Annotated in this window: 109 protein-coding genes, 2 tRNA genes and 1 riboswitch (2 of these 112 cut by a window edge); of the genes, 45 read left to right on the forward strand and 66 right to left on the reverse strand. The window is 66.7% G+C overall.

Annotated features, from left to right (window positions below):
- A protein-coding gene (locus tag ABZX86_RS31060; protein ID WP_327146773.1) for a hypothetical protein crosses the window boundary here: on the forward strand, positions 1-164 show its 3' portion. Its footprint begins 55 nt before the window's first position; 164 of the gene's 219 nt are visible here — the last part of the coding sequence; its start codon lies beyond the left edge, outside the window; the stop codon is at positions 162-164.
- 81 nt (positions 165-245) lie between these two features.
- On the opposite strand, the gene ABZX86_RS31065 is transcribed toward ABZX86_RS31060, so the two are convergent.
- Entirely contained in the window at positions 246-1,775 is a 1,530-nt protein-coding gene (locus ABZX86_RS31065) for an alkaline phosphatase family protein (protein WP_355128499.1), read from the reverse strand.
- A gap of 261 nt (positions 1,776-2,036) precedes the next feature.
- Here ABZX86_RS31065 and ABZX86_RS31070 point away from each other — a divergent pair, with 261 nt between their 5' ends.
- Positions 2,037-4,295 carry an MMPL family transporter gene (locus ABZX86_RS31070; RefSeq protein ID WP_355128501.1) on the forward strand — a complete coding sequence of 753 codons (2,259 nt, stop codon included), beginning with the start codon at positions 2,037-2,039 and terminating at the stop codon, positions 4,293-4,295.
- Here ABZX86_RS31070 and ABZX86_RS31075 read toward each other — a convergent pair.
- Together ABZX86_RS31075 and rpsA are read right to left on the reverse strand one after the other, a co-directional pair.
- Entirely contained in the window at positions 4,241-4,870 is a 630-nt protein-coding gene (locus tag ABZX86_RS31075; RefSeq protein ID WP_355128503.1) for a TetR family transcriptional regulator, read from the reverse strand. The genes ABZX86_RS31070 and ABZX86_RS31075 overlap by 55 nt on opposite strands.
- Before the next feature lie 82 nt (positions 4,871-4,952).
- Complete coding sequence (gene rpsA, locus ABZX86_RS31080; protein WP_355128505.1) at positions 4,953-6,437, reverse strand: 30S ribosomal protein S1; 1,485 nt, start codon at positions 6,435-6,437, stop codon at positions 4,953-4,955.
- 297 nt (positions 6,438-6,734) lie between these two features.
- Here rpsA and ABZX86_RS31085 point away from each other — a divergent pair, with 297 nt between their 5' ends.
- Both ABZX86_RS31085 and ABZX86_RS31090 read left to right on the forward strand, forming a co-directional pair.
- Positions 6,735-7,607 carry a class I SAM-dependent methyltransferase gene (locus ABZX86_RS31085; RefSeq protein WP_355128506.1) on the forward strand — a complete coding sequence of 291 codons (873 nt, stop codon included), beginning with the start codon at positions 6,735-6,737 and terminating at the stop codon, positions 7,605-7,607.
- 37 nt (positions 7,608-7,644) lie between these two features.
- Positions 7,645-9,081: a serine/threonine-protein kinase gene (locus ABZX86_RS31090; protein ID WP_355128508.1), complete on the forward strand. Its 1,437-nt coding sequence runs from the start codon at positions 7,645-7,647 to the stop codon at positions 9,079-9,081.
- 45 nt (positions 9,082-9,126) lie between these two features.
- On the opposite strand, the gene ABZX86_RS31095 is transcribed toward ABZX86_RS31090, so the two are convergent.
- The 3 genes from ABZX86_RS31095 to ABZX86_RS31105 all read right to left on the reverse strand — a co-directional run bounded on the left by ABZX86_RS31095 (position 9,127) and on the right by ABZX86_RS31105 (position 11,667).
- Complete coding sequence (locus ABZX86_RS31095) at positions 9,127-9,291, reverse strand: hypothetical protein (RefSeq protein WP_355128983.1); 165 nt, start codon at positions 9,289-9,291, stop codon at positions 9,127-9,129.
- 5 nt (positions 9,292-9,296) lie between these two features.
- The gene (locus ABZX86_RS31100; protein WP_355128510.1) at positions 9,297-10,175 is read right to left on the reverse strand and encodes an SPFH domain-containing protein; all 879 of its coding nucleotides are present in this window, start codon (positions 10,173-10,175) and stop codon (positions 9,297-9,299) included.
- Positions 10,176-10,305: 130 nt separating this feature from the next.
- The gene (locus ABZX86_RS31105; RefSeq protein WP_355128512.1) at positions 10,306-11,667 is read right to left on the reverse strand and encodes an FAD-binding oxidoreductase; all 1,362 of its coding nucleotides are present in this window, start codon (positions 11,665-11,667) and stop codon (positions 10,306-10,308) included.
- 71 nt (positions 11,668-11,738) lie between these two features.
- Between ABZX86_RS31105 and ABZX86_RS31110 the strand changes: the two genes are divergently transcribed.
- From ABZX86_RS31110 to ABZX86_RS31120, 3 genes are all read left to right on the forward strand, one after another.
- Positions 11,739-12,659, forward strand: coding sequence for a LysR family transcriptional regulator (locus tag ABZX86_RS31110; RefSeq protein WP_355128514.1), 921 nt, complete (start codon positions 11,739-11,741; stop codon positions 12,657-12,659).
- Between the two features lie 102 nt (positions 12,660-12,761).
- Positions 12,762-13,193: a helix-turn-helix domain-containing protein gene (locus ABZX86_RS31115; RefSeq protein WP_355128516.1), complete on the forward strand. Its 432-nt coding sequence runs from the start codon at positions 12,762-12,764 to the stop codon at positions 13,191-13,193.
- Positions 13,190-14,065, forward strand: coding sequence for an alpha/beta fold hydrolase (locus tag ABZX86_RS31120; protein WP_355128518.1), 876 nt, complete (start codon positions 13,190-13,192; stop codon positions 14,063-14,065). The genes ABZX86_RS31115 and ABZX86_RS31120 overlap by 4 nt, the downstream gene beginning before the upstream one ends.
- A gap of 196 nt (positions 14,066-14,261) precedes the next feature.
- Here ABZX86_RS31120 and ABZX86_RS31125 read toward each other — a convergent pair whose 3' ends face one another.
- From ABZX86_RS31125 to ABZX86_RS31140, 4 genes are all read right to left on the reverse strand, one after another.
- Positions 14,262-15,041, reverse strand: a complete 780-nt coding sequence (locus ABZX86_RS31125) for an amino acid ABC transporter ATP-binding protein (RefSeq protein WP_355128520.1) — start codon at positions 15,039-15,041, stop codon at positions 14,262-14,264.
- Positions 15,038-15,994 (reverse strand): amino acid ABC transporter permease, encoded by a 957-nt coding sequence (locus ABZX86_RS31130; RefSeq protein WP_355128522.1) that lies wholly within the window; start codon positions 15,992-15,994, stop codon positions 15,038-15,040. Before ABZX86_RS31130 ends, ABZX86_RS31125 begins: the two co-directional genes overlap by 4 nt.
- A gap of 9 nt (positions 15,995-16,003) precedes the next feature.
- Entirely contained in the window at positions 16,004-16,912 is a 909-nt protein-coding gene (locus tag ABZX86_RS31135; protein ID WP_355128524.1) for an ABC transporter substrate-binding protein, read from the reverse strand.
- 152 nt (positions 16,913-17,064) lie between these two features.
- Positions 17,065-18,174 (reverse strand): isocitrate/isopropylmalate family dehydrogenase, encoded by a 1,110-nt coding sequence (locus tag ABZX86_RS31140; RefSeq protein WP_355128526.1) that lies wholly within the window; start codon positions 18,172-18,174, stop codon positions 17,065-17,067.
- Between the two features lie 130 nt (positions 18,175-18,304).
- Between ABZX86_RS31140 and trxA the strand changes: the two genes are divergently transcribed.
- The gene (trxA, locus tag ABZX86_RS31145) at positions 18,305-18,688 is read left to right on the forward strand and encodes a thioredoxin (RefSeq protein ID WP_327140836.1); all 384 of its coding nucleotides are present in this window, start codon (positions 18,305-18,307) and stop codon (positions 18,686-18,688) included.
- 83 nt (positions 18,689-18,771) lie between these two features.
- Here the strand turns inward: trxA and ABZX86_RS31150 are convergent, their stop codons facing one another.
- Both ABZX86_RS31150 and ABZX86_RS31155 read right to left on the reverse strand, forming a co-directional pair.
- Complete coding sequence (locus ABZX86_RS31150; RefSeq protein WP_355128529.1) at positions 18,772-19,194, reverse strand: 2-keto-3-deoxygluconate kinase; 423 nt, start codon at positions 19,192-19,194, stop codon at positions 18,772-18,774.
- Positions 19,195-19,290: 96 nt separating this feature from the next.
- A complete protein-coding gene (locus tag ABZX86_RS31155) occupies positions 19,291-19,422 on the reverse strand; it encodes a hypothetical protein (protein ID WP_297618851.1) in 132 nt (43 codons plus the stop codon).
- Positions 19,423-19,624: 202 nt separating this feature from the next.
- Here ABZX86_RS31155 and ABZX86_RS31160 point away from each other — a divergent pair, with 202 nt between their 5' ends.
- Entirely contained in the window at positions 19,625-19,963 is a 339-nt protein-coding gene (locus ABZX86_RS31160; protein ID WP_327140839.1) for a four-helix bundle copper-binding protein, read from the forward strand.
- Between the two features lie 578 nt (positions 19,964-20,541).
- Here ABZX86_RS31160 and polA read toward each other — a convergent pair.
- On the reverse strand, positions 20,542-23,286 hold the full coding sequence (gene polA / locus ABZX86_RS31165) for a DNA polymerase I (protein WP_355128532.1): 2,745 nt from the start codon (positions 23,284-23,286) through the stop codon (positions 20,542-20,544).
- 180 nt (positions 23,287-23,466) lie between these two features.
- Between polA and ABZX86_RS31170 the strand changes: the two genes are divergently transcribed.
- Positions 23,467-23,539: transfer RNA gene (locus ABZX86_RS31170), tRNA-Trp, on the forward strand.
- Positions 23,540-23,602: 63 nt separating this feature from the next.
- Here ABZX86_RS31170 and ABZX86_RS31175 read toward each other — a convergent pair.
- The 6 genes from ABZX86_RS31175 to ABZX86_RS31200 form a co-directional block, all read right to left on the reverse strand.
- Entirely contained in the window at positions 23,603-24,298 is a 696-nt protein-coding gene (locus ABZX86_RS31175) for an ABC transporter ATP-binding protein (RefSeq protein ID WP_355128953.1), read from the reverse strand.
- Between the two features lie 83 nt (positions 24,299-24,381).
- Entirely contained in the window at positions 24,382-25,353 is a 972-nt protein-coding gene (locus tag ABZX86_RS31180; RefSeq protein WP_355128534.1) for an ABC transporter ATP-binding protein, read from the reverse strand.
- A complete protein-coding gene (locus ABZX86_RS31185) occupies positions 25,350-26,576 on the reverse strand; it encodes a branched-chain amino acid ABC transporter permease (RefSeq protein WP_355128536.1) in 1,227 nt (408 codons plus the stop codon). Before ABZX86_RS31185 ends, ABZX86_RS31180 begins: the two co-directional genes overlap by 4 nt.
- Complete coding sequence (locus ABZX86_RS31190) at positions 26,573-27,613, reverse strand: branched-chain amino acid ABC transporter permease (protein ID WP_327140843.1); 1,041 nt, start codon at positions 27,611-27,613, stop codon at positions 26,573-26,575. Before ABZX86_RS31190 ends, ABZX86_RS31185 begins: the two co-directional genes overlap by 4 nt.
- Positions 27,614-27,687: 74 nt before the next feature.
- Positions 27,688-28,929, reverse strand: coding sequence for a branched-chain amino acid ABC transporter substrate-binding protein (locus ABZX86_RS31195; protein WP_355128539.1), 1,242 nt, complete (start codon positions 28,927-28,929; stop codon positions 27,688-27,690).
- Positions 28,930-29,156: 227 nt separating this feature from the next.
- Positions 29,157-29,780 (reverse strand): ANTAR domain-containing response regulator, encoded by a 624-nt coding sequence (locus tag ABZX86_RS31200; RefSeq protein ID WP_297618871.1) that lies wholly within the window; start codon positions 29,778-29,780, stop codon positions 29,157-29,159.
- A 232-nt stretch (positions 29,781-30,012) separates the two neighbouring features.
- Here ABZX86_RS31200 and ABZX86_RS31205 point away from each other — a divergent pair.
- The 5 genes from ABZX86_RS31205 (at position 30,013) to ABZX86_RS31225 (ending at position 36,230) form a co-directional block, all read left to right on the forward strand.
- Positions 30,013-30,099, forward strand: a tRNA-Leu gene (locus ABZX86_RS31205).
- 252 nt (positions 30,100-30,351) lie between these two features.
- The gene (locus ABZX86_RS31210; protein WP_355128541.1) at positions 30,352-30,906 is read left to right on the forward strand and encodes a hypothetical protein; all 555 of its coding nucleotides are present in this window, start codon (positions 30,352-30,354) and stop codon (positions 30,904-30,906) included.
- Positions 30,907-30,918: 12 nt separating this feature from the next.
- On the forward strand, positions 30,919-33,813 hold the full coding sequence (locus tag ABZX86_RS31215) for a M56 family metallopeptidase (RefSeq protein WP_355128543.1): 2,895 nt from the start codon (positions 30,919-30,921) through the stop codon (positions 33,811-33,813).
- A gap of 512 nt (positions 33,814-34,325) precedes the next feature.
- Positions 34,326-35,264 carry a hypothetical protein gene (locus ABZX86_RS31220; protein ID WP_355128545.1) on the forward strand — a complete coding sequence of 313 codons (939 nt, stop codon included), beginning with the start codon at positions 34,326-34,328 and terminating at the stop codon, positions 35,262-35,264.
- An 87-nt stretch (positions 35,265-35,351) separates the two neighbouring features.
- Positions 35,352-36,230 carry a hypothetical protein gene (locus ABZX86_RS31225; RefSeq protein WP_355128547.1) on the forward strand — a complete coding sequence of 293 codons (879 nt, stop codon included), beginning with the start codon at positions 35,352-35,354 and terminating at the stop codon, positions 36,228-36,230.
- A gap of 179 nt (positions 36,231-36,409) precedes the next feature.
- Here ABZX86_RS31225 and ABZX86_RS31230 read toward each other — a convergent pair whose 3' ends face one another.
- Together ABZX86_RS31230 and ABZX86_RS31235 are read right to left on the reverse strand one after the other, a co-directional pair.
- Positions 36,410-36,943, reverse strand: a complete 534-nt coding sequence (locus tag ABZX86_RS31230) for a hypothetical protein (protein ID WP_355128549.1) — start codon at positions 36,941-36,943, stop codon at positions 36,410-36,412.
- An 80-nt stretch (positions 36,944-37,023) separates the two neighbouring features.
- Positions 37,024-37,611 (reverse strand): hypothetical protein, encoded by a 588-nt coding sequence (locus tag ABZX86_RS31235; protein WP_355128551.1) that lies wholly within the window; start codon positions 37,609-37,611, stop codon positions 37,024-37,026.
- 153 nt (positions 37,612-37,764) lie between these two features.
- Here ABZX86_RS31235 and ABZX86_RS31240 point away from each other — a divergent pair, with 153 nt between their 5' ends.
- From ABZX86_RS31240 to ABZX86_RS31250, 3 genes are all read left to right on the forward strand, one after another.
- Positions 37,765-38,316, forward strand: a complete 552-nt coding sequence (locus tag ABZX86_RS31240) for a DUF4188 domain-containing protein (RefSeq protein WP_355128553.1) — start codon at positions 37,765-37,767, stop codon at positions 38,314-38,316.
- A gap of 51 nt (positions 38,317-38,367) precedes the next feature.
- A complete protein-coding gene (locus ABZX86_RS31245; protein ID WP_355128555.1) occupies positions 38,368-39,036 on the forward strand; it encodes a low molecular weight phosphatase family protein in 669 nt (222 codons plus the stop codon).
- Positions 39,037-39,207: 171 nt separating this feature from the next.
- The gene (locus ABZX86_RS31250) at positions 39,208-39,609 is read left to right on the forward strand and encodes a hypothetical protein (protein WP_355128557.1); all 402 of its coding nucleotides are present in this window, start codon (positions 39,208-39,210) and stop codon (positions 39,607-39,609) included.
- Positions 39,610-39,681: 72 nt separating this feature from the next.
- On the opposite strand, the gene ABZX86_RS31255 is transcribed toward ABZX86_RS31250, so the two are convergent.
- The 11 genes from ABZX86_RS31255 to ABZX86_RS31305 all read right to left on the reverse strand — a co-directional run bounded on the left by ABZX86_RS31255 (position 39,682) and on the right by ABZX86_RS31305 (position 51,105).
- Positions 39,682-40,533 (reverse strand): acyl-CoA thioesterase II, encoded by an 852-nt coding sequence (locus ABZX86_RS31255; RefSeq protein WP_355128955.1) that lies wholly within the window; start codon positions 40,531-40,533, stop codon positions 39,682-39,684.
- 66 nt (positions 40,534-40,599) lie between these two features.
- A complete protein-coding gene (gene pyk, locus ABZX86_RS31260) occupies positions 40,600-42,021 on the reverse strand; it encodes a pyruvate kinase (RefSeq protein ID WP_355128559.1) in 1,422 nt (473 codons plus the stop codon).
- Positions 42,022-42,100: 79 nt separating this feature from the next.
- Positions 42,101-42,769, reverse strand: coding sequence for an amino acid ABC transporter permease (locus tag ABZX86_RS31265; RefSeq protein WP_355128561.1), 669 nt, complete (start codon positions 42,767-42,769; stop codon positions 42,101-42,103).
- A 32-nt stretch (positions 42,770-42,801) separates the two neighbouring features.
- The gene (locus ABZX86_RS31270) at positions 42,802-43,560 is read right to left on the reverse strand and encodes an amino acid ABC transporter substrate-binding protein (RefSeq protein WP_355128563.1); all 759 of its coding nucleotides are present in this window, start codon (positions 43,558-43,560) and stop codon (positions 42,802-42,804) included.
- 198 nt (positions 43,561-43,758) lie between these two features.
- Positions 43,759-44,286 carry a TM2 domain-containing protein gene (locus tag ABZX86_RS31275; RefSeq protein WP_355128565.1) on the reverse strand — a complete coding sequence of 176 codons (528 nt, stop codon included), beginning with the start codon at positions 44,284-44,286 and terminating at the stop codon, positions 43,759-43,761.
- Between the two features lie 74 nt (positions 44,287-44,360).
- Positions 44,361-45,551, reverse strand: coding sequence for a prolipoprotein diacylglyceryl transferase (lgt, locus tag ABZX86_RS31280; protein WP_355128567.1), 1,191 nt, complete (start codon positions 45,549-45,551; stop codon positions 44,361-44,363).
- A 137-nt stretch (positions 45,552-45,688) separates the two neighbouring features.
- Entirely contained in the window at positions 45,689-46,489 is an 801-nt protein-coding gene (trpA, locus tag ABZX86_RS31285) for a tryptophan synthase subunit alpha (RefSeq protein WP_355128569.1), read from the reverse strand.
- On the reverse strand, positions 46,486-47,769 hold the full coding sequence (trpB, locus tag ABZX86_RS31290) for a tryptophan synthase subunit beta (protein WP_355128571.1): 1,284 nt from the start codon (positions 47,767-47,769) through the stop codon (positions 46,486-46,488). The genes trpA and trpB overlap by 4 nt, the downstream gene beginning before the upstream one ends.
- A gap of 8 nt (positions 47,770-47,777) precedes the next feature.
- Complete coding sequence (gene trpC, locus ABZX86_RS31295; protein ID WP_327140856.1) at positions 47,778-48,596, reverse strand: indole-3-glycerol phosphate synthase TrpC; 819 nt, start codon at positions 48,594-48,596, stop codon at positions 47,778-47,780.
- Between the two features lie 149 nt (positions 48,597-48,745).
- Positions 48,746-49,564: a TIGR02234 family membrane protein gene (locus ABZX86_RS31300; RefSeq protein ID WP_355128574.1), complete on the reverse strand. Its 819-nt coding sequence runs from the start codon at positions 49,562-49,564 to the stop codon at positions 48,746-48,748.
- A complete protein-coding gene (locus tag ABZX86_RS31305) occupies positions 49,561-51,105 on the reverse strand; it encodes an anthranilate synthase component I (RefSeq protein ID WP_355128576.1) in 1,545 nt (514 codons plus the stop codon). The genes ABZX86_RS31300 and ABZX86_RS31305 overlap by 4 nt, the downstream gene beginning before the upstream one ends.
- Positions 51,106-51,403: 298 nt before the next feature.
- On the opposite strand from ABZX86_RS31305, the gene ABZX86_RS31310 reads away from it, so the two are divergent.
- The 4 genes from ABZX86_RS31310 (at position 51,404) to ABZX86_RS31325 (ending at position 53,577) form a co-directional block, all read left to right on the forward strand.
- A complete protein-coding gene (locus ABZX86_RS31310; protein ID WP_327140859.1) occupies positions 51,404-51,655 on the forward strand; it encodes a hypothetical protein in 252 nt (83 codons plus the stop codon).
- 106 nt (positions 51,656-51,761) lie between these two features.
- Positions 51,762-52,220 carry a peroxiredoxin gene (locus ABZX86_RS31315; protein ID WP_327140860.1) on the forward strand — a complete coding sequence of 153 codons (459 nt, stop codon included), beginning with the start codon at positions 51,762-51,764 and terminating at the stop codon, positions 52,218-52,220.
- Positions 52,221-52,292: 72 nt separating this feature from the next.
- A complete protein-coding gene (locus ABZX86_RS31320) occupies positions 52,293-52,904 on the forward strand; it encodes a permease (RefSeq protein ID WP_355128579.1) in 612 nt (203 codons plus the stop codon).
- A 130-nt stretch (positions 52,905-53,034) separates the two neighbouring features.
- Positions 53,035-53,577 carry a MarR family transcriptional regulator gene (locus ABZX86_RS31325; RefSeq protein ID WP_355128957.1) on the forward strand — a complete coding sequence of 181 codons (543 nt, stop codon included), beginning with the start codon at positions 53,035-53,037 and terminating at the stop codon, positions 53,575-53,577.
- Positions 53,578-53,584: 7 nt separating this feature from the next.
- On the opposite strand, the gene hisI is transcribed toward ABZX86_RS31325, so the two are convergent.
- From hisI to priA, 4 genes are read right to left on the reverse strand one after another with little or no spacing between them, the layout of a single operon-like run.
- Positions 53,585-53,941, reverse strand: a complete 357-nt coding sequence (hisI, locus tag ABZX86_RS31330; RefSeq protein WP_355128581.1) for a phosphoribosyl-AMP cyclohydrolase — start codon at positions 53,939-53,941, stop codon at positions 53,585-53,587.
- A complete protein-coding gene (gene hisF / locus ABZX86_RS31335; RefSeq protein WP_355128583.1) occupies positions 53,938-54,711 on the reverse strand; it encodes an imidazole glycerol phosphate synthase subunit HisF in 774 nt (257 codons plus the stop codon). Before hisF ends, hisI begins: the two co-directional genes overlap by 4 nt.
- Positions 54,708-55,526, reverse strand: a complete 819-nt coding sequence (locus tag ABZX86_RS31340) for an inositol monophosphatase (RefSeq protein ID WP_355128585.1) — start codon at positions 55,524-55,526, stop codon at positions 54,708-54,710. Before ABZX86_RS31340 ends, hisF begins: the two co-directional genes overlap by 4 nt.
- A gap of 5 nt (positions 55,527-55,531) precedes the next feature.
- Complete coding sequence (gene priA, locus ABZX86_RS31345; protein WP_355128587.1) at positions 55,532-56,263, reverse strand: bifunctional 1-(5-phosphoribosyl)-5-((5-phosphoribosylamino)methylideneamino)imidazole-4-carboxamide isomerase/phosphoribosylanthranilate isomerase PriA; 732 nt, start codon at positions 56,261-56,263, stop codon at positions 55,532-55,534.
- A gap of 139 nt (positions 56,264-56,402) precedes the next feature.
- On the opposite strand from priA, the gene ABZX86_RS31350 reads away from it, so the two are divergent.
- A complete protein-coding gene (locus tag ABZX86_RS31350) occupies positions 56,403-57,047 on the forward strand; it encodes an LppP/LprE family lipoprotein (RefSeq protein WP_355128589.1) in 645 nt (214 codons plus the stop codon).
- Positions 57,048-57,117: 70 nt separating this feature from the next.
- Here ABZX86_RS31350 and ABZX86_RS31355 read toward each other — a convergent pair whose 3' ends face one another.
- The 9 genes from ABZX86_RS31355 to ABZX86_RS31395 all read right to left on the reverse strand — a co-directional run bounded on the left by ABZX86_RS31355 (position 57,118) and on the right by ABZX86_RS31395 (position 64,436).
- Complete coding sequence (locus tag ABZX86_RS31355; RefSeq protein ID WP_355128591.1) at positions 57,118-57,564, reverse strand: MarR family transcriptional regulator; 447 nt, start codon at positions 57,562-57,564, stop codon at positions 57,118-57,120.
- Positions 57,565-57,647: 83 nt separating this feature from the next.
- Positions 57,648-58,280, reverse strand: coding sequence for an imidazole glycerol phosphate synthase subunit HisH (gene hisH, locus ABZX86_RS31360; protein ID WP_355128593.1), 633 nt, complete (start codon positions 58,278-58,280; stop codon positions 57,648-57,650).
- Positions 58,277-58,909: an imidazoleglycerol-phosphate dehydratase HisB gene (gene hisB / locus ABZX86_RS31365; protein WP_355128595.1), complete on the reverse strand. Its 633-nt coding sequence runs from the start codon at positions 58,907-58,909 to the stop codon at positions 58,277-58,279. The genes hisH and hisB overlap by 4 nt, the downstream gene beginning before the upstream one ends.
- Positions 58,906-60,060, reverse strand: coding sequence for a histidinol-phosphate transaminase (locus ABZX86_RS31370; protein WP_355128597.1), 1,155 nt, complete (start codon positions 60,058-60,060; stop codon positions 58,906-58,908). The genes hisB and ABZX86_RS31370 overlap by 4 nt, the downstream gene beginning before the upstream one ends.
- The gene (gene hisD, locus ABZX86_RS31375; RefSeq protein WP_355128599.1) at positions 60,057-61,394 is read right to left on the reverse strand and encodes a histidinol dehydrogenase; all 1,338 of its coding nucleotides are present in this window, start codon (positions 61,392-61,394) and stop codon (positions 60,057-60,059) included. The genes ABZX86_RS31370 and hisD overlap by 4 nt, the downstream gene beginning before the upstream one ends.
- A gap of 160 nt (positions 61,395-61,554) precedes the next feature.
- Positions 61,555-62,343 (reverse strand): membrane protein insertase YidC, encoded by a 789-nt coding sequence (gene yidC, locus ABZX86_RS31380; RefSeq protein WP_355128601.1) that lies wholly within the window; start codon positions 62,341-62,343, stop codon positions 61,555-61,557.
- Positions 62,344-62,430: 87 nt separating this feature from the next.
- Positions 62,431-62,724, reverse strand: a complete 294-nt coding sequence (locus ABZX86_RS31385) for a DUF6412 domain-containing protein (RefSeq protein ID WP_355128603.1) — start codon at positions 62,722-62,724, stop codon at positions 62,431-62,433.
- A gap of 302 nt (positions 62,725-63,026) precedes the next feature.
- Positions 63,027-63,314, reverse strand: coding sequence for a putative quinol monooxygenase (locus ABZX86_RS31390; RefSeq protein ID WP_355128605.1), 288 nt, complete (start codon positions 63,312-63,314; stop codon positions 63,027-63,029).
- 87 nt (positions 63,315-63,401) lie between these two features.
- Positions 63,402-64,436 (reverse strand): aldo/keto reductase, encoded by a 1,035-nt coding sequence (locus tag ABZX86_RS31395; RefSeq protein WP_355128607.1) that lies wholly within the window; start codon positions 64,434-64,436, stop codon positions 63,402-63,404.
- A 215-nt stretch (positions 64,437-64,651) separates the two neighbouring features.
- Between ABZX86_RS31395 and ABZX86_RS31400 the strand changes: the two genes are divergently transcribed.
- Positions 64,652-66,121, forward strand: coding sequence for an alpha/beta hydrolase (locus ABZX86_RS31400; protein WP_355128609.1), 1,470 nt, complete (start codon positions 64,652-64,654; stop codon positions 66,119-66,121).
- An 82-nt stretch (positions 66,122-66,203) separates the two neighbouring features.
- Positions 66,204-67,052: a helix-turn-helix transcriptional regulator gene (locus tag ABZX86_RS31405; protein ID WP_355128611.1), complete on the forward strand. Its 849-nt coding sequence runs from the start codon at positions 66,204-66,206 to the stop codon at positions 67,050-67,052.
- Between the two features lie 40 nt (positions 67,053-67,092).
- Here the strand turns inward: ABZX86_RS31405 and ABZX86_RS31410 are convergent, their stop codons facing one another.
- From ABZX86_RS31410 to ABZX86_RS31420, 3 genes are all read right to left on the reverse strand, one after another.
- Complete coding sequence (locus tag ABZX86_RS31410; RefSeq protein ID WP_355128613.1) at positions 67,093-67,695, reverse strand: maleylpyruvate isomerase family mycothiol-dependent enzyme; 603 nt, start codon at positions 67,693-67,695, stop codon at positions 67,093-67,095.
- A 103-nt stretch (positions 67,696-67,798) separates the two neighbouring features.
- Positions 67,799-69,391 (reverse strand): serine/threonine-protein kinase, encoded by a 1,593-nt coding sequence (locus ABZX86_RS31415; protein WP_355128615.1) that lies wholly within the window; start codon positions 69,389-69,391, stop codon positions 67,799-67,801.
- A gap of 270 nt (positions 69,392-69,661) precedes the next feature.
- Positions 69,662-70,579 carry an arylamine N-acetyltransferase gene (locus ABZX86_RS31420; protein WP_355128617.1) on the reverse strand — a complete coding sequence of 306 codons (918 nt, stop codon included), beginning with the start codon at positions 70,577-70,579 and terminating at the stop codon, positions 69,662-69,664.
- Between the two features lie 169 nt (positions 70,580-70,748).
- Here ABZX86_RS31420 and ABZX86_RS31425 point away from each other — a divergent pair, with 169 nt between their 5' ends.
- Positions 70,749-73,238, forward strand: coding sequence for an ABC transporter permease (locus ABZX86_RS31425; RefSeq protein WP_355128619.1), 2,490 nt, complete (start codon positions 70,749-70,751; stop codon positions 73,236-73,238).
- Positions 73,239-73,247: 9 nt separating this feature from the next.
- On the opposite strand, the gene ABZX86_RS31430 is transcribed toward ABZX86_RS31425, so the two are convergent.
- Positions 73,248-74,234 carry a prolyl oligopeptidase family serine peptidase gene (locus ABZX86_RS31430; protein WP_355128621.1) on the reverse strand — a complete coding sequence of 329 codons (987 nt, stop codon included), beginning with the start codon at positions 74,232-74,234 and terminating at the stop codon, positions 73,248-73,250.
- Positions 74,235-74,463: 229 nt separating this feature from the next.
- Here ABZX86_RS31430 and ABZX86_RS31435 point away from each other — a divergent pair, with 229 nt between their 5' ends.
- From ABZX86_RS31435 to ABZX86_RS31445, 3 genes are all read left to right on the forward strand, one after another.
- Complete coding sequence (locus ABZX86_RS31435) at positions 74,464-75,642, forward strand: winged helix DNA-binding domain-containing protein (protein WP_355128623.1); 1,179 nt, start codon at positions 74,464-74,466, stop codon at positions 75,640-75,642.
- A gap of 146 nt (positions 75,643-75,788) precedes the next feature.
- Entirely contained in the window at positions 75,789-76,241 is a 453-nt protein-coding gene (locus tag ABZX86_RS31440) for a TerB family tellurite resistance protein (RefSeq protein ID WP_355128625.1), read from the forward strand.
- A gap of 86 nt (positions 76,242-76,327) precedes the next feature.
- The gene (locus ABZX86_RS31445) at positions 76,328-76,507 is read left to right on the forward strand and encodes a hypothetical protein (protein ID WP_297613829.1); all 180 of its coding nucleotides are present in this window, start codon (positions 76,328-76,330) and stop codon (positions 76,505-76,507) included.
- 43 nt (positions 76,508-76,550) lie between these two features.
- Here the strand turns inward: ABZX86_RS31445 and nadC are convergent, their stop codons facing one another.
- Genes nadC through nadA form a run of 3 tightly spaced genes read right to left on the reverse strand, consistent with a single transcriptional unit; the run spans position 76,551 to position 80,153 of the window.
- Complete coding sequence (nadC, locus tag ABZX86_RS31450; protein ID WP_355128627.1) at positions 76,551-77,411, reverse strand: carboxylating nicotinate-nucleotide diphosphorylase; 861 nt, start codon at positions 77,409-77,411, stop codon at positions 76,551-76,553.
- Entirely contained in the window at positions 77,408-79,063 is a 1,656-nt protein-coding gene (locus ABZX86_RS31455) for an L-aspartate oxidase (RefSeq protein ID WP_355128629.1), read from the reverse strand. The genes nadC and ABZX86_RS31455 overlap by 4 nt, the downstream gene beginning before the upstream one ends.
- A gap of 28 nt (positions 79,064-79,091) precedes the next feature.
- Complete coding sequence (nadA, locus tag ABZX86_RS31460) at positions 79,092-80,153, reverse strand: quinolinate synthase NadA (RefSeq protein WP_355128631.1); 1,062 nt, start codon at positions 80,151-80,153, stop codon at positions 79,092-79,094.
- Positions 80,154-80,229: 76 nt separating this feature from the next.
- Here nadA and ABZX86_RS31465 point away from each other — a divergent pair, with 76 nt between their 5' ends.
- Positions 80,230-80,988, forward strand: coding sequence for an NUDIX domain-containing protein (locus ABZX86_RS31465; protein WP_355128633.1), 759 nt, complete (start codon positions 80,230-80,232; stop codon positions 80,986-80,988).
- Between the two features lie 76 nt (positions 80,989-81,064).
- On the opposite strand, the gene ABZX86_RS31470 is transcribed toward ABZX86_RS31465, so the two are convergent.
- The 4 genes from ABZX86_RS31470 to bioB all read right to left on the reverse strand — a co-directional run bounded on the left by ABZX86_RS31470 (position 81,065) and on the right by bioB (position 83,375).
- Entirely contained in the window at positions 81,065-81,241 is a 177-nt protein-coding gene (locus ABZX86_RS31470; protein WP_355128635.1) for a hypothetical protein, read from the reverse strand.
- 73 nt (positions 81,242-81,314) lie between these two features.
- Positions 81,315-82,028 (reverse strand): DUF2567 domain-containing protein, encoded by a 714-nt coding sequence (locus tag ABZX86_RS31475; protein ID WP_355128637.1) that lies wholly within the window; start codon positions 82,026-82,028, stop codon positions 81,315-81,317.
- Positions 82,028-82,243 carry a hypothetical protein gene (locus ABZX86_RS31480; protein WP_327140891.1) on the reverse strand — a complete coding sequence of 72 codons (216 nt, stop codon included), beginning with the start codon at positions 82,241-82,243 and terminating at the stop codon, positions 82,028-82,030. Before ABZX86_RS31480 ends, ABZX86_RS31475 begins: the two co-directional genes overlap by 1 nt.
- 94 nt (positions 82,244-82,337) lie before the next feature.
- Positions 82,338-83,375, reverse strand: a complete 1,038-nt coding sequence (gene bioB / locus ABZX86_RS31485; RefSeq protein WP_327140892.1) for a biotin synthase BioB — start codon at positions 83,373-83,375, stop codon at positions 82,338-82,340.
- 108 nt (positions 83,376-83,483) lie between these two features.
- Here bioB and ABZX86_RS31490 point away from each other — a divergent pair, with 108 nt between their 5' ends.
- The 4 genes from ABZX86_RS31490 to ABZX86_RS31505 all read left to right on the forward strand — a co-directional run bounded on the left by ABZX86_RS31490 (position 83,484) and on the right by ABZX86_RS31505 (position 87,642).
- The gene (locus tag ABZX86_RS31490) at positions 83,484-84,068 is read left to right on the forward strand and encodes a TetR/AcrR family transcriptional regulator C-terminal domain-containing protein (protein WP_355128640.1); all 585 of its coding nucleotides are present in this window, start codon (positions 83,484-83,486) and stop codon (positions 84,066-84,068) included.
- 593 nt (positions 84,069-84,661) lie between these two features.
- Positions 84,662-84,733, forward strand: a riboswitch (cobalamin riboswitch).
- A gap of 55 nt (positions 84,734-84,788) precedes the next feature.
- Positions 84,789-85,820, forward strand: a complete 1,032-nt coding sequence (locus ABZX86_RS31495) for an iron ABC transporter permease (protein ID WP_355128642.1) — start codon at positions 84,789-84,791, stop codon at positions 85,818-85,820.
- 14 nt (positions 85,821-85,834) lie between these two features.
- A complete protein-coding gene (locus ABZX86_RS31500) occupies positions 85,835-86,626 on the forward strand; it encodes an ABC transporter ATP-binding protein (RefSeq protein ID WP_355128959.1) in 792 nt (263 codons plus the stop codon).
- Positions 86,623-87,642 carry an ABC transporter substrate-binding protein gene (locus tag ABZX86_RS31505; RefSeq protein WP_355128644.1) on the forward strand — a complete coding sequence of 340 codons (1,020 nt, stop codon included), beginning with the start codon at positions 86,623-86,625 and terminating at the stop codon, positions 87,640-87,642. Before ABZX86_RS31500 ends, ABZX86_RS31505 begins: the two co-directional genes overlap by 4 nt.
- Positions 87,643-87,669: 27 nt before the next feature.
- On the opposite strand, the gene ABZX86_RS31510 is transcribed toward ABZX86_RS31505, so the two are convergent.
- The 6 genes from ABZX86_RS31510 to ABZX86_RS31535 all read right to left on the reverse strand — a co-directional run bounded on the left by ABZX86_RS31510 (position 87,670) and on the right by ABZX86_RS31535 (position 93,452).
- Positions 87,670-88,824, reverse strand: coding sequence for an alpha/beta hydrolase (locus ABZX86_RS31510; protein ID WP_355128646.1), 1,155 nt, complete (start codon positions 88,822-88,824; stop codon positions 87,670-87,672).
- A 57-nt stretch (positions 88,825-88,881) separates the two neighbouring features.
- Positions 88,882-89,355: an SRPBCC family protein gene (locus tag ABZX86_RS31515; protein ID WP_355128648.1), complete on the reverse strand. Its 474-nt coding sequence runs from the start codon at positions 89,353-89,355 to the stop codon at positions 88,882-88,884.
- 61 nt (positions 89,356-89,416) lie between these two features.
- A complete protein-coding gene (locus ABZX86_RS31520) occupies positions 89,417-90,619 on the reverse strand; it encodes a HAMP domain-containing sensor histidine kinase (RefSeq protein ID WP_355128650.1) in 1,203 nt (400 codons plus the stop codon).
- 71 nt (positions 90,620-90,690) lie between these two features.
- Positions 90,691-91,365, reverse strand: a complete 675-nt coding sequence (locus ABZX86_RS31525; protein ID WP_355128652.1) for a response regulator transcription factor — start codon at positions 91,363-91,365, stop codon at positions 90,691-90,693.
- Between the two features lie 246 nt (positions 91,366-91,611).
- Positions 91,612-92,301 carry a dethiobiotin synthase gene (gene bioD / locus ABZX86_RS31530; RefSeq protein ID WP_355128654.1) on the reverse strand — a complete coding sequence of 230 codons (690 nt, stop codon included), beginning with the start codon at positions 92,299-92,301 and terminating at the stop codon, positions 91,612-91,614.
- The gene (locus ABZX86_RS31535; protein ID WP_355128656.1) at positions 92,298-93,452 is read right to left on the reverse strand and encodes an 8-amino-7-oxononanoate synthase; all 1,155 of its coding nucleotides are present in this window, start codon (positions 93,450-93,452) and stop codon (positions 92,298-92,300) included. Before ABZX86_RS31535 ends, bioD begins: the two co-directional genes overlap by 4 nt.
- 75 nt (positions 93,453-93,527) lie before the next feature.
- On the opposite strand from ABZX86_RS31535, the gene ABZX86_RS31540 reads away from it, so the two are divergent.
- Positions 93,528-93,839, forward strand: a complete 312-nt coding sequence (locus ABZX86_RS31540; protein ID WP_297613850.1) for a hypothetical protein — start codon at positions 93,528-93,530, stop codon at positions 93,837-93,839.
- Positions 93,840-94,142: 303 nt separating this feature from the next.
- Here ABZX86_RS31540 and ABZX86_RS31545 read toward each other — a convergent pair whose 3' ends face one another.
- The gene (locus ABZX86_RS31545) at positions 94,143-95,405 is read right to left on the reverse strand and encodes an adenosylmethionine--8-amino-7-oxononanoate transaminase (RefSeq protein ID WP_355128658.1); all 1,263 of its coding nucleotides are present in this window, start codon (positions 95,403-95,405) and stop codon (positions 94,143-94,145) included.
- A gap of 113 nt (positions 95,406-95,518) precedes the next feature.
- On the opposite strand from ABZX86_RS31545, the gene glgX reads away from it, so the two are divergent.
- From glgX to ABZX86_RS31560, 3 genes are all read left to right on the forward strand, one after another.
- Positions 95,519-97,633, forward strand: a complete 2,115-nt coding sequence (gene glgX / locus ABZX86_RS31550; protein ID WP_355128660.1) for a glycogen debranching protein GlgX — start codon at positions 95,519-95,521, stop codon at positions 97,631-97,633.
- An 11-nt stretch (positions 97,634-97,644) separates the two neighbouring features.
- Positions 97,645-100,053: a malto-oligosyltrehalose synthase gene (gene treY, locus ABZX86_RS31555; RefSeq protein WP_355128662.1), complete on the forward strand. Its 2,409-nt coding sequence runs from the start codon at positions 97,645-97,647 to the stop codon at positions 100,051-100,053.
- A gap of 184 nt (positions 100,054-100,237) precedes the next feature.
- Positions 100,238-102,118 carry a DUF222 domain-containing protein gene (locus tag ABZX86_RS31560; protein WP_355128664.1) on the forward strand — a complete coding sequence of 627 codons (1,881 nt, stop codon included), beginning with the start codon at positions 100,238-100,240 and terminating at the stop codon, positions 102,116-102,118.
- Between the two features lie 699 nt (positions 102,119-102,817).
- Here ABZX86_RS31560 and ABZX86_RS31565 read toward each other — a convergent pair.
- Positions 102,818-103,942 carry a DUF2235 domain-containing protein gene (locus ABZX86_RS31565; RefSeq protein WP_355128666.1) on the reverse strand — a complete coding sequence of 375 codons (1,125 nt, stop codon included), beginning with the start codon at positions 103,940-103,942 and terminating at the stop codon, positions 102,818-102,820.
- 110 nt (positions 103,943-104,052) lie between these two features.
- Here ABZX86_RS31565 and ABZX86_RS31570 point away from each other — a divergent pair, with 110 nt between their 5' ends.
- Positions 104,053-104,730, forward strand: coding sequence for a response regulator transcription factor (locus ABZX86_RS31570; protein WP_355128668.1), 678 nt, complete (start codon positions 104,053-104,055; stop codon positions 104,728-104,730).
- A 90-nt stretch (positions 104,731-104,820) separates the two neighbouring features.
- Here the strand turns inward: ABZX86_RS31570 and ilvA are convergent, their stop codons facing one another.
- Entirely contained in the window at positions 104,821-106,185 is a 1,365-nt protein-coding gene (ilvA, locus tag ABZX86_RS31575) for a threonine ammonia-lyase IlvA (protein WP_355128670.1), read from the reverse strand.
- 73 nt (positions 106,186-106,258) lie between these two features.
- Positions 106,259-106,696, reverse strand: coding sequence for a nitroreductase family deazaflavin-dependent oxidoreductase (locus tag ABZX86_RS31580; protein WP_355128672.1), 438 nt, complete (start codon positions 106,694-106,696; stop codon positions 106,259-106,261).
- Between the two features lie 87 nt (positions 106,697-106,783).
- On the opposite strand from ABZX86_RS31580, the gene ABZX86_RS31585 reads away from it, so the two are divergent.
- The 6 genes from ABZX86_RS31585 to ABZX86_RS31610 all read left to right on the forward strand — a co-directional run.
- Complete coding sequence (locus ABZX86_RS31585) at positions 106,784-107,023, forward strand: hypothetical protein (RefSeq protein ID WP_355128674.1); 240 nt, start codon at positions 106,784-106,786, stop codon at positions 107,021-107,023.
- An 88-nt stretch (positions 107,024-107,111) separates the two neighbouring features.
- Positions 107,112-107,744: an MspA family porin gene (locus ABZX86_RS31590; RefSeq protein WP_355128676.1), complete on the forward strand. Its 633-nt coding sequence runs from the start codon at positions 107,112-107,114 to the stop codon at positions 107,742-107,744.
- Positions 107,745-107,773: 29 nt separating this feature from the next.
- Positions 107,774-109,708 (forward strand): hypothetical protein, encoded by a 1,935-nt coding sequence (locus ABZX86_RS31595; RefSeq protein WP_355128678.1) that lies wholly within the window; start codon positions 107,774-107,776, stop codon positions 109,706-109,708.
- A gap of 7 nt (positions 109,709-109,715) precedes the next feature.
- On the forward strand, positions 109,716-111,221 hold the full coding sequence (locus tag ABZX86_RS31600) for a hypothetical protein (RefSeq protein WP_355128680.1): 1,506 nt from the start codon (positions 109,716-109,718) through the stop codon (positions 111,219-111,221).
- Positions 111,218-112,687 (forward strand): glycosyltransferase, encoded by a 1,470-nt coding sequence (locus tag ABZX86_RS31605; RefSeq protein ID WP_355128682.1) that lies wholly within the window; start codon positions 111,218-111,220, stop codon positions 112,685-112,687. Before ABZX86_RS31600 ends, ABZX86_RS31605 begins: the two co-directional genes overlap by 4 nt.
- A protein-coding gene (locus tag ABZX86_RS31610) for a glycosyltransferase family 39 protein (RefSeq protein WP_355128684.1) crosses the window boundary here: on the forward strand, positions 112,684-113,732 show its 5' portion. 685 nt of this gene lie beyond the right edge of the window; 1,049 of the gene's 1,734 nt are visible here — the first part of the coding sequence; it begins with the start codon at positions 112,684-112,686; its stop codon lies beyond the right edge, outside the window. Before ABZX86_RS31605 ends, ABZX86_RS31610 begins: the two co-directional genes overlap by 4 nt.

The raw sequence follows: 113,732 nt of genomic DNA on the forward strand, positions 1-113,732 counted from the left end.
TGCACTGCATCGAGATTCCCGCGGTCGCGGCAGCGCTGGCCGAGCATCGTCGCGCCTGGTTCAGCGCACTGCTCAGTCCCGCACGGCACAGTCTGGCCGCCATGCGAAAACGCTCTCGCTCCACCTCGGCCACCGTCCGCTGGGTTCCGGCCACCGCCATGTGACTGCGAATACGACTGTGGCCCAGCCCCGATCGGGACTGGGCCACTCTCGTGTGCACTCCGTACAGCAGTAGTCCAGCGACCTCAGACGAGGCCGCTGGGCTTACGACGGCTACCCGGCTCCTGGGTCGGCATCGAGTTCGGCGGCACCGGATACGGGATACCGGCATTCGCGTAGCCGAGCGCGACATTCGGACCACACTGCGCCAGTGCGGCATTCACCTTGCGGTCCGCGGGCCCGAAGGCGGGCTTCACCGCATCGCGACCCGAGGCGAAATCGAAGGCCGAGGTCATATCGCCGGTGACGCTGCGCCGCCACGGGGTCAGGTTCGGCACGTCCACGCCGAAGCGACGCTCCAGCAAACGCAATTGCGAGGTGTGGTCGAAGGTCTCCGAGGCGACCAAACCGCCTCGGCTGTACGGGGAAATCACGAAGCACGGGACGCGGTAGCCCAGCCCGATCGGGCCCGCGATGCCCTCCGACTTCTCGGCCTTGTCCAGCGGCACGGTGACGTACTCCCCCGGCGTGCCGGGCGGCGCGGTCGGCGGCGTGACGTGATCGAAGAAGCCGCCGTTCTCGTCATAGCTGACGATGAGCGCGGTCTTCTCCCACACCGCCGGATTCGAGGTGAGGATATCGAGGACCTGCATAATGCCGACCGCACCCAAAGCCGGTGGCAGCGCCGGATGTTCGCAGTTGAGCAGCGACGGGATCACCCAGGAGACGGCGGGCAGCTGATTGGCGGCCACATCGGCGGCGAAATCGCTGGGGTAGGCCGGGACCTTACCGCGGCGCGCCAACTCTGAAGCCGGATCGGCGGCCTGCTTGAAGCAGCCCAGCATGCCGTCGAGAATCACCGAGGACAGCGGGCCGACATCCCGATTGTTGTAGATCTTCCAGCTCACACCGGCATCAGAGAGGTTCTCCGGCATGGTCCGCCAGCTGTAGGCGTTCTGCGGGATGAGCGTGGGGGTCTGCAGCAGCGGACCGCCGTTGAGCCCGTCCGGATCGATGGTGCCTGACATCCAGTACAGCCGATTCGGATCGGTGGGACCCAGCACCGAGCAGTGGTAGCCGTCGGCAATGGTGAAGGCGTCCGCGAGATCGTGGTGCACCGGAATATCGGCGCGGGTGTAGTAACCCATGGCGGCAGGGCCGTTTCCGGCGCCGACCGAGGCGATGGACATCGGCATCCAGCCGTCGTTCTTACCGTTGTTCCACGCCTTGTGCATGCCCGCCCAGGTGTGGTCCGGGTCATTGATGCATTCGCCGTCGAGGCTCGCGCCGCTCTCGGTGTCCAGGCGGAACGGGTTGATGAAACCGTCCGGGGTCGGGCCGACGCCCGGCGAATAGCCGTACTGGTTCCACGCCGGTGAGGGGTCATCGAATCCTCGCACGCCGGAAAGGGTTCCGAAGTAGTGGTCGAACGAGCGGTTCTCCTGCATGAGCAGGACGAAGTGCTCGATATCGCCGAGCCCGCCCATGCCCGCCGGATCCGCGGCGTAGGCCCGCTCGATAATCGGGCCGGCCAGCGAGGCCATGCCGGCCGCACCGCCCGCAGCCATGGCCTTCGCCAGAAAATCCCGTCGATTGATACCGGCGAACAAGCCCATACTCCGACAACGCCTTCCGCTAGATGACATCTGAACGCGCCGAATCTTTCCAGTTGGGCGCTTGACCTACATCAAACCTTCGCATGATGTCCGGACAGCAAACCACCGGTATCCGGCCGGTTTCCGGCGCCGCGCCGCGCCGAGGCGGTGCTCACACTACCGCGAATTTCTGACAGTGCCTTGCAGGTAGGTCGAGAGTCCGCCTAGGCTGACGCCAATACCTGAAAGTCACTCTCAGGTATCCGGCGTTCAGGGGGAACGATGGCTCGATCCGCGACATCCGCCCGGCAGGATCCCACCCATTCCGGCGAGCGGATCGGCGTCGTCGGACGGGTCGGCATGTTCATGGCCGGGCATCGCCGCGCGGTGCTGGGCGTCTGGCTGCTGCTGATCGTGGTGTGCGCCGCCGCCTATCCGGCCCTGCACCACCGCCTCGGCGCACCCGACTACGGCGTCCCGGGATCCGCATCGGCTGCCGCGGAACGACTTGCGGCCGAACATTTCTCGCAGCTCGGCACGGAGCAGGATCTGATCGTCTTCCACTCCGGCCGCTACACCGCCGACAGCCCCGAATTCCGGGCCGCCGTCAACCGTGCGCTGGCCACCGCCCGCGCGACCGCGGGTGTGGCCGGCGCCGTCGGGCCGTTCGAAGGCAATGCCGCCCTGCAGATCTCGGCCGATCGGCGCACCGCATTCGGCATTGTCGGCCTCGATGGCGATATGTCGGCGCGGGTCGATGTCGTGGCTCAGCTGCAATCGGCGCTGACACCCGTCGCGGACTCCGGCGTACAGGCCCTGGTCACCGGGTATGCCGCGGTCGAAGGCGAACAGATGCGGACGGAAACCGGCGATATGGAACGCGCCGAGAGCATCGGATTGCCGGTCGCGGCACTGGTACTGGTGCTCGCACTGGGCGCGCTGGCCGCCGCCGCGCTACCCATTACCGTCACCGCCGCCGGGATCGCCCTGGCCGTGGGCCTGCTGTTCGGATTGACCAGCTTTCTCGTCTTCGACTCGCTGGTGCTGTCGGTCGCCACCATGATCGGCACCGGCACCGCCATCGACTACACCATGTTCCTCGTGAGCCGGTTCAACGAGGAGCTCACCCGGCGCAAGGTCCGAGACCGGAAGGTGCGCACCGAGATTCTCGCCGCCGTCGGCGCGGCACTGGATACCACCGGCCGCACCGTACTGGCCTCCGGGCTGATCGTGATGATCTCGCTGTGCGCTCTGGCGGTGGTCGGACTGCCGATGCTCAACGGTATTGCGATCGGGGTGGTGACCGCGGTGCTCGCCACCCTCGCCGCGGCATTCACCCTGCTGCCCGCGGCACTGGCCACACTCGGCCCGGCGATCAATCGCGGTGCGCTGCCGCAGCGGCTTCGTCCCGCCGAAACCCGCGCGCACACCGCCTCCAGCGCCTGGGCCCGGTGGGCGCGCACTGTCATGGGCCGTCCGGTGCTCTTCGGCGCGGTCGGCGTCGCGGTGCTGGTGCTCGCGGCCGCACCCCTCACCGGCATGAAGTACGGCATCGATATGGGGTTGAATTCGCTGGGCGACAGCCCCACCGGGCAGGCGACGCGGTTGGTGCAGAACAACTTCGGGCCCGGTCTGCTGTCCCCGATTCAGGTGGTGGTGACCGGCCCGGCCGATACCGCCCTGTCCGGCAACGGTGTTGTGGACGCCAACCGCTTCGTGGCCGAGTTGAACCGCGATCCGCGCATCGCCTCGGTGGTGCCGCAGCAGGCCGATGGGCGCATGCTCGCCCTGGTCGTACCGAAGGATTCCTTCGACTCCACCGCGGTGGCCGAGCTGACCGCGGAGATTCGTACTCGCGCAAGCACTGTCGAGTCCGCGCAGATTCTGGTCGGTGGTGTCCCCGCGACCTTCGCCGATGTCTCGACCCTCATCACCAGCCGCTTCCCCTGGGTCATCGCGCTGGTACTGACGGTCTCCATGGCATTCCTGGTCTTCGCCTTCCGCAGTATCGTGCTGGCGCTCAAGGCGATTGCGCTCAATCTGCTGGCCACCGGTGCGGCACTGGGCATTACGGTCGCGGTGTTCCAGCGCGGCATCGGCGAATCCCTGCTCGGCTTCCACAGCACCGGATTCCTGCAGGTGTATCTGCCGCTGCTGGTATTCGCCGTGCTGTTCGGACTGTCCATGGATTACGAGGTCTTCCTGGTGCGGCGCATGAAGGAGGCCTGGGACCGCGATCCGGACAATGCGGCCGCGGTCGCGGAGGGGCTGCAGCACACGGCCCGCCCGATCACCGCCGCGGCGGCCATCATGGTCGCGGTCTTCGCGAGCTTCGTGACCGCGAATGTGCTGGAGCTGAAGCAGATCGGCTTCGCGCTGGCGGTCGCGGTCACCATCGACGCGGTGATCGTGCGCTTGATTCTGGTGCCGGCCTTCATGCAGCTGTTCGGCCGCTGGAACTGGTGGCTGCCGGCGCTGCGCCGGACTCAGCCGAGCACGGCCTCCACCGCCGACAGGATCGACTCCAGCGCCGCGGTGTAGACGGCCTGCATCGGCACGGCGAAATCCGTTGCGGCCCAATGGTCCAGGGCCCCCGTACATCCCCAGATGACGGTGGCGACGGCAATCCGCAATGGCAGATCGTTGGTATCGCGGCCGGTGCGCTCGGCGATCAGCACCCGGAACTGCTCCTCGAGTTCGCGCATCTGCCGGACCTGCCGGTCACGCACCTCGGGAATGGTCAGCACATGCTGCATGCGCATGCGGGTGCGGCGTTCGACCTCGGGGGTGATGATCGCGGTGATCAGGACCGGCGCCAGCGACCGCGCCACGGCGAGCAATTCGGCGGGCGTGGCCGTCGCGCCGCCACCCGCGGTCCGCAGCACCTCGAGAATCTGCGGATCGGCCTCGTCGTAGAGGACCAGCATCTCCTTGGTCCCGAAATACCGATAGATCGAGCTGGGCGACACCCCCGCCGCGCCCGCGACCCGCTCGACCGTCACATCGCGATACCCGTGCTCGTCGAACAGATCCAGCGCCACCCGCTGGATACGGCTCATGGCCTCGACTTTGCGGCGCTCCCACAGCGACACCGACTCCATGGCGGAAGGAAACATATGTATCGAGAATAGCGAAAAGCCCCGGGTCCATTGCGGACCCGGGGCTCTTCTAGCTATCGCTTATTGCGAGAGCAGCGAATCAGGCGTTGCCCGACAGCTTCTCACGCAGTGCGGCCAGCTGCGCATCGCTCGCCAGCGAGCCACCGGCGGGCTCGGCAGAGGACGAGGACGACGAAGCGGCGGCGGCCGGAGCGGCAGCACCGGTCTCAGAGGAGTAGTTCGAGGAACCGCCGTTGGCGGCCTCGGCGGCAGCGTCAGCGGCCATCTTCTCCATCTGAGCGGTGTGCATCTTGTGGCGACGCTCGGCCTCGGCGTACCGGCCTTCCCACTCTTCCCGGACCTTGTCCGAACCCTCGAGCCATTCGTTGGTCTCGGGATCGAAGCCCTCGGGGAAGATGTAGTTGCCCTGGTCGTCGTAGCTGTCGGCCATGCCGTACTTCGACGGGTCGAACTCGGCGTTGTAGTCCTCGTTCGCCTGCTTCAGCGAGAGCGAGATACGACGACGCTCCAGGTCGATGTCGATGACCTTGACCATGGCGTCGTCGCCGACTGCCACAACCTGGTCCGGGACCTCGACGTGGCGCTCGGCCAGCTCGGAGATGTGCACCAGGCCCTCGATGCCCTCTTCGACGCGCACGAAGGCACCGAAGGGGACCAGCTTGGTGACCTTGCCTGGGACGATCTGCCCGATCGCGTGGGTCCGGGCGAACTGACGCCACGGGTCTTCCTGAGTTGCCTTGAGCGACAGGGAGACACGCTCGCGGTCCAGGTCGACGTCGAGGACCTCGACGGTGACCTCGTTGCCGACCTCGACAACCTCGGACGGGTGGTCGATGTGCTTCCAGGACAGCTCGGAGACGTGCACCAGGCCGTCGACGCCACCCAGGTCCACGAAGGCACCGAAGTTGACGATGGAGGACACGACGCCCTTGCGGACCTGGCCCTTCTGCAGCTGGTGCAGGAACTCGGAGCGGACCTCGGACTGGGTCTGCTCGAGCCACGCACGGCGGGAAAGAACCACGTTGTTGCGGTTCTTGTCCAGCTCGATGATCTTGGCCTCGATCTCCTTGCCGACGTACGGCTGCAGATCGCGGACACGGCGCATCTCGACCAGCGAAGCCGGAAGGAAGCCGCGAAGACCGATGTCGAGGATCAGGCCGCCCTTGACGACCTCGATGACGGTGCCCTTGACGGCCTCGTCCTTCTCCTTGAGCTCCTCGATCGTGCCCCAAGCCCGCTCGTACTGCGCGCGCTTCTTCGACAGGATCAGGCGGCCTTCCTTGTCCTCCTTGGTGAGAACGAGGGCCTCGACCTCATCGCCCACGGAAACGACCTCATTCGGGTCGACATCGTGCTTGATGGACAGTTCGCGGGAGGGGATGACGCCTTCGGTCTTGTAACCGATGTCGAGAAGGACCTCGTCACGGTCGACCTTGACGATGGTGCCTTCGACGATATCGCCGTCGTTGAAGTACTTGATCGTCTTGTCGATGGCGGCGAGGAAGTCCTCGGCGGAGCCAATATCGTTAATGGCTACCTGCGGCGAGGTCACAGTAGTGGGCATGTGTTGGGAGGCTCCGGACGGATTGTGGTCGGTAGTGGACATGTGGGCTTTCGGTATTGCTGCGAACACACAGCGATGGAACTACGTTGGGTCATGCAACAGCACCTCGCTGTGGCGGAGCACAACGCTGCACTCATAGCACGGGTGACTCACAGCACGATCATCTGCTCTGCCCGGACCAACTCGAACCATCCGAGCCGATCCGAGTACAGAAGACACTCGCGGAAAACAGCGTACGCGACGTCCGTTGTACCAAGCAAACACGGGTACTCGGTCGCGAGTCGATAGGGTTGGGCAATGCCCGAAGATCAGCCCGCCCTCCCCGACGACGACCGCCACGCCGAGGCGAACTCCCTGCTCGGGACCGTGGGTGTGGCGCGCGCCAAGATTGACTCGGACGCCAGCCAGCGTGCCAGTCGCCGATGGTGGGATGCGGACGCCGCGGCCTATCACGAGACCCATGCCGATTTCCTGGGCGTGGATTCGGCCGCGGGCGAGTTCGTCTGGTGTCCGGAGGGGTTGCACGAGGGCGACTGGCGGTTCCTCGGGGACATCGTCGGCAAGCGCATTCTGGAGATCGGCTGCGGCAGCGCACCCTGCTCCCGCTGGCTCGCGGCGCACGGCGCGCATCCGGTCGGACTCGACATCTCGCGGCGGATGCTGGACCGCGGTCTGGCCGCCATGGCCGCGGGCGGTCCGCGGGTGCCGCTGGTACAGGCGGGCGCGGAGGAACTGCCCTTCGCCGACGCCAGTTTCGATCTCGCCTGCTCGGCCTTCGGCGGCGTGCCGTTCGTGGCCGACTCCGCGAAGGTGATGCGCGAGGTGGCCCGGGTGCTGCGCCCCGGCGGCCGCTGGGTCTTCTCCGTCAATCACCCGATGCGCTGGATCTTCCCCGACGATCCGGGACCCGAGGGCCTGCGCGCGACCATCCCGTATTTCGACCGCACGCCCTACGTGGAACTCGACGCCGACGGCGAACCCACCTACGTGGAGCACCACCGCACCGTCGGTGACCGCGTCCGCGAAATCGTCGCGGCCGGGCTGAACCTGGTCGACCTGGTAGAACCCGAATGGCCCGAGTGGCTGGAACGCGAATGGGGCCAGTGGAGTCCGCTGCGCGGCGAAATCTTCCCGGGCACAGCCATTTTCATCACCGAGAAGCCCGCCTGAGCCTGCCGGTCCGGTCCGGGTGTGGTAGGCGTACCGGGTGGAGGAAAGTCCGTTCGGCCGCTATCGACTTCTCGGGCTGCTCGGTGAAGGGGGAATGGGCCGGGTCTACCGCGCCTTCGATACGGAGACCGAGCGGATCGTGGCGCTCAAGGTGCTGCCGCCGCAGTTCGCACACGATCCGGCCTACCGCGAACGGTTCCGGCGCGAAGCCCAGGCCGCGGCCCGGCTGACCGAACCGCACATCATCCCGATTCACGGCTACGGGGAGATCGACGGTCGCCTCTTCCTGGATATGCGATTGGTCGAGGGCGTCGATCTCGCCTCGGCGCTCGCCGCCACGGGCCGGCTGCCCGCCGACCGCGCGGTCGACTATCTCGCGCAGATCGCCGCCGCTCTCGATGCCGCACACCGCGCGGGTCTGGTGCACCGGGACGTGAAGCCGTCCAATATCCTCACCACCGCAGGCGGTTTCGGCTATCTCATCGATTTCGGCATTGCCCGCGGCGATGGCGATGCCGACCTGACCACCGCGGGCGCGGCGATCGGCACCTTCGCCTATATGGCCCCCGAGCGGCTCGCCCATGATGAATACGATGCTCGCGCCGATGTGTACGCGCTGGCATGTGTCTTCTACGAATGCCTGGCCGGTGCGAAACCGTTTCCGGGTAACAGCGCCGAACGGCAGATCGCCGCGCATCTGTCGGTGCCGCCGCCGCGGCCGTCGGCCGTCGCCGGCGTCCCGGTGGCCTTCGACGAGGTCATTGCCCGCGGCATGGCCAAGAACCCGGCAGAGCGCTACCCCTCTGCCGGAGCATTGGCCGATGCGGCACGCACCGCACTGTTCGGCGGACAGCGGTCGTCGGAACCGGAATTCTCCGAACCCGTTGTCACTGAGCGCACTCCACCGGCTCCGGACGCCGCACAGCCGACCTGGGCCGCACCCGCCGCGACGGCTGACACCGAAATCGTCCGAACACCGGCGCCCAGCCCGGCGAAGCGATCATTGAGCGCACTGGCCTGGGCCGCCGCCACCGTGATGGCGCTGCTCATCGTGGCGGGGGTCGTACTGGTACCGCTGATGCAGCGAAACGGCACATCGTCGAATATCGCCCCGCAGTCGCCCTCCCCCAGCGCCACCAGCACGACCGCGGTTCCCACCTCGGTGGCGAGCCGGACGGCCGAGTTCGTGCGAACGCACTACGCGCTGCTGCCGGGCAATACCTCGGCCGCGTGGGCCCGCTTGACCCCGCGGTATCAAGAGGCCATCGGCGGCTACGGCGCCTACCAGTCCTACTGGGCCACAGTCGCTTCGGTATCGGTGTGGGGGATCGTCTCCGATCCTGACAACTTGACGGTCACCTACGCGCTGAATGTGCGCTACACCAACGGACAGGTGGGCACCGAGACGCGCCGGGCGCAGCTGGTGCACAACGGCGACACCTTCTGGATCGACAGCGCGGACCAGTTCCCGTGACAGCGGTACGCCCCCTCTCGCTCACGGGAGGGGGCGTACCGGCGATCAGGAGGATTTATGTTCTCGCCCTGCTTGTTTCAGCGCCAGGCGGAGGGCGTACTCGATCTGGGCGTTGATGCTCCGAAGGTCGTCTGCGGCCCATTTGGCGATCGCGTCGTGGACGGCCGGGTCCAGCCGGAGCAGGACTCGCTTCGGTTCGCGTTTGGCCACCGGCATCAGGAGTAGAGGGTTCCGGCATTGACGATGGGCTGGGCGGCGCGGTCACCACACAGGACAACCAGCAGGTTGGAAACCATTGCCGCCTTACGCTCCTCATCGAGTTCGACCATGCCCTGTTCCGCGAGGCTGTCCAGGGCCATACCGACCATACCGACCGCGCCGGCCACAATGCGGCTGCGGGCGGCGACCACCTGATCGGCCTGCTGGCGAACCAGCATGGCCTGGGCGATCTCCGGCGCGTAGGCGAGGTGGGTGATGCGGGCCTCGATAATGTCGATACCGGCCAGTTCGGTGCGCTCGCGCAGTTCGGTGGTGAGCTCGCCGGCGATCTCGGCGCCATTGCGCAGACTGGTGCCGTCCACCTCATCGGTCTGATAGGGGTGGGTGGTGGCCAGGTGCCGGACCGCGGTCTCGGACTGGGTCCGGACGAAGTCCACATAGTCGTCGACCGCGAAGGCCGATTTGAAGCTGTCGACCACGCGGTAGACGACCACCGCGGCGATCTCCACCGGGTTGCCGGCCGAATCGTTGACCTTCAGCTTCTGGGTCTCGAAATTCCGCACCCGCAGCGAGATATTGCGGCGGCTGCTCAGCGGGGTGACCCAGTGGAATCCCGACTCCTCCACGGAGCCGATGTAGCGGCCGAAGAACTGAATCACCTTGGCCTGGTTGGGATTCACGACCACGAACCCGCTCAGCACCAGCACCGCCGCGAGGATGGTGACCGCCAGCAGTATGCCCAGCGCGGTCGAGGAACTCCCCGAGTCGTTGTCTCCCTTGAGCCCGTTGATCTCCACGGCGATCGCGATGATCAGCAGTATCAGGACCCCCAGCATCAGGAACCCGTTCACCCGGAACGTCCGACGCATCTCCATGACACTCTCCTAGTATCGAAGTGATATCACGAAGATAGCGCTTCCCGAGGTCGCTGCCAAGGGCCTCCCGGTTCCCGGAAACGCGTCGCGCCCGCCATCGGAGCACTGGCGGGCGCGATGCGGTAGCGGATCAGTGCGGCAGGATATTGCGGTTGAAGCGGAAGAGGTTCCGGGCGTCGTACTTCGACTTGAGGGCGGCCAGGCGGTCGTAACCGGAGTCGGAGTAGCCCGCGCGGGTCTGCGCCTCGTCCGCCGCGGCGCCACCGCCGTAGAGGAAGTTCAGATTGTGTCCGATGGTCCAGGGCTGCAGCGTCTTCCGGATCCGCGCCAGTCCGTCGGCGATCGCGGCGTCGTCCGGCCCCGGCATGGCGATGGCGCGGGCGATGTACTCGGCGTCGCGGTGCTCCATCACCGACGGGCCGGGACGGCCCAGCGCACCGCCCAGGTGACGGAAACCGGCGACGACCGGGAGCGGGGACTGCGGCCCCGTCGCCTCCAGGAAGGCATCGGTGGCATCGGCCGGCAGCTCGGAAAGCAGCGCATTGGTGGCGGTGTACGGGTGCGGGTTCGGCGGATCGTTGTAGATGGTGTGGCTGTCGGTGTACGGCATCATCCGCAGGTCGTCCGAGAACAGTTCACCGACGGCGCGCAGCGGTGCGACCAGGTGCTCCCCCTCGGCCTCGGAACCGGTGTAGACGATATTCACCGTGGCCAGGTACCTCCCGCGCAGACGCTCCGGGAACTGCGGGATATTCGGCATGGTCATCATGGTGATGGCGGAGGAAAGCTGTTCGGGGACATCGGCGGTCCACAGCCGCCAGGCCTCCAGCGCCTGTGGCACCAGCGCGGCGTCGAATTGCAGCTGGCCGCCGTAAACCGTTGCCACCGGCACCAATTCGAGCTCCAGTGCGGTGACAACACCGAAATTTCCCCCGGTGCCCAGCACCGCTGCGAAGAGTTCGTCGCCGGGCTCCAGGCGGCGCAGCCGTCCATCCGCGGTGACGATCTCGACGGCGCGCACATGATCTGCGGCATAACCGAATTCGCGAGCCATCAGGCCGATGCCGCCGCCTAGGGTGTAGCCGACCACACCGACGGAATCCGAGGAACCGTTCAGGGGTGCGAGCCCGTGCGCGGCGGCGGCCGCGATGAGATTTCCGGCCTGCACACCGGCGCCGATCCGAGCGGCGCGGGCGGCGGCATCGATCCGGATATCGGTCATACGGCTGGTATTGATGAGCACTCCCCTGTCGGCCGGAACCGAGAGGCCGTGCCCGGTAGCCTGCACGGCGACTGGAAGTCCGTGCCGCGCCGCGTATTCCACGGCGGCGCGCACATCCTCCGCGTGTGCGGCGGCGACAACGATGGCGGGGCGGTGAGTGTAAGCGGTTTGGAATCCCGAGATTTCGGCGTCGTAACCGGCGTCGCCCGGCCGCAGGACCAGACCGGTGGTGGCGGGCAATTCGGTGATCGAGTGCGTTGTCTTGGTCATGTCCATGACTCTGCCCGGGTCTGATTGATAACTCCAACAGTTAGTTTGTCTAGTAGTTATAATCAGCAGTTATGGAACTGCGGCAGCTGCGCTACTTCGTCACCGTCGCCGAGGAGGCCAACTTCACCCGGGCGGCCGCCCGCCTGCACCTGACCCAACCCGGTCTGAGTTCGCAGATCCGGCAGCTGGAACGCGAACTGGGACAACCACTTCTGGATCGTTCGACCCGCACGGTCCGCCTCACTCCGATCGGCGCGGCGGTGCTACCGCACGCCCGGGCGGCACTGGCGGCCACCGAGCAGATCACGCACACCGTCGACGAGTTCACCGGACTGCTGCGCGGGCGGGTGCGGGTGGGCCTGATCTCCGGCGCGGCCAATGACGAGATCGATATCGCGCAGGTGCTGGCCGACTACCACCGCGACCATCCGCAGATCGCCATCTCGCTCACCGAGGACACCTCCGAGCGGATGATCGCGGCGCTGCGGCACGGCGAACTCGATATCGCCCTGCTCAGCATTGCGAGCGCGGACCTCGGGCCCGACATCGCGACCGAGATCGTCTTCGATTCCACCATTGTCGCGGCGGTCGCCCGCGATGCCGATTTCGGCGACCGCATCGGCCTGGCCGAGCTGTGCGAGCATCCGCTCATCTGCCTGCCTCCCGGCTCCGGGATTCGATCCGTGCTCGAAACAGCCTGCGCGGCAGCGGGTCTGACACCCGATGTGGCCTTCGAGGCGGCCGCGCCACCGCTGCTCATTCGATTGGCCCGGCACGGGCTCGGCGTGGCCATCGTCCCCCCGCTCGCCGGTGCGGATGCCACCGAACTCGGGGTGCGCATGCTCGATATCGATCCGCCGATGACGGGACGGCTGGTACTCGGCTGGAACAACGAGCGGACGCTGAGCCCGGCCGCCAAGGTCCTGCTCGGCCAACTCCGCATCGCCGTCGGCGGGTGGAAGGACCCGGCCACGATGTTCCGCCACCCCTGAATCGCGACCGGGACCGGAAGAGGCAAACCTCCGCCGTACAGCTCTAAACTTCCCTAAACATCCCTATTGCGCTATTCGATAGGGACGTTTAGGGTCATTCAAGTGAATGAACGCCTCTACTCGGTGGACGAAGTGGCCGAACGCCTCGGACTGCACGTCCGGACGGTTCGCAGCTATGTGCGGGACGGGAAGCTGCCTGCTGTGCGCATCGGCAAGCAGTACCGGATCGCGCATGCGGATCTGGAGGCTTTCACCGGCCGGCCGGTACCCGAGGCGCTGCGGGACTCCGCGGCGCGGGAGCGGCACAGCGAGGTGTCCAGCATTGTCGAGGTCGACGCCGTGGATCAGGCCACCGCGCACCGGGTTTCGACGCTGCTGAGCGGTGCGACGGGCAATCGGCAGGCGGGAGACGAACCGCTGCGGTTCCAGACCTTCTACGACGCCGAACGCGCGCGATTGAAAATCATCATCGTGGGCGGGCTCGGCGAGACCGCCCGCCTGCTCGAATACATGGAAGGGGTGCTCACCTCATGAGCACGACTGTGCAGAAGACTCCCGCGCCGATCTACAAATCCGAGGCCGGAGCGGAGGCGATTGCGCGCCGCTACCGAGAAGTGCTGGCCGACTGGCCCATTCCCGCCGAGCAGCTGCATATTCCGACCCGCGAGGGCGAGACCTTCGTCCTCGCCTCCGGACCGGCGGACGCGCCGCCGCTGGTACTGCTGCACGGCTCCGGGGCCAACTCCTCGACCTGGCGCGGCGATATCGCCGCGTGGTCAAGGGATTTCCGCACCTACTCCGTCGACCTCGTCGGCGAACCCGGCGGCAGCGCACCCGTGCGCCCGAAGCTGAACTCCGACGCGGTCGCACTGTGGCTGGACGATGTCCTGGCAGGACTGGGCATTTCGCGCACGGCCGTGGTGGGCATGTCGCTCGGCGGCTGGACCGCACTGGATTACGCCGTCCGCCGCCCGGACCGCATCACCCGGCTGGCTCTGCTCTGCCCGGGCGGCGTCGGCAAGCAGCGCTACGGCTGGATCCTCAAAGAGATACTCCCCCGGCTACTGGGCCGCCACGATATCCGCCGCTCAGCCCAGACCGTAACCGGCCTGGACGCAGCAGATCTCGGACCGGTCCTGGACGATATCGCCCTGACCTTCACCCACTTCAACCCCCGCACCGAACGGCTCCCCCGCGTCACCGACGCCCAACTCGCCGCCCTTCCCATGCCTGTCCTGACCCTTGTCGGCGACCGCGACGTCATGCTCGACTCCACCGAAACCGCCCGCCGCATAACCACATTCGTCCCGAACGCAACGGTCGAAGTGCTCCCCGGCGTAGGCCACGCCATCCTCGGACACACCGACACCATCCTCACCTTCCTCCGCACCACAACAACGCCCTGACTCCTCTGAAACCCCCGTCATCCCGGCATGTTTTTGGCCGGGATCCACACCTCATACACGGCAAGAGGTTTCGTGGATCCCGGCCAAAGGCGCGCCGGGATGACGGGGTGGGCACCCGAGAACGGGGTGAGCTGCCGGATATGCACCGGCCCCGCTCCGAGTCACGGAGCGGGGCCGGGCGGAAAGGCTTGTCCTGCTACAGAATGCGGGACAGGAAGGCCTTGGTGCGGTCGTGCTGGGGGTTGGCCAGGACCTCGCGCGGATCACCGGCCTCCACCACCACTCCGGCGTCCATGAACACCAGCTGGTCGGCAACCTCACGGGCGAAACCCATTTCGTGGGTCACGACCACCATGGTCATGCCGTCGGCCGCCAATTCGCGCATGACGCCGAGGACTTCGCCGACGAGTTCCGGATCGAGCGCCGAGGTGGGCTCGTCGAAGAGCATCAGCTTGGGATCCATGGCCAGCGCCCGCGCGATGGCGACACGCTGCTGCTGTCCGCCGGACAGCTGCGCCGGATACGAATATGCCTTGTCCGCCAAGCCGACCCGGTCCAGCAGCTCGCGGGCGCGGGCGACAGCGGTGGCCTTCTTCAACTTCTTCACCTGGGTGGGCGCCTCGATGACGTTCTCCAGGACGGTCCGGTGCGGGAAGAGGTTGAAGTGCTGGAACACCATGCCGATATCGCGGCGCTGCTTGGAGGCATCGCGCGGATGCAGTTCGTAGAGCTTGCCGCCCTTCTCGCGATAGCCGACGAGCACGCCGTCCACGTACAGTCGTCCGGCGTTCACATCCTCGAGATGGTTGATGCAGCGCAGGAAGGTGGACTTGCCGGACCCCGACGGACCGATGAGGCACATCACCTCACCGCGCTTCACCTCCAGCGAAATCCCTTTGAGCACATTGAGTGCGCCGAAATTCTTGTACACCTGTTCGGCGCGCACCATCGGCGCCGAGGCATCTTCGAGACTCATTTGCGCCCATCCCCTCCGACGGCCTGCGCGGCGACCAGGGCGCGCTCCTGCCGTCCCGTCAGCTTCCGCGAGGTACCCCGCGAGTAGTAGCGCTCCAGGTAGAACTGACCCACCATGAGCACACTCGTGATGATCAGGTACCAGGTCGCCGCGACCAGCAGCAGCGGAATCGGCTGGAAGTTCACGCCGTAGATATCCCGCGCCCGGCCGTACAGGTCGGTGGTGAGCGGGATGGCCGTCACCAGCGAGGTGGTCTTGAGCATGGAGATGAGCTCATTGCCGGTCGGCGGAATGATCACCCGCATGGCCTGCGGCAGCACGGTGCGGGTCATGGTCTGCGACCACGACATGCCCAGCGCCACCGACGCCTCGCGCTGCCCGTCGTCGACGGAATTGATTCCGGCGCGGACGATTTCGGCCATATAGGCGGCCTCGTTCAGCCCCAGGCCGACCACCGCGAAGAAGAACGGCGCCGACCAGTGCTGCACATCGAAATTCGCGAACGACGGCCCGAACGGCACGCCCACGGTCACCGTCTTGTACAGCGAGGGGAACAGACCCCAGAACACCAGCTGCACGTACACCGGCGTCCCGCGGAAGATCCACAGATACGCCCAGGCCACCGAGCGCAGCACCGGATTCGGCGACAGCCGCATGACCGCCAGCAGCACCCCGAGCAGCACGCCGATGAACATGGCCAGCACGGTCAGCTCCAGCGTGACCGCGGCGCCCTTGGCAATGTTGATGTCGCGCAAGTACTTCCAGTACGTATCCCAGTGATAGGCCGGGTTCGTCTTGGCGCCGTAGAGGAACAGCCCCACCAGCGTCAGCAGCACCACGGCGGCGATCCACCGGCCCGGCCGTCGCAGCGGAATCGCTTTGATCGGCGCGGGCTCGGTGGTGGTCGCGACCGTCACGGCCGAGGCTGCGGAATTAGTCTCGTCCTGTGACATCTAGCGTTATCAGCTCTGTGCGCCGTTGATGACCGACTTGGTGATCACGCCGTCCTGAACGCCCCAGTTCTCGGCGATCTGCTTGTACTCACCGCTGTCGATCAGGTGCTGCAGGGCCTCCTGCAGGACCGGCGCCAGAGTGGAGCCCTTCTTGACCGGCCAGCCGTACGGCGCCGAATCGAACATCGCGCCGGCGGCCTCGATGGTGCCCTGGTTCTGCTTGATGGCGTACGCGGTCACCGGGGAGTCGGCGGACATGGCGTCGACCTGACCGTTCACCAGCGCGGTGGCCGCGGCGCTCTGCTCGTCGTAGGAGACCTTGGTGATCTCCGGCTTACCCTCGGCCTTGCACTTGGCGCTCTTGGCCGGGATCTCGTCGGTGTCCTGAACGGTGGTGCGCTGCACCGCGACTCGCTTGCCGCAGGCATTGTTCGGATCGACCGGCTTCCCCTTCTGCTGGGCCCACTGGCTGCCCGCATTGAAGTAGTCGACGAAGTCCGCGGTGGCCTCGCGCTCCTTGTTGTCGGTGAACGACGACATGCCGATGTTGTAGGTGCCGGCCTCGATGGCCGGGATGATCTTCTCGAAGTCCGACTCCTGGTAGTCGGCCGAAACGCCGAGCACCTTGGCGACGGCGTCCACCAGATCGACGTCGAAACCGACGATCTTGCCGGTGCCCGGATCCTTGTACTCGTTGGGCGAGTAGGGGACGTTCACGCCGACCACGATCTTGCCGCTGCTCTTGATGTCCGCGGGCAGCTTGGCGGCGATGGTGTCGACCTTGGACACATCCACCTTGGAAACCGCAGGCGCATTGGAGTCGGAATTACTCGTACACGCGGTCAGCGCCAGGGCGCCGCCCGCTAGTACGCAGACGGCCCGCAGGGCACGCCCGCGGAAATCTTTACGAACAGACACAGCAGTCCTCCACAGTTCGGTCACGCGACAACCGGGCGTCGCCCGCCGATTGAAATGTAAGCGAGTCGAACATTCCATGCGGGTCGGTAACCGAACATTAATCGGCGACACGCCGATGCATGGCCGATACACGCCCGGTTCCGGAAGTGCGCTCACCAGCGGTGCAGCCGGGCCCGCACCTGCTCGGTGAATTCGGAGGTAGATGCTAACCCACCCAAATCGGATGTCGCGACTCCGGACCGCAACGTCTCGGCAACCGCATGTTCGATCCGCTCGGCCACCCGCCGCAGCGCGCTGTAGGAATCGCGTTCGGCCAGCCAGTGCAGCAGCATGGCGGAGGAGGCCAGCAGCGCAACCGGATTGGCACGATTGTGCCCGGCCAGTGCCGGTGCGGCGCCGTGCACGGCCTGCGCCATGGCCTGGCGCTGTGAACAATTCAGGGAGGGGGCCATCCCCAGCGAACCGCTCAGTTCACCGGCCAGATCCGAGAGGATGTCGCCGAAGAGATTCTCGGTCACGATGACATCGAAATCGGCGGGTGTGCGGACCAGCAGCGCCGCCACCGCATCCGCGTGCCGATCGTTCACGGTGACGTCCGGATACGCTTCGGCGACCTCGTAGCACACATCCCGGAACATGCCCATGGTCATCGGCAGCACATTCGCCTTGTGCACGATGGTGAGCCGCCTACTCCGGGTCTGCGCGATTCCGAAGGCCAAGTGTGCAATTCGCTCGGTCGCCGCGCGCGTCACCACGCCGACCGACAGCGCCACATCCGCGGTGGGCTGGAACTCCCCCGAGCCCGCGAACATATTCCGGTCCGCGTAGAGCCCCTCGCTGTTCTCCCGGACGATCACCAGATCCATCTCCGGGGTGGTCGCGCGGACGCCGTCCAGGGTGCGCGCCGGACGGATATTTCCGTACAGGCCGAATCGTTTGCGAATCGCGCCGCCCGGCGGCAGACCGGTGCGGTGGTCGGCGGGATAGGAGGCATTGTCGTGCGGGCCCATGATCCAGGCGTCCAGACCCTCGAGCGCCTTCAGGGTCGGTTCCGGCATCGGGTCGCCGAATTCCTCGATGGCGGCGTGACCGATCAGCAGCGGCACCCACTCGATGGGCGGCAGACCCACCACCTCGACGGCTTCGTCGACCACGGTACGGGTGGCCCGGACGATCTCCGGGCCGATGCCGTCGCCCTCGATGAGGCCCAGCCGGAGCCGAATATCACTGTCGCCCGGTAGCCGAGTCTCGCTGTCGCTCATGACCGCCATCCTCGCGCAATCGGCCTGACAGCCACGCGGCGGCACGCGGTTGGCGGCTACCGTAGTGGGTAAAGGGAAGAGAACAGCAGGGACCGGTGTTGGACCGGGAAACCCGACACGAGAGGACGTCATGGCCACCCAGACACTGACCGAGCAGAACTTCGACGAGACCGTCACCGGGAGTGATGTCGTTCTCGTCGATTTCTGGGCCGCTTGGTGCGGTCCGTGCCGCCAGTTCGCCCCGACCTTCGAAGCGTCCTCGGAGAATCACCCCGACGTCGTCTTCGGCAAGGTGGATACCGAGGCCGAGCAGGGACTCGCCGCTGCTGCCAATATCCGTTCCATCCCCACCCTGATGGCCTTCCGCGAAGGCGTGCTCGTCTTCGCGCAGCCCGGTGCACTGCCGCCGGCCGCGCTGGAGGACCTCATCGGGCAGGTGAAGGCGCTGGATATGGAAGAGGTCCGCAAGCAGCTCGCGGAGCAGCAGGGCGCCGAGCAGGGTGCTGAGCAGTAAGGGAAATCCCCTCGCGCAGTACACAATTCACACATTCGAATGCGCCGCACCCTGGAAAGGGTTGCGGCGCATTCGTTTATGCGTCAGGCGAAGGTGTTGATACCGGCGATCATGGCGCGGACAGTGGATTCGGCGCTGTCGTCGGCAAGGGCCGCGCCCCAGCCGCGACGACCGTTGAACTCGCACAGCACGAAGGTGGCGGTGCCGATTTCGGTGCGGCGCTGATGGAATTGCAGGATCTCGATGGGATAGCCCTCGTCGTAGAGCGCCGAGGTGAGTGCGGCGACCGGGCTGCCGGTCGCGGTGACGGTGCGCAGCCGGCCGGCGAACTCCAGGGTCGCGGTGAAATTCGCGGCCCGGAGGTGAGTCCATTCGCTCAGTTTGAGCGCACCCGCATCACGGCAGTAGCGGTCGTAGAACTGGGCGGGGCTCAGGCCGGCGCTCTCGGCCCGCAGAGTAGCGGGGGCAGCGGCGATGAACATGTGGGTATCGATGGTGAGTGTCATTGGACTAGGTCTTCCCGACTCTTCGCAGAATTTGGCAGAGGGGACCAGCACAAGAAAAAGATTCACACGGCCCGCAGCGGGGGGGCCGGTCCGAAATCAGACCCCGCTGCGGCGGAGAACTACGAGTACGCGCGCCACAGCCACCATCGCGGTGAGCGGAACAAGCGCGGCGCGGTCGCGGTCGGCGACATTCTGCGCTGCGCTGCGGCTGTAGGCGGGATTCGGCACGGGACCGAGCATAAGGGCTGATACAGGCATTGGCAACCATATTCGTCTTCGACTCACGGGTAACTTTGCCGCAGGTCATCCGCCTGTGGCGCGCGCCATAGCAACCTCCGTCATCAGCTATAGCAACCTCGGATGCCACAATGGGCAAACCCTGTCGGACTGTCGTTCGAACCCTCCGTGAACTCCGAGGAGCACCTCCGCGATGACCGATCCGAAAATCATGCAGACGATCAACCATCTGTTCGGCTGCCACCGCACCTGCGTCCGCCAGACCGGCGAATCCCTGGACATCGGCGGCGACCATGCCGCCCGCGCCCATATCGCCCAGCTCATGGACTGCGCCGCGCTCTGCCGCCTCACCGCCGATATCCTCGACCGCCGCTCCCCCTGGGCCCTGGAACTGTGCGAGCTCACCGCCAAGGTCTGCACCGCCACCGCCGAAAGCTGCGAACGCCTCGACGAACCCATCGCCGCCCGCACCTGCCGCGAAACCGCCGAGGTGGTCAACCTCCTCGCCACCCAACTCACCGCAGCCCCGTAAAACCACCCCACTAGCCCGCTGCCGCCCGAAATGACCGTCCCCTAGGACGAATTCGAGGCGTGTCACCCATGCCCGCACAGCCGCCCTATCGACGCCGGATGAAATCGCGCCGCCATCCCGCCGGCCCAGGGCACGCACCACCAGGGACACCGCCGATTCGGCGCGCCCGGTGGACGGAACGGACTGGCCCGCCGATGCGCACACTGCGGACCCTGGGCAATCTGCTCGAAATCGCGGGCACGCGAACTCACCTCGTCATCCCGGCATGGTTTCGGCCGGGATCCACCCCGGCAGCGCAGCAACAGGTTTCGGTAGATCCCGGCCAAAAGCGCGCCGGGATGACGAGGCAATCGCCACATCAGCCGGGCTGGCTCCCTCGCACGGCTCCTGCGGGGGACTCCCTCGCTCGGCTCCTGCGGGGGGCTCCTCTCTCGCCACACGCGAGGCTCGCTGAGGCACTGGCTGGGATTCCCTGACATCGCGGCCAATTCGATGTGCGCCGGCCGCGAATCTCCCTCTTACACACTGCAGCCCGTGCTCGTCAGAGCACGGGCTGCGAGATCCAGGGGTACTGAGCCTCAGTGGGCGGCGGCGTCCCAGCTGCGGCCGACGCCGACGGAGACCTCGAGGGGGACCGAGAGTTCGATGGCGTTCGACATGTGTTCGCGGGCAAGGGCTTCGAGTTGGTCGCGTTCGCCGGGGACCACTTCGAAGATGAGTTCGTCGTGGACCTGCAGGAGCATGCGGGATTTCAGGCCGGCGGCGCGGATGGCGCGCTGGACGTCGATCATGGCGACCTTGATGATGTCGGCGGCCGTGCCCTGGATGGGGGCGTTGAGGGCCATGCGCTCGGCGGCCTCGCGGCGCTGGCGGTTGCTGGAGTCCAGGTCCGGGAGGTAGCGGCGTCGGCCGAAGAGGGTTTCGGTGTAGCCGGTCTTGCGGGCCTCGTCGACGGCATCGCGCAGATAGTCGCGAATGGCGCCGAAGCGCTCGAAGTACACGTCCATCTGCGCCTTGGCCTCTTCGGCGCTGATCTTCAGCTGCTGCGACAGACCGTAGGCCGACAGACCGTAGGCCAGGCCGTAGGACATGGCCTTGATACGGCGGCGCAATTCCGCGTCGACCGCGGTGATCGGAATGTCGAATGCCTTCGACGCGACGAAATTGTGCAGGTCCTCACCGGAGTTGAAGGCTTCGATGAGCCCCTCGTCCTTGGACAGGTGCGCCATGATCCGCATTTCGATCTGGCTGTAATCGGCGGTCATGAGCGATTCGAATCCCGGACCCACCACGAAGGTGTCGCGAATACGGCGCCCGGTATCGGTGCGAATCGGAATGTTCTGCAGATTCGGCTCGGTGGAGGACAGGCGACCGGTCGCGGCCACCGTCTGATTGAAGGTGGTGTGAATGCGCCCGTCGTCGGCGACCGATTTGAGCAGGCCGTCGACGGTGACCTTGAGACGCGTGGCATCGCGGTGCTCGAGCATGTGCTGCAGGAACGGGTGCTGAGTCTTCTCGTAGAGGCTCTCCAGCGCATCGGCATCGGTGGTGTAGCCGGTCTTGGTGCGCTTGGTCTTCGGCATATCGAGCTCGTCGAACAGCACCACCTGCAGCTGCTTGGGCGAGCCCAGATTGATCTGCTTGCCGATCACGTCGTACGCCGCATTGGCGGCCTCGCCGACCCGGTTCGCGAATTCCTGCTGCAGCTCTTCTAGCTGATCGGAATCCACCGCGATGCCGGCGGCCTCCAGATCGGCGAGCACGGTCAGCAGCGGCAGTTCCATATCGCCGAGCAGCGCGGTGGACTCGATGCGCTCGAGTTCCGCGTCGAAGGCATCGGCGAGGTCGTACACCGCACGCGCACGCAGCATTTCGGCCTGGGCGACCTCGGCGTCGGCCTGATCCTCGTCATCGAGCAGGGACAGCTGGGTTTCCCCGCCGTCGTCCACGCGCAGTTCCCGGCTCAGGTAGCGCAGCGACAGATCGTCGAGATTGAACGAGCGCTGGCCGGGGCGCACCAGGTACGCCGCGAGCGCGGTATCGGTGCTGAGCCCGCCCAGCGTCCACCCCCGCCCGCGCAGCGCGTGCATGGCGGACTTGGCCTCGTGCACGGCCTTGAAGGTGTCCGGATCGGCGAGCCAAGCGCCCAGCGCCGCTTCGTCTTCCGGGGTGAGGGTGTGGACGTCGAGGTATCCGCCCTCACCGTCGGCGGCGGCCAGCGCGAGCGCCTTCACATCGCCGTGCACCGGCGTGCCCACGCCCACCACCGAGAGTCCGTGCCGCACACCGGTCTTCGCGTGTTCGGCGAGCCAGTCCCCGACGGTGCCGGGCGGCAGTGCCGCACCGCTGATCTCGAAACCGGACTCGGCCTCGGGCTCCACCGGCGCGAGCGTGTCGAACAGCCGATCACGCAGCACCCGGAATTCGAGCTCGTCGAAGAGGCGGTGGATCTTGTCCCGATCCCACGGCTGCATACCGAGCTGATCGGGTGTGTACGCCAGCGGCACATCCTTCACCATTTCGGTGAGCTGCCGATTGAGCACCACGCTGGAGAGGTTGGCGCGCAGCGCGTCTCCGACCTTGCCCTTCACCGTGTCGACCTTGTCGACCAGGTTCTCCAGATCACCGTATTCGTTGATCCACTTGGTGGCGGTCTTCTCCCCCACGCCCGGAATGCCCGGCAGGTTATCGCTGGGGTCGCCGCGCAGTGCCGCGAAATCCGGATACTGCGCCGGCGTGAGCCCGTACTTCGCCTCCACCGCGGCCGGGGTGAACCGGGTCAGCTCGGAAACACCCTTCTTCGGGTAGAGCACGGTGACATTGTCATTGACCAGCTGCAGCGCATCGCGGTCACCGGTGACGATCAGCACCCGGAAGCCCTCCGGCACCGCCTGCGTGACCAGCGTCGCGATCACATCGTCGGCCTCGTATCCCTCGATGGCCATGACCGGAATACCCATTGCCCCCAGCACTTCCTGGGTGGTCTCCACCTGCCCCCGGAACTCATCCGGAGTAGTGGCCCGATTCGCCTTGTACTCCGGATACGCCTCCGTCCGGAACGTCTTGCGACTCACATCGAACGCGGCGGCCACATGCGTGGGCTTCTCGTCCCGCAGCAGGTTGATCAGCATGGCGGTGAACCCGTACACCGCATTGGTGGTCTGCCCGCTCGCCGTCTTGAAGTTCTCCGCGGGCAGCGCGTAGAAGGCGCGATAAGCCAGCGAATGTCCATCCAGCAGCAGTAGCGTCGGCTGCTCGGTGGACACGGCAGCGCCAGATGCGGACGCGGCACTCGGCCGCTGATCGGTAGAGGCAGGGGTCACGGCACAGAGTCTAGGGACGTGCACCGACACGTGCGGGAACCGGGCGCATTCGCCACGCCCAAGCGGACGAACCGGACGGCCCGCGCTCGGTCGGCCAGGGTTTTTGCTGGATAGTGGCCTCACCGGGAAATGGATTTTCGCCGGAGGGCGCAGGCTGATAATGTAGCCACGCGAGAACCAAGGGGCGTAGCTCAATTGGCAGAGCAGCCGTCTCCAAAGCGGCAGGTTGCAGGTTCGATTCCTGTCGCCCCTGCATTAGACCGGGCCGGTCACCTTCACAGGTGACCGGCCCGAATGCTTTCCGGGGCAGGCTGATTCAGCCGACGCCGAGGTAGGCGGATTTGACCGCCGGATCGTGCAGCAGGTCGCGGCCGTTGCCGGTTTTGGTGACCTCGCCGGTTTCCAGAATGTAGGCGCGGTCGCTGCGGGTCAGGGCCTGCTGGGCGTTCTGCTCGACCAGCAGGACCGTGGTGCCCTGGGCATTGATATCGGCGATGATGCGGAAGATCTGCTGGATGATCATGGGGGCCAGCCCCATCGACGGCTCATCGAGCAGCAGCAGTTTCGGGCGCGCCATCAGGGAGCGGGCAATGGCGACCATCTGCTGCTCACCGCCCGAGAGCGTGCCGCCCACCTGCTTCTGTCGCTCCTTGACGCGCGGGAAGAGCGAGAACACCCACTCCAGCGTCTGGTTGTAGTCGGCCTTGTTCTTGAAAGGCCTGGAGTAGCAACCCATATCGAGGTTTTCCTGGACCGTCATACCCGGGAACACACCGCGTCCCTCGGGCGCCTGGATCAGGCCCAGGCCGACACGTTCGTGCGCTTTCACCCGGGTGATATCGCGGCCGTCGAACAGCACCCGGCCACGCCCCAGCGGGAGCAGCCCGGACAGCGCACGCATGGTGGTGGTCTTGCCCGCGCCGTTCGCGCCCAGCAGGGTGACCAGTTCACCCGGCGCCACGGACAGCGAAATACCGTGCAGCGCCTGGATTCTGCCGTAGCTGACCACCATATCGTCGACCTGCAGCAGCGCATTGGGGTCGGCGGGCGGCAAGGCCGCTTTCGCATACGGCGTCTTGGCGGGGTTCGGCGATGTCACAGGGCTTCACCCATCTCTTCGTCGGGCACGCCCAGATAGGCGGCGATCACCTTGGGATCCTCCCGGATCTCGGCCGGCAGCCCATCAGCGATCTTGCGGCCGAATTCCAGCACCACCACCCGATCGGTGACGCCCATGACCAGGCGCATGTCGTGCTCGATCAGCAGCACCGTGAAGCCGTCGTCGCGGATCTTGCGAATGAGATCCATGAGAGCGGACTTCTCCCGCGGATTGAATCCGGCGGCGGGCTCGTCCAGGCACAGCAGCTTCGGTTCGGTGGCGAGGGCGCGCGCGATCTCGAGGCGGCGCTGATCACCGTAGGAGAGATTGCGCGCCTTCTCCACCGCGTGCGGGGCGATGCCGACGAATTCCAGTAGCGCCATACCTCTTTCGACCGCGTCGCGTTCCTCGCGGCGATGGCGCGCCGTCCGGAATACCGCACCCGGCACGGAGGTCTTGTGCCGTGCGTCGGTGCCCACGACCACATTCTCCAGAGCCGTCATCTCCGAGAAGAGCCGGATGTTCTGGAAGGTGCGGGCAATGCCCAGGCGGGTGATCTCATTGCGCTTGGTCTTGGTGAGCGGTTTGCCGTCGAAGTACACGGTGCCACCGGACGGGCGGTACACACCGGTGATGGCATTGAAGCAGGTGGTCTTGCCCGCACCGTTCGGCCCGATGAGCCCGAGGATCTCACCGCGGCGAATATCGAAGGTGACATTCTCCAGTGCGGTGAGGCCGCCGAATTTCACGGTGAGCCCGTCGGTGCGCAGCAGCGGCTCGCCGATCTGGGTCTCGATCTCACGATGCGGCGCAACAACTTCCGCGACCGCCTCGGGATCCTTGTATACGGGCAGCACCGCGGTCACATCCAGTGTCCCCGCGCTCGGTTCGAAGTCCGGAGACTGCGCGTAGCCCGCCGCGACATCCTCGTTGTCGAACATCGCATCGCCCGGACCCGGCCCGGTCATCGGTTCGCTCCTGACGTAGCTTCGGCCGTCTCTCCGGGCCGCCGCACGGCCCGCGTGATCTGCCTGCCGTAGGCGAGCAGCTTCTGCCGCACGGGGAACAGCCCCTGCGGCCGGAAAATCATCACGACCACCAGCGTGACACCGTAGAAGAGGTACTTGTAGTCACCGAGCGACTGCCCGCCGATATTCACCGACATGAACCGGTTCGGCAGATAGACGATCAGGAATGCGCCGACGATCACGCCCAGCTTGTTGCCCTGGCCGCCGATCACCACCGCGCACAGGAACAGCATCGAGTTGATGATGTTGAATCCGGTCGGATTGATGAACTGCACCTGACCGGCATACAGCGCACCCGACATACCGCCGATGCCCGCGCCGATCATGAACGCCCACAGTTTGAACTTGAAGGTGGGCACGCCCATCATCTCGGCGGCGTCCTCGTCCTCGCGAATGGCCACCCAGGAGCGGCCCACGCGGCTGCGCTCCAGATTGCCGACGAACAGCAGGATGAGGACCACGAACAGCATGCCCAGCCAGAACCACCAGGCGCCGGAGTTGGCCCGGTCCAGCGGATTCCAGCTGTGCGGCTGCCCCAGATTGCCGGAGGAGAAGTAGCCCTCCGGATGGGAGTCGGAGACCCCGACCCGGGGATACGCGATCCGGGACAGGCCCAGGCTGCCATTGGTGATATCGCCCAGATTGTCGGCGAGCAGTCGCACGATCTCACCGAAGCCGAGGGTCACGATAGCGAGGTAGTCACCGCGCAGCCGCAAGGTCGGCGTGCCCAGGATCAGGCCGGAGACCGCGGTGACGGCAATGGCCAGCGGTACACACACGATCCAGGCCCAGCCCGGCTTCAACCAGCCGTCCGTTTGATTCCACGGACTGTTCGGGCTGGTGAGCAGGCCGACGGTGTACGCGCCGACCGCGTAGAAGCCGACATAGCCGAGGTCGAGCAGACCCGCCTGGCCGACAACAACATTCAGGCCGACGGCAATGAGCGCCGTCATTGCGAACTGCGCCATCACCCCGGAGAAACTGGTGCCCGGAGTATCGAGCAACGGCACCTTGAACAGCGGCAGCAGGGCGAGCACAGCGATCGCGGGCACACCCACGCTCCACTGCGCCGGGCGCGACAGTCCGTTCCACCAGCTGCGGATCGCATCGCCGACACCCCTTCCGGCGGAAGGTTTTTCGTTCGGTAGTACGGCGTGTGTCATACTCGCGCCCTTCCCAGGCTCTCACCGAGAATGCCGGTCGGACGGAACATGAGCACGGCCACCAGCACCACGAAGGCGACCACGTCACGCCACTGGGTGCCGAACAGAATCTGGCCGTAATTCTCGGCCAGGCCGAGCAGCAGACCGCCCAGCAGCGCACCGCGCAGATTGCCGATGCCGCCGAGCACCGCGGCGCTGAAGGCCTTGATGCCCAGGATGAATCCGCCGGAGTAGATGATGCCGTTCGGGATCTTCAGCGTGTACAGCAGTGCGGCGGCGCCGGCCAGCAGACCGCCGAGCAGGAAGGTCAGCATGATGATCCGCTCCCGCGAGACGCCCATCAGGGTCGCGGTGTCCGGATCCTGCGCCACGGCGCGAATGCCGCGGCCGAATTTGGTTCTGTTGATGAGGATTTCGGTGGTGGCGGCCAGGATCACCGCGGCCACGATGATCACCAGGGTCACATTGGTGACCGACGCACCGAAGATCTTGAACTGCTCGGTGGGCTGCACCAGCATGATCGGCTGCTGCGCATTGGTGCCGCCGATGTTCTTGTTGGTCAGCTTCGGCAGGACGTAGTGCACGGTCTCCTGCAGCACGAACGACATGCCGATCGCGGTGATCAGGAAGATCAGGGGTTTGGCGCCGCGTTTACGCAGCGGCCGATAGGCGACGCGTTCCAGGCCGACCGCGGTCAGGCCGGACACCAGCATGCCGATGACCATGGCCACCAGCAGATATACGACGGTGAGAACGACGCCTTCGGAATAGACATTGCCGCTGGGGCTGAATCCGACCACCATCAGGCCGACATACTGACCGAACATGCCCACCATGAATATTTCCGAATGGGCGAAATTGATCAGCCGGAGCACACCGTAGACGAGGGTGTAACCGACCGCGACCAAGGCGTAGATCGAACCATATGCCAAGCCGTCCACGGTAAGTCGCCAGAACTGGTCGACCACGCCCGAGACGTTGAATTCGATGGACCCGTTGGCAAGCAGAGCCGCATCGGCCAATAGGGATGAAGACATTCAATACTCTCGCCGTAGAGGAAGCGGCGTGTGCCGGGATCGCCGGCACACGCCGCTCCAGAATCGGGGGGTGGCTACTTGACCTGGTACATCCAGATCAGCGCGTTGGACAATTCGCCCTGCGCATTCCACTTGTATTCGCGGGCCAGACCCTGGCCGTCGTAGTTCTTCACGTAGTCGACCAGGTCGGGGCGGGTCACCTTACCGGCGGCAATGCCCTTGAGCACGATGGTGGTGAGGTCGTAGCCCTCGGTCGAGTAGGTGCCGGCGTCGTAACCACTGGAGGCCTTGTAGTCGGTGGCGAACTTGTCCGGCGCCGGACCACAGGGGCACGACAGCAGCGCGTCCTTCGACGAGTTACCGGCCTGCTTCACGAACTCGACGTCCTTGGTGCCGTCGTCGGAGATGAAGGTGGACGTCACACCGCCCGAACGCAACTGCTGCACGAACGGGGACGCTTCGGCGTAGTAACCCGCGTAGAAGATGGCGTCCGGCTTGGCGGACGCCATCTTGGAGACGACCGCCGAGAAGTCCTTGTCACCGGCCTTGACCTGGGCGGCGCAGCTGGAATCCGCGATCGGGCCGAGGCCCTCGGTCAGCGTCTTGGCCAGGCCCGTGCCGTAATCGGAGTCGTCCTGCACCACGCAGATCTTCTTGTACTTGCCGGTGCCCGCCAGGTACTTGGCGACCGACGGACCCTGCACACCGTCATTGCCGAGGCCGCGGAAGAAGGTCTTCCAGCCGTTGGTGGTGAGGGAGACATTGGTGGCGGACGGCGTCAGCGACAGCAGCCCGGCATCGCTGATGATCTGGCCGGTGGCCTTGGTCTCGCCCGAGAAGGTCGGGCCGATCAGTGCGGTGATGCTCGGATCGCTGATGATCGTCGGAATGACCTGGGTGGCCTTCTGCGGATCACCCTCGGTGTCGAACTTCTTGACCGACACCTGGCAGTTCGGATTGGCCTTGTTGTGCTGGTCCAGCGCCAGTTGTACGCCACGCACAATATTGAGGCCGAGGTTGGCGTTCGGCCCGGTCAGCGGGCCCGCCATGGCGATCGTCTGCGGCGCGCACTTGTCATTGCCGTCGCTGGCCGGATTCGCCGCCGCGGAGTTGTCGGAAGCCGGCACTTCCTTACCGTTGGCGTCGATCTGAACCAGGGGCTGGATCGTCAGATTGCTCGCACCGGCGGCACCGGTGCTGGAATTGTCGGTGGACTTGCTACTACAGCCGGCAGCGCTGAGCGCGAGTACTGCTGCAGCTCCGACGACCACCACCCGGGCCATGCGGCTGTGCCGCAGCGCCGACGTGCGCGTCATTGAACCAAGCACGATTCACCTCTATGTTCTCTACTCCCCGGCTCGCCGAGGAGGGCCGCCCCATCGATCGGCCCGGACAGAACATATCCCCGCTACGTTAGGTCCGCATCACAAACGGATCATCCATGTGACATCGCAACAAACGAAAGAGCCCCTCGTGTTGCCGGAATGTAAATCGCATCAGCGCATTCACGGCAACAGAGGGGCAAAGTTCGAGCAAAACGGTCTTACTTGGGTGCCAAATTCTCCAGCACTACCTCGGCGACCGCCTTCATCGTGGTGCGACGGTCCATTGCCGTGCGCTGAATCCACTTGAACGCCTGCGGTTCCGAGAGGCCCTGGGTCTGCATGAGCACACCCTTGGCACGCTCCACGAGCTTGCGGGTTTCGAGCCGATCGGCGAGATTCGCGACTTCGCCTTCGAGCGCGGTGATCTCATGGAATCTGCTGACCGCCAATTCGATGGCGGGCACCAGATCCGATTTCGTGAACGGCTTCACCAGATACGCCATCGCACCCGCGTCCCGAGCCCGCTCGACCAGGTCGCGCTGACTGAACGCGGTCAGAATCACCACCGGCGCAAGACGTTTCGACGCGATCTCACCTGCTGCGTCGATACCGTCCCGGCGCGGCATCTTCACATCCATGATCACCAGATCAGGACGCAACTCCTCGGCGAGATCCACGGCCACCTGACCGTCTCCCGCCTCTCCCACCACCTGATAGCCCTCCTCCGAGAGCATCTCCACCAGGTCCATCCGGATGAGCGCCTCGTCCTCGGCAACCACCACCCGCTTGGGGGCCGATGCCGCGGCATCCTTCTTCGAACCGCCCCCTGCTGTCGTTCCCATAGATGAACCCCTGTCGCTCCGATACCAACACCCGACGGCACACCGGTCCGAAGCCACCCTCAACGGATCGGCACGTACCCGAGTTAACCAAAGAGTACCGTCCACCGCCCGCTACAACCCACGTACCCAGCGCAAACTGACCAGTATCACAACGATGTACTTCTCACCCCCGCCCCGCCGAGCCCCGGTTAGGCCACCGACCCCCCAACCCGCTATGCTCTTCCAGCGGTGCGCCGAGTTGGCGGAATAGGCAGACGCGACGGTCTCAAAAACCGTTGTCCGAAAGGACGTGTGGGTTCGATTCCCACACTCGGCACCAAGGTGGGGTCATTTCGGGAATCTCCGGAATGACCCTCTTTTCATGCGGTCCGCAGTTGATAGGCCGCTGCCTGCCCCCGGCGGGAATTCGCTAGACTGCCTCTTCGGAACGCGATGGACAGTGCGTCTGCTTCTCGCACAAGGCATTTCAGACCCCCTGCCCCGGTTCGGAATCCTGGTTCACCGCGGCAACGGACGGCAGACGCTATACGCTGATCGTCCGGTACTGATCAACTGTCTTTCAAGGGGCACTGTGAGCAGCGAAAACCCTTATCCTGCAGCGGGATCCAGTGCGACTGAAAACCGTTCGGTGCGAGTGGTCGTCCGTGACATCGTCGGCACGGTCGCACCGAACGAGCTGCCCATCGTCGAGGGACTGGCCAGTCTGGATGCAGAGGTTGCTATTCGGCGGCTCTCCGGATCCCGCGGCCGCCGCGAACCTCTCGGGTTCGGCGTGGAGGAGATCACCGTTCTCGCCACGCCTATCATATGGCTTGCAGTGAACGAGGCCGCTACCCGAGCTGGAGCAGCCGCAGCAGAAGGGGCCGCCAAGGGCGCCAAGGCATTGCTGCGAAAGGTGTTTCGCAGGCCGTCCGCACCCGCCGATGTCCCACCGTTGACCGCCGAGCAGCTGCGCGAAGTTCACCATTACGTTCTGGAACTGGCACAGCAACGCGGTGTGAACACCGAACAGGCCGACGTGATCGCCAATGCGGTTGTTGCACGCCTAGCGCTCTCACCATCGGACCAGGCGTGGGCTCCAGGCGGGCCCGGTGACCCGGACCATCCCGGCGGACCCCGACAGTAACGGCGAGTGGTCATGGGGGTCGACCCCACGCCGAGGATCGACGACGGTGCGATCGGCACCGGCACAACCATGCGCTTCATCTTGCTGGTGGTCTTGCTGGTCTCGGCCACCGCGGCGATGTTCTCCACCGTCACCAACGATCTGGTCGGAGGAATGAGCGACCGATGTTTGCTCTCTGCCGGCGCAGACTTGGATCAAGCCCGTGCATCCATGTTTTTCCTCGAAGTCCACAATCAGTCCGGTCTACGGCAAGTATGCGAAGACCAATTCCCGGACGTGGCGTGGTGGCTGTCGGTGGTGTGGGTGGCAGTCGTCGTATTCGTGTCCGCCGGATTGTTCTTCGGTTCACCCGTGTGGAAATCCCGCCGGCGCAGAGTCGTTCAGCTCGCGGCGGTGGATCCGGACGGCCGGTTGCACCGTCGACTCGCGGGCCTGGTCGCCGCCGCGCGCCTCACGAGCGCTCCGCGCTTTGTCGTCGATCTGGCGGCGGGACCAGCAGGTGCTGTGGTGTTCGGCCGCAATGGCCGACCGACGGTGTGCTTGCAGGGCGGGCTCCTGGCCGAGCGAGATACTGACCCGCATCGCTTCCGGGCTGTCGTATTGCACGAGTTGGCCCACATTCGCAACCGCGACGTCACGATCACCTATCTGACCATCACGCTCTGGCGAGTGTTCTTGGTATTCGTCCTCACACCGTTCGCCGTGTACGCGGTCTTCGCCCTCACTCATGGCGGAAGCTATTGGCGCACTGATCTAACGGATCACACAGGTTTTCTGATACAGGCGGCATTTCTCGCCGCACTCGTGTATCTGGCCCGCGCCGATGTACTGCGTCACCGCGAGATCTGCGCCGACCGCACTGCGGTCCGACTCGGGGCAGATCCCCGTGGCTGGGTGATCGAACCAGCCGAATTGATCATCAACTCCCCCAGACGCGTCTTGCTCTCGTTCCTCGAGCTATGGCGAACCCATCCACGGTGGCAACTCCGCCGCGACGCCCTCACCGATCCGGCCCCGCTGTTCGGCGCTCCGCTACTGACGTCCTTTCTGGCGGGCGCCGTCGCGAGATTGACCTCCGCCCAATTCGCGAGCTATGCGGCCGCGATTCGGCCGTCAGCAGATCCGGTCAGTCTGCACGAGTCGTTCGGACTCGTGGTCGCAGCCTTCATCGCCGGGACGGCCGGAATCGCTTTGAGCCGGTCGGTCATCTACGCCCAATTGACCACAACGCGCATTCCCTCAGGCTTCGCAGCGGGCCTATGCCTCGGAATAGGTTTTGTGGCCGCTGATCTGCTGCCCGCTGACGGTGAATGGCTGCCTGAGAAGCCCTGGATCCTTGCGCTGTTGCTCTGTTCGGGCGTGATTTTCGGCATGTGGTCGGCTGCCGGCACGGCACTCTGGATCAGTACCCTGCCCACTCGGGCTGTTCGGGTGAGTACCCTGCTCACACTTGTACCGGCCGGCCTGATGATGGCTGGGTGGCTCGCGTGGTGGGACATCAATCATGTCTGGTTCGAGGACGGTTTGACTTCTCATATCAGTGTCTACCTCAACCAGGCGACCATCTCTGGTCATCGCGCCGAACAGCGCATAGCGGAAGACGCCGTGCAGTACCTGTACGAACCAGGGATGATTCCGCTCTTCCCGTATGCAGCTGCCGCGGTGTGGGCGGTACCTGCGGTTGCCTGGACCGTCCGCCGCCACCGGGGGACACAGCTACCGGCCGCGCCCGGCATCGATAGCCGGGCTCGCCGGGCGTCGGCGCCGACCGTGCGGGAAGTATTGCGCCCCATAGCGATCGGCACTGTGACCTGCTGGACAGGCATCGTGATCGTTCAGGGGTACATGCACACTTTTCAGCCTCGATTGCCCAGCGATCGAGAAGGGTACGCGTGGATCTACCTCGGGTGGGTGCTGGTGGCTCTGCTCGCCGGGGCCGCAGCGGCCGCAGTGGCTGTCAACGTCTACTCGGACCGATTTCGCCTGGTGACGACGATCGTGGTCACCGAGACCGTGCTCATGTTCGGCGGGTTGGGGTTCGAGGCACTGAGTTCCCTCGACGGGTGCATCCCTCCGCTCAGCACCTTTCTGATGTCCTGCGGAGTCCAACTGTTCGAACCCAGGCTGATTCGCTTCTTCATCCCGGCGATCCTCGCGGCGGGCCTGGCGGTGGCGAGCCTCGTCGCGGTGGCGGCGACCATGATCGACGAGATTCGTACCCGGTTACGGCGACCGCGAGCGCCCGCGCACCACGGAACGTCGATCAACCCGCTCGAGCGGTGGTGGGTCGCCGTGATTGTCACCGCTGCGGTCGTCACAGTCGTCGCCAATGAACTCGCTGCTTCCGGTACCCGCCCCTCTTACGATCCGGCCTTCTGGGCAGCAACCAGCGGTCCTACCTTGCGCCCGATATCGCTGCGAACCCGCGGCTACCAATTGGTGAGCTGGGGAGCGGTCGGAGGATTCGATCTGATCATCCGATTCTTTCCCTATGAGGGGAATCAGCGATCTGCGCCGCTATCCGATCTACTCACAGGCTGTCGCGTCCTCGCACATATTTCCGACGACGCCGCCCACTCCTTCCGGCTACCGGATCCACAGCTGCTGCCACTCTGGTCGGCGTTCATCACAGGGGCTGCGAGCGCAAGCAAAGAATGCATAGACGCGGTCAACTCACTCCAGGTGCCCTTCACCAGCGAAGATTCGCAACAAGCGGAGGAAATCGACCGAAACGGCGCTCTCGAGCACGCACTCGAATCTCTCGACTACGTCGACAACGCGTTCATTGCCTTCGGCGTGTGCCTGAATCTCGTCCTGTTCGACAGCGGCCTCACCGATCCGGTTCCTGCTACACGACAACCCCGCCACGCACCTGTGCCCGTGGGCGTAGTACATCCAACCCGATAGCGCGAGACATACCTGGGTCGTCGGGCGGGAAGCCCTGCAGCGGAGCGAGATCGATACGTTCAGCACCAACAACCTTGCCGCGGCGGGCAATTCCGGGAGGGGTCCGATGATCGCCTGGCACCGAAGTCGATTCGCAGGCTGGCGGTGCGTGACGGATCGCGAGACTCTGAAACCGCTAGGCAAGTCGTCTCGGACGGTATGGTGACTTCACAAGGCATTTCTTGCAGTGCCCGAGAAGAATTATGCGTAAGGCATCGGCATTCGCCGTTTCATCAGTACTCGCCGCCGTTGGACTGACGCTGGCTACGGCGCCTGGGGTGCAGGCGGGTGTGGGAACACGCTGTCGGATTGGGGCCCGCACTGAACACCGCTACCTGTATCGGCAGTAACAGCTCCTTGGGGCAGGATCACCGTCAACCTCACCCTGTCAGCGAGAGTGCCAATTCACAACGCACATAGCCCCTTTCGGGCTCAGCGATTGACGATTCACCGCTCGGGACGCAGGATGCATCATGAGCTTCGAGACGGTCGTCTCCGCAACTGTTTTCAGCGTGGCAGTCGTGTCGACGGCGGCCGGGCTCATCGGAGTGACCCTGTCCCGGGCAACTCGTCAGCAGGCGGCTCTCGAGCACGCCAGGCAGATGGCGCAGGTGATCGTTGACGCGGGCGAGCCTGATGCCGACTCGGTAGCGGCTCGACCGCCGTGGCTGGACGGCGATGCCACGAGGAACTTCGCGGGGCGACCCGGATCTGCGCGAGGCTATGACCACCAGGCTCAGGGATACGGGCCACTGCCCCAGCAGCCGGAATATGGAGCACAGCCCGAACCCTCGGTATGGGGAGAACAGCCCGGGCCTCCGGTATACGGAGAACCGCCCCAAGCCGGACAACCCAACGGGCAGAGCATTGTTCGGGATCCCGGAGGCGACGCGTTCACCTTTCCCCGGGCCCTTCGAGCGCGCAGACCGGCAGGCAGGCAACTCGATCCGAATCGGCGATCACCGTCGAACGTCGACAACCTGCAGATCCACCAGTACTTCGACCACATCGACAGTGCCAGAAGCCAAAGCGCGATCTATTTCTGGACCTACCTGCTGTCGGGGCTCCTCGGTATCTGCGTACTTCTGACCGCCGCGGCGATCGCGATCTTCGGCAGCCGCGACGTCGCGATCTTCACGACGATCTGCGGCGCGCTCCCCACCGCGATATCGGCGATGTTCTACAAACGCGCGGGCGACCTCGACAAGGTGGTGCAGGACAACCTCGCACGACTTGACAGGGCAGTGGAGACCTCCAAACGAATGAAGGCGGCAAAAGGCGCTGCGGAAAGAATGCCCGCGGGCCAGGAACGCGAGCGAATGCTGAGCCTGATCGCGATCCGGCAGATGTTTCCCGACGCAACCCCAGCCGACATCGCAGCTCTCCTGCCGCAGATCCGCCGCGAGGTCTGAGCCTCGTTACCGGCAATCACACTCGGGAACCTCCCATGGGAACGAACGCATTGTGCGGGAAGTGCGCGGTGCGGCACAGTGACAGTCATGGGCGGCGATCTGGACGCAGCGTGGCGGTCGGTGCGCGAAATGCTCGGCGCGGCAGCCAAAGACGCCGGCGACGCTGCTGCCGCGGTGCCTGCGCAGGCCGCCCACGGCATTACCCGGATCGCTCTCGGGGCTGAAGCAACCGAAACAGCGAACGCAGCGGCGCTGGGGGCAGCATCATCTGATTTTTCCGGCGGAATCGCCAGCGCTGCAACGTCTTCCACCTATGTGCCCGGCCGCGATTTGATCGACGAGGTGGACTACAGCGCGCTGCGGCGGGCCGGGGGGACCGCGTCCTTGGGAACTTCCCCGACATTCGAGAAGATCCAGCGGCTGCAAGGGTTCGACGGGCCGGTCACCATCGCCACACCGCACGAGGTCGACGCGGCGGTCGCGGCGGGTGGGCAGGAGCTGTTCCGGGGGTTCGAGGAGGATCGCTACGTTGATGCCTTCGTCACCGACCCGGTGCGACCTGGCGGCGGTACCACTGGATCCGGGACGTATGCCTCTCCGCTGGAGAGCGTCGCACTGCACTACACCGATCCCGCTCGCACACAGGACCTCTCCACACGGCAGGCCCGCGTGGTGCGGATGGCGTTACGCCCTGATGCCAAGACGACCACTCTCCGTGCGCTCGAATCCGAACGCAACCGCACCCTGACGCAAGTCGCCCGGGAACTACGCGTCGTGCGCAATAAGGCGAACCCGACAGCCGGGGACACAGCTCGGTACGCCGCCCTCCTGGACAAAGAGCTGGCCTTTGCCGATATCGGCCAATACGGCGCCCTGCGCGGCTGGGACGCCATCGACGGATCCGACACCTGGCGAAACCGGGAGTGGGTCGTACTCAACCCGACTGCCCTGTTGATCCAACGCTGAAAACCACCGGCCATTCAGGCGGGCTGCCGATCGGTGTGTCAGGGAAGCTGCACAACCGCCTCCACGCCGCCCTCCGGGAGCTGTCACTCCTGTGTCCGAGTCCGGTTCGACCGGATTTGGACGGCGTGAATTCTCTTGCGGTGCAGGATCATCCACGCGCGCTGCGGCTGGTCGCTGCCTCAGGAGTAGTCCTCGAAGGACGGTGGGGTGTCGACTATTCCGCAGCTGCGGAGATCCGAGGCGGTGAAGGTGTCGTCGGCTCGGGGGCCCAGGAGGATGCGGAGGAGGTCTTCGAGGAGGTCCAGGTGGGCTTCCTTGGAGAGGGTCAGGAGTTTGTCGATGCGGGTCGAGGCCAGGACGACGCGTTTGCCCGGATCGCCTGCGGCTTCCAGGGAGCGCAGGAGCAGGCCCGCTTCGGGGTGGCCGGGGGTGCGCAGGGCCAGGCAGGACAGGACTGTGCTCTTGAAGTGCATGAACAGCACTGTGCCGCGCGGGATTTCGACCATGTTCTTCATATTCAGCTCGAGGCCGAAGAGTTCCTCGAGCGCGCCGAGGAGGCGTTCGCGGTGGATGCGGAGGGCGGCGTTGTAGGCGGAGTTGTCCTGGTGGTAACCGCCGATCGGGTCGGACCAATTCGCTTGCGCGAGAACGTAGGCCTCGGCGAAATCTCGCAGGCTGTATGTGCGCGGGGTGGCGGCGGTAGCGGAGCTCACGTACCGGAGGGTAGCCAGCGGACGGGCCTCGCCGCATGCCAATGGCGCGACTGTCGACCGAACCGGGCGAACCGGAACGCTTATGCGAGGTCGTTGTCCTGCAGAAAGCGGAACCAGCCGGCCGGATCGGTCAGATCGGCGGCACTGACGAATTCGCCGTAGCGCGGGCCGATCATGCACTCGTCGAAGAAGGTCAGCAGATCCGGCGCGACGATGCGGGTGGTGTCCACGTCACCGGGGCGGGAGAACTGGTGGTCGGCGAACATGACCTCGCCGGTCATCAGCGAGACCAGGAATTTGTCGTCGGCGACCGATCCGACCGCGAGCCAGTGCTCGTCGTCGCGGTGCGCCCAGCCGTGCGGGTCCATGATCTCGCCCTTGTCGAAGGTCTGGAACAGGCTGATACGCCCCGACTTCGGATGTGCGGTGATCCGGTACAGCTCCACCATGGCGCGGGGCAGGGTCAGCTCGTCGAGCCCGGCCCGCGCCTCGGCCGGGAGATGCCCGGAGGCGAAGTAGTACTCCATCGTCCGGTGATAGCCCGCGAGCTGTTCGGCATCGTCCAGTTCGACACCGGGCGGGAATTCGGCCCGGAGGTAGCGGCCACGCGACAGCACGGACCGCAGCCGGTCCACCTTCTCGGAAACCTCTACGAAGAGCGCACTCACCGGCAAGACACTACGGACCGGGCATCGAGCGGTGTGTAGGGCCGTCTCGAGCGGCCATATCGACTGCGTAAATGGCCGTCGAACCGGATAAGCGGGATAATTCGTATAACCGCACAGGCCGAGTACACGGCCGCGGCGATGTGGAGGTCCCGCATGCGGGTCAACAGGGTGACGGCAGATCTGTCCGAGTACCCGGATCTGGTTGTCATACTGCTCGGGATGCGGGTGCATCGGCCGCGCGGAATCCTGCGGCTGATCGGTGTGGGCCCCAAGCTGTACCGCTCGCACGCGGACCGGCCGGACGGATTGCTCTCCCACGAGGATGTGGTGTGGTCGCTGTTCCCACCGCACTGGGGCGCCCGGCAATACTGGCGCGATCTGGAAAGTCTCGAACGCTGGACCCGTTCCGAACCGCACCGGATCTGGTGGCAGGAATTCCTGAAGAACTCCGGCGGCACCGGTTTCTGGCACGAGGCGTATTTCGCGCGCGGCGGAATCGATTCGGTCTACGACGATATGGCTCCGGTGGCCGGACTGACCCGATTCGCACCGACGGTGCCCGCGCGCGGGCGGCTCTTCTCCACGCGCCAGCGCGTGCGCGGAGCAGCACCGGAGGTGCCCTCGGTGGTTACGGAGAGCTCGTATTACGAACAGCAGGCGACCGACACTCAGCGACCGGATGAACTTCCCGGTCGAACCGTGTGACAAACCCTTCCAGGCATTTTCGTAACCGAATCGTGAGCATAGGTTGGGCGAATGCATGTGCTCTTCGTGTGCAGCGGAAACGTTTGCAGGTCTGTCATCGCCGAGCGCCTCACGCTGGCGGTGGCCGCCGAACACGGGCTACAGGAGCTATCCGCCGAAAGCGCGGGCGTGCGGGCGCTGGTCGGCTTCCCGGCGGAACCGCTTGCCGCGCAAACCATTGCCGGACTCGGCGGCGACGCGAGCGGTTTCAAGGCCCGCCGGCTGAAACCGGAGATGGTGCATCGCGCCGATCTGGTGCTCACCATGACCGAGAAGATTCGCGATCAGGTGCGGGAGCAGACGCCCGAGGCCCTCGCGCGCACCTTCACGCTGCTGGAGGCGTACCGGATCGCGAAGGTCAGCGGTGCGCGCACGGTGGTCGGACTGCATGCCGCCCGCGACGATCTCGCCTATGTGGGACGCGAGAACATCTCGGACCCGGTCGGTCTCAAGGCGCAGCAGTTCTGCGAGGTCGGCGATCGCATTGCCGAGGCGCTGGTGCCGCTGCTGCTGGCCCTGCACGCGCATCAGCATCCGGAGGCCACTATCCGGCCCCGCGCCACGACCGCCGGCACGACGCGCCCGGCCCTGCTCGTCCTGCCGGGTGGACGCGCCGATACGGGCGAATTGCCCAAGCGGTCAATCGAACCCACCCATCACGCGGCGGAATCCGCCGGGTAGGAGCACATTCCGCGATTTTCGGAACCCCTTACCTATTCCACTTCGGCGTAACCGGGATTACGCTGGACCCAGCGTGTCAATACACCTGTCTGCCCGCTAAGTCCGGTAAGGGATTACACTTCCGCGCGGAACACCACCGCCGGTGGTTCGACACAGGAACAGGACTCAGACATGCCGAAGCGAATTTCGGATGTTTCGCTCCATGTTTACGTGACACCGCAGACCCTCCACCGCGTCACCGAAACGGTGTGCCGCGTCGTGGATGAGTACGTGGACGATCGCGACATCTTCGCCTGGCGCTTCACCCTTCCGGTGGAGTGCGACGATCCCACCCATACGGTTCTCGAAACCCAGTGGCGCCTGGACAATCCCGACGCCGACCCGGGTGAGCGCCGTACCTACGAGATAGCGCTCAGCCTGGTCGGTGATTCCCGCCAGCTCACCAAGGCGGGTATTGCACGGCTGGAACAGCGGCTCATCCTCGGCCTGTCCGCCGACGAGCCGATCCCCTATATCGTGCACGCACTGCAGCGCGAGAACTTCGAGCTGGAAGAGAACCGCGAACTCATCTGAGCCGCGCGGATCCGCACACAAGTCAGGCCGCACCCTGTGGGTACGGCCTGATTTTCGCGTGCTCGAGCTCAGCTATCCCCGCGCCGGGAAGTGGCGAATCACGCCCTCCTGCACCGTGGTCGCGAGCAGTTCGCCGCCGCGCGCATAGAAATGCCCGCGGGCCAGCCCGCGCGATCCGGCGGCCACCGGCGATTCGGTGGCGTACAGCGCCCAGTCGTCGAACCGGAACGGCCGATGGAACCAGATGGAGTGATTGACCGTGGCCGCGATAATGCGGTCCAGCCCCCAGGACAGCCCGTGCGTGGTGATGATCGAATCGAGCACCGTGGTGTCCGACGAGTACGCCAGCGCCGCAACGTGGATCAGCGGATCGTCCGGCAGCCGCCCGTCGGCGCGCATCCACACCCGATTGTGATTGAGCTTCTCCCCCGTGCCCTTGAGGATCCAGGCCGGATCGTTCGTGTACCGCATATCGATGGGATGCGGTGCCTTCACGAACATTTCGAGCTTGTCCTCCAGCCCGGCGAAGGACTCCTCCACGCGCGGAAGGGTTTCCGGGTCGGCGACATCGGGCAGCGGGGTCCCGTGCTCGAGACCCTTGCCCGAATCCTGGAAGGCCGCCAGCATGACGAACAGTTCCTGTTCGTCCTGGACGGCCGTCACCGTGCGATTGGCGAACGAGCGCCCGTCGCGATGCCGGTCGACGTGGTATTCGATCGGCTTCTTGGGGTCGCCGCCGCGCACGAAGTGCGCATTGACGGCGTGCACCGGGCGACCGGGTCCCACCGTGCGCCCGGCGGCGATGATCGCCTGCGAAACCAGCTGACCGCCGAACGTCCGGCTCCACACCTTCGAAGGGTGCTGACCGATGAAGATGTCCGGCCCGTGCTCCTCGAGATCGAGCAGTTCGAGCAGTACTTGCAGATCAGCCGACGGGCCGGCGACGGAGTCGTCCGAACCCGAAACAGCTTCGCCTAGCGATGCACTCACCTAGTGGTCCTCCTCGCCGATACGGTGGACGTGAATCATATTGGTGGAGCCCACGGTACCCGGCGGGGACCCGGCCACGATGACGACCAGATCGCCCTTCTTGTAGCGGCCGATCGACAGCAGGGCGGAATCGACCTGGTGGATCATCTCGTCGGTGGTGCCCACCGGCGGCACGATGAAGGTTTCGGTACCCCAGGTCAGGGCCAGCTGATTGCGGATCACCGGATTCGGGGTGAAGGCCAGCAGCGGCAGCGGGGTGTGCAGGCGGGCCAGGCGGCGCACGGTATCACCGGACTGCGTAAAGGCCACCAGCGCTTTGGCATTGAGCCGCTCGCCGATATCGCGGGCAGCGTAGGAGATGACGCCCCGCTTGGTGCGCGGCACATGGGTCAGCGGCGGCACCCGGGTGGAGGATTCGGACTCCACGGCGTGCACGATGCGGGCCATGGTGCGCACGGTCTCAATCGGGTAGTCGCCGACCGAGGTCTCACCCGAGAGCATGACCGCGTCGGCGCCGTCGAGCACCGCATTGGCGACATCGGAGGCCTCGGCGCGGGTGGGCCGCGAGTTGGTGATCATGGACTCCAGCATCTGGGTCGCCACGATCACCGGCTTGGCATTCTCGCGGGCCATCTGGATGGCCCGCTTCTGCACCAGCGGCACCTGCTCGAGCGGCAGTTCCACGCCGAGGTCGCCACGCGCCACCATGATGGCGTCGAAGGCCAGCACGATGGCCTCCAAATTGTCGATGGCCTCAGGCTTTTCGAGCTTGCCGATGATCGGCACCCGGCGGCCGACCCGGTCCATGATCTCGTGCACCAGCTCGACATCGGACGGGGAGCGCACGAAGGACAGCGCGATGAAGTCGACGCCGAGCTGCAGCGCGAATTCCAGGTCCTCGATGTCCTTTTCGGACAGCGCCGGCACGGAGACGTCCATACCGGGCAGCGAGACGCCCTTGTTATTGGAGACCGGGCCGCCCTCGGTGACCCGGCAGACCACATCGTTGCCGTCGACGCGTTCGACGGTCAGCCCGATCTTGCCGTCGTCGACCAGCAGGCGGTCACCGGCCTTGGCGTCGTTGGCGAGCTCGCGGTAGGTGGTGGAGACACGGTCGTGGGTTCCCACGATGTCGTCGACGGTGATTCGAATTTCCTCACCGGTCGCCCAGACGGTCTTGTTCTCGATGAATCGGCCCAGTCGAATCTTCGGTCCCTGCAGATCGGCGAGAATGCCGACCGTGCGGCCGAGTAGATCGCTTGCTTGGCGTACCTTTTTGTAATTCTCGGCGTGGTCGGAGTGTTCGCCATGGCTGAAATTCAGCCGCGCCACATCCATACCACTCTCGACGAGTTCACGAATTCGGTCCTCCGACGACACCGCCGGGCCCATTGTGCACACAATCTTCGTTCGTCGCATCACATCATCAACCCTAGACCTGCGCTCATCGTCCCGCTGACCGGGCACGCGAAGTTTGCCGAACGTTCCAGCTAACTGCCGGTCAGCGCGCTACATGGCGGGCGAGCCGGGTCTCCAGGCGGGTCTGGCCGAAGCCCAGGAACAGGCATATTACCCAGTAGTAGAGTGCCGCAACGCCGTAGAGGGCGAAGAAGTCGAAGGTGGGCGCGGCGGCCAGCTGCGCGGTGCGCAACAACTCGGTGACCAGAATCGTGGACGCCAGCGAGGTGTCCTTCACCAACGAGATCAAGGTGTTCGACAGCGGTGGCACGGCAATACGCGACGCCTGCGGAAGGATGATCAATCGCAACGCCTGCGAATAGGTCATACCAACCGCATAGGACGCCTCCCACTGCCCGTGCGCCACCGAAAGAATGGCGGCGCGAATGATCTCCGCCGCATACCCGCCGACATTGAGGCTGAAGGCGATGACCGCCGCCGGGAACGGGTCGATGAGGATATGGAACTGCGGCAGCGCGTAGAAGATGATGAACAGCTGGACAAGCAGCGGGGTACCGCGAATGACCGAAATGTAGAACCGGGCCGCCGCCGACAGCAGCCGCATCTTCGACATCCGGGCCAGCGCCACGAACAGCGCCAGCACCAGGCCGATCACGAAGCTGACGGCGGTCAGCGGCAGCGTCTGTTTGACCGTGGCCTCCAGCATCGGCCAGAGGTTCTGCCGGATCAGCGCCCAGGTATCCGGATCCATCGTCGAGTCGCCCTCGAATCTCGGTGTGGCCCTTACTTGCTGACGTCGGTGCCGAAGTACTTCTCGGAGATCTTGGTGAGGGTGCCGTCCGAGCGCAGCTGATCCAGCGCGGTATTGATCTGGTCGATCAACTGCTGCGAATCCTTGCGCGCGGCGAAGGCCTGCTGGCTGGTCTCACCGGTCTTGCCGGCCACGTGCACGCCGGTGTCGCCGGTCTTCTTGCTGTACTCGCCGACGGCCAGGGTGTCGTTGACGGTGGCATCGACGCGGCCGTTCTTGAGCAGCTGGATGGCCTGCACAAAGCCCTCCACACCCTCGACCTTGCAGCCGGCGCCGGAGGCGACCTTGCTCCAATTGCTGGTGGAGGACTGGGCGCAGGTCTTGCCGTTCAGATCGGCCAGCGCGTGAATGCCCGCGTTATCGGTCTTGGTGACGATGACGCCCTCGGAGGTGGTGTACGGCTGCGAGAGCGAATACTTCTGCGCGCGTTCGGGATTGACGGTCACCTGATTGGCGACGAGATCGAAGCGCTTGGACTCGAGGCCCGCGAAGATGGCGTCCCACGGCGTCTGCACGAATTCGACCTTGCGGCCCATCTTGTCGCCGACGGCCTTGATGACCTCGACGTCGTAGCCGGTGAGGTTGCCGCCGTCCTGATAGCTGAACGGCGAGTAGGTGCCCTCGGTACCGACCTTCAGCACATTGGGGTCGTTGCTGCTACTGCTACACGCGGTGAGCCCCGCGGTGGCGGCGACAATGGCGAGCACGGCGGCGAACAGCTTACGGCGCACGGGCGACTACCTCTCCTCGAGCGTGGGCAACCACGCGGCAGACAAGACTGTATCCAATTGCCCCTCCGCTTCGCTCCGGGGCGGGTTCGCGGCCCCGAGTCCCGGTTCTTCCCTCCTCCGCTCCTCCGCTTCGCTCCCCCGCTCCGTCAGTCCAGAACCGGGACGGCCGCGAACCGACAGAGTGGGGCGATTGAGAAGTCAGTCCTTGAGGGGACGGCCCTGCAGGTCCGGGACCTTGCCGGTGAGGATCATGATGCCGTCGATGAGGGCCCAGATGCCGCAGCCGCCGCACGTAAGCAGCTGCAGCACACCGATGGTGGTGTAGCCGAGGTAGAAGCGGCCGATGCCGAAACCGCCGCACAGCAGCTGCAGCAGGCCCGCGGTCAGCTTGCTCTTGTCCGAGAACGGCACGCCGTAGATGTCGCGGCCGTACGGGGCCTCCGCATCCGCGCCGTACGGCATGGGCTGGCCGAATCCCGGCTGCGGCTGGCCGTACGCGGGCTGCTGACCATACGGCTGCTGGCCGTAGCCGGGCTGCTGGGGCTGGCCGTATCCCGGCTGCTGGCCGTAACCGGGCTGCTGCTGGTCATATCCGGGCTGGCCGTATCCCGGCTGCTGCGGCTGCCCGTACGGCTGCGGCGGCTGCTGTCCGTACTGCGGGCCGGTGCCGGGCGCGCCGTACTGCGGGCCGCCCTGCTCCGGTTGCTTGTTGAATGGGTCCGTCACTCGAGTCCTCCTGAATCGCGGGCCGCACGGCCCCCATGTGCTGAACCCGCCGTGCGAATCTCGATACGCGGCGGTCAGGAGTCATTCTTGCCGGAAGAGACCGGTTTCGTCGCCTCGAATTCGACCGCCGGCTCGGAATCGCCGGATTCGGAAGTGTTATCGCCGTTCGTCTCGGATTCGTTGCCGGTCGAAGGAGATTCAGACTCGGACGAATCGGACTTTCCCAGTTCTACGGACTGCGCTTCGGTCTCGGCGTCCGCTCCGGCCTCCGCCTCGGAGGTGCGGGCCTCGGCGGCCGCCGACTCCGCGGTCGCCCCGGTGCGCTCGGCACCGTAGGCGCGCAGGGCGCCCAGCTGCCACGGCAGCGGCCGGTACACGCCCGCCTGCACCTGCTCGGGCGTCTCGCGGCCCTTGGTCGCGAAGATGAAATATGCGACGGCACAGACGAACACGATGGCCGAGGTGAAGGTGTTCACGCGCAGACCCAGAATGTGGGTGGCCTCGTCATCGCGCAGCAGCTCCACGAAGAAGCGGCCGAAGCAGTAGACGGCCACATACAGCGCGAAGAGCCGCCCGTGCCCGATGCGGAATTTGCGATCGAGCAGGATCAGCGCGGCCACGCCCAGCAGATTCCACACCAGTTCGTAGAGGAAGGTCGGCTGCACGATCTTCTCGGCAGCGCCGCTGGCGATGCCGTTCATCATGTCCAGCCCGCCGTTCTTGTCGAAGCGCTGGTAGATCTCCAGACCCCACGGCACGGTGGTCTCGCGGCCGTACAGTTCCTGATTGAAGTAATTGCCCAGGCGGCCGATGGCCTGCGCCAGCAGAATGCCGGGTGCGATGGCATCGCCGAAGGCGGGCAAGGGAATTCGGTAGATGCGGCAGCCGATCCAGGCTCCGATGCCGCCCAGCAGCACCGCGCCCCAGATACCCAGGCCGCCCTGCCAGATCTTGAGCGCGTCGAGCGGATGGCCGCCCTCGCCGAAGTACTTCTGGTAGTCGGTGGCCACATGGTAGAGCCGCCCGCCGATCAGGCCGAACGGCACCGCGAACATGGCGACATCGAGCACCATGCCCGCCTGCCCGCCGCGCTGCTGCCACCGCTTCTCGCCCCACCAGATGGCGGCAATGATGCCGATGATGATGCAGATGGCGTAGGCGCGCAACGGGAACGGGCCGATGTCCCATACGCCGCGGGGCGGACTGGGAATGTAGGCCAGCACGTCGGAGGCCGAAACATTGTCGGCCAGGGCTCGTATGGTCACGCGCCCACCGTAGCGGAATTACCTGAGTGCACAGTTCGCCCGGGTAGCGCGCCGCCGACGCAGTGGCGAACAACCTGATTCCGGGGTGCGAAAAGGGCGCGCATCGAGTCGATGCGCGCCCTTTTCCACACTCGAGGTCAGGAGGTCACAGCCGCCGAACGCACGCCCTGTGCGAGCTCCGCGGTCAGTGTCCGCACCGCGTCCAGGCCCTGACCGGCGGCACTCACCAGTGCCGAGCCGACGATGACACCGTCTGCGTAGGAAGCGATTTCGGCCGCCTGCGCACCGCTGCGCACACCCAGGCCGACACCGATCGGAATATCGGAGTGCGCGCGAATGCGCGCGCACAGCGCCGGAGCCATGGAGGACACCGCATCACGCGCACCGGTGACACCCATGGTGGAGGCGGCGTACACGAACCCGCGCGAGGCCTCCAGTGTCTTCACCAGGCGCTCCTCCGTGGAGGACGGAGCCACCAGGAAGATGCGGTCCAGGTTGTAGGTGGACGAGGCGACGAACCAGTCGTCGGCCTCCTCCGGAATCAGGTTCGGCGTGATCAGGCCGAGCCCGCCCGCCGCCGCCAGATCGCGGGAGAAGGTGTCGACGCCGTACTGCAGCACCGGATTCCAGTAGGCCATGACCACGGCCTTGCCACCGGCCTTGCTGATGGCCTCCACGACCTTGAACACATCGCGCACCCGCACACCACCGCGCAGCGCCTGCTCGGCGGCGGCCTGGATGGTCGGGCCGTCCATCACCGGATCGGAGTACGCGACACCGACTTCGATGACGTCACAACCGGATTCGACCATGGCGACGCAGACGTCGATGCTGCCCTGCACATCCGGGTATCCGGCGGGCAGATAGCCGATGAGCGCGGCGCGATTGTCCTCGCGGCAGGCGGCAAAGGTATTGGCGAGACGGGACTGCTGGCTCACTGCTGCTCCTCCGGCTTGTCGAAGAGCCCGAACCATTTGGCCGCGGTGTCCATATCCTTGTCACCGCGTCCGGACAGATTCACCAGAATGATTGCGCCCTCGCCCAATTCCTGGCCCAGCTGCAGCGCACCCGCAACAGCGTGCGCCGATTCGATGGCCGGAATGATGCCCTCGGCGCGGGACAGCAGCAGCAGCGCGTCCATCGCCTCGGTATCGGTGATGGGGCGGTACTCGGCGCGGCCGATGTCCTTGAGCAGCGCGTGCTCCGGGCCGACGCCCGGGTAGTCCAGACCCGCGGAGATGGAATGCGAGTCGATGGTCTGACCGTCCTCGTCCTGCAGCAGGTACGAGTAGGCGCCCTGGAAGGCGCCCGGGCGACCACCGGCGAAAGTGGCTGCGTGGCGGCCGGTTTCGACACCGTCGCCCGCGGCCTCGTAGCCGATGAGCCGCACGCCGGCATCGTCGATGAAGGAGTGGAAGATGCCGATGGCATTGGAACCGCCACCGACACAGGCGACTACCGCATCGGGCAGCCGTCCGGTGTGGGCCTGCACCTGCACCCGCGCCTCCATGCCGATAATGCGCTGGAAATCGCGCACCATCAGCGGGAACGGGTGCGGCCCGGCCGCGGTGCCGAAACAGTAGTAGGTCTCGTCGGCATGGGTGACCCAGTCGCGCAGCGCCTCGTTGATGGCGTCCTTGAGCGTCTGCGAACCCGTTGTCACACTGATGACTTCGGCGCCGAGCAGGCGCATGCGGGCCACGTTCAAGGCCTGCCGGGCGGTGTCGACCGCGCCCATGTAGATGACGCATTCCAGGCCCAGCAGCGCGCACGCGGTGGCGGTAGCGACGCCGTGCTGGCCCGCGCCCGTCTCCGCGATGACGCGGGTTTTGCCCATGCGCTTGGCGAGCAGCGCCTGCCCGAGCACATTGTTGATTTTGTGAGAACCGGTGTGGTTCAGGTCTTCTCGCTTGAGCAGGATGCGAGCGCCGCCCGCGTGCTTGGCGAGATTGACGCATTCGAACACCGGCGACGGGCGGCCGGTGTAGTCGCGCTGCAACCGGTCCAGCTCGTGCAGGAAGTTGGGGTCGACACGCACCTTGTCGTATTCGGCGGTGACCTCTTCGATCACGGCCATGAGCGCCTCGGGCACATGCCGGCCGCCGTAGACGCCGAAGTGGCCCCCGGCATCCGGCTCGTGCAGGCTCTTGTGCGACACGCCTTCGCTGGCCTGCGGGAGGCCGGCGTTCTTGCCGAGAATGTCGTTCGTCTGTGTCATCGGCTCTCTCACCGGCCCCGGCGAACCGGCTTCGGGCAGGACGGATGGGTTCCGGCGGTCACCAGCTCGGCCACCGCGGCACGCGGATCGCCGCTGGTCACCAGGCCCTCGCCGACGAGCACGGCATCCGCGCCCGCACCGGCGTAGGCCAGCAGATCGGCGGTGCCGCGGATACCGGATTCGGCAATGCGGATCACATCACTGGGCAGACCGGGTGCGATGCGCGCGAACACATCCCGATCCACCTCGAGGGTCTTGAGGTTGCGGGCGTTCACACCGATCACGGTGGCGCCGGCCTCGAGGGCGCGGTCCGCCTCTTCCTCGGTGTGCACCTCGACGAGCGCGGTCATACCGAGTGATTCGGTGCGGTCGATGAGCGAGGACAGCACGTCCTGCGGCAGCGCCGCCACGATCAGCAGAATGACATCCGCGCCGTGCGCGCGGGCCTCGTGGATCTGGTACGGGCCGACGATGAAGTCCTTGCGCAGAACCGGAATGTCGACCACGGCACGCACCGCGTCGAGGTCCGCGAGCGAACCGCCGAAGCGGCGCTGCTCGGTCAGCACGCTGATGATGCGCGCGCCGCCGTCCTCGTACGCACGGGCCAGTACGGACGGGTCCGGAATGTCGGCCAGGGCGCCCTTGGAAGGACTGGACCGCTTCACTTCGGCGATCACGCCGATACCCTCTTCGTGCAGCGCCGCCTTGGCGTCACGAGGAGAGACAGCCGCGGCGGCGGCCTTCTTGACAGCCTGGAAATCCAGGAGGGCTTCCCGTGCGGCGACATCCGCACGGACCCCGTCGAGAATCGAGTCGAGTACCGTCATCTGGCTCGAATCCTTTCTGGGGAGACGGACTTGCTGCCTGAGAATCCCCCCAGGCGCTGTCTCACCGATGCTGATAAAGAGTAAATGGCTATCTTCGCGCCGCTGACGGCGGGGGCGGTACCGGGAGCGACGCTGCTCCCCCGCCCAGTTCAAGCGGGCTTGTGGCCCGCGGCGCCGCTACCTGGATCATCGTGTGCGGCAGCGGTATCGGTTTCCTCGTCGGTAGGATCCGCGCCCGCGTCGAGGGCGTCCCACAGCACCCGGCCCGAGAGTTGTTCCGGCGGCGTGTCCTGTGACCCGGATTCCGCGGCACGCTGCACTGCGTGATGTTCGGCAACCTGTTCGGCCGCCTCCGATTTACGGAAGACCGGATTGTCATATTTGCCCGACATGCGCGCGCTCTCGGAGGGCATGCGTGTCAGCAGCACACCCGCCAGGAAGGCGGCGACCGCACCGACCATGGTCAGTACGGCGGGCAGTGTCGAAGTCTGCGCCGTACCCACATGCTCCCAGGTGCGCAATTCGGCCAAACGCCCGGCCCGCTCGGCGGTCTTGCCCTGCCCCTGCAGCAGCGCGTACGCGGGCACCGCCGCCACCGCCGCCAGCACGGCCACCACCACACCGATGATGCGGCGCAGCCAGCCACGCGTGGCGAAGACCGCGGCAATGGTCGCGATCAGCACCAATGCCAGCGGAGTCAGGGCGCCGAACCAGGTCGCGCCGGACAGATGCACAGTCTTGGGCGGCCCGAGCTCGCTGATGACCTCCACACTCACCCAGGTCATCCGCGACGCGACCCACAGCAGTGCGGCCGCGACGGCCAGGAGGGCCACCGCGCCGACCGGCTTGGGCTTCTTCGCCGCCACCGCACCCTCCGCGTCCGGCTGCGTCACGGGTGCTTCCGCCGGTTCGCCGGTCGGTTTCGGTTGTGCCGCCGCGGTTTCCGGGTCGGCCTCCGGATCGCTCATAGCGCGGTCCCGTTCGGGCGGTAGGCGCGTACGGTGCCCGCCGCGGCGATGGCCTTGAGCACCGCCATCGCCTTGTTGCGGGATTCGACGTCCTCGTACTCCGGATTCGAATCGGCGACCACGCCCGCCCCCGCCTGGACATAGGCGGTGCCGTTCTTGATCAGTGCCGTGCGAATGCAGATGGCGGTATCGGCGTCACCGGCGAAATCGAGATAGCCGACCACACCGCCGTAGATGCCGCGGCGGGTGGGCTCGAGCTCCTCGATGAGCTCCATGGCCCGGACCTTCGGGGCGCCGGAGAGGGTGCCCGCCGGGAAGCACGCCTGCACCGCGTCGAAGGCCACCTTGCCGGCGGCCAGCCGGCCCGAGACGGTCGAAACCAGATGCATGACATGGCTGTAGCGCTCGATATGCCGGTATTCGGTGACACGCACGGTGCCCGGCTCGCACACGCGGCCGAGGTCGTTGCGGCCGAGATCGACGAGCATGAGGTGCTCGGCGTTCTCCTTCTCGTCGGCGAGCAGATCCTTCTCGAGGAGCAGATCGTCCTCCTCGGTGCTGCCGCGCCAGCGCGTGCCCGCGATCGGATGTGTGGTCGCCACACCGTCCTTCACCGTGACCAGCGATTCGGGGCTGGATCCGACGATGGAGAACGCGGTGCCGCCGGAACCGTCCGGAATGTGCATGAGGTACATGTACGGGCTCGGATTGGACGCGCGCAGCATGCGGTACAGATCCAGTGGCGTACCGCCGTACTCCATTTCGAAGCGCTGCGAGAGCACCACCTGGAAGGCCTCGCCGGCCTCGATCTCCTTGACCAGGCGGCGCACGCCCGCGCCGAATTCGTCGGAGGTGCGCTGGCGGCGGAAGTCCGGTTCAGGTTGTTCGAAGACCGAGACGGTGGAGTCGGCGGGTGCGGCGAGGGCCTCGGTCATGCGATCGAGCCGGGCCACCGCATCGTCGTAGGCCTCGTCCACCCGCTCGTCGGTGCCGTTCCAGTTGACGGCATTGGCAATGAGCGTGATCGCGCCCTCGTGGTGATCGAAGGCGGCCAGATCGGTGGCCAGCAGCAGCACCATCTCCGGCAGTTCGAGATCGTCGGCGGCGAGGACGGGCAGCCGTTCCATCCGGCGCACCGCGTCGTAGCCGAGGTAGCCGACCATGCCCCCGGTCAGCGGCGGCAGCCCGGGCAGCCGTTCGGTCTGCAGCAGCTGCAGCGTTTCGCGCAGCGCGCGCAGCGGATCACCGCCGGAGGGCGCATCGGCCGGACTCTGCCCGAGCCAGGCCGCTTCCCCGTCCACCACGCTCAATGCCGTGGGGCTTCCCGCACCGATGAACGACCATCGCGACCACGATCGCCCGTTCTCCGCGGACTCCAGCAGGAAGGTCCCGGCCCGGTCCGCGGCCAATTTGCGGTAGGCCGAGAGTGGAGTCTCCGAGTCCGCCAACACCTTTCGAACCACCGGGACAACCCGATGGTCGGCCGCCAGGAGCCGGAACTGTTCGCGGGAGGTGGTGGAGGTGTGAGAGGCACCGAGCATTCACCCATCATTCCAGGCCCACATCAAGGATCGTGGCCCGGCTCGGTCTGGACTGACGGAGCGGGGGAGCGAAGCGGAGGAGCGGAGGAGGGAAGGCCGAGCTTGCAGGGCCGCGACCCGCCGGAGCGCAGCGTAGGCAAATTAAACAGAGCCGGGAGCGCTGCGGTGGCGAATACACGGTGCGGTCAATCATGGAGAGGTCGCCACGCGGTATCCCAATCGAGAGGAGTTCAACAAGATGTACCCCTCGCAACCGGTCGCACCGGAGGGTCCACGGCACGCAGCTCCGCAGGTAGGCATGGGTTCGATGCCCGGTCAGCCGCCGCGGATGATGGGCATGAATCAGCAGGGCGGCGGCAAGTACAGCGCCATCGCCTCGTTCGTCACGTACGTCAAGGCGCTGGAATCGCTCGATCCCCGCTCCTTCCCGGACGAGTACGCCGAGCACACCGATCGCATTCGGGAGCTCAAGCCCTTCCTGCGGGCGCACGGCATCCTCGACGTCATGAACATCAAGAACCCGGAGGTCGCGGCGCTCATCGGTGCATAATCGTGAGCCGGACCCCGATCGTCGAGCAGCCCGCGCACGGACCGAGTCAGACCGGTCCGTCCGCGGGCTGATTCGTATCCGGTGCGGATCCCGTAACCTCCTGCGTATGAAGCCAGGCCAGCTCGCCCCGCAGTTCGAGCTTCCGGACCAATCCGGCACTCCCCGATCCCTCGATTCGCTGCTTGCGGACGGACCGGTCGTGCTCTTCTTCTACCCCGCCGCCAATACCCCCGTCTGCACCGCCGAGGCGTGCCACTTCCGGGATCTGGCAGGCGAATTCAAGGCCCTGGGCGCCTCGTGCGTGGGCATCAGCGCCGACGCCGTCGACGTGCAGTCCGGTTTCGCGGAAAAGCAGTCGCTGAACTACCCCGTGCTGTCGGACGTGGGCGCGAAGGTCGCCGCCGAGTACGGCGTGAAGCGCGGCCTGCTGGGCGCGCTGATTCCGGTCAAGCGCACCACCTTCATCATCGATCCCGACCGCACCGTCGCCAAGGTGATCAATAGTGAACTGCGCGCGAACGTCCATGCGGACGAGGCATTGCAGTTCCTGCGCGATCGCGCGTGAATTAGGTCTGATGCCCGATTGGTCCGGAGTGGCGCGACGGACGTGCCGCCCGGTCCGGCATACGCTGGACCTATGACTACGCCCAGCCCGGATGTGCCCGAGCACAAGCGATCATCATTCGTCACGTGGCGCAATCGCATTATCGCGCTGGTCGTGGCGGCGGTCGTGCTGTGGGTGTCGTATCTGATTCTGGCGGCATTCATTCCGCGGTGGTGGGCGCAGCGCATCGCCGAAAACGTGCACGGGAGTTTCGCCAAGGGCATCTGGTCGGGTCTGGCGATCGGCGTGGTGTGCACCGCGCTCCCGCTTTTCCTGTTCCTGCTCGCGGGAATGACCTGGCGGAAACGGGGCGGTCCGTTTATTGCGGGCGCTTCGGCCGTTTTGGCCGTTGTCACCGCCATCCCCAATTTGATGACGCTGACCATCGTGCTCGGCGACTCCAATGCGGCGCACGCCGGAGAACGCATTCTCGACGTCGATGCACCGGGTTATCGCGGCGCGGTCCTGGTGGGCGCGATTGTGGCCGCCGTACTGTTCCTGCTGGTGGCATTTCTCTTGGCGCGCAGGCGAATCCGCAAGCATCGCGCCGTGAAGCAGCGGCCGGATCAGGAAAAGCCGCGCATATCGGCGGAGAATCCCCCGAATACCCCTAATCCCGCAGCACCCGGCACCCATGAATTCTGATCCGCGACACGCGTGATGGATGTCACGTCATTCAGCAACGCCGTGACTGATGAGCGAAATCGTGGCAAACTTTGATTTGCGGGTGACTCGCTGTTGCTGCTCCACCGGCCGCCGGACCGGCCAGCACACCATGTCACTTGGCTGCTACGAGAGGGCTGGCACGGTGACAAAGTGGTTGAATCCCATGGAACAGCGAGCTTGGCGTGCCGTAATCGCGCTGACCACCCGACTTCCCGCGGCCCTGGATACCCAGCTTCAACGTGAGTCCGGGATTACCCATTTCGAATACTTCGTGATGACTCTGCTCTCCGAAGAACCAGGCCACCGGTTGCAACTGAGTGAGCTTGCGCAAAAGGCAAACGCATCGCTATCGCGTCTTTCCCATGTGATTTCCAAGCTCGAGCGTTTGGGCTGGGCCGAGCGTGTCAGCATCTCCGGTCGGCGCGGCGCCCAGGCCGTGCTCACCGATGTCGGCTACCACAAGATCACCGATGCCGCGCCCGGATATCTGGAGTGCGTGCGCGGCTTGGTCTTCGACGGGCTCGACAAGGAGGAGACCAGACAGCTGCTCGAAATCAGCGAGACCCTGGTCGCGCAATTGGACAAGGGTACGGCGCGCGGTGCGGGGCGATCATCCGGCAACCAGGATGTCGATACCCGCGACAAACGTTAGCGCGCAGTCAGAGCAGTGTGTCGCCGCGCGCCAGCAGCACATCGGTATCGAAGCAGGTGTGCGTGCCGGTGTGGCAGGCCGCGCCCTCCTGATCGACGATGAGCAGCACGGTATCGCCGTCGCAGTCGAGGCGCACCTCGTGCACGTACTGGGTGTGACCCGAGGTCTCCCCCTTCACCCAATACTGTTGCCGCGAACGCGAATAGTAGGTGCCCTTACGGGTTTCCAGGGTGCGCGCGAGGGCCTCGTCGTCCATCCAGGCCATCATGAGCACATCCCCGGTCGCGCGCTCCTGCGCGACGGCGGCGAACAGGCCGTCGTCATTGCGCTTGAGGCGGGCGGCGATTGCGGGATCCAAACTCACCGGACCACGATACCTTCGGTGCGCATGGCGTCCTTGACCTGGCCGATGGTGAGGTCGCCGAAGTGGAAGACGCTGGCGGCCAGCACCGCGTCCGCACCGGCCTGCACGGCGGGGGCGAAATCATCGACCTTGCCCGCGCCGCCGGAGGCGATCACGGGAACGGAGACCGCGGCGCGGACGGCGCGGATCATGGTGAGGTCGAAGCCGGCCTTGGTGCCGTCGGCATCCATGGAATTGAGCAGGATCTCGCCGACGCCGAGTTCGGCGCCGCGCACGGCCCATTCGACGGCGTCGATACCGGTGCCGCGCTTACCGCCGTGGGTGGTGACCTCCCAGCCCGACGGGGTCGCGGGCTGACCCTCGGGAACGGTGCGCGCATCGACCGACAGCACAATGCACTGCGAGCCGAAACGCTCCGACATCTCGCGCAGCACTTCGGGTCTGGCGATGGCGGCGGTGTTCACCGAGACCTTGTCCGCGCCGGCGCGCAGCAGGCGGTTCACATCCTCCACGGTGCGGACGCCGCCGCCGACGGTGAGCGGGATGAAGATCTGCTCGGCGGTGCGGGTGACCACATCGATCATGGTGCCGCGGTCACCGGTGGAGGCGGTGACATCGAGAAAGGTGAGCTCGTCCGCGCCCTGGGCGTCGTAGGTGGCGGCGAGTTCGACGGGATCGCCCGCGTCCCGCAGGTTTTCGAAGTTCACGCCCTTGACCACGCGGCCCGCGTCCACGTCCAGGCACGGAATCACGCGTACTGCCAATGTCATTGCTCAGCCTCTCCTCGGGCACGATCGGCTGTCGCATTGATCATGTCCAGTAATTCCTCGTGCACGCCGGGCGCGGCCGCCAGCACCGAACCGGATTCGATATTCCAGTCCCGGCCCAGCAGATCGGTGACCACGCCGCCCGCGGCGCGCACCAGCGCCACGCCCGCGGCATTGTCCCAGGGGTGATGGCCGAAGACCACGGCGCCGCCCAGCACGCTGGATGCGGTATACGCCAGGTCGATTCCCGTCGAACCGTGCATGCGCACCCGGCCGGACAGGCGGCTCAGCGCGCCCAGCAGATTGAAGCGGAAGATGCCCGGAATGCGGCCCGCGCCATCGATATTGAAGGCGCCGAAGCCGATCATGGCGGAGGACAGCGTCTTCCGCTCCAGACTCGGCAGGGGTTTGCCGTTCAGGAATACCGGACCACCGGTCACCGCGGCATAGCGCTGGCCGAGCCCGGGCAGCCAGGTGAGGCCGAGGACCGGCTCGCCCTCCTGCACGAGCGCCAGCAGCATGCCCGAAAGCGGGTGGCCCGCAGAGTAATTGAAGGTGCCGTCGATGGGGTCCAGGACCCAGGCGGTGCCGGAGGTCAGCTGGGGGCCGCCGAATTCCTCACCGTGCACCGGGAATCCGGTGCGCTCGGTCAGCTGCTTCGAGAGGGTGCGCTCCAGCTCCAGGTCGAGTTCGGTCGCGAAATCGCCGGGGCCCTTGTCGACAGCGCTGGGTGCGCCCACACCCTCCACGAAACGCGGTGCGGCAGCGTCGAGTACATCACTGGCAATGGTGAGCAGCTCGGCGAGTTCGGCGGCCATCGGGCTCAGCGCACCGCTACAAGGGCTTCGGGCAGGGTGAAGCGGCCCGCGTACAGGGCCTTGCCGACGATCGCGCCCTCCACACCGTCTTCGACCAGGGTCGCGATGGCGCGCAGATCGTCGAGGGTGGAGACGCCGCCGGAGGCGATGACCGGTGCGTCGGTGGCATTGGCCACATGCTGCAGCAGATCGAGATTGGGGCCGGTCAGGGTGCCGTCCTTGCTGACGTCGGTGACCACGTAGCGCGAGCAGCCGTCCCGCTCCAGGCGCTCGAGCACCTCCCACAGATCGCCGCCGTCGGTGACCCAGCCGCGGCCGCGCAGCCGGTACTCACCGTCGATGAGCTTCACATCCATGCCGACCGCGATCTTGTCGCCGTATTCGCCGATGGCGCGGGCGCACCATTCGGGATCCTCGATCGCTGCGGTGCCGAGATTGACCCGCGCGCAACCGGTCGCCAGCGCCAGCTTCAGCGACTCGTCATCGCGAATGCCGCCGGACAGCTCCACTTTCACATCGAGCTCACCGATCACCTGCGCCAGCAGCTCCCGGTTCGAACCCTTGCCGAATGCCGCGTCCAGGTCGACCAGATGCACCCATTCGGCCCCATCGTGCTGCCAGGCGAGGGCGGCATCGCGCGGCGAACCATAACTGGTTTCACTGCCCGCCTCCCCCTGAACCAGGCGCACGGCCTCACCATTGGCGACATCGACGGCAGGTAGCAGCACAAGACTCACGCAAGCATCCTAGTGGTTACCGCGGGATGCTCCGTCGTCGGCCTGGGCAAATAACGCAATTCGTAAACGCCGCGGGCTACCGTCCTGATAAAGCAGGTGAACGTCCGTTCGGCGATTTCGTCTCAGGGAGGAACGGCATATGTTCCGTCAACTCATCTTCGGCACCGCGGCCCTCGCGCTGACCGGACTGCTCACCGCCTGCCAATCGGATCCGCCGGTCCCGCCCTCGGCGCCCGTGGCCCTGTCCTCGATCCCGCCGGCAACAGCGGGCGGCGCGTCCACAACGGTTGCCGCGCCCACCACGGCCGCCGCACTCTCGGCAACCTCTCCCGCCTCGAACTGCGGCCGGAACCTCTCCGCCCCCGAAGTGCACAATGCCATCGCCGCACAACCACCGGTGCAGAACGACTCCGGCGCCCCGTGGACGTGGGCCCCCACCCCTATCGACGGCAACTTCGACCCTTGCCGCACCCTCTCCGCCGCCCTCATCATCATCGAAAGCGGCACCGCCAGTTCACCGATGCAGGTCCTGCTCTTCCACCAGGGCAGCTACCTGGGCACCGGCACCTTGAAGTGGCGCTCGTTCATCAGCATGGACCCCACCCGCACCACCGACGACACCGTGGCCGTCAAATACCGCCTCCCCGGCACCTGCGACGCCTGCAGCGACGGCACCGACTACTGCGTCCAATACCACTGGACCGGCAGCAAAGTCGACATGATCGGCACACCCCCCGACGAATCATCCACCGGCACCGAAATCCCCGGATCCACCCGCTGCTGACACCGCACTCCGACGAAACAGCCTGCCGCACTGCCGAACAGCGCTTTTTCGGTTGCCGGAGGGTGCGAGTTCAGGTGTGGGAATCGAGGATTCGGGTGAGGGTCAGCACGAAGTTGGCGCGTTCGGCGGCGGTGAAGCCGGGGAGGAGTTCGGATTGGGCGACCTCCAGGCGGGTGTCGAGGTCTGCCAGGTGGTCTGCGCCGGCCGGGGTGAGGGTCAGGACATTGCGGCGGCGGTCGGCGGGATCGGGGGTGCGGTGCACAAAACCGCGATCGGCCAGCTCGTTCACCGCCGCAACGACATCACTGCGATCGATCCCGGTACGGCGCCCGACCTCGGCCTGGCTACCGGGTCCGAGCTCATCGAGCGTCGCCAGCAACGCGTAGTGATACCGCCGCGATCCCGTCTCCTCGAGCGCACGCTCGGTCGCCCGATTGGCCAGGATAGCCACCTGACCGACCAACCGCGTAGGCAGCGCCCGCAACCGACCGGACCCTCCCCCAACCGCATTCTCCATACCGGCAATCTAGCCGGATCACCGTCCCGGCAGCCCGTATCCCCACCGCACAGCCCGCGGACGACCTGTGCGGTTTCAGGAGATCAGAGGGAGTCGACCCAGTTGCGGAGCAGGTGGGCGCCGGCGTCGCCGGACTTTTCCGGGTGGAACTGGGTGGCACTCAGGGGGCCGTTTTCTACGGCGGCGAGGAAGGGAGCGCCGTGTTCGGACCAGGTGAGTTTGGCGGGGGCCAGGGTGCCGTGGTCTTCGAGGGACCAGGATTGGGCGGCGTAGGAGTGGACGAAGTAGAAGCGGGTGTCTTCGTCCATGCCGGCGAACAGGACGCTGTCTTCGGGGGCCTTGACGGTGTTCCAGCCCATATGCGGCAGGACGGGGGCGTCCAAACGCTCTACGGTGCCGGGCCATTCGCCGCAGCCGTCGGTTTCCACGCCGAATTCGACGCCGCGCTCGAAGAGAATCTGCATGCCCACGCAGATGCCCAGGACGGGGCGGCCGCCGGCCAGGCGCTTGCCGATGATGCGGTCGCCGCGGACCTCGAGCAGGCCGGACATGCAGGCGGCGTAGGCGCCGACGCCGGGAACCACGAGACCGTCTGCGTTCAAGGCGATTTCGGGATCGGCGGTGACGGTGACCTGGGCGCCGGCCCGCACCAGGGCGCGCTCGGCGGAGTGCAGGTTGCCGGAGCCGTAGTCCAGGAGAGCCAGCTTCTTGGTCATAGCGTTCCCTTGGTGGAGGGGACCCCGGTGACCCGCGGGTCGAGTTCGACGGCGGCGCGCAAAGCCCTTGCCACCGCCTTGAATTCGGCCTCGGTGATGTGGTGCTGGTCGCGACCGTAGAGCACCCGCACGTGCAGGGCGATGCGCGCGTTCAGCGCGATCGACTCGAACACATGGCGATTCAGGACCGTCGAGTAGGACGCGCCGGGGCCTGCGGACGGAATCACGGTGTGCAGCAGGTGTTCCGGCTCACCGGTGTGCACGCAGTACGGGCGGCCGGACACATCCACGATGGCCTGGGCCAGCGTCTCGTCCATGGGAATGAAGGAATCGCCGAAACGGCGGATGCCCTTCTTGTCGCCGAGGGCCTGCGCGAGCGCCTGGCCCAAGACGATGGCGGTGTCCTCCACCGTGTGGTGCGCCTCGATCTCGATATCGCCCTTGGCGGCCACGGTCAGGTCGAAGCTGCCGTGCTGGCCGAACGCGGTGAGCATGTGGTCGTAGAACGGGACGCCGGTGGAGATATCGGTCTTACCGGTGCCGTCGAGGTTCAGTTCGACCACGATGCTGGATTCACGAGTGGTGCGTTCCACCCGGGCGATTCGGTTCATGCTCGCTTCCGTACTCATCGGGCAACCACCTCGGTCGCCACCAATTTCTCACTGACACGCAGGAATTCGTCGTTCTCGGCGGCCAGGCCGATGGTGGTGCGCAGATAGCCGGGAATGCCGACATCGCGAATGAGCACACCCTCGTCGAGGTAGTGCTGCCAGGCGCGCGGGGCGTCGGCGAAGCGGCCGAAGAGCACAAAATTGGCATCCGACGGAATGACGTCGTAGCCGAGCACCCGCAGCGCCGCCATCACCCGATCACGCTGCGCCGCCAATTCGTGGACACTGCCGAGGGTTTCGCCGGCATGCCGCAGCGCCGCCCGCGCCGCGGCCTGGGTGACCACGGACAGGTGATAGGGCAGCCGCACCAGCAGCATGGCGTCGATCACGGCGGGCGCGGCCGCGAGATACCCGAGCCGCCCGCCCGCGAAGGCGAAGGCCTTCGACATGGTGCGGCTGACAACGAGTTTCGCGGGGAACCGGTCGATCAGCGATACCGCACTGGCCACCTCGGAGAACTCCGCGTACGCCTCGTCCACCACCACGATGCCGGGTGCGGCCTCGACGAGGCGCTCCAGGTCGGCGATCGGAATGCTGTGCCCCGTCGGATTATTGGGGCTGGTCACGAACACCACATCGGGGTGGCGGTCGCCGATCACCATGACGGCGTAGTCGATATCGAGGGAGAAGTCGCCATTGCGCTTGGCTTCGATCCATTCGGTATCGATGCCCTCGGAGATGATCGGGTGCATCGAATACGACGGCACGAAACCCAGCGCCGTGCGGCCGGGACCGCCGAACGCCTGCAGCAGCTGCTGCAGGATTTCATTGGAACCATTGGCGGCCCACACATTCGACACGTCCAGCGCGACGCCGGTCTGCCGGGTCAGGTAGGCGGCCAGATCGGTGCGCAGCGCCACCGCATCGCGGTCCGGGTAGCGGTGCAGTTCGGCGGCGGCGGCGCGCACCGATTCGGCGACGTCGTCGATCAGCGCCCTACTCGGCGGGTGCGGGTTCTCATTGGTATTGAGCTGCACCGGCACCGTCAATTGCGGTGCGCCGTACGGACTCTTGCCGCGCAGATTGTCCCGCAGCGGCAGATCATCCAGGGAGACAGCGGATCCGGGCACGGTCACGGCGCTCGATGCGAGGCTCGCCTCGGCATTCATGACAGTGCCCCGAATCGCACCTGGACGGCCTGACCGTGCGCGGGCAGATCCTCGGCATCGGCCAGCGCGACCACATGTCCGGCGACATCCTTCAACGCCGCCTCCGAGTAATCCACGACGTGAATGCCGCGCAGGAAGGTCTGCACACTCAAACCCGAAGAGTGCCGGGCACATCCGGCCGTCGGCAGCACGTGGTTGGAGCCCGCGCAGTAGTCGCCGAGGCTGACCGGCGACCAGGCGCCGACGAATACCGCTCCGGCACTGCGTACTCGGGCAGCCACGGCGGGGGCGTCCACGGTCTGGATCTCCAGGTGCTCGGCCGCATAGGCGTTCACGACGCGCAGCCCCTGGGTGATGTCGTCGACGAGCACCGTGCCGGACTGCTTGCCCGACAACGCTTCCGCCACCCGATCGTGGTGCTTGACCACGCTCATCTGCGCGGTCAGCGCGGCGTCCACCGCATCGGCCAGTTCCACACTGTCGGTGACGAGCACGCTCGCGGCCAGCACATCGTGCTCGGCCTGCGAAATCAGGTCCGCGGCAACATGGACCGGATCGGCGGTGCCGTCGGCCAGAATCGCGATCTCGGTGGGCCCGGCCTCGGCATCGATGCCGACCAGCCCGCGGCACAGCCGCTTGGCGGCAGTCACATAGATATTGCCCGGCCCGGTGATCATGTCGACCGGATCCAGTTGTGCGCCATCGGTATCGGTGCCGCCGTAGGTCAGCAGCGCGACCGCCTGCGCACCGCCGACCGCCCACACCTCCTCGACGCCGAGCAGCTTGGCGGCCGCCAGAATCGTCGGGTGCGGCAGGCCGTCGAACTGCGCCTGCGGCGGCGAGGCCACCACCAGCGAATCGACGCCCGCGGTCTGCGCGGGAACCACATTCATGACCACGCTCGACGGATAGACGGCATTGCCGCCCGGCACATACAGGCCGACCCGCTCGACCGGCACCCAGCGTTCGGTGACGGTGCCGCCGGGCACCACCTGGGTGACCTTGTCGGTGCGCCGCTGATCGGCATGCACCTTGCGGGTGCGCTCGATCGCGACTTCGAGGGCAGCGCGCACCGGGGGGTCGAGCTCTTCGAGCGCCCGATCCAGCTCGGCGGCGGGCACCCGCACGGAGGCGGGCTGCACACCGTCGAACTTCTGGCTGAATTCCAGCGCGGCCTCGACGCCCCGATCGCGGATGGCCTCCACGACCGGCCGCACATGATGCAGCACCGAGTCCACGTCGACGCCTCCACGCGGCAGTGCCGCGCGCAGTTCACCAGCAGTGGGAGTACGTCCGCGCAAATCGACGCGGGCGAGCTCGATGCGGCTTGTCATAGCGCTCTGCAGTCCTTGTCTGTGCTGATCATCAAAGGGGTGCACCGGGCAGCCGGAACTGCCCGCGACCAGGTACCAGACTATCGGGTCGATGCCATCGCTCCTCCGCCGCACCGCGCTGACCGGCAGGGCAGGGCAATCGGTGCGGCGGATTCGGCGGCTATTCGGTGCGCGTCGCGGGCAGCGCCGGCACGGCCTCCTCGGCATCGAACCGGCGGTAGACCAGGTGTTGCTGTACAAACGTCCAGGCATTCTGGGTCACGAAGTACAGCAGGATGGCCACCGGCCACAGCGCACCGGTCACCAGCGTGCCGAGCGGGAACGCCCACATCGACAGCGTATTCATCACCCGCACCTGAGCCGTCTGCTCCGGAGCCGTCTCACGCTGGCGCGCCACCGAGAACCGGGCCGTGAAGTGGGTCGCGACCGTGGCGATGAGCAGCAGGGGAACCACCACCACGGCAACCGAACCGAACGCGCCACCGGCATGGGACAGGCTCATCGACAGCGGTGCGCCGAACAGATTCGCCGACAGGAACGACTGCACCTGATCGGTCGAGAACACATAGTTGGCGGTGCCGGCATGGAACGAATTCAGCACATGGAACAGGCCGACGAAGACCATGATCTGACCGATCATCGGCAGAAACCCGAGCAGCGGATTGAAGCCGTGCTTCTGCTGCAGCTTCCGCACCTCGACGGCCTGCGTCTCCTTGTCACCGGCGTGCTTGCGCTGAATCTCCTTCATCTCCGGCCCGATCAGAGCCAGCTTGCGCTGGAATTGCAGCTGCGCCAGGAACGGGCGGATGAGCAGCGCCCGCAGCGTCATGACCAGGAAGATGATGGCCAGCACCCAGGCCGGGCCACCGGGGATGCCGAGGATCGATGCGAAGAGCGTGTGCCACAGCCACAGGACCGCGGACACGGGGTAATAGATGAAATCGAGCATAAGTATGGGACCTCACTGCGAGGCACCCGCGCACTGCCGCGGGTGGAGCGAATCGGGGGCAGCGGAGGTCTGATCGTGCGGGCACGATCAGACCGCGAGGGCCCCCGGTGCGCGCGGACGCGGACGCCCCGCGGCATCTGGATTGCTCTGTCGCAGAAAGGCTCCTCGGCGGCGACGGCCCGCCGACTCCGGCGGACCCGCGCTCACCGTGACCCGCAGTCGCGGCCCGCGCGCCGCCAGCATGGTGGCGGTCAGCGCGACCAGCGCCGCCGCACCCAGTACCAGCAGCGAATTCGGCTCGGCCGAGCTCAAAAACAGCACAGCCCATGCGGCGACGACCAGCGTGCACACCAGCACCACCGTCGTCCGAATCCGCATCATGCGCTCGACACTACCCACCGATCCGGCTTTCAGCGCTGCCGAGCCCGGGATCTGTGACCCGATCACCACTTCCGGACAGCGGCATCGGCCGCGACGAAGGTGCCCGCGAGGAGGTGCCATCGGGCGCTGCGGAAAGAATCCGCGTCCTGGCGTAAGCGCCTGCGGCCGGGTCACGGGCAGCGCTGGATCACGGGCGGTCCGCACACCATCAGGTCACGCACGCGGGCGCGTCGCGGGCACGGAATGATCGGCATGCCTGTGCGACCGGACTGAGGGTCCGGTCGCATCGACGAGGGGTCAGGTCATTCGGCGACTAGGCGGTTGATGGTGACAGGTTCGGCGAGGATCTCGTCGAAGACGCCGGCGAGGTGCACGAAATGAGGGGCGAGGAAGTGCTCTTCGAGGGCTTCGGCGGACTTCCACTCTTCGACGAGGACCATGTGGGCGGCGTCATTGGGATCCACGAAGGGCTGGTAGACGACGCAGCCGGGTTCGGTCAGGGTGGGTTCGATCATGGCCTCCAGTGCGGTGCGGAGGCGATCCTCCTGGCCGGCCTTGACACGGATTTCGGCGACAACGTGCAGCGTCATGAGAGTTTCTCCTGGTGATTCGATCGATGTTCGGCGATTGACCGAGGGTGGGAACCCCGAAACCGGCGGGGCTGCGATACAGCTGGGTCAGGGACGGGCGGGGCCGGTGCCCGCGCCGGTGGAGTTGATGGCCGTGGCGACTTCTTCGAGGTCTGCCGGGCTCAGTTCCAACGTGAGAGCGCCTGTCCAGCCGTCGATTTGGGTGCTGGTGCGCGCGCCGACAATCGCGGCGGTCACGCCGGGCCAGGAATTGACCCAGGCGAGAGCCGCTTCGGCGACGGACACGCCGTGGCGGGCCGCAATGGGTCGCAGGGCGTCGACCAGTGCCAGGTTGGCGGACAGTCCGGTGGTGAAATCGGGGCTGCCGGAACGCCAGTCGTCGGCGGTGAGCTTGCGGTCCGCAGTGAAGGCGCCCGTCAGCAGCCCCGACTGGAGCGGCGAATAGGCGATCACACCGGTGGAATGCGCCTGCGCCCAGGCGATTTCCGGGGCGGCGGTGCGGTTGACGGCCGAGAACGGGGGCTGGATGGCATCCACGTGGGCGACGGCCTCGGCGCGATCCAGTTCCGCCACCGCATGATTGGACAGGCCGATGGCGCGGACCTTGCCTTCCTTCTTGAGGTCGGCCATGACCTGCCAGTACTCCTCCAGCGGAGTGGGCGCCGCCAGGCTCGCGCCCTCGCCGCCGTAGACGAAGACCGCACCGGTATCCGGCCAGTGCACCTGATAGAGGTCGATGTGCTCGACCCGCAGGCGGCGCAGCGACGCCTCCAGTTCCGCCCGAATGGTTTCCGGCCGCATAATGCGGCGCGGCGGTCCGGTGCGGTCGTCACCCTCCTCCCAGATGAGGCCGGTCTTGGTGAACAGATACGGCCGGTCGGCCTCCGGCATATCGGCCAGGGCCTTGCCGACGAGCGTTTCGGCGTGGCCGAGCCCGTAGGCGGGGGCGGTGTCGAGCCAATTGAGACCGCTGTCGACCGCATGCCGCACGGCGGCAATGGATTCGGCGTCATCGGTGGCGCCCCACGAGTACTGCCATCCGGATCCGGCGATCACCCAGGTGCCGAAACCGAGCGGGGTGATATCCATACCCGTATCCCCGAAGGGACGAGTCCTGCGCATTCGGATCTCCGTTCGAAACCACGTCGCGGCGAGCCGCGCTGCCGGATCGGTTCCGGCTGTGAGCACTACTTTCGTATGCCGCGAGCGCGGTAAACAGTGCGGCGCGAGCCTGGGCACGGCATGACCAGGCTGGATCGGCCGCTACCGCAGGGTGACCCGCATGCAGCACCGTGGAGTGAGGCGCAGGAGCGCCCGGGGCTCCTAACGTCGGCGAGGTGAAGAGCAGCCCACGCCTCGGAATCCTGTTGGCCCTCACCGTCCTTGCCACCGTCACGGCCTGCACCTCGGCGAACTCGCCGAGCGCGGCGGCCCTGGCGTGGAAGCCGTGTCCAGGCACTGGACTCGACCCGCGACAGGAATGCACGAGCATCCAGGTACCCCTGGACTACGACCGGCCCGACGGTGACCGAATCACCCTGGCCGTCTCCCGCATCCGCAGCACCCACCCGGACACCCGGCACGGCGCCCTGCTGCTGGTACCGGGCGGCCCCGGCAATACCGGACTCGACAAGCCGACCGAGGTCGGATCGAAACTTCCTGCCGCCGTGCGTGATACCTACGATCTCATCGGCTTCGACCCGCGCGGTATGGGATCGAGCACCACGGCCGACTGCGGCATCGCGCGCGATGACCTGGTCACCGAACGCTTCCGCGGCTGGCCGCGCGGAGACGGTGATATCTCGGCGAATATCGCGGTGAGCCGGCGGATCGCGCAGGCGTGCGCCGACAATGGCGGCGCCCTGGTGCGCAGTATCAGCACCCGCACCGAGGCCCGCGATATCGACAGCATTCGAGAAGCGCTGGGCGAGAGCCGAATCTCCGCGTGGGGCGAGTCCTACGGCACCTACGCCACCTCGGTCTACGCGACGCTGTTCCCGCAGCACACCGATCGTCTCCTGCTCGACAGCAGCGACGATCCGAATCCGGACCGGATCGAGCGCGGCTGGAATGCCAATTACGCAGTCGGCGTGGAGGATCGGTTCCCCGACTTCGCGAAGTGGGCGGCCGGCCCCGGCAATTCCGATCACACCGCCGAAACCCCCGACGCGGTGCGCGGCCGATTCCTCACGCTCGCAGCGAAACTCGATCAGAACCCACTCCCCTGGCCGGGATCGGAACTGGGGCAGCTGACCGGCAACGGGCTACGGCAACAACTGCTCGACAGCCTCTACAGCGATCAGGCCTTCCCGGCACTGGCCCGGCTGATCACTGCGGCCGAGGCGTCGGCGCCCCTGCCGAACCCGCAGCCCCTCCCGCCGGAGCAGATCGTCCAGCAGCGCACCGCGGTCGGAGTCGCCACCATCTGCAATGACTCCGCCTGGCCCACAGCGGTTTCCGACTATGCCGCCGCCGTCACCGCCAGCCGGACCGCGCACCCGCTGACCGCCGGGATGCCGGAAAACCTGTCCCCCTGCACCTTCTGGCAGTCGCCGATCGCACCCCGGACCGTGGTCACCGCCGACGGCCCGTCGAATATTCTGATGATCCAGAACCTGCGCGATCCGGCTACCCCGTACAGCGGCGCACTGAACCTGCGCCATGCCCTCGGCGACCGCGCCCGCCTGGTCACGGTCGACGGCGGCGGTCACGGCGTCTACCCCTCCCCGATCGGCTGCGCGAACAACGCCGTCGAACGATTTCTCAGCGATGGCACCCGGCCTGATCAGGACCTGACCTGCCGATGACGTACCGCCGGTCCAAGGCGCAGCCCAGCCTGGTCACGACACGACCAGGAATACCCCGGCACACTCCCGCGATACTGATCTCATGACTCTCGACCGGCGTGCCGAACTCGGCGAATTCCTGCGCTCCCGCCGTGCCCGGCTGCGGCCCGAGGAGGTCGGGCTGATCGATCACGGCGCCCGCCGCCGGGTCCCCGGCCTGCGGCGCGAGGAGCTGGCCCTGCTGGCCGGTGTCAGCGTCGACCACTATGTCCGGCTGGAACAGGGCCGCACCCTGCACTTCTCGGAATCGGTCCTGGATGCGGTGGCACGCGCGCTGCGCTTGAATCCGGTGGAGCGCGATCACCTCTACCGGCTGGCGCGGCCGTGGTCGGGTGAGGAGCCGCCCGCCGAACAGCAGGTGCGGCCGGGCCTGCGGCGACTGCTCGACTCCGCGGGCGATATGCCCGCCTACATCCTGGGCCGCGGCACCACTGTGCTGGCCTGGAACCGGCAGGCGGCGGCACTCATCACCGATTTCTCCGCGCTGGCGCCGCGTGATCGCAATAAAGCCCGCATGGTCTTCCTGGACGAAGGCATGCGTGAGCTCTACGAGGACTGGCCCGGCAAGGCCGCCGATGTGGTGGCCTATCTGCGTCTGGACGCCGCCCGCAATCCGGGCGACGCCGAGATCGCCGACCTAATAGACGAACTGCACCAGGCGGATCCGGAGTTCCGCCGACTGTGGGACAACCACGAACTCAGGGACAAGACCCACGGCCGGTATGTCTACCGGCATCCGGTCGTGGGCCGTGTCGAGCTCAGCTTCGAAACCTTCCGGCTCCCAGACGATCCGGACCAGGCCCTGGTCGCCTACACCGTCGAGGCCGACTCCCCCAGCGCCACCGCACTGCGACTACTGGCCGGGCTCGCCGCCGAATCCCAGCGCGTCTGATGCGCCGAAAAGACTGCACTGCCGCAGTTTTCGCGCGGTCCTACGCCTCGACGCGACGGCGAAGTTCGGGTACGCCGTCACCTTCGAGATCGTCGAGAGCGGCGGCGCGGCCTGCCATGGCCACCACGAGCGCTTCGCCGGGACCGCGAACCACCGGGCCGGTGCCCCGCGACCAGTCGGCATCGGTGGCCTCCCACCGCAATCCCTTCAGGAAACGTCCGGGCCGCACAAAGGGATCGGGATTGCTGAGCAGTACGACCAGGCGATCCGCCGCAACCTTGCGCTCGCGCCCGAGCGGCCGGCGAATGTCCTGCTGATGGATGAAGGTATCGGCGAACGCCAATTTCGGTGAGTAGCGGGAGAACCAGCCGCCCGGCTGCGCCAGCCGATCCACCAGTTCCGCGGTGGGCAGCGGCTGGAACCGGGTGACGAGGGCCCCGTTGAGCCGATCGACGGAGCGATTCCGCAGGGCCGTCAGCAGATAGTCGGGCAGCGAAACGGTATCGGTCTGCAGGTGGCAGACGACATCGCGCACCCGCCACCCGGCGCACAGTGACGCCGCCTCCCATTCCTCGGCGGTCAGCGAACGGAGCAGTTCGACCAGCTCCCCGCGCTCTTCTGTGAGCATCTGGCGCACGTTCATATCGGAAGGCTAACCGCGACAGGGGATTGAGAACAGCCCCCGATAACAACGTTGCGCCGCACCGGATTTCCGGTACGGCGCAATACGTCGAGTTCAGGACGGACTAGCGGGTGTCGCTGTCGATCTTCAAAGTGCCACCGCCACCGTCGATCACACGCAGCGTGAGCGATTTGGTCTGGCCGCCGGAGGTCAGGTTGGCCAGTGCGATATCCACCGAACCGTCGGCATTCGCACTGTCATTGCCCCGGGCTCCGGAGATGGAGGCGTAGCGGGTGACGCGATTGTCGTTCCAGTAGGACTGGAAAGCCGTCTGGCCGCCGTAGACCTGCTGGGCCGCCGGAGTCAGCTTGCTCCACGCGTCGGCGAAGCTCATATTGACGAGCGAGTCATAGAACTTGTCTACCGTATCGGCGCCATTGAGCACCGATACCGTTCCGGCGCTCTTGGTTTGCCCGAGGGTTCCTGCCGTACCCGCACCCGTGGTGGTGGAGGTGGAAACCTTCGACGCGCTGGTGCTGCCCGACGCCGTGCCCGGGCTGTCCGAACCGGACGAGCTGATGATGCCGAAGACCACCGCCGCGACCACGACCACCGCCGCGACCACACCGGCCCACACCAGTTTCCCGCGACCGCGGGACTCCAGCTGCGGAGCCGGGTTGGAACGCGTGGGCGGGCCCGCCGACACCGGATGCCGCGGCGGCGGGGTCTCGAGCAATTGCGCCTGGGCCATGGCCCCGGTCGGGATATCGGCATTGGCGGCCGAGCGGCGATCCATCTGCCGGGTGTTCCCGCGCTGCGGCGCCGTCCGGGGTGCGCCGATCGGCTTGGCCGGTGACTGCGCATTGCCGTTCTGACGGCGGGCGGCCATGACGCGGGTGGCCTCGGCTTCGGGTCCGAGCTCCGCGAAGTCCGCCATGATGTCGCGGACCTCGGTCATGCTCGGCCGGTCCTCCGGCTCGAAGCTGAGCAGCGAGAGCAGCAGATCACTGAGCGGGCCGGCATTGCGCGGCTCGCTGATCTGGCCGTTCGCCGCCGCGTACAGCAGTGCGAGCGGATTCGGATTGGTGCCGTAGGGCGGTTCGCCCTCCAGCGCGTGGAAGAGCGTGGCGCCCAGGGCGAAGACATCGGCGGCCGGGCTCGGCTCGGCGCCGCGCGCGACCTCGGGTGCGAGGTAGGCGGCGGTGCCGGAGATGAGCCCGGTGGCGGTGAGCGTGACATCGCCCTTGGCCTTGGAGATGCCGAAGTCGGTGATCTTCACCGCCCCGTTGTCGCCGAGCAGGATATTGCCGGGCTTCACATCGCGATGCACGATGCCGACCCGGTGCGCGGCAATGAGCGCCGACGCGACCTGCTCACCGATGCGCGCGACCTGAGGCAGCGGCAGGGTGCCCTGCGAGGAGAGCACCACCGCCAGGCTCTGGGACGGCAGGTACTCCATGACGAGGCATGGATCGCCCTCGTGCTCGGTAATGTCGAACACCACAATGGCATTCGGATGCTGAAAGCGTGCGGCATTGCGGGCCTCTCGGGCCGCGCGCTGACGCACGATGTCTTTGTCCGCCTCGGACAGACTGGGCTGGGTGATGATCTGCTTGATCGCCACCGAGCGTTCCAGCCGTTGGTCGACGGCTCGCCAGACGACGCCTGTGCCGCCGCTACCAATCCGTTCGACCAGGCGGTAATGCCCTGCGATCACTTGGCCGGTTTCGATGGCACTACTCCGAAATTCTCCGCGATGGTGACTGTGACGACGCGGTTGCCCGCGTGTTTCCCCGCATGAGTGTAGCGGTCCGCAGGCAGCACGCCGACGTCAGCGTGAGATATGAGCGAGATCTCGGTGAGATCTGGACCGCACTCAGGTGACAACCGTGTGACAGGTCACGTAAACGTGCAGCTCAGAGTACTTCCATGACGTGACAGCAAATTCTGTGCCGGCATGCCCGATCCCACCGCGTGGGAACGGATTTCAGTCCTTTCGTGTCGCCGCCACCTGATTTCGGGTCGTTTCGGGCGGATTTTTCGCCGCCGCCGGCCATGCGGCTCGAGTGAGCAGCGCCGCATCGGCATCGTCGAGTTCGATATCGAACACCTCGGCCAGCACCTTGGGCAGTTCGGCGGCCTCGAGCTCCCGAAGCTCGGTGGTGCCGTCCGGATAGGTCGTCGTCCACGTGGTGCCGTCGATCTCGTGATGCACCTCGGGCCGGAACCGTTGCAGGAACGGGCGCATGGTGAACGGTGACCTGGGTGAGGTGGAGACGAAGTGATTACCGACCGCGAAGTCGGTCCGGTACTGCGGATTCGGGCTGAAGGTGTACCGATCGACCCAGCCGTCCCGGCCGAACTGATGCAGGGTCCACAGCTGTCCGCCGAGTGCGTCGGCGCCCAGCTCGAGCCGGTAACGCCAAGCGCCGAGCGTGATTTCGCCCCGATCGGGAGTGAGCTCGACGGGTTCGAGCGGCCCCGCGCCGAAACCCACATCGCAGAGCCAGACCCGATCGTCATCGGCCGCGATGACGCGCAGCAGCGCATGGGTGGCAGGACGTAATCCCGCCGCCCCCATCGTGACTCGGCCCGAGATGCCGGTGAATTCGAATCCGAGCCGCTCCAGCGCGGCGGCGAACAGCAGGACGTTCTCGTAGCAGTAGCCCCCACGCCGGCGCCGGATCAGCTTGTCCTGCAAGGACTCCGGATCGAGCGGAACCCCGCGACCGAGAATGATCTCCAGATTCTCGAACGGAATGGTGGTGGTGTGCGCTCGCACCAGCCCGCGCAGGGTGGCCAGCGTGGGCGTGCGCCCGCCCGTGTATCCGATGCGATCCAGGTACGCGTCCAGATCCAGCTCGTCGCCGCCCCATCGATAGGACGGGTCCACGGGTGCCGTCATCACTGCCTCCTGTCGGTCTGCTTCCTCTCGGGCAACCGCGGTCGGCACGAACCTGTTCCCGGACGCCGCGACCTATCGCCGCACCGCGGACCGCCGGACGGGTTCGGCGTCTGGGACGGAGTTGCCGAATCGTCGGCAGGGTGGTCCACGGGCACCTAGCCTTGATTTCATGATCGCTCTGCTGGATCGGTTGCGGCTGCTCACAATTCGAGAGTTCGCCACCCACTGGGGCCGGACCGTGGCATCGATATTCGTCATGGCGGTGTCGGCCGCGTTCCTGGTGGCAGTGATCGGTATTTCCGGATCGCTGACCGGATCGGTCGCGCGGCTGGCCGCCGGACTGGCGGGCAATGCGAGCCTGGAGATCTCAGGTGTCAGTGATGCCGGATTCCCGCAGGCCGTGCGCAATGACGTGGCGGCCGTCCCCGGCGTGGCCGCGGCCGTCCCCATGCTCCGCGCCAGTGTGGGGCCGCAGGACGATCAACTGCTGGTACTGGGCGTCGACGCCGCCAGCGCGGCCCTGGACAGCACCCTGAAGGACGCCGTCCAGGGCGACCGGCTGGGCTCGCTGCTGAGCGTGCCGAACGGGGTGCTGGCCGGTCCGTCCGCCGGGTACGCGAAAGGCGATGTGGTGCACCTGGGTTCGGGCCAGGTCACCATTGCCGCGGTCGTCTCCGGTGCGCAGCAGCAGCGGCTGAACGGCGGCCACTTCCTCATCGCCCCGCTGCCGCTGGCGCAGCGAATCACCGGGCGCACCGGTGAATTGGATTCGGTGCTCATCGTCGCCGCACCCGGTACCGATGCGGCACAGCTGAATTCGGCCGTGACCGCGGCGGTGGCGGGACGGGCGCTGGTCGGACCGCCGAGCCTGCGGGCGGCGCAGACCGGCAATGGCATTGTGATGCTGGAGTTCATTGCCGCCATGGGCGCGGGCATCGCCCTGGTGGTGTCGGCGTTCTTCATCTACAACACCATGAGCATGGCCCTGGCGGGCCGGCGGCCGGTCATCTCCATGCTGCGCGCCATCGGCGGGCGCAGACAGACGATTGTGCGGGATGTGCTGGTGGAGGCCGCGGCGCTGGGCCTGCTCGGCGGCCTCCTGGGTTCCGGGCTGGGCGTGCTGGCCGGGCGCTACGCGATCGGGCTGCTACCGGGTGCGTTCACCCAGATGATGGAGGCGCGGCTGGAGTATCTGCTGCCCTGGTATGCCGTGCCGGCGGCGATCGCCGCCGCGGTGCTGACCAATGTGGCGGCGACGGCGGTCGCGGCCCGGCAGGTCTATCGAGTGTCGCCGGTGGAGGCGCTCGCTCCGGTCGGGGCTTCGCCCGCGGATGTGGTGTCACCGCGACTGCGGGTCTTCGCGGGTGTCGCGGCCGTCGTCTTGGCGGTGGCGACGATCCTGGTCATGCGCGCACACCTCGGGCTCTTCGCCTCGGTGGCACTGGGTTTGGCGTTCGGCACCGAGATCGCAGTGGCCTTCGCCTCGGCCGGGCCGATTGTCGCGGTCGCCGGTGCGGCCGCCCGGCGACTGGGTTCGGCGGGTGTGCTGGCCGGAGTGAATATCGATCGCGCGCCGCGGCGCGTCTGGGCGACGCTCATGACGGTGGCGATCGCCGTGGGCATGACGATCACCATTACCGGCGCGAATACGGATGTGGTGCGATCGGCTCGCGATACCTTCGCCTCGCTCGCCGACAATGACGTCTGGGTGAGCGTGACTCCCGAGGATGCGGTGCCGACTCCGCTGCTGCCCGCGGATATGGCCCAGCGGGTCGCGGCGGTGCCCGGGGTGGCGCGAGTGACCGAGGGGCAGTTGGCCTTCGCCTCGTTCGCCGGGACCAAGGCGCTGCTCTACGGCGTCGTCCAGGGCAGCAATTACGCCATGTACCGATCGCTGGATGCCGATACCCAGCGGCGACTGCTGGCTGGCGAGGGCGTCGCGCTGTCCCGGGATCTGGCACGCGCACTGCATGTTTCGGTCGGCGACGAATTGTCGGTGCAGACACCGAGCGGTGAGAAGCGCACGCGGGTGCTGGCTTCGGTGTCGTACTTCTCGGCGCTCTCCGGCACCGCGTCCATCAGCCTGACCCTCATGCGCGACTGGTTCGAGCGGCCGGGCGCCAGCACCCTGCAGATCGACGGGGCGCCCGGCACGGATCGCGATCGATTGGCCGCGGCCATCAGGGCGGTCACGCCGCCCGATATGCACGTCTACACCGGACCGGCCGCGCTCGACGGCATCAGCAAGGCCATGCGGCAGGGACTGGTGCTCTCGCGCATCATGCTGGTCATCGTGGCCGTCATCGCTGCCATGGCCCTGCTCAATACCCTCACGCTGGCGCTCCTGGAACGCCGCCGGGAGCTGGGCATCCTGCGCGCGGTGGGTTCGAGCCGCCGTTTCGCCCTGCGCATGGTGCTGGCGGAGGCGGCGGGAATCGGCATCGCCGGTGCGGCCCTGGGCGTGCTCTTCGGACTGTCCGATCAATTCCTCTACTCGCGACTGGCCGCCGATATGATGGGCATCGACGTCACCTTCCGGCCCGGGCCGCTGCTTATCGTATTCACCGCCGCCGCACTGGCTTTGAGCCTGCTGGGCTCCATACCCCCGGCCCTGCGCGCCGCACGCCTGAATATCGTGGATGCGGTCAGCGTCGACTAGAGCTCCGATTCAGGAGGCGCACTTGGTGTTCGGCGGTGCGGGCGGAGCGGTATCGATGCCGTGCGCGATATCGACCAGATAGTCGCTCGCCCCTTCGGGCTCGGTACCGAGCAGCAGTCGCTCGACCGCACAACCGGATTCGAAGAACACCGGGCCGAGGCCGTGCTCACCGGGCACCACATTCCCGCCGAGATCGCGACCGCTGGCGATGGTGTACATGGTGACCGGCTTTCCGGTGGCCATCAGGGCGGCGCGCATCTCCACACTCGAGCTGTACGGCACCAGCGGATCCGAGGTGCCGTGCAGCAGAATGGCGCGCCGCACCGCGATTCGCCCGGCCAGCAGCGCGGGTGAGCGCGCCGCGTACGCGGCCGCGCACACCACCGGGGTACAGCCGCCGGCATCGCGTTCGATCTCCGGCCGCAGGCCCGGCCCCGCCAGGTCCGCCTCCAGCCAGGACACGAAATCGCTGGCCTGGCCGAAGGTGTCGACCCAGTAGTCGTAGGTGCCGGGCGGGGCGTACGCGGCGGCGAGCCCGCTGGTCAATCCGCCCTGGCTCCAACCCCACAGCACGCTGCGCCCGATACCGGGATGCGCACCCCGATACCACTGGGTGGCGGCCACGGTGTCCTGCCAACCGGCCCACACATTCCACTCGCCGGTCCGCCACTGGCTCACGGCGGAGCGCTGATCCATGGTCAGCAGCGGCGCCATGGTCTGCTTCACGATGGAACTCATGTACTCCGGGAAGTCGGCGGCGCTACCGGCATGTCCGTGCACGGCGACGATCAGATCGCGCGGGTCGATATCGCCCGGCGTATCCCGATACGGCTCGTACACCCGCCCGGTGGCCTGTTCGCCGTCGACCGTCAGCGTCACATCGCGCACCGCGACCCGCACGGTGTCCGCCGTCTCGGCGGAAACCGCCGGCGCCGCAACGACCATGGCCGCGAGCACCCCGAGGACTGCGCCGCAGCTCCGATACCGACCTCGCATCGCCGAATCATGACACGTCGCGGGTGCGGTTTCGGGTACCCGCGACGGGTGTCCGGCGGATCGGTCGGCACCTGTGATGTCGCCGGAGCGTCCAGCTCCGTCGAAATACGCCGTCCTTCCGGACAGGTGGAGCATCACCGCCGCACACGTTCGGGTGCAGCGCGGCGGCACGCCGGACATGCCCCGCGATCACACGGCCGGTGTCGTACGCGGCGGCTAGGATTCGCCCATGCGTTCGATGGATGCGGCCGAGCGGCGCGCTCGCCTGGGAGTACGGCATCGGCTGGCGGCCGCGGCCCGGACCGATGATGTGAACGAGGTGGCCCGGTCGCTGGTGGTGCTGCATGCCACCGATCCGGCCACGGTGTTCCTCTCGGTCGCCGCGCGCGGACGGGGCTGCGAGCCGGGGCATGTGGAGAAGGCGCTGTACGAGGATCGGACGCTGCTGCGCATGCTGGCCATGCGGCGCACCATGTTCGTCGCGCCCATCGAATTGGTGCCCGCGCTGCAGGCCTCGTGCGCGGATGCGCTCGCGCACAAGCAGCGCAAGACGTACGCGAGGTACATCGAGCAGGCGGGCGTGGCCGAGGGGGCCGTCCTGCCCTGGCTCAGCGAGGTCGAGGCCGAAACGCACGACACCCTGCTGGCACGCGGTAGCGCCACCGGCGCGCAGTTGGGCAAAGCGGTGCCCCGGCTGCGCACCCAGGTGGACACCGCGCCGGGCAAGTCGTACTCCAAGCCGACCAGCATCACCACCTGGGTGCTGGTGATTCTCGGTGCGGAGGGCCGGATCGTGCGCGGCCGGCCCAACGGCAGTTGGAGCAGTAGCCAATACACCTGGGCGCCCATCGAATCCTGGCTGCCGGAAGGGATTCCGGCACTCTCTGCCGAAGCGGCGCGGGTGGAACTGGTACGAAAGTGGTTGCGGGCCTTCGGACCCGCACCGGTGAGCGATATCAAGTGGTGGACGGGGTGGACGCTGGGCGAGGTCCGCAAGACCCTCGCGCTGCTGGATACCGCCGAGGTGGACCTGGGCGATGCGACCGGCCTGGTGCTCGCCGACGATCTGGAACCCACGCCCGCACCCGAGCCGTGGGTCGCGCTGCTCCCGGCGCTCGATCCGACTCCGATGGGCTGGCAGTCCCGCGAGTGGTACCTCGGCCCGCACTCCCCCATCCTGTTCGACACCAATGGCAATGTCGGGCCGACCGTGTGGTGGGACGGACGCATTGTCGGCGGCTGGGCGCAGCGGCCCGACGGTGAAATCGTCTGGCGCCTATTGGAAGACGTCGGCTCCGATGCTCAGACCCTGATCGAGGCCGAGGCCGCGCGCCTCACCGCCTTCTACGGTGAGGTGCGGCCCATCCCCCGCTTCCGCACCCCGCTCGAACGTGAGCTCACGTCCTGACAGGTTCCGGGGATGCTGCTCTCCGGTCGCCGGAAACTTCCCAGCCGCCACCTGTCGATCGACTGTTAAGGTCGGATCGATACATCAGCACAGTCCGGGCACCGACGCGGGGTTTGCGAGTCCGGTAGATCATTTCGGAGTGTGTCATGGTTTTCCACAGCCGCCGAGAGCAGGCCCCGCAGTGGCGGCAGCAGCTGCTCGCACAGCGAAATGAATTGCGCGGCGGCTCTTTCCGAGATGCCACCATGGGTATTTGCGCACTGATAGCGGCTGCGGACGGCGCTATCGATCCGGCCGACCGCACCCGGGTCGCGCAGCTCATCGGCGCGGACACTGCGCTGCAGCACTTTCCCACCGACGAGCTGCGAAATCTGTTCGAGGACAACTGCACTCGCATCACCCTGGATCCGGCCTTCGGCCGCGCCTATGTGATGGCACAAATCGCCGAGGCCACCGGAAACGCCGTCGAAGCCCGTGCCGCAGTGCAATTGGGAATCATGATCGGTAAGGTCGACGGCGACCTCGACGCACAGGAGATCGCCGCCGTCCGGGATGCCTGCCGTGCCCTGCGCCTGGACCCGCAGGAGTTCGGCTTGTAAAGCCTGCTGGATACCGCTGGACATTCGCCAGCCCGATACCGCACGCTTGCTGCGTTTGGATTCCCAGCGCGAGGAGTGCAATCTGCATGGCGATTCAAGGGTTCCTGAATATCTTCTTCGACACTGTCGCCCCGAACAGAGGCTGGCGGTACTGCGGGATGTGCGAAGGCCGAGGCGATTACGGGCTGGTGAACGGCTCGGTCAACTGGTGCTCGGTCTGCGGCGGCACCGGCTGGATCGCCGAGGCGCCCACCTTCCGCCGCTGAGCCGTCTCACCTATCGCCGAGCCGCCTCACCTCCAGGTCCGCCTCACATATCCAGGCCCAGGTCCAGTACCCGGACCGAGTGGGTGAGTGCGCCGACCGAGAGGTAGTCCACGCCGGTCCCCGCGTAATTCGCCGCGTCCTCCAGCGAAAGTCCGCCCGAGGATTCGAGTTTCGTCTGCGGCGACCGGTCGTTGCGGCGCTGGACGGCGGCCTGGGTGGCCCACAGCGGGAAGTTGTCCAGCAGCACCAGCTGCACGTCTTCGGCGAGCACCGCATCGAGCTGTTCGAGGTTGTCCACCTCGACCTCGCACTCGATATCCGGATTCAGCGCGCGCACCGCACGCAGGGCATTGACCACCGATCCGGCCGCCACCACATGGTTGTCCTTGATGAGGGCCGCATCGCCCAGACCCATGCGGTGATTGACGCCGCCTCCGGTGCGCACCGCGTACTTCTGTAAAGCCCGCAAACCGGGCAGGGTCTTCCGGCTGTCCCGAATGCGGCACTCGGTACCGGCGACCGCATCCACCCAGGCCGAAGTGGCACTGGCGATTCCGGACAAATGGCACACCAGATTGAGCATGGTGCGCTCGGCGGTGAGCAGCCCGCGGGTCGGCGCGATCAGGCTGAGCACGGTATCGCCCGGCTGCACGCGGGTGCCGTCGGGGACCCGGCCGGTGATCTCGTAACCACCCGCGCCGAGCACCTCGTCGAGCACGAGCAGGCCGACATCGAGTCCGGCCACGGTGCCGGGCTGGCGGGACACCATGGCCGCCTTGGCCACCGCATCCGCGGGAACCGTTGCGGCCGTAGTGATATCGGGGCCGTAGCGCAGATCTTCGTCCAGCGCCCGGCGAATGAGCGCGAGCACTTCGTCGCGATCGAGTCCGGCGTCGAGAGTCATTGGTGCACTCCTTCTTTCGTGCGGTGCCAGGACGGCCTCGTCTCCGAGCCGTCGGTGACCAATTGCGGGCGACCATCCGGGCCCAAGCGCACTGCCGTACTGCGGCGCAGCTCCTCGCGCGGGTCCGGATAGTCGGAACGGGTGTGGCAGCCCCGGCTTTCGGTGCGGGCGGAGGCGGTCAGCAGCAGCGTCCGCGCAGTCAGCGTGAGCGCGGAGTCTTCGAGATCCTGGATGATCGCGGCGGCCGAATTCCCCTGCACCGCTTCGCTGGTCTCGTCGGCTTCGCCGCCGGACAGCATGCCCACCAGCCGCAGGACCGCACCGCGCAGGCCGTCACCGTCGCGGACGACCGCGGCGTTCTCGGTCATCAACTCCTGCAGCAGCTTCCGATCCGCCCGCGGCAGTGCCGCGACGCCGCCGAAGTGCACTCCGGAGTCGATGCGCGCGGCCGCGCCCAGCCGCTCGACCGCCGCCGCGCCGGCGCGTTCGCCGACCACGAGACCCTCGAGCAGACTGTTGGAGGCGAGCCGGTTGGCGCCGTGCAGGCCGGTGCGGGCCACCTCACCCGCGGCGTACAGGCCGGGAACGATGGTGCGCCCGTACGTATCGGTGACAACACCACCGCACTGGAAGTGGGCGGCGGGCGCGACCGGGATGAGATCGGCGCTCGGTTCGATGCCCGCGGCCCGGCAGGACGCGGTGATGGTCGGGAAACGCTGCTCGAACCCGTCGAGCGCCCGGGCGTCGAGGTAGACGCGGTCGGTGCCCAGCGCACGCATGCGGGCCTCGATGGCGCGCGACACCACATCACGCGGCGCGAGGTCACCACGCGGATGGACGCCCGCGGTCACCGAATCACCCTGGGAATCCACGAGAACCGCGCCCTCACCGCGCACCGCCTCACTGATCAGCGGTCGCCGTCCCAGCCCGCCCGGTGTGAACAGCACGGTGGGGTGGAACTGCAGGAACTCCAGATCCGAGACCATGGCCCCGGCCCGCAGTGCCAGCGCGATACCGTCGGCGGTGGCTCCCGGCGGATTGGTGCTGCACGCATACAGCTGTCCGAGCCCGCCGGTCGCCAGCAGCACGGCCGGCGCATGCACGATCCCGAATCCCTTGTCGGATAACGCGATCACACCGCGCACCCCGTCGGGACCGGTCACGATCTCGACCGCGGCCGCCCCGAACAACACCGGCAGTCCGGCCGTGTTCAAAGCCCGCTGCACCTCGGCGCCGGTGGCGTCACCACCGGCGTGAATGATCCGCCGGGTGCTGTGCCCGCCCTCCCGGGTGCGCGAAACCTCGCCGTCCCGGCCGAGATCGAATACCGCACCCAGATCGGTCAGCGCCGCGACCGCGTCCACGCCACCCTCGACAATGCAGCGCACCGCCTCCGGATCACACAGCCCGGCCCCGGCCACCACAGTGTCGTGCACATGGGATTCCACCGAATCCCCGTGCGGCGCAACCACGGCGATACCACCCTGCGCATACTGCGTGGAGGTATCGGTGGCACCGCCCTTACTCAATGTCAGCACCCGCAGTCCCCGCAGCGAGGCGGTACGGGCCGCGGTCAAACCCGCGACCCCGCCGCCGACCACCACGAGATCCGCGTCGGTCTCCCATGAGATGGAAATACTCACGGCTGTCACCCTTTCCGGCGAACGCCCGAGCCCGCTGCTATTCCCCGCCGCCGGGGTTGCCGATTTCGATCATCCGCTGGACCGAATTGCGTGCCAGGGCAGCGGTTTCGAGATCGACGTGCACCTCGTCGCGGTTCTCCACCAGGCAGCGGAGCAGGGCCGCGGGGGTGATCATCTTCATGTACTGGCAGGAGGCGCGGTCGTTGACGGCCTGGAAGTCGATGCCGGGGGCGGCCTTTCGCAGCTGGTGCAGCATGCCGATCTCGGTGGCCACCAGCACCTGCTTCGCTCCGCCTGATTTGGCGCTTCGCGCCGCGGCGGCCTTGGCCGCGTCGATCATGCCGCCGGTCGACAGAATGTGCACCCGGTCGGCCGGGAACTCGCCCGCGCCCGCGAGGTACAGCGCCGAAGTGGCGCAACCGCATTCGGGGTGCACGAACAGTTCGGCATCCGGGTGGGTGCGAGCCTGCTCATTGAGCTCATCGCCGTTGATGCCGGCGTGCACATGGCATTCGCCCATCCAGATGTGCATATTCTCGCGGCCGGTGATGCGCTTGACGTGCGCGCCCAGGAACTGGTCCGGCAGGAACAGCACCTCGCGGTCCGGATCGATGGAGGCGACCACATCGACGGCATTGGACGAGGTGCAGCAGATATCGGTGAGCGCCTTCACCGCGGCGGTGGTGTTCACGTACGACACCACCATGGCCTCGGGGTGCTCGTCCTTCCACTCCCGCAGCTGCTCGGCGGTGATGGAGTCGGCCAGCGAACAGCCGGCCCGCTGATCCGGAATCAGCACGGTCTTCTCGGGGCTCAGGATCTTCGCGGTCTCGGCCATGAAGTGCACACCGCAGAACACGATGGTGCCCTCGGCCGCCTCGGCGGCGATACGCGACAGCGCGAGGGAGTCGCCGACATGGTCGGCAATGTCCTGAATCTCGGGGAGCTGATAGTTGTGCGCCAGGATGGTGGCGTTGCGCTCGCGCGCCAATCGCTTGATCTCCTGTGCCCACTCGGGAGTGGCATCGACGCCGGTGAATCCCGCGGGCCCGTCCACAATGCGCTCGGTGAGCGGCATCGTCGCACCTACTGCAGCCATGGCTGGCTCCTTCTCTCATGCGCTCGGCCACATCGCCGATTCGCATACAACCGGTTTTCGACTTAGAATCGAAAACGTGGCCCATCGTAGCACTATCCACGAAACGCTCACCGCCGTGTTCCAGGTTCGTCGCTTTCCGGACACCATCAGTGCAGGTGAGCGTGTTTCGACTGCCGCAGGAGCCGATGCGGGGCGCTGTCCGCCCGGCCAGCGCACGGAATTGGCGGTACTGCTCTGGGAACGCGCCCTCGACCCCGCCAAGGGCACCTGGTCACTACCGGGCGGCAAGCTGCGCGACGGGGAGGACCTCGACGCCTCGGCCGCGCGGCAATTGGCCGAGAAGGTCGATGTGCGGGAATTGACCCATCTGGAACAGGTCTGGGTCTTCAGCGATCCGAATCGCGTACCGGGCGATCGGCGCATCGCCTCGGCGTATCTGGGGCTGGTGCCGCTCACCGCGGAACCGGTCCTGCCCTCGGACACCCGGTGGCATCCGGTGTCGGCCCTGCCGGATATGTCCTTCGATCACGGCGGCATTGTCGTGCATGCGCGAAATCGACTGGCGGCGAAGATGTCCTATACGAATATCGCGTTCGCCCTGGCGCCGGAGCGGTTCACCATGTCCACGCTGCGGGAAACCTATTGCGCGGCACTGGGATACGACGTGGACACCACGAATCTGCAACGGGTGCTTACCCGCCGGGGAGTGATCACGCCGACGGGTGCGACAACCTCCCCCGGTCGCACGGGCGGCCGACCGGCAGCGGTCTACCGCTTCGCCGAGTCGGAAATCCGGGTCACCGATGAATTCGCGGCGCTACGGCCACCGAGCTGACCTGTCGCACCGCGTGCGGGAACTGCCACTCACGCAGCGCTACCGCAGAGCCGAGGAGTCGCACAGACGAGTGCGGCTACCACTCCCGCTTGCGATGCTTGGTACTGCGCCGATAGGTGCGCGCACTCGGAATCGGTTGCGCGGCATTGGATTGCCGTAGTGCGTGGCGCTGGCGCCAGGCGCTGAGATCCGGTCGTTCCGCCGGCGCTTCGGGAGCCTGCGGGGCACGATCGGCGTGCGAAGCGGCTTTCATGGCCGATCCCCCTGCGGTGTCGTGAACTCGATGCCTCAGGGTAGGGAGAATCGCCGGTGAGCTCCAGCGATTTTCACTGCGTGCGATCGGTCTCCGGGACGGAGTCGGCGGGTTCGAACGGCACCACCGGGTCGCGCGGGCCGAAGGGCTGGGTGCCGCCGTAGGGCCCGTAGGTGATGTCGGAGCCGAACTGGCCGGGCGCGAAGGCGGGCGGCTGCGGCGGGTTCCCGCCGAACGGCAGGTGATGTCCGGTGCCCAGATCGTCGGTGGTGCTCAGCGCTGCCAGAATCAGCACCACCAGCCCGGCGACCAGGGGTTGCACCAGCAGCGCGGACCAGCCCTCGACCGTGGGCGCGAATTCCACGATGGTGTGCACGGCGGGATGCGGCGGCCGGGTGTGCCGCTGCTGCGCGACGGCCTCGCCGACCCAGCGCATGACCGAGGAGCCCAGCGCCGAACCGGCCAGCAGGCCGAGCAGCAGCACCGGTCCGCGGGCCCGCCGCCAGCGCCACCCGGCGGCCGCGGTGAGCACCGCGGTCACCAGTCCGATGAGTACGAAGATGGCGACCGCGTCGAAACGATGGGTGCTCTCCCCCGTCAGCGCGGCGCCGCGGTCGGGATCGATCACGAGCAATTGTTCGGCGGGCGCGAGAAATCCCCACACCACGCCCGCGACGGCGCTCGCCGCGACAATGGCGGCGAACACCACCGCCGCCGCACGCGCCTCGCGCCGCAGAAATCCGACCCGCACTCCGGGCTGCTCGGCAGCGGTGAATGTGGTTGCCACTAGCGGTGTTCCAGGCTGCTGGAGTCGAGCACGCCGTGGCGCGAGCACTTGGCCCACCACCCGTCCGGGCTCACCTGCACGACCATGCGGCGGCCGCAGTTCTCACAGAACCGCGGCGGCTCCAAACCCAGGGCGGCAGCGGCGGGGACGGCGTCTTCCAGACCCGGCACCACCCGCTTGCCCGTGAAGGGGTTGTAGCGCTCCTCTATATCCACGACCACCTCAGTGCTCAGCTTCTGTGAAGTGCAGCCTCGACGAGCTGCGCCGGTACCTGTCTGTACGGTACCGGCTTTCGATGGCCCGCTGCGCTCAGAAGGATTCGTTGAGCGCCTTGATCGGCATCTTGAGCTCGCCGAGCAGATCGATATCGGCCTCGGCGGGTCGGCCCAGGGTGGTCAGGTAATTTCCGACGATGACGGCATTGATGCCGCCGAGGATGCCCTGCTTGGCGCCGAGGTCGCCGAGGGTGATCTCACGACCGCCCGCGAAGCGCAGGATGGTGCGCGGCAGCGCGAGGCGGAAGGCCGCGACGGCACGCAGCGCGTCGGAGGCGGGCAGCACCTCGAGGTCACCGAAGGGGGTGCCCGGGCGCGGGTTGAGGAAGTTCAGCGGCACCTCGTCCGGCTCCAATTCGGCGAGCTGCACGGCGAATTCGGCGCGCTGCTCCAGCGATTCGCCCATGCCGAGGATGCCGCCGGAGCAGACCTCCATACCGGCCTCGCGCACCATGCGCAGGGTGTCCCAGCGCTCCTCGTAGGAGTGCGTGGTGACCACGTTCGGGAAGTGCGACTTGGCGGTCTCGAGATTGTGGTTGTAGCGGTGCACGCCCATGGCGGCGAGCTGATCGACCTGCTCCTGATTGAGCATGCCGAGCGAGCAGGCGACCTGGATGTCGACCTCGTTGCGAATGGCCTCGACGCCGGCGGCGACCTGCGCCATGAGCCGGGCATCCGGGCCGCGCACGGCGGCGACGATGCAGAATTCGGTGGCGCCGGATTTGGCGGTCTGCTTGGCGGCCTCGACCAGGCTCGGGATATCGAGCCAGGCGGCGCGCACGGGCGACTGGAAAAGGCCGGACTGCGAACAGAAGTGGCAGTCCTCGGGGCAGCCGCCGGTCTTGAGGGAGATGATGCCCTCGACCTCGACCTCGGGGCCGCACCACTTCATGCGCACGTCGTGGGCGAGGGCGAGCAGCTCCTCGAGCCGATCGTCGCCGAGGCGCAGCACCTCGAGGGTCTGCTCCTGATTGAGTGCGACGCCGCGCTCGAGCACCTGCTCGCGCGCGATCGTCAGAATGTCTTCGCCTGCCGCGCTTGCGGCTTCGGTCCTGACGGCTGCCTGGGTCATGCGCGCGAATCCCTTCATCCGGCCGGTGTGGCCGAGCAACTTGAACGGTGTTCAGGGTAGGCTAGCAGTCCGGAACGTGAGCCGGAACACGAAGGGGTCGGATTCTCAGTGCAACTGCACCGCACGGACGTGGTCGACGGGGCCATCGCCATCCTCGATCAGTACGGACTCGCCGATCTGACCATGCGGCGGCTCGCGAGTTCCCTGCATGTGCAGCCCGGCGCGCTGTACTGGCACTTCCCGAACAAGCAGGCACTGCTCGGCGCCGTCGGCGACCGCGTGCTGGCACCCATGGACGAGCCTGTCGAATCCGGTGAATGGTCCGGCCAGATCACCGAATTGGCGCACCGCCTCCGCTCGTGCCTGCTCGCCTACCGCGACGGCGCCGAATTGGTCTCGGCCACATACGCTTCCAGGCTCACCACCAGCAAGGGCCGGGAACGCCTGGCAGGCGCCGCAATTCGCGCGGGCATGACCCGCGAGGAAGCCGACCTCGCCGCCTATACCCTGCTCTACTACGTCCTGGGCCAAACGGTAGACGAGCAATCCCGCATGCAAATGGACTCCGTAGGCGCCCTGACCGAAGAATCCTCCCCCCTCTACGACAGCCCCGACGCCACCGCCCGCTTCGACTTCGGCCTCCAGCTCTTCATCAGCGGCGTCCGCCACCTCCTCGGCACCCGAGTCCGCTAGCGCCGCCCCACCAAAACAACGCCCCCACGCACCGAACAGCACGCCTTCGTTCCGAACAGCGCCCGCCAGAGCTGTTCGGCTGCGATAAAAGCTGTGCCGTCGATACAGCCGAGAGGGCAGATCCAGGTGGGCGCCGAGTCGGCCGGCGCCTCACCACACCGGCTCAACTCTCTCGGCAGAGCCATCCCCACGACGCATCGAGCAACGCGTCTCGAGGTCGAACAGCGCTTGCCTGCACTGTGCGACCGAGAAGGCGCTGTGCAGTCGGTGTGAGCGTGCTCGACAAGGCACGCTCACCGCTTCGCGTCGGCACAGCCTGATTCGACCTCCGGCAGCAGCGGTTTCGTCAGGGGTGTGCGGCACTTGCTGAGCACCTGCGGCAAGCGAGCGGCTGCGTGGTCGTCATAGCGACATCGAACAGCTTGCTCACGGATCGAACAGTGTTTGCATGCGTTGTTTGAATGCGGCACGGGCTGCGCGGTCCGGTAAGCGCGGGGCGGGGTTGTGGCGGGGAGGCGGGGTGGCGATTGGGTGGCAAATCGGACTTATCGGGCGGCGGGGTAGGGTTCGGGGCTGTTGTTGTTGGCGGGTGCGGGAATCCGGTGGGAATCCGGAGCGGTCGCGCCACTGTGAGTGCCCGGGTGTGTCCGGGTGCGAGTCAGACCTCCCCTGCCATGGATTTCTCTGGAGAGGCCGCGGGTTGCCGATGGAGTTTGTGCGATGAGTCGTGTGCGGCTTTCGATCGCCCTGCCCCTGCTGGGGGTGTTGCTGGTGGCCGCCATGGTGGTTGCGACCGGATTCGGGGCCGAGAACGTGCCGGTGTCTTCGGTGGTCGAGGTATTGCGGCGGCGGATCGGTGGGCTCACGCCCGGGGATCTGGGGCTGGACACGATTGTGTGGCAGTTGCGGGTACCGCGGACGGTGCTTGCGGCCATTGTCGGTGCGGGGCTCGCGGTGGCGGGGGCAGCGATGCAGACACTTGTGCGCAACCCGCTGGCGGATCCGTATCTGCTGGGCGTCTCCTCGGGCGCCGGAGTCGGTGCGGCGGCGGTCATCACCTCGGGGATGTTCGCCGGAGCGGGGATGTGGGCACTGTCGACCGGGGCGCTGGCGGGGGCATTGGTCGCTGCCGCAGCGGTATTCCTGATCGCCATGGCGCAGGGCGGGCTGACTCCGCTGCGATTGGTGCTCACCGGGACTGTGCTGGGCTCCGCCTTCGCGGCGCTCAGCAGTTACCTGATCTTCCGCAGCAGTGAACCGGCGGCCGCGCAGTCGGTGCTGTTCTGGCTGCTGGGCAGTCTCTCCGGTGCGGACTGGACACGAATCCTGTTGCCCGCCTGCGTGGTCGGAGCGAGCCTGCTGGCGCTGCTGATCGCCGCCAATTGGCTGGACGCGCTCAATCTGGGCGCGGATGCCGCCGCCTCGGTGGGAGTTCCCGTGCGCGAGCTGCGAATTGCGCTCTTCATACTGCTGGCGGTGCTCGTCGGCGTGCTGGTGGCCGTCTCCGGCGGCATCGGCTTCGTCGGCCTGGTGGTCCCCCACGCCGCCCGTCTGCTGGTCGGCCCGCGCCACCGCGCGCTCCTCCCCGCCGCCGCCCTCTGCGGCGCGTTCTTCCTGGTGGTCGCGGACGCTGCCACCCGGGTCCTGGTGCGCCCCACCGAAATCCCGGTCGGCGTCCTCACGGGCCTGATCGGCGCACCGGCCTTCCTCATCCTCATGGGCCGCCGCAGCTACCGATTCGGTGCGGCATGATCGACGACGGAGGCATGCGGGCCGATGGGTATGCGTTGGTGGTGCGGGGGTTGGGGTGTGCTGCTGGGCGGCGGAATGTGTTGGAGGGGGTGGGGTTTGCGGTTCGGGCCGGGGAGACGGTGGGGGTAGTCGGGCCCAATGGGAGTGGGAAGACGACGCTGTTGCGGACGCTTGCCGGGCTGGTGAAGCCGGTGCGGGGGCGGGTCGTGGTGGAGGGGCAGGAGCTGCACCGGCTTTCGGCCCGGGAGCGGGCACGGCGGGTGGGGTTCGTGGCGCAGGATCAGTCGGCGTCGGAGGATTTGCTGGTCGGGGAATTGGTGGCGCTCGGGCGGACGCCGTATCTGCCGCCGTGGGGTGGGGGCGGTCCCGAGGAGCAGCAGGCTATCGAAGATGCCTTGCGGAGTGTGGATTTGGCGGGGTTCGCAGGGCGGGCGGTGAGCCGGCTGTCCGGCGGGGAGCGGCAGCGGGTGCTGCTGGCGCGGGCGCTGGCGCAGGAGACGCCGCTGCTGCTGCTCGATGAGCCGACCAATCATCTGGACGTCACACACCAGCTGCAATTGCTGGAATTGGCCCGGGGATTGGATCGCACCGTGGTCACCAGCCTGCACGATCTGGCGCTGGCCGATCAGTACTGCGATCGGGTGCTGGTACTGCACGGGGGCCGGGCGTATCCGCTCGAACCACCAGATATCGCCTTGCGGACCGAGGTGCTCGACACCGTCTTCGGTGTGCACGCCATTCGGGTTCCACATCCGGACACCGGTCAACCACATCTGCTGATCACCGCGCGAAAGGCACAGTCGTGAAACAACTCTCCCGGATCGTCGCGGCCACGGCATTGGCGGGCGCGCTGGCGGCCTGCGGCACTCCGCACACCGCGACCGGCAATCTGATCGTCCGCAATTGCGGCGCGGACGCCGCATTCCCGTCACCGGCGCAGCGCATGTTCGTCAATGACGGCAATCTGATCTCCACGGTGCTGGCACTGGGCGCACAGGAGCAGGTGGTCGCGGTATCGAGCCTGAAGCGGGATGCCGACACACTGCGCCGCCACTACGGCGATGCCGTGGACAAGCTGAATTCCGTTGCGCCCGACTACCCCTCACGTGAGACGGTGCTCGCGCAACGGCCCGACGTCATGGTCGCCGGGTGGAACTACGGATACTCCGAGGCCGGCAATCTCACCCCGGATTCCCTGCGCGCCGCCGGTGTCGCCCCCTATGTGCTCACCGAGAGCTGCCGCCGCCCCGACGGCGAACGCGGCATCACCGACGCCTGGACCGCCCTGCACACCGACCTCACCGATCTCGGCGCCATCACCGGCCGCACCGATCGCGCCACCGCACTCACCGCCGATCTCGATCGCCGCCTCACCGCCCTGCGCGCGGCGCCGCAACCGGAGCACCGCCCCACCGTCTTCCTCTTCGACAGCGCCTCCGACACCGTCTTCTCCAGCGGCAAATACGGTGCACCCCAGGCCATTCTGGACTCGGCCGGCGCCCGCAATGCCCTCGACGATGTCGCCGACACCTGGACCGCCGTCTCCTGGGAGCGCCTGGTCGCGGCCGATCCGGACGCCATCGTCTTCGTCGACTATCCCCCGCAGTCCTTCCAGCAGAAGGTGGATCTGCTGCGGTCCAAGCCCGGTATCCAGAACCTGCGGGCGGTCACGCAATCCCGCTTCCTGAACCTGCCCTATGCCCTGTGGACCAGCGGACCGTTGAATATCGATGCCGCAGAACAGGTCCGGGCACAACTGGAACGCTGGAATCTGGTGCCCGCCTCGACCATCCGCCCGGCGTCCGACGACACCGTGCGCTGAGTTCGCCCCGGCAACACGACCGAGCACTCAGTGCCCGCTCAATGCCGCCGCGGTGAGCGATTCGCGCTGCACCAGCCGAATGAACGGCACCACCTGCTGCTCGATCAGCGTGTTGTACTCCTGCGGCCGCTGAATCGGATTGGCATGCTCGGTATTTCGCGTGAACGCCACCATCAGCGTGCCGTCCACCCCGCCGACCTGGTCGACGAGCACCCGATGGGAGTACTCCACATCCACGATCGGATCGCGCCAGCCCTCGTGCGGGCGGATATAGACAATGGCCGGGCGCGGTTTGCTCCCGGCGGGTTTCGCCAGCGCCCGCAGATCATCGACGGCGCCGCCCGCGACAATGGCCTTGAACTGCGCCTCGATCAGACCGTTGCTGGCGGCATCGGTATTGAAGATCTTGTCGCGCAGCACCTGCGCCACCGCCGACCGGAACCGGTCCCAGCGAATGCCGTACTGCCCGCCCCCGAGGTAACTCTCGTGGCGCGCATAGGTTTCCACGATCAGGCGCAGCAGGCGGCTCTCGCGGGCGCCCGGAATCCAGCCCATCCAGCGTTCCATTTCTTCGCCCTGGTCGCGGCTCTCCGGCCGCACGGCGTGCAGATCGACCGGCGTGCAATCGAGAATCACCCCGAGCACTCGGCGGGAGCTCCCGGTGTGCAGATGTTTGGCGACCTCGAGCGCGATCACGCCGCCCATACTGTGCCCGACCAGCACCACATTGCGCATTCTGCCCGCCTCGGTGACCTTGACTATGAGGTCGGCGATCACCTTGGTATCGATACCGGCATTGTCGTAGCGCACCGCCCACACCGACCCCAGCGCGGTCAGCGACGGCAGCGCCCGCGCGGTATCGGTAGCGTCCAGCACACCCAGCCCGACCAGATCGAAGACGGCGGTATCCGCGGACTGCGGGTTGGCGGGCCCGGCAATCGGCACGACGGCCGGTTCGGTGCGCGCCAGCCGCGCCCGCTCGGGAGCGACGTCGAGCATCATGTACTGACCGAAGATCCCCAGCAGGAGCAGCGGAATCAGGCTCAGCCGCAAGAGCAGCAGCCGGGTGCGCCGACGGTAGGTCCACGTCTGCCCCAGCCTGGTTTCGTGCAGGCGGGCACGCCGCCGCTGATCGTCGTACTCGGCGGCCGTGGACGGGTAGGGATAGCCCGGCAACGCCATACCAATCCACGATAGGCACCCGAGGGCCGATCGCGCCGCCTATGCCGGGCGGCCGATTCAGACTTTCGGCGATCCCGCCTGTTCGGCGAGGGTGGCGAGCTTGGCGAGGGACATGCGGAAACCGAGCTCATTGTCTTCCGGAGACAGCCCGGGCGGCAGATTGTCGTGCCGGGCGATCACCCGGGTGCCGCCGGGCTCGGCGATGAGCGAATAGGTGATGGTCATTTCGCCGCTCAGGCTCGGATTATCGGTCTCGAACTCGACGGTCTGCACCACCTCCGCATCGGATACCAGGCGTACGAAGGTGCCGTGGAAGGTATCGGTACGCGCGGAGGTCTTACCGGCGGCGGTCGGCACGTCATAGGTGAGGGAGATGCGGAAGCGGCCGCCGACGCGCGGATCGAATTCGTGGATGCGGCTGGTCATTCCATCGGGGACCATCCAGGTTCGTACCGAACGCGCATCCAGCAGCGCCCGGAAGACATTCGGGCGGGGCGCACTCACGAACCACTCGACGCGGGTGGAGTTCACGCGCGCCACCATACGCCGCAGGGGTGGCTTTCGAAGCGGGTTGAAAAGGAACACCAGCAGGTCAGAGCTGGGGCGGCGCGGGCAGCACGAGAGTCGCGAGGGTGCCGCCGTCCGGTGCGGATCCGATGGCCACCGAACCGGAATGCGCGCGGGCCACCCACTGCACGAGCGAGAGCCCGATGCCGTGCCTGCCGCCCTCGCCGGTGGCGCCGCGCTCGAACGGATCGGCCAGCGCCGGATCCAAGCCCGGCCCGTGATCGCGCACGGTGACCGCGTAATCCTCCACCGTGATCTCCACCGGAGTGCCGCCGTGCACCAGGGCATTGTCGATGAGATTACGCACCGCCAGCGCCAGCAGATCCGGATCCGCCTGCACCACAGTCGGTTCGGTGCGCAATTCGATTCCGGGCACACCGACCTCGGCGACCACGCCCTCGACGAGTTGATCGAGCCGCAGCCGCTCCGCATCGAGCTCACTGAGCCCGGTTTCGGTGCGAGTGCGCGCGAGCAGTCCCGCGACCAGGCGGCCCATCCGATCGGTGAGGTCGCGAGCATCCGTCACCGCACGCCGGGTGTCGTCCGGATCACGAAGGGCCGCATCGAGATACAGCCGCAGGGTGGCCAGCGGCGTCCGCAGTTCGTGCGAGGCGTCGGACAGGAACCGCTCCTGCTCATCGAGCATGCGCACCGCCGGACGGGTGCTCACCGCGGACAGCAGATGCCCGGCCAGCGCCGCCAGCGCGATGAGCGCCAGCCCGCCGAGTTCCAGCGCCAGCACCAGGCGGCGATGGTCGGCCAGCGATACGGACGGGTCAGCGCCCGCGAAAACCACTGCGCTGATGACGGATTCGTTATCCCACACCGGTGCCGCCGCCACCCGGGTGCGGTGCCCGGTGCTATCGGTCAGTGTGCTCAGGAGGGTCTCCTCCGCGGTGGCGACATCGGTGGCGAGCCCGGCCAGATCCGCGGGCAGCCCCGCCCGCCGATGCCCGAACCGCTCGCGCCACTGCCCGTCCGCATCCCGCACCATGACCGCGACGCCGTAGGTGCCCTGCGCGAGATCGTCTTCGTGTAGGGTTTCCAAATCGACGGAGCCGTCATCGTTCCACGCCACTACGCGCGCCAGTCCGGTGACGACCCGATCGACCCGGTCGTCCAGTGCCCTGTCCCGGGAATGGGAATCGATGGAGGCCGCGACCGTGCCGAGCACCAGCAGACTGACCGCGGTGAGCGCCGTGAACAGCCCCGTCAAGAGCCAGCGCATGCGGCGCAGCCGCGCGAGCGTGGTCGGACTCGTACTCCGGGTCCGGCGACGGGGTCGTATCGGCGGCAGTTTCACGGAGGCGGGGCGATCGTGAAACCGACACCCCGGACCGTATCGATGATCGGCGGCTCGCCGAGCTTGCGGCGCAGCTGCGTCATCACCACGTCGACCACATTGGAGGCCGGTTCGGCCATTTCGTCCCAGCAGCATTCGATGAGATCGGTGCGGGTCACCACCGATCCGGCGCGCGCCGCGAGCATTTCCAGGACGCCGAACTCCTTGGGCGTCAAGGTGAGCAGCACCCCGGCGCGATGTACGCGCCGGCGCGGCCGGTCCACCACCAGATCGCCGATCTCGGTGCGCGTGGATGCGGGCAGTTCCTGGCGGCGGCACAGCGCCCGCACCCGGGCGGTGAGTTCATCCATGGCGAAAGGCTTGATCACATAGTCGTCGGCCCCGTTCGCGAAGCCGTCGAGCCGGTCGGCCAGCGCGTCCCGCGCGGTGAGCATGAGCACCGGTGTGCGCCGGCCCGATTCCCGCTGCGCGCGCACCAGATCCAGACCGTCCCCATCGGGCAGCCCCCGATCGACGACCAGGCAGTCGTAGCGATTCACCGCGATCTTGAGATCGGCCTCGGCGTAGCTCCGGGCCAGATCGACCGCAAACCCGGCGGCCCGCAGCCCGGCGGCGACCTCGTCGCCCAGGGGGAGATCGTCCTCGCACACCAGTACCCGCACTTGTCCCATTACATCACCGAACCGATACAGGGCGGCTCAGGCGGCCACGATCTCCGGCGGCGAGCGCAGGGCGGCATCCTGGGAACCAAGGGTGGCAGCGGTACGGCATCGATAATTCTGTGCGCTCCGAATTCCGCGCTGGTACCTGCGGGAACGGCCCGAATATGGTGCGCCACAGCACCTGCCCCTGGCTTGCCGGTTCATCCATACCCGCACCGTGTCAGCCGGTGCGTTAGGAAATCGTGAGCGTGCGGGCTATCCGGCCGGATGCAGGTGGCGTGCGATCCAGTCGTGGTCGAACCAGGTGCGGGCGGCGGCGGTGAACCGGGGGGCGGGCCAGGAGCCGGTTCCGGCGGGAACCGTGCCGACCAGGTCCATGCCGGTAACGGCGGGCAGGTCGGTGCGGTTGCATTCGGCGGCCAGGTCCGGGGCGGTCGGCCAGGAGCCGATGACAATGCCCGCGCAGCGCACACCGGCGGATTGCAGAGTGCGGGTGGTCAATTCGGTGTGGTTGAGGGTGCCGAGGCCGGCGGCCGCCACCACCAGGACGGGTGCGTCGAGCTTCTGCGCCAGGTCGAGGAGGGTGAATTCGCCGATGCGGACCAGGAGGCCGCCCGCGCCCTCGACCAGGGTGAGGGCGGCGTCGGCGCAGGATTCGATCGCGGCGGCGGTCTCGGCGAGGGTGAGCAGCGGCTGGCCACAGCGGCGGGCAGCGGTGTCCGGGGCCAGCGGGTCCGGATAGCGGGCCAGCTCCACGGTGCGGGTGATGCCGGTGAGCCGGGTGATCTCGGCCAGATCACCGGGTTCGCCCGGGGCGACACCGGTTTGGGCGGGTTTGACCACCGCGACCTCCGCGCCCGCGGCACGTGCGGTGGCGGCCAGCGCGGCGGTGACAATGGTCTTGCCGACATCGGTGGAGGTGCCGGTGATGAAGAGCAGGGTCACTGCGAAACCGCCTCACGTGCGCGCGCTTCGGCGAGCACCTCGCTGAGAATCGTTGTGATGGTCGCGATCTCGGACTCGGTGAGATTGGCGCGCGCGGTCAGTCGCAGCCGCGAGGTGCCCTCGGGCACCGACGGCGGGCGGAAACAGCCGACCGTGAGACCGCGCGCGAGACACGCTTGCGAAGCGTCGTAGGCGACCTGCGCCTCGCCGAGGACCACCGAGACGACGGCCGAATCCGGTTCTGGCACACCGGCGATACGGGCCAGATCGGCGGCTCTGGCCAGTACGCGACCGGCCATTCCGGGATCACGGCGCAGTAGCCGCAGCGCCGCACGGGCCGCGCCGACGGCCGCCGGAGCCAGGCCCGTATCGAAGATGAAAGTACGCGCCGAATCGATGAGGTGCGCCCGCACCCGGCCACTGGCCAGCACCGCACCGCCCTGGGCGGCAAGGGCTTTCGACAGCGTCGCGGTGATCACCAGATCGGGTTCCCCGGCCAGGCCGACCTCGTGCACCAGCCCGCGGCCGCCGTCGCCGCGCACACCGATGCCGTGCGCCTCGTCCACGATCAGCACCGCGCCATTGGCCCGGGTCACCCGGTGCAATTCCGCGAGCGGCGCGAGATCGCCGCCGGCGCTGAAGACCGAATCGGTGAGCACCAGCGCGCGCTCCTCGGTGCGCTCGGCCAGCAATCGGTCCACGGCGGCGGGATCACAGTGCGCCGCGATCTCCACCCGGGCCCGGGACAATCGGCAGGCATCGACCAGCGAGGCATGGCTGCCCGCGTCCGATACCACCAGCGTGCCCCGCCCGGCCAGGGCGGTGACCGCACCGAGATTGGCGGCGTAGCCGGAGGCGAAGACCAAACCGGCTTCGGCGCCCACGAATTCGGCGAGTTCGGCTTCGAGCAGTTCGTGTTCGGCGGTGGTTCCGGTGACCAGGCGCGAACCGGTGGCGCCGGCGCCCCACTTGCAGACCGCGTCGATGGCCCCGTCGATGACCTCGGGATGGCGGACCAGCCCGAGGTAATCATTGGAGGCCAGGTCGATGGTCCCGGTCTCCGGTGCGCGCGGGCGTAGTTCCCGGCGCAGTCCGGCGTCCACGCGCTCGGCGGCCCGCTCGTCCAGCCAACTCAAAGGATCGGCACTCACAGCTCGGCAGCATACTTGAACACCGTTCAGGAGGCATAGCGCGGGCTATGCTGGGAGTCCTAAGGAGGCTGCGCGATGCCACGATGGGCAATAGTGGTCGAGCAGACGACCGGCTTCGGAGAGAGCAAGACCTGGTCCCCGAAGATCCTCACCGAGGTGGTGGGCACCCGCGAACAAGCCCTCGCGAAAGTTCCCGACCTCGTCTCGAAGTTCATCCCCGATCATCCGAAGTTGATCAGCCGCCGCACCATCCTGCGCGACGGCGACTCCTTCATGCTGATCGCCCGCGGCTGGTCCGACGACTGCCACTGCATTTTCCGCGTCTGGGAAGTCCTGTCGGACAGCGACAATCCCGATCGAGTCCGGGAGAAACGCGCCCGCAGCTGAGGCGCGCACCGAGTTACCGCCGGCTGGAGCACAAGGGCACAGCTCCGAAAACCGGCAACCTCATCCGGCGCTGAGCCATGCCTGTACCAACCTAGGCAGGCACTGGACCAGGCCCGCACTGAGCCGTGCTGTTCAATTCGCGCGCTCGCACCCGCCGGCTCGCACTCCCGGCTCGCACTGCGGCATCGGCCTGCGGCAGCGCACGACACCCGCCGGGGCAGCGGCGTCCACCACCGGCTGCAACAGCTCGGCCAGGCGCACCCCCACACCGCGCGCCACACACGCGGCGCTCGGACCGCCGCCTCACACCGCAGCCGCCGCGACCATTGCCGCGGTGATGCGCTGCACGTCGTCGGTGGTGCTGATGAAGGGCGGCATGCAGTAGATGAGGTTGCGGAACGGGCGGAGCCAGACGCCGGATTCGACTGCCGCATGGGTGGCTTTACGCATATCTACGGGATGGTCGAGTTCGATCACGCCGATGGCGCCGAAGATTCGGACATCTGCGACACCCGGCAGGGCGCGGGCCGGAGCCAGCCCGGTGCCGAGTTCGGATTCGATGCGGCGGACTTCCGAGTGCCAGTCTCGGGAGAGCAGCAGTTCCACCGAGGCGACCGCGACCGCGCAGGCGAGCGGATTGCCCATGAAGGTCGGCCCGTGCATGAGCCCGCCGTGTGATCGGCTGATGGTCTCGGCGATCTCGGTGGTGCACAGTGCGGCGGCGAGGGTCATATAGCCGCCGGTGAGGGCCTTGCCGACACACATGACATCCGGCCGGACGCCGGCGTGATCGGCGGCGAAAAGCGTTCCGGTGCGGCCGAATCCGGTGGCGATCTCATCGAAGACCAGCAGCACACCGTGCGCATCGCAGAGGCGGCGCAGATCGGATAGATAGCGCGGATCGTGGAAGCGCATACCGCCCGCGCCCTGCACCACAGGTTCGACGATGACGGCGGCCAATTCGCCCGCGTGCGTGGAGATCAACCGCTCCAGCTCCGAAACGTACTCGGCCTCATAGTCCCTCGGCGGTTCGGGCGCGAAGATCTGCTCGACCAGCACATCGGTCCAGAGCGCGTGCATACCGCCCTCGGGATCGCAGACGCTCATGGGCGTGAAGGTGTCGCCGTGATATCCGCCGCGCCAGGTGAGCAGCCGGTGCTTCTCCGGGCGGCCCAGTGCGCGCTGGTACTGCAGGCACATCTTGATCGCGACCTCGACCGAGACCGAGCCGGAATCGCAGAGGAACACCTTCTCCAGTCCGGCCGGAGTGATGTCGACCAGCAGCTGCGTGAGCCGCGCCGCCGGTTCGTGGGTCAGCCCGCCGAACATGACGTGACTCATGCGCCGCGATTGCGCGAGCAGCGCGGCATCGAGCACCGGGTGCTGATACCCGTGCACCGCGGCCCACCACGAGCTCATCCCGTCGACGAGTTCGCGCCCGTCGGCCAGCGTGAGCCGGGTGCCCGCGGCCGAGGCGACCACCAGCGGCTCGGTGGTGGCCGGAAATCCGCCGTACGGATGCCACACGTGGGCGGCGTCGATGGCGGTGATCTCTTCTGGCGTCACGGAATGTCCTTCATGAGCCGATGGCTTGAACGCCGTTCAAGTTACCAGTGGGCGGCCGGATCCGGCGGAGGGCACCTGATTCGGGGGCCGATCCGGACCGATAGGGTCTTGGCATGGCTCGCGCGACTACCGAAACAGCACCGCTCGGTGTCTGGCCGGGAACCGCCTATCCGCTCGGTGCCACCTATGACGGAGTGGGCACCAATTTTTCGGTGTTCTCCGAGGTCGCCAAGCGGGTCGACCTGTGCCTGATCGGCGCGGGCGCCGAAACGCAGATCCCGCTCGACGAGGTCGACGGATATGTCTGGCATGCGTATCTGCCGGGTGTGGGCCCCGGGCAGCGCTACGGATTCCGCGTGCACGGCCCCTTCGATCCGGCCCTGGGCCAGCGCTGCGACCCGAGCAAACTGCTGCTCGACCCCTACGGCAAGGCGTTCGAGGGCGATTTCGGGGCCGATGCCGGGCCCTACAACTACGGGCAGAACACCCTCGGGCACACCATGACCGGAGTGGTCATCAACCCGTTCTTCGACTGGGCCGACGACCGTGCGCCCAAGCACCCTTACCACGAGACGGTCATCTACGAGACCCACGTCAGGGGCATGACCATCACCCATCCGGACGTGCCACCGGAATTGCGCGGCACCTATGCGGGCATGGCGCATCCTGCCGTCGTGGCGCATCTGAAGAGCCTGGGCATCACGGCGGTCGAACTGATGCCGGTGCACCAGTTCCTGCACGATCGCATCCTGCTCGATCGCGGACTGCGAAACTACTGGGGCTACAACAGTTTCGGCTATTTCGCGCCGCATCTCGAATACGCCGCGAGCAAGACTCCCGGTGCGGCGGTCACCGAATTCAAGGCCATGGTGCGCTCGCTGCACGCGGCCGATATCGAGGTGATTCTCGATGTGGTCTACAACCACACCGCCGAGGGCAATGAATTCGGGCCGACGCTGTCGTTCCGCGGTATCGACAATGCCGCGTATTACCGTCTGGTGGACGATGATCCGCAGCACTACATGGATTACACCGGCACCGGCAACAGCCTGAACGTGCGGCACCCGCACACGCTGCAGCTGATCATGGATTCGCTGCGATACTGGGTGCTGGAGATGCACGTGGACGGTTTCCGCTTCGATCTGGCCGCCACGCTGGCGCGCGAATTGCATGATGTGGACCGGCTTTCCACGTTCTTCGATCTGGTGCACCAGGATCCGGTGGTGAGTCAGGTGAAGCTGATCGCCGAACCGTGGGATGTCGGCGAGGGCGGTTATCAGGTCGGCAATTTCCCGGTGGCCTGGACCGAGTGGAACGGCAAATACCGTGACACCGTGCGGGATTACTGGCGCGGGCAACCGGCGACGCTGGGCGAGTTCGCTTCTCGGCTCACCGGTTCGTCGGATCTGTACGAGGCCACCGGCCGCAGGCCGAGCGCGAGCATCAATTTCGTCACCGCGCACGACGGCTTCACCCTCGCGGATCTGGTGTCCTACAACGAGAAACACAATGACGCCAATGGTGAGGGCGATCGCGACGGCGAAACCTACAACCGCTCCTGCAATTACGGCGTCGAAGGCCCCACCGACGATCCCGAGATCCAGGCGGTGCGCGCCCGCCAGCAACGCAATCTGCTCGCCACCCTGCTGCTGTCGCAGGGCACCCCGATGCTGCTGCACGGCGACGAGCTCGGCCGCACCCAGAGCGGCAACAACAATGCCTACTGTCAGGATTCACCGCTGTCGTGGATGGACTGGTCACTCATGCACACCAATAACGATCTGCTCGAATTCACCCGCCGCGCGGTCGCGGTGCGCACCGCGCATCCGGTGTTCCGGCGCCGGCGCTTCTTCGATGGAAGACCCGCGACCACGCACGACCATCCCGATGACATCGCCTGGTTCACGCCCGCCGGCGCGGAGATGACGGACGCGGACTGGGAGACCGGCTTCGGCCGCTCGCTCACGGTGTTCCTCAATGGCGACGGGATTCGCGAGCCCGGCCCGCACGGCGAACGCATCAGCGATGATTCGTTCCTACTGTGTTTCAACGCTCACGACGCGGCCATCGACTTCACCCTGCCGCCCGCCGAACACGGAAGCGCCTGGTCGATGGAGTTGGACTGCTCGACGCCGACCGGAAGCCCGGCCTCGGACACCGCCCATTACGCCTCCGCGACCCTGCCCGTCCCCGCACGCTGCCTACTCGTGCTCCGCCGTACGGCATGATCGATCACGCCATGACCAGCACGCCCGAACATCACACCGGCCCCATTGCGCGGCAGACACCCGTCCGCAGCACCTATCGGTTGCAGCTGCGCCCCGACGCGCTCACCTTCGCCGATGCCCGCACCATTGCGGAATACCTGCAGCAGCTCGGTATTTCGCATCTGTACCTGTCGCCGGTCTTCACCGCGGCGCGCGGTTCCACGCACGGCTACGACATCACCGACCCGACCACCGTGTCGGCGGCCCTCGGCGGCCCCGGCGGCTTCAAGGCGCTCTCCGACGAGGTGCGCAGCCGCGGTATGGGATTGATCGTCGATCTGGTGCCCAACCATGTCGGCGTCGCCGATCCGCGGCAGAACCCGTGGTGGTGGGATGTGCTGCAGAACGGCAAGGAGTCGAAGTACGCGCACTACTTCGATATCGACTGGAGTCCCGCCAATGGTGCGGGCGGACGGCTCGCACTGCCGGTGCTCGCCAATGAGAACGATCCGGCGGCGCTGTCGGTGGATCGCAGCGGCCTCGAACCCATGCTGGCGCTGCACGATATGCGCTTCCCCATCTCGCCCGGCACCGATGGCGAGAATGCGCTGCGGATCCACGACAAGCAGCACTATCGCCTGGTCAACTGGAAATCCGGGCTGTGCGGCTATCGCCGCTACTTCACCGTCGGCGGACTGGCCGCGCTGCGGCAGGAGGACCCCGCGGTCTTCGAGGCCACGCATCGCGAGCTGACCGCATGGTGCGAGCACGATCTCATCGACGGTGTGCGCGTGGATCATCCGGATGGGTTGTCGCATCCCGCCGACTATCTGGCGCGGCTGCGCAAGATCATCGGACCGCAGCGGTTGCTCCTGGTGGAGAAGGTGCTCGCGCGCAGCGAGCCGCTCGACGCCGGACTCCCCATCGATGGCACCACCGGTTACGACGCACTCTCCGATATCGGCAGCGTGCTCATCGATCCGGACGGCGAGAAGATCCTCACCGACCTGTCCCGCCAGTTCACCGGCCACGGCAGCGACCGCGCCTGGTTCAGCGAGAACGAACACCGCATCAAACGGGCCGTCGCCGAAACCATGCTGGTCCCGGAGGTTCGCCGACTGGTCGCCGCCATCAAACGCGATGCGCGCGCCGACGCCTTCGACACCATGGCGCTGACCAATGCCACCATCGAAGTGCTGTCGTACATGCCGGTGGCCCGCACGGACTACGCGCCGCTGGCCGGAACGATCGGGCCTGTCGTCGCCGAGGTGACAAGGCGCAACAGCGAACTCACCGCACCGCTGCAGGTGCTGGCGACCGCGCTGGCCATCGGCGGCGAGGCGGCCACGCGCTTCCATCAGGTCGGCGGGGCGATCACCGCGAAAGCCGTGGAGGACACCATGTTCTACCGCGCCGCGCGACTGATATCCCTGCAGGAGATGGGCTCGGATCCGACCAGGTTCGGCAGTTCGGTCATCGAATTCCATCTGGCGAACGCCGAACGCGCCGCCCGCTGGCCCGCCACCATGACCACACTCTCCACGCACGACACCAAACGCGGTGAGGACACCCGAGCCCGAATCAGCATGCTGTCGCAGGTGCCGGATATCTGGGCGCGATCGGTCGGCGCGTGGAACGAGATCGCGCCCGGACCCGACGGCGCGACGACTCTCTTTCTGCTGCAGAACATCTACGGAATCTGGCCCGCCGACGGCCGGCCCGCCGCCGCCGTCCCCAAGTTCCGGGAGCGGGTACATCAGTTCGCGGAGAAGGCTGTTCGCGAGGCCGGAACCCAATCCTCCTGGGAGGAACCGGATACCGAGTTCGAGAAGGCCGTACACCGGTGGATCGACACCGTGATCGACGGGCCGATCGGCGTGGAATTGGGAGAGTTCGTCAACGATCTCGCCACGCATGCCTGGACCGATGCGCTGGCGCAGAAGCTGCTTCAGCTGTGCGGGCCGGGAATTCCGGATATCTATCAGGGCTGCGAACTGTGGGAAGACTCGCTGGTCGATCCGGATAATCGGCGACCGGTCGACTTCACGCACCGTTCGCTGCTGTTGCAATCATTGACCGGCACACCGGATCTCGATGCGACCGGGGCTGTGAAAATGTGGATCGTGGCATACGCGCTGTGGTTGCGGCGGGAACGGCCGGAATGCTTCGTCGGGGGGACCTACGCTCCCCTGTTCGCCAGCGGTGACCACGCCAAGCATCTGGTGTCTTACGCGCGCGGACGGAACGGCGAGACTCCCGAGGTGATCGTCGCCGTTACACGGCACAGCATTCGGCTGGACGAAGCCGGTGGGTGGGGCGATACCGTCCTGGACCTGCCCCAAGGGCATTGGACGGATCGGCTTACCGGACATACGTTCTCGGGACGGTCGCGGCTGGAGAAGTTGTTCGCTCGGCTGCCCGTGGCGCTTCTTGTTCGGTAGGGCGAACAGACAAAAGAACAAAAGATTAAAGACGCCTGGACGAGAAGAAGAGAAAACGACAAAAGAACAAGACGAGAAAAGAACAAAGACGTGAAAGAGGCTGGTCGGTTCGCCAGTCTGAATATCCTGATATCACAACATGATTCGCCTTCCCCGGCCTCAATGACGGCGGTAGAATAGGGGTATGAATTCAGGGGGAGAATCCGCGAACACCGGCAGTGCCCGCGCACTGTCGGTGGCGGTCGATCACCTCCTGAACGCTTCCTTGGTTCCGTTGCAGGATGATGAATTCATCGCCCTCATGCGGGAAGTGGAGACCTGCACGCGCAAGCTCGAAGCAGTCAAAACCCGGTTCGTCGTGGAAACCACCAGCCGTGGCCTGGCCCAGCGGGGCGGGGTCGCGTCCCCGAAGGTGTTCCTGCGTCAAACCCTGGGCATCTCCCGCGCCGATGCCGCGTCCCGGGTCAGCATCGCGGTGGAGACCGGTCCGCGCATCGTCTCGGGTGTGGAGCTCGAACCGACCCTCGCCCATGTCGCTCAGGCGCATCGTGAGGGTGTGATCGGTGTTGATCATGTGCGTCGGATCATGACGGTGATGAACCGGTTGCCCGGCAGCCTCGACGCCGATGTGCGTGAAGCCACCGAACTGCAGTTGACCGAATTCGCGCCCACCGGCTACCCGGAAGGGTTGCCGGTCATGGGCGAAGTGCTGCTGGCCGGGTTGGATCCGGACGGGAAATTGAGTTCGGAGGCGGATCGGGACCGGATGCGCGGACTCACCCTCGGTGCCGAACGCGCCGACGGGATGTCGCCGTGGAACGGAGAGATCAACCGCAAACTGCGGTCGGTCCTCGAGCCGATGTTCGCGAAACTGGCCCGCCCCGGTATGTGCAACCCGAAAGACCCGCAGAGCCCGTGGGTGTCGGAGCACAAGCTCACCGCGCAGGAGTTGGCGGCGTGTGTCGAGCGTGATACCCGTACTCCGGCGCAGCGTAATCATGATGCGTTGCTGGCGTTCCTGCGGCCGGAGTTCGGTGGCCCGGCCAAGCTGGGGAAGCATCGGGGCTTGCCGGTGTCGGTGATCGTGACGATGAACGTGGCCGATCTGGAAGCCGAAGCCGGTGTCGCGACGACCGCGTCGGGTGGCATCGTGTCGATCCCCGAAGCCCTCGACCTGGCGGCGAAGTCGAACAAGTATCTGGCAGTGCTGAACCCGGTGGGGTTGCCCCTGTATCTGGGTCGCGGCGAACGCTCGGCGGACTTGGATCAGACCCGCAACTCTTCGGGCATCGCGTGTGGGTCCCGTTCGGGGAGTCTCGATTCCGGCGCTCGCGCCGTCAGCCCCGAGACTGGTTCGCGGGCAGGCGGTTCCGGCCTCGACCTGTGCTTGTTCGGCGACGAGGGTGACTCCGCGTCGGCGGGGCTCAGTGCTGGGCCTGGCCCTGCCGGTCCCGAGTTCGGTTCACATCCGGCCGGTTCCAGCGATGGCTTCCGCTCGACCGGCACCGAGTGCGAGTCCGGCTCGGCCACCCTCGACCACGACTCCCACTCCTCGGGTACCGAGCTGAGTACCGAGCTGAGTACCGAGCGTAAGTTTGGGTCGGCGAGCCTCGGCGCAGGCACTCGGCCCCCGTGCTTGGTGTTCGGTCCACGCACGGTCGGTACCGACCGGGTTCCCCGGTTGGCCAGTCCCGCACAACGACTGGCACTCATCGCCTCGGAGCGGGGTTGCACCCGGCCCGGGTGTGATATGCCCGCGACGATGTGCGCGGTGCACCACATCGATGAGTGGGCTCAGGGTGGGCCCACCGATATCGACAACCTCACCCTGGCCTGCGATCACTGCCATGCCCAGGTTCACGACGGGCCCGGAGGGTGGAAAACCGTTGTGATGGGACCGGACTCGGAGTTCGCGGGGCGGACCGGGTGGATCGGGCCCCCGCACATCAACCCGACCGGGGAACCACAGGTCAACCACCTGCATCACCCGCTCGAACTGAAAGCTGCTGCCCTGGCACGGATCCAGGACCGCAACGAACGAGAGTGGCAGCACAACCGACAATAGGCCGCCACCCACCCGCTAACACCTGTTCCACCGCCGGGGCTCCTGCCCGTCGGTGCTACAGGTCGTTGTCCGGGTGGGTGTTTCGGGTTCTCGGTCTTCGGGTTCTTGGTCTTTCGGCTTTCGTCTTTTCGGGTTTCGTCTCTGAAACCGGACCACAGCCGGTCGACCCCGCTGGTACCGCAGGTTCCTTCCCTGCCGGGGAGCCAAGGTCGGGTACCCCACCCGAGGTCACCAGCACGGCCATCTCGGGCCCTGCCCGCACCCGGTGACCCAACACCGCCCCCCGGCGCAAGCAACCCAGGTGCACCGGCCTCATCTCGGCCTCGAATCTCTCCCCCGAAGCGGGCACCACACCACCCTTCTCCACGACCACACGGCAGGTGTCCGCACGGCACAGACCCCATAACCGCTGTGCCGCAGAGACACCCGCTATTCCGTCCTCGGTGGCCGACGGCTTCTATGCCGAAACGGTCGGTGCACCTGGGTTTCTTGCTTCCCGGGCAGGGTTGGTCAGCAAGGGGTGCGGGCAAAGCCCGAGATGGCCGTGCTGGGCGCGTTGGGAGGGGTACCCGAGTTACCTTCCGGGGTTGGGAGGGGTACCTGCGGTACCAGCTGGGTCGACCGGCTGTGGTTGCGTTCTCGCGACAAGACACAAGACCAGGCTGCTGGTGGATTGGTGCTGGACGGCCCTGATGGCGCCTAGCAATAGTCCCTTCCCGTGGGTTCGATCAGGGCTGGAGGGGTTGGGCCGGTGTGGGACTTGTCCCAGCGGGTGAGGTTGACGGGGGTGGATCCGGCGTCTTGGGCTGAGGAGGCGAGGTAGCTTGCTTGGTCGTAGGGCTCCAGTAGGCGGCGCCAGGAGTCCCAGTAGAAGCGGGGGCTGCGGGGGTTGTGGAGTAGGCGGAGGAAGTTCAGGATTCGGAAGCCGAGGCTGAGGGAATTGTGGAGGGTCTCGGGAGGATTGGGGCAGCAGCTGTGGAGGGTGGTCAGGCGGGTTCGGTCGAAGGCCAGACCTTCGGCTTCGGCTTCGCGGATCATCCAGCTCAGGGTGATGTCGGAGAGGCCGCAGTCGGGGTAGCCGCCGCCGATATCGCTGTGCACGCCTTCGAACCAGACCTGTTTGACTCTGTCTGTGCGGCGGTACTTTTCGGCGATCTCGACGGGGACTTCCCACAGGCAGGGCTCGAAGGCGCGGCGGCGTTCATTGATGGCCAGGGCCTGGCGGGCGCAGTGCACGATGGGGGACAGGTTGACGTCGTGGAAGCGGTGCCGCCGGGCGGTGATGCCGGGGATGCCCATGGCTCCGACGGTGTCGAAGACACCGAGGAAGTTGATGGTGACCGGGTCGGGATAGCAATGCGCACTTCGGAATTCGGCCCATTCCGGCGGATCCGGATCATCGGGGTGTGCCTTGCGGGTCTGGTAGATCTTCAGGGCGCCGGGGTATTTGCCGTCGATCATGGCGGTGTAGGTGAGGATGCCCAGCCGGTTGATCATCCCGGCCAGACTGCGGGCGGTGAACGCGCCGCGGCTGAAGCCGAAGATGTAGATCTCGTCGCCCGGCTCCCAGTTCAGGGCCAGCTGCCAGTAGGCGGCGGAGAGGTTGGCCTCCAGGCCGGTACCGAAGGCGCCGCCCAGCAGGCGATCGGAGGTGAAGCCGCGGGCTCCGGGCCCGGAGACGTAGTAGACACGCTGGCCGATATGGTTCCCGGCCGCGTCGGCGTCGGCCAGCGATACCGTCTGCGCGATCTTCACGATATTCGACACCGTGGTGGAAGACTCCGCCTTCCAGGTGCCGTCACAGCACACCACCAGTCTTTTCATGAACAGATTCTCCCGCCGCAACCGTTCGGTTTCCCGCGTAGTGGACTACTCGACTCGTCGTACGACTATCGCTCATGATTCGTTCACAATTGCCGTGACACCGTGGGCCAATGCCCGACGATCGGATGAACCCCCGCAGCGTATGGGTACTGGTCTGCGAGGACGACGATGAGTTGGGCGAACGGGTCGCGGCCGGTCTGCGGGCCGCCGGATTCATTGTCGATCTGACCCGGAATCTCGCCGACGCGGGCCGTAATTGCGGCACCCGCCGCTACGACTGCCTGATCGTCGATCGCGGGCTGCCCGACGGGGACGGGCTGGATCTAATTCGGCGGCAACGGGAATCGGGGCTGCATATGCCCGCCCTGGTCATCACCGCGCGCGACAGCCCGGCCGATCGCACCGAGGGTTATGCCAGCGGCGCGGACGACTATCTGACCAAACCGTTCTCGCTCGGCGAGCTGGCCGGACGGGTACGGGCGCTGTGCGCACGGCATCTGCGACCGCCCGCCCAGGTGCTGACCATCGGTGATCTGGTGGTGGATCGGTTGCGGCGGCGGGTGCAGCGCAATGGCGTGCTGCTGATCATGACGGCCCGGGAGTTCTGCGCGCTGGAACTGCTGGCGGCGCGGGCGGGCACCCAGGTCAGTTATGCCGAGCTCGCCGAATACTGCACCGAGACAACAACTGTCGCCACCATCGAGGACGTGGTGCACCGGCTGGACCGGAAGCTCGGCGAACCGCAACTCATCTACGCCACGGGCGCGGGATATCTGCTGCACATGTGAACTACACCGACCCGCGGTCCCCAGTGGGGGTGGATCGCGTACGACCGTCCCGGGCAGGGCACTTCCCCGCTCTGCCCGGGATCGAGTCGATCAGGTCAGGTAGCGGTAGGCCGGCGAACCCGGATCCAGGCGTTCGCCGCGAATCGGGGATTCGTCCATCCGCTTCTGCAGCGATTCCAGGCCGTCCGGCGAACCCAGTTCAATGCCGACCAGCGCCGCCCCGGTCTCCCGGTTATTGCGCTTGACGTATTCGAACAGGGTGATGTCGTCGTCGGGACCGAGGATCTCGTCGAGGAAGCGGCGTAGTGCGCCCGGCTCCTGCGGAAAGTCCACCAGGAAATAGTGTTTCAGCCCCTGATGCACCAGCGACCGCTCGATGACCTCGCCGTAGCGGGAGACATCGTTATTGCCGCCCGAGAGCAGGCACACCACGATCGCGCCCGGCGTGAGCTCGACCTCCCGCAGCGCCGCCACCGAGAGCGCACCCGCCGGCTCGGCGACAATGCCCTCGTTCTGGTACAGCTCCAGCATGGCGGTGCAGATGGCGCCCTCGTCGACGGTCATCATGCGGAAACCGCCTGCGCCACTACCGGATTCGGTGGTGGTCAGTAAAGGCAGCGAGGCGTGCGAACGCACCCCGCCGCCCAGACGCGAGACCGCGGTGTAGGGCACCGCGCCGATGCGGCGCACGGCGGCGCCGTCCACGAACGGGTCGATCTCCGGCAGGGTGACCGGTCCCCCGGCGACGAGGGCCGCCGTCATGGAGGCCGCACCCGCGGGCTCGACTCCGAGAATCGCGGTGCGGGGCGAGCGCTCCCGCAGATAGGTGCTGACTCCGGCCAGGCAGCCACCGCCGCCTACCGGCACCACCACCAGGTCGGGGGCACGATCGAGCTGATCCAGAATCTCGGCGGCGATGGTGCCCTGTCCGGCCGCGGTGCGCGGATCGTCGAAGGGCGGGACCATGGTCGCGCCGGTGCGCGCCACATCGTCGACGGCGGCCGCGGCGGCCGCGTCGTAGGTGTCACCGGTGGCGATGAGCTCCACGAATTCGCCGCCGTGCACGCGAATCCGGTCGCGCTTCTGCTTGGGGGTGGTGGTCGGAACGTAGATGCGGCCCTTGATCCCCATCGCCTTGCACGCGAAAGCCACACCCTGCGCATGGTTTCCGGCGCTGGCGGCGACCACGCCCGCGGCGCGTTCGCCGGCGGTGAGCTGGACGATGAGGTTGTAGGCGCCGCGCAGCTTGTAGGAGCGCACAGCGGTGAGATCTTCCCGCTTCAGATAGACCTCGGCACCGGTCAGTTCCGACAGCCGCGCGATCCTCTGCAGCGGTGTCGGATCGATAATGTCGGAAATTCGCTTGGCGGCAGCATCGATTTCGTCCGCGCTCAACGGGGGCAGCGGACCTGACACTTTCTCTGCAACTACAAGCGGATCTGACACCCGACACATGCTACTGAGCCGGAAAACGAGACACTCCGCCGACCGGCAAAGCCAGTTCGGCGGAGTGCGCCCGGGAGTGTCGTCAGTTGCGGGGAGAAAGGACGAACAGCGGGATCTCGCGAGTGGTCTTCTTGGTGTAGTTGTCGTAGTCGGGCCATGCCTCGACCGCGCGCTCCCACCAGATCTTCTTCTCGTCGCCGGTGACCTCGCGGGCGTCGTAGTCCTTGACTACATCGCGATCGCGCAGTTCGACGTGCGGATCGGCCTTGATGTTCCAGTACCAGACGGGGTTCTTGGGAGCGCCGCCCAATGAGGCCACAACGGCGTACTCACCATTGTGCTCAACACGCATGAGCGGGGTTTTACGGAGTTTGCCGGACTTGGCTCCCACGGTGGTCAGCACAATGACAGCTTTGCCTTCATGGCTGCTGGCCTTGGCGCCGTTGGATGCCTCGTACTCTTCGACCTGTGTGCGCGCCCAGTCCGAGGGGCTGGGTTCGTATTCTCCGGAAAGTGGCATGACCCAGCCAACACAGCGGATTCTTGTTATGTTCCCGACAGCAGAGTTCGGTGGACCGAACTTTAGGTCGTCGTATACCCTGAACAGATGGCAGTTGTTCACCCAACACAGGGAGCGCGTACCCGGTCGCACGTGCCGACCGTGAGTATCGCGGGTACCGCCTGGCCGGTGTACAAGCTCGAGGCGCTCGCCGCCGGGCTGATCATTGCCCTGGTATTGCTGCTGATCACCGGTTCCCCGCAGATCGCCGTGCTGGCGGCGGCGACCGTGGTGGCACTGCGCTGGATCGTCGCGGTCGCGCGGCACAGCGCACGCGGCCTGTACTGACACCGCACCCGCACCGTTATCTGAATCGCGACCACTCGGTCCGTGTCATGCGGGCCAGTTATGCGATTCCTCTATTACCTTGATCACCATGCGGTCGAAACCGTTCGGAGTGCTCCTGCTGTCCGTCGGAACCGCGCTGTGCGCTCTGCCGAGCGCCCATGCCGATATCACCGAGCTGGCAGGGCACGAGCAGACCTACACCTCCACCTTCGGCACCTTCACCGTCGGCGATCGCTCGGAGATAGTCAATCGGATCGCGCCGCTGAACGAGGTCGGCACCTCACGTGAGGCGCTGGTCAGCAATATCGCCTACGGCCGGGTCAACGGTCTGGCCGGCGGCCAGCTCAAGACCGGATACCACGTCGGCTGCGCGGTCACCCTGCTGAACGGAAATGCCGGGGCGATCCCCCAGGTATTCCTGCCCAACGAAAATTTCCCGCTGGCCGCAGGCACAGGCGCTGCGCCCGGTATAGCGGTCATCGGGCCGAATGTTCAAGTGCCGCTGAGCATCAACCTCAGCCCGGGCGAGGTCAAAGACGTTCCGGTCGCGGACAAGGACCTCATTCCGGGCAAGGAAGTGCAGATCATCATCCGTGATTTCCATATCGCGGTGAACCAGTGCACCGGGCCCGTGGCGATCCGCCAGTACACCTATCTCTACGCCAAATCCGCCGAAGTCGACGACAGCGGCGCGGTTTTCGGCGACCCGACCTGGTTGTAAGCGCGACTCGATTCCCCGGGAGACCATTCATGAGTTCGCGTGCGGCGACTGCTGTCTTCGCTCTGCTCACCGCCGCTGTCACCGTGACGGCCGCGCCGGCGGTGTCCAGGGCCGCGCCTTCGGATCATCCGATTCCGCTGGCGAGTCTCGGCCTGGGTAAGACGCTGGAATTTCCGGGGCGCGAGCACGAGGTCTCGCTCACGCTGCCGATTCTGCCGGGGCTCGCGCCCGTCGCGATCATGGGGACGGTGCAGCTGCCGCCGAACGTGGCGCGGGCGAGCATCGATGCCCGCTCGTCGCAGCACTTTCTCGATCGTGTCCCGCTACCCGCGGATCCGCGCGCGCCCGTGCGCATTTCGCTGCCCGGGGCGGATGTGGAGAACAATACGATCAGCCTCAGGCTGACCAGCTCGCTGGTTCCCGAGCCCGGCATCTGCATCGATGATTGGCTGGGGCAACCGGCGACGATGTCGGATGTCGTGGTGATCTACAACGGCGAGGAGGCGCAGCCCACAACGGTCGCGGAGTTCCTGCCGCCGGCATTGCAGCGCTTGACCATCTACGCACCCGCCACGCCCTCGCAGGTGGAGAGCGCCGCCGTGCTGGCGCTCAGTACGGCGGTGACCGCGCGCTACACCCGGCAGCCGGTGGCCGTTGATATTCGCCGAATCGATTCGGGTACAGCGATTCCCGATCACACACCGGCATTCCTGGAGCGCCAGATCGTGATCCGGGACGAGTCGAATACCGGGCTGCGGGTGACGGGTGGTCCGGCGCCGGTGCTGACGATCTCCGGTGACGAGAAGACGCTGCCGACCCAGATCCGGCTGATCACCACCGATTTGGCCAAGGCGGCCATGGCCCCCGACGCGACCGCACTCGGCTTGCCCGCCGCACCGCAGCTGGCGCCCGACAACACCACGCTGTCCGCGCTCGGCCAGAATCAGCTCAGCGCGACCGCGATCGGGTATGTGCGGGTGGACTTCGCCCTCGATCAGACCAGGCTCGGCAGGCCCTCGCACAATGTGCGAGTTGCGCTGCGCGGCAACCACACTCCCCTGCCGAATACCTTGAACGGGCAGCTGGCCGTGACAGTGAGCGGCCGGCAGATCGCGGCCTGGCCGGTGCAGCCCTCGGGCGCCTTCAGTGAGCTGATCACCATCCCGGACGAGCTCCTCGGCCGGTTCACCACGGTATCGGTGACGCTGCAGCAGGCGGGCCTGACCACTGGCTGCGGTTTCGAACAGCCGGTCACGCTGACCATCGATCCCGACGGTGAAGTGCACGGCGATCTCGCGACGCCGCCGCTGCCGGCGGGGCTGGGCGCGATACCGCAGGCACTGCTCCCGCGGGTGCAGGTGGGATTGCAGACGCCGGGCTTCGCCGATACCGTCCGGGCCGCACAGGTTCTCATCGCGGCGCAGCGGCTGACCTCGGTGCCGCTGCGGCCGGAACTGGTGTCGTTCGACGATGCGGTGCGCGGCACCCTGCCCGCCGTGCTGGTCGCCGCGAACGGCGGTGTGCCGGACTCGATCACGCTGCCGCTGGACCGCCGCGGCGAGACGCTCACCGTCTATGGCGACGATGCCTATCTGAAGACCAAAATCGATCTGACGCCGCCGATTTCGTTCGGATCGCTGCAGGCCACCTGGACCGGTAAGCGCACCGTCGTGGTCGCCACCTCCACGGAGTCGCCCGATCATCTCGATCGCCTGCTGAACTGGCTTGTCGCAGAACAGGACCGGTCGTTCCAGCTGACGGGCCCGGTGCTGTTGCAGGCGGGCGACCGGAATCCGGAGTTCTTCGATCCGGCCCGCCCGCTGGCCGCCGAGGCGGCGGCCGGTCGTTCCGGGGACTCCGGGACTCCGCTGGGGCATAAACTCGCACTCGCGGGCGGGGTGATCCTGGCGGTGGGCGTGCTGGGCGGCATAGCAATCCTGGTGCAGCGCCGGCGTACTCGCTGATTCGCGAATGACGGTCACTGTCGAATCGCCCGCACCGCAGCGGCCCGCGCGGAGCACCGTGCCATGGCTCACCGTGCTCCGGTTCGCCGTTGTCATCGGCTGCACCGCGGTGGCGTTCTGGAGTCTGTGGTTCGAGCTGATCGAGGATCTGGAGCAGGGCTCGGATATCGGTTATGTGATCACGCTGCCGGTGCTCGCGCTCTTCGCGGCCATCGGCATCGCACTGCGGCATCACGACGAGCTGCCCATTTACGACCGGCAGTCCGACATCATCATCGGGCTGCTCGGGCTGGGTTTCGCGGCCGTGCCCATGGGACTGCTGGTGCTGCGCTACCGCTACGAGTACGAGGTCCTGCACCTGGATCTGGTTGCGGCGCCGATGTTCCTGATGAGCGTGAGCGTTCTCATGTTCGGGCTGCGGCCGGTGTTCCGCTTCTGGCCGGCCTGGTTGCTGACGCTCGCGAGTTTCCCGCCGTTCTATCGGGGCTGGGTGGTCGCGCTGGGCGGAAGCAAACTCGCGAGCGGTGTGGTCATCGTGATGTTCGCCGCCATCGCCGCGGCCATCGGCGCGGGACGGACCCGCCGGCGTGCGCTCGCCGGCGCTGCCATCGCCCTCGCGACGGGAATGATGGCACTGGGCGTGCTCACGGTGTGGTTCCCTGCCGCGACAGTACTGGTTTATCAGCTCATCCCGCCCATCATGGCCGTGTACGTATCCACGACGATCATGTACTTCCACCACCGTGACTGGTCGACGGTGCGACCGCTGAACCGGCCCGTGCGGCCGCTGACAGCGGCGGAATCACGCAGTGCGACGGTGGTGGCGGTGGTCGCGGCGGGATTGTTCGCCCTCATACCGGTGCCGTCGGAGTACAAGGCGCCCAGTCCGCACATTCCGGGACTCGTCGTCACCGAAACGCTCGCCGCCCCACCGGGCTGGCAACTGCTCGACGAACGGCATTTCCCCTGGGTCACCAAATATTTCGGCCCGGACACCACCTGGACCCGGCAGAAGATCCGGGCGGTGCGCGGAAACCCGGACTGGGACAAGGAATCCCGGCGACGGCGGCTGGTGGTCGATATCGTGCGATCCGACAGCCCGCACAATGTCGACCGGTATCCCGAATTCACGATGTACCACCTGAACCAGCCACGCGTAACCCCCGGCATCCGAGTCGATCTGGGACACGGGGTGTCCGCGCGGCTCAATACCGTGCTGGACGATCGGCGACTGCTGAGCTGGACCTGGCTGAGCTGGAACTGGCAGGGCACAGGTGGTGCGCAGCGGGTCAGCCTCATTGCCGCGGACAATCATCTGCCTGATGCCGAATTCCCGCAGCCGGAACCGTGGGCGGTCAGCAATCTGGACAATCTGCTGCATCAGTTCCTGCGCGGCAATGCGGTGACCCTCGACCCCGAAAACGCCTCGGGCGATATCGATTACGACGTCAAGGACGACGCGATGCTGCTGGCGGTGGCCACCGAGATGGTGCGGATCGGAGCCGGGGGATGACGGGCGAACTGCCGGGGCTGGCCACCGAATCGGAGCGCACCCGGGCGCTGCACGTGGCGGTGCACGGATTGCGCGAGAAGAATCCGATGGCCTCCGCCTCGGTGGCTTTCCTGCCGTGGCAACGCAATACGCTGCTGGCAGCGCTGCTGATCGTCGTGGTGTGCGTACTGCTCGCGCCGATGCCGACAGTGATCGTGCTGGTCGCGGCCTGCACCCTGGGTTATCTGGCGGTCATCGTGGACCGGGTGCTGATCTTCACCCGCGGCATGGCGCGCGACGCCATTCTGACGGTGGACGATGAGCGGGCACGCGCGCTCCCCGATGATCGGCTACCGCCCTACACGATTCTGGTTCCGGCGTACGGGGAACCCGAGGTGGTCGGCGATCTCATCGCGGCCCTGAACGGGATCGACTATCCGCGTGATCGATTGCAGGCGCTCCTGCTGCTGGAGGAGGACGACTCCCCCACCATCGGAGCCGCCCACCGCGCCGGAATCGGTTCCGCCGGAAGTGAACACATCACCATCGTGCTGGTGCCGGCCGCCGATCCGCGCACCAAGCCGAAGGCGTGCAACTACGGACTGCATGCGGCGACCGGCGATATCGTCACCATCTACGACGCCGAGGATATTCCGGAACCACTGCAATTGCGCCGTGTCGTAGCGGCTTTCGGTGATCTGCCGCGCTCGGTCGTCTGCATCCAGGCCAAACTGGCCTTCCACAATGCTCGCCAGAATCTGCTGACCGCCTGGTTCACCATGGATTACGGGCTGTGGTTCGGGTTCCTGCTGCCGGGGCTCATGCGCAGTAGTTCGCCGATTCCGCTGGGCGGCACCTCGAATCACTTCCGGCGCAATGTGCTCATCGATATCGGGGCGTGGGATCCGTACAACGTCACCGAGGATGCCGATCTCGGCGTGCGCATCGCGGCGCGCGGATACTCCACCGCCGTCATCGATTCCACCACGCTGGAGGAGGCGAATCCGGATCCGATCAACTGGATTCGGCAGCGCTCCCGCTGGTACAAGGGCTATCTGCAGAGCTGGCTGGTGCACGCGCGGCGGCCGGTGCAGCTGTGGCGCAAGATCGGTCCCGTCGGGTTCCTGCGGTTCACGCTCATTCTCGCGGGCACGCCGATCATCGCCTGCCTCAATCTGCTGTTCTGGTTCATCACGCTGACCTGGATTTTCGGCCAGCCCGGAATCATCGAGAAGGTGTTCCCGGCCGCGGTCTACTTCCCGGCGCTGCTGGTGCTGGTGCTCGGCAATGCCGCGACGGTGTACATGAATCTGGTCGCCTGCCGGGAGAACGATCGGCCCGATCTGCTGCTGGCCTGTCTGACCTCACCGGCGTACTGGCTGCTCATGGCGGTGGCCTCGACCAAGGGGTGCTGGCAGCTGGTGCGCAATCCGTCGTACTGGGAGAAGACCTTCCACGGGCTCGGCACCACGAAGGAGGCCGAGTGAGCGCCGCCGGGGTATCGGTCGGCCCGGCCAGGTGGTCGGTGAACACCGCCAGGTTCTCGCTGAGCGCTGTCCGGGCGCCCCGGCTGATCTTCGCCGGATCCGCGCTGCTGTATCTGCTCACGGGCGCGTTCGTGACCGCCGGGCGCGGATATCTGATGGGTGATGCCCTGAGCCGGGTGTCGGCCACGCAGTCGGCGCTGTTCAGCCGGGATCCGCACCTGTCGGCCATCGGCTTCGTCTTCACACCGCTCACCTCGCTGGCGCAGCTGCCGTTCGTGGCGTTCTCGCCGTGGTTTCCGGGGATCACCCGCTGGGGGCTGTCCGGAGTGCTGATGACGGCGCTGTTCATGGCTGGGGCGGTGGTCATGATCTGGGGCATCGGCACCGATCGCGGTGCGCCGCACTGGCTCTGCGTCCTCGTGACCGCGGTGTTCGCGCTCAATCCGATGGTGGTCTTCTACGGCGGCAACGGTATGAGCGAGGCGCTGTTCCTGTTCTGCCTGTGCTGGGCGGTGCGGCGGCTCATGCGCTGGGTGCGCACCGACGGCGTGCACGATCTGGTCGCCTGCGGTATCGCGCTCGGGCTCGGATATCTGACGCGGTACGACGCATTGGCCCCGGCGGCGGCCGCGGCACTGGTGGTGTTCGCACTGAGCTACTACCGGCAGCGGCACGACGAATTCCGATTCTCCGGTGCGGCAATGGATCTGACGCTGGTCATCGCGCCGGTGGTGCTGGCGTTCGTGGTGTGGGCGGCCACCAGCTGGCTGATCACCGGGGAGGCGTTTCAGCAGTTCACCTCGCAGTACGGCAATACCGCCATTCTCGCCCAGTCGGGTGCGGCGGCGCCGGAGCATCCCTTTGCGGCGCTGCAGTATTCGCTCGGGGCCATGCTGATTCTCGCGCCCGTACTGCCGCTGCTGCTGCCGGTGACGGCCGCGCTGGCGGTGCGGCGGCGCGATCTGCAGGTCGCGGTGCCGATACTGCTGTGCGGAGCGGTGCTGGCCTTCCAGATACTCAGTTACGCAACCGGTTCCACCTTCGC

This window comes from Nocardia sp. NPDC006630 (assembly GCF_040611495.1).
GTDB lineage: Bacteria > Actinomycetota > Actinomycetes > Mycobacteriales > Mycobacteriaceae > Nocardia.

Coding starts and splice junctions, on each gene's coding strand:
- ABZX86_RS31065 (WP_355128499.1), bottom strand. CDS start 1,775: ATGGGCTTGTTCGCCGGTATCAATCGACGGGATTTTCTGGCGAAGGCC.
- ABZX86_RS31070 (WP_355128501.1), top strand. CDS start 2,037: ATGGCTCGATCCGCGACATCCGCCCGGCAGGATCCCACCCATTCCGGC.
- ABZX86_RS31075 (WP_355128503.1), bottom strand. CDS start 4,870: ATGTTTCCTTCCGCCATGGAGTCGGTGTCGCTGTGGGAGCGCCGCAAA.
- rpsA (WP_355128505.1), bottom strand. CDS start 6,437: ATGCCCACTACTGTGACCTCGCCGCAGGTAGCCATTAACGATATTGGC.
- ABZX86_RS31085 (WP_355128506.1), top strand. CDS start 6,735: ATGCCCGAAGATCAGCCCGCCCTCCCCGACGACGACCGCCACGCCGAG.
- ABZX86_RS31100 (WP_355128510.1), bottom strand. CDS start 10,175: ATGGAGATGCGTCGGACGTTCCGGGTGAACGGGTTCCTGATGCTGGGG.
- ABZX86_RS31105 (WP_355128512.1), bottom strand. CDS start 11,667: ATGACCAAGACAACGCACTCGATCACCGAATTGCCCGCCACCACCGGT.
- ABZX86_RS31110 (WP_355128514.1), top strand. CDS start 11,739: ATGGAACTGCGGCAGCTGCGCTACTTCGTCACCGTCGCCGAGGAGGCC.
- ABZX86_RS31120 (WP_355128518.1), top strand. CDS start 13,190: ATGAGCACGACTGTGCAGAAGACTCCCGCGCCGATCTACAAATCCGAG.
- ABZX86_RS31125 (WP_355128520.1), bottom strand. CDS start 15,041: ATGAGTCTCGAAGATGCCTCGGCGCCGATGGTGCGCGCCGAACAGGTG.
- ABZX86_RS31130 (WP_355128522.1), bottom strand. CDS start 15,994: ATGTCACAGGACGAGACTAATTCCGCAGCCTCGGCCGTGACGGTCGCG.
- ABZX86_RS31140 (WP_355128526.1), bottom strand. CDS start 18,174: ATGAGCGACAGCGAGACTCGGCTACCGGGCGACAGTGATATTCGGCTC.
- trxA (WP_327140836.1), top strand. CDS start 18,305: ATGGCCACCCAGACACTGACCGAGCAGAACTTCGACGAGACCGTCACC.
- ABZX86_RS31150 (WP_355128529.1), bottom strand. CDS start 19,194: ATGACACTCACCATCGATACCCACATGTTCATCGCCGCTGCCCCCGCT.
- ABZX86_RS31160 (WP_327140839.1), top strand. CDS start 19,625: ATGACCGATCCGAAAATCATGCAGACGATCAACCATCTGTTCGGCTGC.
- ABZX86_RS31175 (WP_355128953.1), bottom strand. CDS start 24,298: ATGGTGGTCAGCTACGGCAGAATCCAGGCGCTGCACGGTATTTCGCTG.
- ABZX86_RS31180 (WP_355128534.1), bottom strand. CDS start 25,353: ATGACCGGGCCGGGTCCGGGCGATGCGATGTTCGACAACGAGGATGTC.
- ABZX86_RS31185 (WP_355128536.1), bottom strand. CDS start 26,576: ATGACACACGCCGTACTACCGAACGAAAAACCTTCCGCCGGAAGGGGT.
- ABZX86_RS31190 (WP_327140843.1), bottom strand. CDS start 27,613: ATGTCTTCATCCCTATTGGCCGATGCGGCTCTGCTTGCCAACGGGTCC.
- ABZX86_RS31195 (WP_355128539.1), bottom strand. CDS start 28,929: ATGACGCGCACGTCGGCGCTGCGGCACAGCCGCATGGCCCGGGTGGTG.
- ABZX86_RS31200 (WP_297618871.1), bottom strand. CDS start 29,780: ATGGGAACGACAGCAGGGGGCGGTTCGAAGAAGGATGCCGCGGCATCG.
- ABZX86_RS31215 (WP_355128543.1), top strand. CDS start 30,919: ATGGGGGTCGACCCCACGCCGAGGATCGACGACGGTGCGATCGGCACC.
- ABZX86_RS31220 (WP_355128545.1), top strand. CDS start 34,326: ATGAGCTTCGAGACGGTCGTCTCCGCAACTGTTTTCAGCGTGGCAGTC.
- ABZX86_RS31225 (WP_355128547.1), top strand. CDS start 35,352: ATGGGCGGCGATCTGGACGCAGCGTGGCGGTCGGTGCGCGAAATGCTC.
- ABZX86_RS31240 (WP_355128553.1), top strand. CDS start 37,765: ATGCGGGTCAACAGGGTGACGGCAGATCTGTCCGAGTACCCGGATCTG.
- ABZX86_RS31245 (WP_355128555.1), top strand. CDS start 38,368: ATGCATGTGCTCTTCGTGTGCAGCGGAAACGTTTGCAGGTCTGTCATC.
- ABZX86_RS31250 (WP_355128557.1), top strand. CDS start 39,208: ATGCCGAAGCGAATTTCGGATGTTTCGCTCCATGTTTACGTGACACCG.
- ABZX86_RS31265 (WP_355128561.1), bottom strand. CDS start 42,769: ATGGATCCGGATACCTGGGCGCTGATCCGGCAGAACCTCTGGCCGATG.
- trpB (WP_355128571.1), bottom strand. CDS start 47,769: ATGACACAGACGAACGACATTCTCGGCAAGAACGCCGGCCTCCCGCAG.
- trpC (WP_327140856.1), bottom strand. CDS start 48,596: ATGACGGTACTCGACTCGATTCTCGACGGGGTCCGTGCGGATGTCGCC.
- ABZX86_RS31300 (WP_355128574.1), bottom strand. CDS start 49,564: ATGAGCGATCCGGAGGCCGACCCGGAAACCGCGGCGGCACAACCGAAA.
- ABZX86_RS31305 (WP_355128576.1), bottom strand. CDS start 51,105: ATGCTCGGTGCCTCTCACACCTCCACCACCTCCCGCGAACAGTTCCGG.
- ABZX86_RS31310 (WP_327140859.1), top strand. CDS start 51,404: ATGGGTTCGATGCCCGGTCAGCCGCCGCGGATGATGGGCATGAATCAG.
- ABZX86_RS31315 (WP_327140860.1), top strand. CDS start 51,762: ATGAAGCCAGGCCAGCTCGCCCCGCAGTTCGAGCTTCCGGACCAATCC.
- ABZX86_RS31320 (WP_355128579.1), top strand. CDS start 52,293: ATGACTACGCCCAGCCCGGATGTGCCCGAGCACAAGCGATCATCATTC.
- ABZX86_RS31325 (WP_355128957.1), top strand. CDS start 53,035: ATGTCACTTGGCTGCTACGAGAGGGCTGGCACGGTGACAAAGTGGTTG.
- hisF (WP_355128583.1), bottom strand. CDS start 54,711: ATGACATTGGCAGTACGCGTGATTCCGTGCCTGGACGTGGACGCGGGC.
- ABZX86_RS31340 (WP_355128585.1), bottom strand. CDS start 55,526: ATGGCCGCCGAACTCGCCGAGCTGCTCACCATTGCCAGTGATGTACTC.
- ABZX86_RS31350 (WP_355128589.1), top strand. CDS start 56,403: ATGTTCCGTCAACTCATCTTCGGCACCGCGGCCCTCGCGCTGACCGGA.
- ABZX86_RS31355 (WP_355128591.1), bottom strand. CDS start 57,564: ATGGAGAATGCGGTTGGGGGAGGGTCCGGTCGGTTGCGGGCGCTGCCT.
- hisH (WP_355128593.1), bottom strand. CDS start 58,280: ATGACCAAGAAGCTGGCTCTCCTGGACTACGGCTCCGGCAACCTGCAC.
- hisB (WP_355128595.1), bottom strand. CDS start 58,909: ATGAGTACGGAAGCGAGCATGAACCGAATCGCCCGGGTGGAACGCACC.
- ABZX86_RS31370 (WP_355128597.1), bottom strand. CDS start 60,060: ATGAATGCCGAGGCGAGCCTCGCATCGAGCGCCGTGACCGTGCCCGGA.
- hisD (WP_355128599.1), bottom strand. CDS start 61,394: ATGACAAGCCGCATCGAGCTCGCCCGCGTCGATTTGCGCGGACGTACT.
- yidC (WP_355128601.1), bottom strand. CDS start 62,343: ATGCTCGATTTCATCTATTACCCCGTGTCCGCGGTCCTGTGGCTGTGG.
- ABZX86_RS31385 (WP_355128603.1), bottom strand. CDS start 62,724: ATGATGCGGATTCGGACGACGGTGGTGCTGGTGTGCACGCTGGTCGTC.
- ABZX86_RS31390 (WP_355128605.1), bottom strand. CDS start 63,314: ATGACGCTGCACGTTGTCGCCGAAATCCGTGTCAAGGCCGGCCAGGAG.
- ABZX86_RS31395 (WP_355128607.1), bottom strand. CDS start 64,436: ATGCGCAGGACTCGTCCCTTCGGGGATACGGGTATGGATATCACCCCG.
- ABZX86_RS31405 (WP_355128611.1), top strand. CDS start 66,204: ATGACTCTCGACCGGCGTGCCGAACTCGGCGAATTCCTGCGCTCCCGC.
- ABZX86_RS31410 (WP_355128613.1), bottom strand. CDS start 67,695: ATGAACGTGCGCCAGATGCTCACAGAAGAGCGCGGGGAGCTGGTCGAA.
- ABZX86_RS31420 (WP_355128617.1), bottom strand. CDS start 70,579: ATGACGGCACCCGTGGACCCGTCCTATCGATGGGGCGGCGACGAGCTG.
- ABZX86_RS31425 (WP_355128619.1), top strand. CDS start 70,749: ATGATCGCTCTGCTGGATCGGTTGCGGCTGCTCACAATTCGAGAGTTC.
- ABZX86_RS31430 (WP_355128621.1), bottom strand. CDS start 74,234: ATGCGAGGTCGGTATCGGAGCTGCGGCGCAGTCCTCGGGGTGCTCGCG.
- ABZX86_RS31435 (WP_355128623.1), top strand. CDS start 74,464: ATGCGTTCGATGGATGCGGCCGAGCGGCGCGCTCGCCTGGGAGTACGG.
- ABZX86_RS31440 (WP_355128625.1), top strand. CDS start 75,789: ATGGTTTTCCACAGCCGCCGAGAGCAGGCCCCGCAGTGGCGGCAGCAG.
- ABZX86_RS31445 (WP_297613829.1), top strand. CDS start 76,328: ATGGCGATTCAAGGGTTCCTGAATATCTTCTTCGACACTGTCGCCCCG.
- nadC (WP_355128627.1), bottom strand. CDS start 77,411: ATGACTCTCGACGCCGGACTCGATCGCGACGAAGTGCTCGCGCTCATT.
- nadA (WP_355128631.1), bottom strand. CDS start 80,153: ATGGCTGCAGTAGGTGCGACGATGCCGCTCACCGAGCGCATTGTGGAC.
- ABZX86_RS31470 (WP_355128635.1), bottom strand. CDS start 81,241: ATGAAAGCCGCTTCGCACGCCGATCGTGCCCCGCAGGCTCCCGAAGCG.
- bioB (WP_327140892.1), bottom strand. CDS start 83,375: ATGACCCAGGCAGCCGTCAGGACCGAAGCCGCAAGCGCGGCAGGCGAA.
- ABZX86_RS31495 (WP_355128642.1), top strand. CDS start 84,789: ATGAGTCGTGTGCGGCTTTCGATCGCCCTGCCCCTGCTGGGGGTGTTG.
- ABZX86_RS31500 (WP_355128959.1), top strand. CDS start 85,835: ATGCGGGCCGATGGGTATGCGTTGGTGGTGCGGGGGTTGGGGTGTGCT.
- ABZX86_RS31510 (WP_355128646.1), bottom strand. CDS start 88,824: ATGGCGTTGCCGGGCTATCCCTACCCGTCCACGGCCGCCGAGTACGAC.
- ABZX86_RS31520 (WP_355128650.1), bottom strand. CDS start 90,619: ATGCGCTGGCTCTTGACGGGGCTGTTCACGGCGCTCACCGCGGTCAGT.
- ABZX86_RS31525 (WP_355128652.1), bottom strand. CDS start 91,365: ATGGGACAAGTGCGGGTACTGGTGTGCGAGGACGATCTCCCCCTGGGC.
- ABZX86_RS31540 (WP_297613850.1), top strand. CDS start 93,528: ATGCCACGATGGGCAATAGTGGTCGAGCAGACGACCGGCTTCGGAGAG.
- glgX (WP_355128660.1), top strand. CDS start 95,519: ATGGCTCGCGCGACTACCGAAACAGCACCGCTCGGTGTCTGGCCGGGA.
- treY (WP_355128662.1), top strand. CDS start 97,645: ATGACCAGCACGCCCGAACATCACACCGGCCCCATTGCGCGGCAGACA.
- ABZX86_RS31560 (WP_355128664.1), top strand. CDS start 100,238: ATGAATTCAGGGGGAGAATCCGCGAACACCGGCAGTGCCCGCGCACTG.
- ABZX86_RS31565 (WP_355128666.1), bottom strand. CDS start 103,942: ATGAAAAGACTGGTGGTGTGCTGTGACGGCACCTGGAAGGCGGAGTCT.
- ABZX86_RS31570 (WP_355128668.1), top strand. CDS start 104,053: ATGCCCGACGATCGGATGAACCCCCGCAGCGTATGGGTACTGGTCTGC.
- ilvA (WP_355128670.1), bottom strand. CDS start 106,185: ATGTGTCGGGTGTCAGATCCGCTTGTAGTTGCAGAGAAAGTGTCAGGT.
- ABZX86_RS31580 (WP_355128672.1), bottom strand. CDS start 106,696: ATGCCACTTTCCGGAGAATACGAACCCAGCCCCTCGGACTGGGCGCGC.
- ABZX86_RS31585 (WP_355128674.1), top strand. CDS start 106,784: ATGGCAGTTGTTCACCCAACACAGGGAGCGCGTACCCGGTCGCACGTG.
- ABZX86_RS31590 (WP_355128676.1), top strand. CDS start 107,112: ATGCGGTCGAAACCGTTCGGAGTGCTCCTGCTGTCCGTCGGAACCGCG.
- ABZX86_RS31595 (WP_355128678.1), top strand. CDS start 107,774: ATGAGTTCGCGTGCGGCGACTGCTGTCTTCGCTCTGCTCACCGCCGCT.
- ABZX86_RS31600 (WP_355128680.1), top strand. CDS start 109,716: ATGACGGTCACTGTCGAATCGCCCGCACCGCAGCGGCCCGCGCGGAGC.
- ABZX86_RS31605 (WP_355128682.1), top strand. CDS start 111,218: ATGACGGGCGAACTGCCGGGGCTGGCCACCGAATCGGAGCGCACCCGG.